At 67.5% G+C, this 98,785-nt stretch carries 72 protein-coding genes, 1 other RNA gene and 3 pseudogenes; 41 read left to right on the forward strand and 35 right to left on the reverse strand.

The window, feature by feature from the left end; genetic code table 11:
- Positions 1 to 194: 194 nt before the first annotated feature.
- Entirely contained in the window at positions 195 to 839 is a 645-nt protein-coding gene (locus G1H10_RS24190) for an RNA polymerase sigma factor (protein WP_163742819.1), read from the reverse strand.
- A gap of 639 nt (positions 840 to 1,478) precedes the next feature.
- On the opposite strand from G1H10_RS24190, the gene G1H10_RS24195 reads away from it, so the two are divergent.
- Positions 1,479 to 6,677 carry a DUF7927 domain-containing protein gene (locus tag G1H10_RS24195; RefSeq protein ID WP_163742820.1) on the forward strand — a complete coding sequence of 1,733 codons (5,199 nt, stop codon included), beginning with the start codon at positions 1,479 to 1,481 and terminating at the stop codon, positions 6,675 to 6,677.
- 164 nt (positions 6,678 to 6,841) lie between these two features.
- On the opposite strand, the gene G1H10_RS24200 is transcribed toward G1H10_RS24195, so the two are convergent.
- Positions 6,842 to 8,017 (reverse strand): ATP-binding protein, encoded by a 1,176-nt coding sequence (locus tag G1H10_RS24200; RefSeq protein ID WP_163742822.1) that lies wholly within the window; start codon positions 8,015 to 8,017, stop codon positions 6,842 to 6,844.
- Between the two features lie 222 nt (positions 8,018 to 8,239).
- Between G1H10_RS24200 and G1H10_RS24205 the strand changes: the two genes are divergently transcribed.
- The 3 genes from G1H10_RS24205 to G1H10_RS24215 all read left to right on the forward strand — a co-directional run bounded on the left by G1H10_RS24205 (position 8,240) and on the right by G1H10_RS24215 (position 14,349).
- Positions 8,240 to 10,852 carry a transglycosylase domain-containing protein gene (locus G1H10_RS24205; protein ID WP_163742824.1) on the forward strand — a complete coding sequence of 871 codons (2,613 nt, stop codon included), beginning with the start codon at positions 8,240 to 8,242 and terminating at the stop codon, positions 10,850 to 10,852.
- Positions 10,853 to 11,202: 350 nt separating this feature from the next.
- On the forward strand, positions 11,203 to 13,188 hold the full coding sequence (locus tag G1H10_RS24210) for a hypothetical protein (protein ID WP_163742826.1): 1,986 nt from the start codon (positions 11,203 to 11,205) through the stop codon (positions 13,186 to 13,188).
- A gap of 375 nt (positions 13,189 to 13,563) precedes the next feature.
- Positions 13,564 to 14,349: an NYN domain-containing protein gene (locus tag G1H10_RS24215; RefSeq protein WP_163742828.1), complete on the forward strand. Its 786-nt coding sequence runs from the start codon at positions 13,564 to 13,566 to the stop codon at positions 14,347 to 14,349.
- Here the strand turns inward: G1H10_RS24215 and G1H10_RS24220 are convergent.
- On the reverse strand, positions 14,341 to 14,934 hold the full coding sequence (locus G1H10_RS24220; RefSeq protein WP_163742830.1) for a metallophosphoesterase family protein: 594 nt from the start codon (positions 14,932 to 14,934) through the stop codon (positions 14,341 to 14,343). The two genes, G1H10_RS24215 and G1H10_RS24220, sit on opposite strands and share 9 nt — an antisense overlap.
- A gap of 390 nt (positions 14,935 to 15,324) precedes the next feature.
- On the opposite strand from G1H10_RS24220, the gene G1H10_RS34740 reads away from it, so the two are divergent.
- A complete protein-coding gene (locus G1H10_RS34740; RefSeq protein WP_163742831.1) occupies positions 15,325 to 18,072 on the forward strand; it encodes a helix-turn-helix transcriptional regulator in 2,748 nt (915 codons plus the stop codon).
- Positions 18,073 to 18,155: 83 nt separating this feature from the next.
- Here the strand turns inward: G1H10_RS34740 and G1H10_RS24230 are convergent, their stop codons facing one another.
- Positions 18,156 to 18,395, reverse strand: coding sequence for a hypothetical protein (locus G1H10_RS24230; RefSeq protein ID WP_163742833.1), 240 nt, complete (start codon positions 18,393 to 18,395; stop codon positions 18,156 to 18,158).
- A 636-nt stretch (positions 18,396 to 19,031) separates the two neighbouring features.
- Between G1H10_RS24230 and G1H10_RS24235 the strand changes: the two genes are divergently transcribed.
- From G1H10_RS24235 to G1H10_RS24250, 4 genes are all read left to right on the forward strand, one after another.
- The gene (locus G1H10_RS24235; protein ID WP_163742835.1) at positions 19,032 to 26,879 is read left to right on the forward strand and encodes an SdrD B-like domain-containing protein; all 7,848 of its coding nucleotides are present in this window, start codon (positions 19,032 to 19,034) and stop codon (positions 26,877 to 26,879) included.
- A gap of 426 nt (positions 26,880 to 27,305) precedes the next feature.
- Positions 27,306 to 27,710 carry a hypothetical protein gene (locus G1H10_RS24240; protein WP_163742837.1) on the forward strand — a complete coding sequence of 135 codons (405 nt, stop codon included), beginning with the start codon at positions 27,306 to 27,308 and terminating at the stop codon, positions 27,708 to 27,710.
- Positions 27,711 to 27,829: 119 nt separating this feature from the next.
- Positions 27,830 to 29,173 carry a right-handed parallel beta-helix repeat-containing protein gene (locus G1H10_RS24245; RefSeq protein ID WP_163742839.1) on the forward strand — a complete coding sequence of 448 codons (1,344 nt, stop codon included), beginning with the start codon at positions 27,830 to 27,832 and terminating at the stop codon, positions 29,171 to 29,173.
- Between the two features lie 392 nt (positions 29,174 to 29,565).
- A complete protein-coding gene (locus G1H10_RS24250) occupies positions 29,566 to 30,615 on the forward strand; it encodes a type IV toxin-antitoxin system AbiEi family antitoxin domain-containing protein (protein ID WP_163742841.1) in 1,050 nt (349 codons plus the stop codon).
- A gap of 358 nt (positions 30,616 to 30,973) precedes the next feature.
- Here G1H10_RS24250 and G1H10_RS24255 read toward each other — a convergent pair whose 3' ends face one another.
- Positions 30,974 to 31,723, reverse strand: a complete 750-nt coding sequence (locus G1H10_RS24255; RefSeq protein ID WP_163742843.1) for a hypothetical protein — start codon at positions 31,721 to 31,723, stop codon at positions 30,974 to 30,976.
- A 293-nt stretch (positions 31,724 to 32,016) separates the two neighbouring features.
- On the opposite strand from G1H10_RS24255, the gene G1H10_RS24260 reads away from it, so the two are divergent.
- From G1H10_RS24260 to G1H10_RS24270, 3 genes are all read left to right on the forward strand, one after another.
- Positions 32,017 to 32,415: a DUF7927 domain-containing protein gene (locus G1H10_RS24260; RefSeq protein ID WP_163742845.1), complete on the forward strand. Its 399-nt coding sequence runs from the start codon at positions 32,017 to 32,019 to the stop codon at positions 32,413 to 32,415.
- Between the two features lie 112 nt (positions 32,416 to 32,527).
- Complete coding sequence (locus tag G1H10_RS24265) at positions 32,528 to 33,622, forward strand: Dyp-type peroxidase (RefSeq protein ID WP_376778658.1); 1,095 nt, start codon at positions 32,528 to 32,530, stop codon at positions 33,620 to 33,622.
- A 157-nt stretch (positions 33,623 to 33,779) separates the two neighbouring features.
- A complete protein-coding gene (locus G1H10_RS24270) occupies positions 33,780 to 36,605 on the forward strand; it encodes a helix-turn-helix transcriptional regulator (RefSeq protein ID WP_163742848.1) in 2,826 nt (941 codons plus the stop codon).
- 65 nt (positions 36,606 to 36,670) lie between these two features.
- On the opposite strand, the gene G1H10_RS24275 is transcribed toward G1H10_RS24270, so the two are convergent.
- Positions 36,671 to 37,237, reverse strand: a complete 567-nt coding sequence (locus tag G1H10_RS24275; RefSeq protein ID WP_163742850.1) for an RNA polymerase sigma factor — start codon at positions 37,235 to 37,237, stop codon at positions 36,671 to 36,673.
- A 344-nt stretch (positions 37,238 to 37,581) separates the two neighbouring features.
- Between G1H10_RS24275 and G1H10_RS24280 the strand changes: the two genes are divergently transcribed.
- The 3 genes from G1H10_RS24280 (at position 37,582) to G1H10_RS24290 (ending at position 40,851) form a co-directional block, all read left to right on the forward strand.
- Positions 37,582 to 38,877 (forward strand): extracellular solute-binding protein, encoded by a 1,296-nt coding sequence (locus tag G1H10_RS24280; RefSeq protein ID WP_163742852.1) that lies wholly within the window; start codon positions 37,582 to 37,584, stop codon positions 38,875 to 38,877.
- A 161-nt stretch (positions 38,878 to 39,038) separates the two neighbouring features.
- Complete coding sequence (locus tag G1H10_RS24285; protein ID WP_216853613.1) at positions 39,039 to 40,019, forward strand: carbohydrate ABC transporter permease; 981 nt, start codon at positions 39,039 to 39,041, stop codon at positions 40,017 to 40,019.
- Positions 40,012 to 40,851, forward strand: a complete 840-nt coding sequence (locus tag G1H10_RS24290; RefSeq protein ID WP_163742854.1) for a carbohydrate ABC transporter permease — start codon at positions 40,012 to 40,014, stop codon at positions 40,849 to 40,851. Before G1H10_RS24285 ends, G1H10_RS24290 begins: the two co-directional genes overlap by 8 nt.
- A gap of 11 nt (positions 40,852 to 40,862) precedes the next feature.
- Here G1H10_RS24290 and G1H10_RS24295 read toward each other — a convergent pair whose 3' ends face one another.
- A complete protein-coding gene (locus G1H10_RS24295) occupies positions 40,863 to 43,349 on the reverse strand; it encodes a helix-turn-helix transcriptional regulator (protein ID WP_163742856.1) in 2,487 nt (828 codons plus the stop codon).
- A gap of 232 nt (positions 43,350 to 43,581) precedes the next feature.
- Here G1H10_RS24295 and G1H10_RS24300 point away from each other — a divergent pair, with 232 nt between their 5' ends.
- Positions 43,582 to 46,401, forward strand: a complete 2,820-nt coding sequence (locus G1H10_RS24300; protein WP_163742858.1) for a LuxR C-terminal-related transcriptional regulator — start codon at positions 43,582 to 43,584, stop codon at positions 46,399 to 46,401.
- 194 nt (positions 46,402 to 46,595) lie between these two features.
- Positions 46,596 to 47,864, forward strand: a complete 1,269-nt coding sequence (gene wecB / locus G1H10_RS24305; protein ID WP_163742860.1) for a non-hydrolyzing UDP-N-acetylglucosamine 2-epimerase — start codon at positions 46,596 to 46,598, stop codon at positions 47,862 to 47,864.
- 79 nt (positions 47,865 to 47,943) lie between these two features.
- Here the strand turns inward: wecB and G1H10_RS24310 are convergent, their stop codons facing one another.
- Both G1H10_RS24310 and G1H10_RS24315 read right to left on the reverse strand, forming a co-directional pair.
- Positions 47,944 to 48,117, reverse strand: a complete 174-nt coding sequence (locus G1H10_RS24310; protein ID WP_163742861.1) for a hypothetical protein — start codon at positions 48,115 to 48,117, stop codon at positions 47,944 to 47,946.
- Positions 48,118 to 48,210: 93 nt separating this feature from the next.
- Positions 48,211 to 49,272 (reverse strand): glycosyltransferase family 2 protein, encoded by a 1,062-nt coding sequence (locus G1H10_RS24315; protein ID WP_216853614.1) that lies wholly within the window; start codon positions 49,270 to 49,272, stop codon positions 48,211 to 48,213.
- Between the two features lie 1,097 nt (positions 49,273 to 50,369).
- Between G1H10_RS24315 and G1H10_RS24320 the strand changes: the two genes are divergently transcribed.
- Positions 50,370 to 51,056, forward strand: a complete 687-nt coding sequence (locus tag G1H10_RS24320; protein ID WP_163742865.1) for a UDP-N-acetylglucosamine 2-epimerase — start codon at positions 50,370 to 50,372, stop codon at positions 51,054 to 51,056.
- Positions 51,057 to 51,069: 13 nt separating this feature from the next.
- Here the strand turns inward: G1H10_RS24320 and G1H10_RS24325 are convergent, their stop codons facing one another.
- From G1H10_RS24325 to G1H10_RS24360, 8 genes are all read right to left on the reverse strand, one after another.
- Positions 51,070 to 51,615, reverse strand: coding sequence for an NUDIX hydrolase family protein (locus G1H10_RS24325; protein ID WP_163742867.1), 546 nt, complete (start codon positions 51,613 to 51,615; stop codon positions 51,070 to 51,072).
- Positions 51,616 to 51,840: 225 nt separating this feature from the next.
- Positions 51,841 to 52,386 carry a pilus assembly protein TadG-related protein gene (locus G1H10_RS24330; protein ID WP_163742869.1) on the reverse strand — a complete coding sequence of 182 codons (546 nt, stop codon included), beginning with the start codon at positions 52,384 to 52,386 and terminating at the stop codon, positions 51,841 to 51,843.
- Positions 52,383 to 52,895, reverse strand: a complete 513-nt coding sequence (locus G1H10_RS24335; RefSeq protein ID WP_216853615.1) for a hypothetical protein — start codon at positions 52,893 to 52,895, stop codon at positions 52,383 to 52,385. The genes G1H10_RS24330 and G1H10_RS24335 overlap by 4 nt, the downstream gene beginning before the upstream one ends.
- On the reverse strand, positions 52,892 to 53,242 hold the full coding sequence (locus G1H10_RS24340) for a TadE/TadG family type IV pilus assembly protein (RefSeq protein ID WP_216853616.1): 351 nt from the start codon (positions 53,240 to 53,242) through the stop codon (positions 52,892 to 52,894). Before G1H10_RS24340 ends, G1H10_RS24335 begins: the two co-directional genes overlap by 4 nt.
- A gap of 49 nt (positions 53,243 to 53,291) precedes the next feature.
- Positions 53,292 to 53,525, reverse strand: a complete 234-nt coding sequence (locus G1H10_RS24345) for a hypothetical protein (protein WP_163742817.1) — start codon at positions 53,523 to 53,525, stop codon at positions 53,292 to 53,294.
- 89 nt (positions 53,526 to 53,614) lie between these two features.
- Positions 53,615 to 54,562 carry a type II secretion system F family protein gene (locus G1H10_RS24350; RefSeq protein ID WP_163742873.1) on the reverse strand — a complete coding sequence of 316 codons (948 nt, stop codon included), beginning with the start codon at positions 54,560 to 54,562 and terminating at the stop codon, positions 53,615 to 53,617.
- A complete protein-coding gene (locus G1H10_RS24355) occupies positions 54,559 to 55,425 on the reverse strand; it encodes a type II secretion system F family protein (protein ID WP_163742875.1) in 867 nt (288 codons plus the stop codon). Before G1H10_RS24355 ends, G1H10_RS24350 begins: the two co-directional genes overlap by 4 nt.
- Positions 55,425 to 56,663, reverse strand: coding sequence for a TadA family conjugal transfer-associated ATPase (locus G1H10_RS24360; protein WP_163742877.1), 1,239 nt, complete (start codon positions 56,661 to 56,663; stop codon positions 55,425 to 55,427). The genes G1H10_RS24355 and G1H10_RS24360 overlap by 1 nt, the downstream gene beginning before the upstream one ends.
- Positions 56,664 to 57,027: 364 nt before the next feature.
- On the opposite strand from G1H10_RS24360, the gene prfB reads away from it, so the two are divergent.
- The 8 genes from prfB to G1H10_RS24400 all read left to right on the forward strand — a co-directional run bounded on the left by prfB (position 57,028) and on the right by G1H10_RS24400 (position 65,101).
- Complete coding sequence (gene prfB / locus G1H10_RS24365; protein WP_163742878.1) at positions 57,028 to 58,143, forward strand: peptide chain release factor 2; 1,116 nt, start codon at positions 57,028 to 57,030, stop codon at positions 58,141 to 58,143.
- Between the two features lie 216 nt (positions 58,144 to 58,359).
- Positions 58,360 to 59,217, forward strand: a complete 858-nt coding sequence (locus G1H10_RS24370; RefSeq protein WP_163742880.1) for an LPXTG cell wall anchor domain-containing protein — start codon at positions 58,360 to 58,362, stop codon at positions 59,215 to 59,217.
- Between the two features lie 269 nt (positions 59,218 to 59,486).
- Positions 59,487 to 60,176, forward strand: a complete 690-nt coding sequence (gene ftsE / locus G1H10_RS24375; protein WP_163742882.1) for a cell division ATP-binding protein FtsE — start codon at positions 59,487 to 59,489, stop codon at positions 60,174 to 60,176.
- 111 nt (positions 60,177 to 60,287) lie between these two features.
- The gene (gene ftsX, locus G1H10_RS24380; RefSeq protein ID WP_163742883.1) at positions 60,288 to 61,190 is read left to right on the forward strand and encodes a permease-like cell division protein FtsX; all 903 of its coding nucleotides are present in this window, start codon (positions 60,288 to 60,290) and stop codon (positions 61,188 to 61,190) included.
- A gap of 342 nt (positions 61,191 to 61,532) precedes the next feature.
- Positions 61,533 to 63,026 carry a M23 family metallopeptidase gene (locus G1H10_RS34745; RefSeq protein ID WP_163742885.1) on the forward strand — a complete coding sequence of 498 codons (1,494 nt, stop codon included), beginning with the start codon at positions 61,533 to 61,535 and terminating at the stop codon, positions 63,024 to 63,026.
- A gap of 61 nt (positions 63,027 to 63,087) precedes the next feature.
- Positions 63,088 to 63,558 (forward strand): SsrA-binding protein SmpB, encoded by a 471-nt coding sequence (smpB, locus tag G1H10_RS24390; protein WP_163742887.1) that lies wholly within the window; start codon positions 63,088 to 63,090, stop codon positions 63,556 to 63,558.
- A 56-nt stretch (positions 63,559 to 63,614) separates the two neighbouring features.
- Positions 63,615 to 64,403: an IclR family transcriptional regulator gene (locus G1H10_RS24395; protein WP_163742889.1), complete on the forward strand. Its 789-nt coding sequence runs from the start codon at positions 63,615 to 63,617 to the stop codon at positions 64,401 to 64,403.
- 134 nt (positions 64,404 to 64,537) lie between these two features.
- On the forward strand, positions 64,538 to 65,101 hold the full coding sequence (locus G1H10_RS24400; protein WP_163742890.1) for a DJ-1/PfpI family protein: 564 nt from the start codon (positions 64,538 to 64,540) through the stop codon (positions 65,099 to 65,101).
- A gap of 189 nt (positions 65,102 to 65,290) precedes the next feature.
- On the opposite strand, the gene G1H10_RS24405 is transcribed toward G1H10_RS24400, so the two are convergent.
- Entirely contained in the window at positions 65,291 to 67,210 is a 1,920-nt protein-coding gene (locus G1H10_RS24405; RefSeq protein ID WP_163742892.1) for an acyl-CoA dehydrogenase family protein, read from the reverse strand.
- A 240-nt stretch (positions 67,211 to 67,450) separates the two neighbouring features.
- On the opposite strand from G1H10_RS24405, the gene G1H10_RS24410 reads away from it, so the two are divergent.
- From G1H10_RS24410 to G1H10_RS24425, 4 genes are all read left to right on the forward strand, one after another.
- Positions 67,451 to 68,722 carry a Glu/Leu/Phe/Val family dehydrogenase gene (locus G1H10_RS24410; RefSeq protein WP_216853617.1) on the forward strand — a complete coding sequence of 424 codons (1,272 nt, stop codon included), beginning with the start codon at positions 67,451 to 67,453 and terminating at the stop codon, positions 68,720 to 68,722.
- A complete protein-coding gene (locus G1H10_RS24415; RefSeq protein ID WP_163742894.1) occupies positions 68,719 to 69,237 on the forward strand; it encodes a MaoC/PaaZ C-terminal domain-containing protein in 519 nt (172 codons plus the stop codon). Before G1H10_RS24410 ends, G1H10_RS24415 begins: the two co-directional genes overlap by 4 nt.
- Before the next feature lie 105 nt (positions 69,238 to 69,342).
- Positions 69,343 to 69,712, forward strand: a transfer-messenger RNA (tmRNA) gene (gene ssrA, locus G1H10_RS24420).
- A 438-nt stretch (positions 69,713 to 70,150) separates the two neighbouring features.
- Positions 70,151 to 70,741: an Atu4866 domain-containing protein gene (locus G1H10_RS24425; RefSeq protein ID WP_246219904.1), complete on the forward strand. Its 591-nt coding sequence runs from the start codon at positions 70,151 to 70,153 to the stop codon at positions 70,739 to 70,741.
- A 45-nt stretch (positions 70,742 to 70,786) separates the two neighbouring features.
- Here G1H10_RS24425 and G1H10_RS24430 read toward each other — a convergent pair whose 3' ends face one another.
- The gene (locus G1H10_RS24430) at positions 70,787 to 71,143 is read right to left on the reverse strand and encodes an FtsX-like permease family protein (protein ID WP_163742898.1); all 357 of its coding nucleotides are present in this window, start codon (positions 71,141 to 71,143) and stop codon (positions 70,787 to 70,789) included.
- 62 nt (positions 71,144 to 71,205) lie between these two features.
- On the opposite strand from G1H10_RS24430, the gene G1H10_RS24435 reads away from it, so the two are divergent.
- From G1H10_RS24435 to G1H10_RS24450, 4 genes are all read left to right on the forward strand, one after another.
- The gene (locus G1H10_RS24435) at positions 71,206 to 71,721 is read left to right on the forward strand and encodes a SigE family RNA polymerase sigma factor (protein ID WP_216853619.1); all 516 of its coding nucleotides are present in this window, start codon (positions 71,206 to 71,208) and stop codon (positions 71,719 to 71,721) included.
- A gap of 1 nt (position 71,722) precedes the next feature.
- A complete protein-coding gene (locus G1H10_RS24440; protein WP_163742899.1) occupies positions 71,723 to 72,850 on the forward strand; it encodes a hypothetical protein in 1,128 nt (375 codons plus the stop codon).
- Between the two features lie 264 nt (positions 72,851 to 73,114).
- Positions 73,115 to 73,861 (forward strand): DUF899 domain-containing protein, encoded by a 747-nt coding sequence (locus G1H10_RS24445; protein ID WP_163742901.1) that lies wholly within the window; start codon positions 73,115 to 73,117, stop codon positions 73,859 to 73,861.
- The gene (locus G1H10_RS24450) at positions 73,858 to 74,715 is read left to right on the forward strand and encodes an alpha/beta fold hydrolase (protein WP_216853620.1); all 858 of its coding nucleotides are present in this window, start codon (positions 73,858 to 73,860) and stop codon (positions 74,713 to 74,715) included. Before G1H10_RS24445 ends, G1H10_RS24450 begins: the two co-directional genes overlap by 4 nt.
- Before the next feature lie 175 nt (positions 74,716 to 74,890).
- Here G1H10_RS24450 and G1H10_RS24455 read toward each other — a convergent pair whose 3' ends face one another.
- Together G1H10_RS24455 and G1H10_RS24460 are read right to left on the reverse strand one after the other, a co-directional pair.
- The gene (locus G1H10_RS24455; RefSeq protein ID WP_163742903.1) at positions 74,891 to 77,137 is read right to left on the reverse strand and encodes an FtsX-like permease family protein; all 2,247 of its coding nucleotides are present in this window, start codon (positions 77,135 to 77,137) and stop codon (positions 74,891 to 74,893) included.
- Complete coding sequence (locus tag G1H10_RS24460) at positions 77,137 to 77,937, reverse strand: ABC transporter ATP-binding protein (protein WP_163742999.1); 801 nt, start codon at positions 77,935 to 77,937, stop codon at positions 77,137 to 77,139. Before G1H10_RS24460 ends, G1H10_RS24455 begins: the two co-directional genes overlap by 1 nt.
- A gap of 222 nt (positions 77,938 to 78,159) precedes the next feature.
- Here G1H10_RS24460 and G1H10_RS24465 point away from each other — a divergent pair, with 222 nt between their 5' ends.
- Together G1H10_RS24465 and G1H10_RS24470 are read left to right on the forward strand one after the other, a co-directional pair.
- Entirely contained in the window at positions 78,160 to 78,591 is a 432-nt protein-coding gene (locus G1H10_RS24465; RefSeq protein ID WP_163742906.1) for a PPOX class F420-dependent oxidoreductase, read from the forward strand.
- A 73-nt stretch (positions 78,592 to 78,664) separates the two neighbouring features.
- Positions 78,665 to 79,762, forward strand: coding sequence for a winged helix DNA-binding domain-containing protein (locus G1H10_RS24470; RefSeq protein ID WP_163742908.1), 1,098 nt, complete (start codon positions 78,665 to 78,667; stop codon positions 79,760 to 79,762).
- Between the two features lie 88 nt (positions 79,763 to 79,850).
- Here the strand turns inward: G1H10_RS24470 and G1H10_RS35135 are convergent.
- Together G1H10_RS35135 and G1H10_RS35140 are read right to left on the reverse strand one after the other, a co-directional pair.
- Positions 79,851 to 79,943 (reverse strand): annotated as a pseudogene (locus tag G1H10_RS35135) (Txe/YoeB family addiction module toxin); the annotation flags it as partial.
- Positions 79,940 to 80,217, reverse strand: a pseudogene (locus G1H10_RS35140) (type II toxin-antitoxin system Phd/YefM family antitoxin). The pseudogenes G1H10_RS35135 and G1H10_RS35140, both read right to left, overlap by 4 nt.
- Positions 80,218 to 80,264: 47 nt before the next feature.
- Between G1H10_RS35140 and G1H10_RS24480 the strand changes: the two are divergent.
- Positions 80,265 to 81,104 carry a hypothetical protein gene (locus G1H10_RS24480; RefSeq protein WP_216853622.1) on the forward strand — a complete coding sequence of 280 codons (840 nt, stop codon included), beginning with the start codon at positions 80,265 to 80,267 and terminating at the stop codon, positions 81,102 to 81,104.
- An 85-nt stretch (positions 81,105 to 81,189) separates the two neighbouring features.
- On the opposite strand, the gene tal is transcribed toward G1H10_RS24480, so the two are convergent.
- Positions 81,190 to 82,293, reverse strand: a complete 1,104-nt coding sequence (gene tal / locus G1H10_RS24485) for a transaldolase (RefSeq protein WP_163742911.1) — start codon at positions 82,291 to 82,293, stop codon at positions 81,190 to 81,192.
- A 337-nt stretch (positions 82,294 to 82,630) separates the two neighbouring features.
- On the opposite strand from tal, the pseudogene G1H10_RS35255 reads away from it, so the two are divergent.
- Positions 82,631 to 84,004 (forward strand): annotated as a pseudogene (locus tag G1H10_RS35255) (DUF7937 domain-containing protein).
- Positions 84,005 to 84,030: 26 nt separating this feature from the next.
- Here the strand turns inward: G1H10_RS35255 and G1H10_RS24500 are convergent.
- The 8 genes from G1H10_RS24500 to G1H10_RS24535 all read right to left on the reverse strand — a co-directional run bounded on the left by G1H10_RS24500 (position 84,031) and on the right by G1H10_RS24535 (position 92,345).
- The gene (locus G1H10_RS24500) at positions 84,031 to 84,972 is read right to left on the reverse strand and encodes an NAD(P)-dependent oxidoreductase (protein ID WP_163742916.1); all 942 of its coding nucleotides are present in this window, start codon (positions 84,970 to 84,972) and stop codon (positions 84,031 to 84,033) included.
- 149 nt (positions 84,973 to 85,121) lie between these two features.
- A complete protein-coding gene (locus G1H10_RS24505) occupies positions 85,122 to 86,543 on the reverse strand; it encodes an aldehyde dehydrogenase family protein (protein WP_163742918.1) in 1,422 nt (473 codons plus the stop codon).
- A gap of 21 nt (positions 86,544 to 86,564) precedes the next feature.
- Complete coding sequence (locus G1H10_RS24510) at positions 86,565 to 87,389, reverse strand: carbohydrate ABC transporter permease (RefSeq protein WP_163742919.1); 825 nt, start codon at positions 87,387 to 87,389, stop codon at positions 86,565 to 86,567.
- Positions 87,386 to 88,357 (reverse strand): ABC transporter permease subunit, encoded by a 972-nt coding sequence (locus G1H10_RS33335; protein ID WP_163742921.1) that lies wholly within the window; start codon positions 88,355 to 88,357, stop codon positions 87,386 to 87,388. Before G1H10_RS33335 ends, G1H10_RS24510 begins: the two co-directional genes overlap by 4 nt.
- On the reverse strand, positions 88,354 to 89,781 hold the full coding sequence (locus tag G1H10_RS24520; RefSeq protein WP_163742923.1) for an extracellular solute-binding protein: 1,428 nt from the start codon (positions 89,779 to 89,781) through the stop codon (positions 88,354 to 88,356). The genes G1H10_RS33335 and G1H10_RS24520 overlap by 4 nt, the downstream gene beginning before the upstream one ends.
- Positions 89,782 to 89,831: 50 nt before the next feature.
- Entirely contained in the window at positions 89,832 to 90,314 is a 483-nt protein-coding gene (locus tag G1H10_RS24525; RefSeq protein ID WP_163742924.1) for an aconitase X swivel domain-containing protein, read from the reverse strand.
- Positions 90,307 to 91,545 carry an aconitase X gene (locus G1H10_RS24530; protein WP_163742926.1) on the reverse strand — a complete coding sequence of 413 codons (1,239 nt, stop codon included), beginning with the start codon at positions 91,543 to 91,545 and terminating at the stop codon, positions 90,307 to 90,309. Before G1H10_RS24530 ends, G1H10_RS24525 begins: the two co-directional genes overlap by 8 nt.
- On the reverse strand, positions 91,542 to 92,345 hold the full coding sequence (locus G1H10_RS24535) for an IclR family transcriptional regulator (protein ID WP_163742928.1): 804 nt from the start codon (positions 92,343 to 92,345) through the stop codon (positions 91,542 to 91,544). The genes G1H10_RS24530 and G1H10_RS24535 overlap by 4 nt, the downstream gene beginning before the upstream one ends.
- Before the next feature lie 222 nt (positions 92,346 to 92,567).
- On the opposite strand from G1H10_RS24535, the gene G1H10_RS24540 reads away from it, so the two are divergent.
- Positions 92,568 to 92,981, forward strand: a complete 414-nt coding sequence (locus G1H10_RS24540) for a (deoxy)nucleoside triphosphate pyrophosphohydrolase (RefSeq protein ID WP_163742929.1) — start codon at positions 92,568 to 92,570, stop codon at positions 92,979 to 92,981.
- Between the two features lie 33 nt (positions 92,982 to 93,014).
- Here G1H10_RS24540 and G1H10_RS24545 read toward each other — a convergent pair whose 3' ends face one another.
- A complete protein-coding gene (locus G1H10_RS24545; protein ID WP_163742931.1) occupies positions 93,015 to 93,713 on the reverse strand; it encodes a lysophospholipid acyltransferase family protein in 699 nt (232 codons plus the stop codon).
- 72 nt (positions 93,714 to 93,785) lie between these two features.
- Positions 93,786 to 94,748: a GAP family protein gene (locus G1H10_RS24550; RefSeq protein ID WP_163742933.1), complete on the reverse strand. Its 963-nt coding sequence runs from the start codon at positions 94,746 to 94,748 to the stop codon at positions 93,786 to 93,788.
- 129 nt (positions 94,749 to 94,877) lie between these two features.
- Between G1H10_RS24550 and G1H10_RS34750 the strand changes: the two genes are divergently transcribed.
- Positions 94,878 to 96,362, forward strand: coding sequence for an ATP-binding protein (locus G1H10_RS34750; protein ID WP_163742935.1), 1,485 nt, complete (start codon positions 94,878 to 94,880; stop codon positions 96,360 to 96,362).
- Between the two features lie 20 nt (positions 96,363 to 96,382).
- Positions 96,383 to 97,183: a response regulator gene (locus G1H10_RS34125; RefSeq protein ID WP_446686746.1), complete on the forward strand. Its 801-nt coding sequence runs from the start codon at positions 96,383 to 96,385 to the stop codon at positions 97,181 to 97,183.
- Positions 97,184 to 97,292: 109 nt separating this feature from the next.
- On the opposite strand, the gene G1H10_RS24565 is transcribed toward G1H10_RS34125, so the two are convergent.
- Entirely contained in the window at positions 97,293 to 98,699 is a 1,407-nt protein-coding gene (locus G1H10_RS24565) for an ATP-binding protein (protein WP_163742937.1), read from the reverse strand.
- Positions 98,700 to 98,785: the final 86 nt, after the last annotated feature.

Consider the following 98,785-nt stretch of genomic DNA (forward strand, 5'->3'; position numbering starts at 1 on the left):
CCCACCGCCCTACCCGACGTCCGCAAAGGCATCCGGATCAAAGCCGTCAGTTGATGCCGATTTCGCGGGCATTCTTAACTGAGGCACCGATCAACTTTCGCGGGCATCTTGACATGAGGCACTACGCCGCACGCCGCAAGCACATCGATAACTGTTCGCGGCGCGCGTTCTGCGGCTCGAAGGGCGTCATCCGCTTACGTCGCTGCAATATGGATGCTGCGATGTTGCCGGTCGGCGGTCGATGGATACGCGGCCGTCACGGCGCCGCCGGTGTGTGACGCCAGCGCGTACTGCTCCGATTCCTGCAGCGTTTGATAGGTCGAGCGCAGCGCCTGGCGAGCACGGTTGAGCAGGCTGGACACGGCGTTCGGCGTCATCGACATCTTGGGTGCGAGTTCGGCCGGCGTGTACCGGTCGACCTCGATCAGCCAGAGGATGCTGCGCCAGCGCGGTGGGAGTCTCGCCCAGGCATCGGACGCGAGCCCGACATTTTGGGTGGGGACCGACCCCACGTTGCGCTCCCACACCGCCTCGTCGTCGGTGATGATCGTGCGGTTCTGCTTGGCGAAGTACCGGTACGCAAGCCGGCGCACCGTCGACTGGACGTAGCTGGCGAACGAGTCCGTCGGTCCGCGCCCGGAACGTACCGCGCGAAGGACCAGGTAGAACGCCTCCTGGACCAGGTCGTCCGCAGTGTGCGGGTCGTGCACCAGGGATTGTGCGGTGTGTCGCGCCATCGGCCGGACACTTCGGTACAAGGCCGCGAATGCTTCCTCGTCGCCTGCGCGTGCTCGATCGAGCAAAATCAGCAGGTCCTTCTCATCCACCCTATTCCCCATGGCGACGACGCTGCCGAACCGGCAATACGGGGCGCTAGGGGGAAATCACCATATCCACCACGTAAAACTACGTACAGGCGTACGTGAATCATCCCAAAAGCGACAATTTCGCTGACTGGATGGGGCCTCGCGTACTTCAGGCCCCAGGCGGTCAATGTCGACCGGCGAGGTTGAAGGATCCTTCCCGGTCATTCCTCGCGACAAACATCTTTCGGTCATTTGAGTGTGCGAGCGCGCTCGTGCGTGAGTGGGGCCATGTGTCGCTGACCCGTTGTCGCGCCCGTCGGCAGACGTTACGCCATGGTCAGGCCGCCTTCTCTGCGCCACGCGCGCCGGTAACGTGATGCACGTCACATTTCTTGTTCGTGCGTTTTCTCGGTCTCCGGTGCTCATGCCACCGATGCGTCAGCGCTGCAGTGGCTGTGCTGTGCGTCGTCAGGCAGTGCTCGTGCGAACGCGGGATGCCACGGGGGGCGTCCTGGGCCACAGAACGGTCCAGGGAGTGTTGCCGAAGTAAGGAGACCGGTCATGAGAAGTCCGACGAGGGGGAAGTATCGGGGGTCGCGAGGCGCGCCTCGCGGTGGCTTCCGATCCACTCTCATCCGATGGTCCGCCAGGGCGTCGAGTCGACTACGGCGCTTGACAGCATTCTCTCTGGTTGCGGCGTTGCTCAGTGGTTTGCTGATCGCCGCTGTGCCGGCGATGGGTGCGTCCGCGTCGCCGACGGGTGACCAGACGACCTCAGCCGATGAGTCGGCCGAGAGTAACGACGTTTCCGATCTGACGACGTCAGAGTTGCAGACCACGGACGACGAGGAGACTCCGTCCGAAGAGAAGGAGTCGGCTGAGGAGACACCTTCGTCGGACGATGAGAACTCGGATGACGAGGGCGCTTCGGACGAGGCGCCTGTCGAGGACGACGCCGGCGAAGAGTCGAGTGAGGACGAGGGTTCCGGTGACAGTGCGTCGACCGAGAGCGATTCGTCCGAGAGCGACAGGTCGACGGACAACTCACGCGATGGTCCCGCCGACGAGGACGAGGGCGACGGAGCTGCCAAATCGAACGGTGCCTCCCTCCAGGCGGCCTCGACGCCGGTGTACGAGATCACCGGCAGGTGGATCGAGCCGCCGCAGACGATCGCCCGCGGCAATCCGGTGGTCGCCGAGTGGCGCGTCAATGTCAACGACGACGAGGAGCCTCCGAGCAACGACCCGGTGGACAACGTCGTGGCGACGTTCACCGTGGACAAGGCCTTCTTTGATGAGATTCCGGACTTGTGTCTGACCGATGGTGTCGATCCCGTGTCGAGCATCTCCGACGACGGCACGGAACTGACATGCAACTTCGGTACCGTCAAGATGGGTACGGCCATCGTCGTGCAGACGCCCGTGGTGGCTAACGGGGTCACCGGCGAGGAGATCGTGCTGGACGGCACGTCGCCGGGCGGCGAAACGGTCGAGCTGCCCCCGATCCTGATCCGGAACCCGTTCGTCATGGACATCCACTACGGCGGGAATAGCCAGATCGCCAGGTGGGATGACGAGGAGAATCCCGGCGACGATCCGAGATATGTCGATGTCGACATTCAGTGGTCACTGCGCATGGGGAAGGGCTCCGATCCGGGGCCTGATGAGGTCACGTATCGCCTCAACGTGGGCGCTGAAGGAGTGGCTCCGGCGAACATTCGGATCGGCACCCACCCGAACGGCTACGGCGTCGACGGTGGTGTCCAGGGCTGCACACGGATGGACGGAGGGAACGCGGACGGGCATCCATGGTCCAGTGTCCCCGAGCATTTCCGCCACACGAACTTCGTCGACGAGTGCATCCTGACCCGGGTCAGCCCCGGGGTCTTCGAGCTCACCCTTCGCGGAATCAACTACGACCTGCTCAACGTGCCCACCCATGACTCGAACCGAGGCGGCGGGGGGAACCCGCTGCCGGTCAACTGGGACTACGTGGCCAGCGGTTCGCTGTGGTTCCGGGTGTTCACGAGCGAGGCTGGCTCGATCACCGTCCAATCCAACGCGCCAACGTATCAGGCGCCGACGGGGCAGACGTACACCGACCTGGCCGGTAACAACCGGACCAATAAGTCGTACACGCGACCCGGCGGGTGGAGTTCTGCATGGGTTCGCAGCTATACCAACTCAGGCGGAACGTCATGGGATGATTCCTATCGAGTCTCGGCCGGTACCACGGTGATGGCGCACGCCAGCAGCCAATGGTCCAACGATGACGTCGCGGGGAACAGCCAGTATGGTAACTGCCTCGCCTTCGATACGGCATATGTGACGTATCAAGGCGACCTGTCCGACCCCGAGCACCCACAGTGGTTCTCGCAGGTACGGGGTTATGACCGGGCCGGCGGCGACCGACCAGCACCGCTCGACAACCCTCCGCCGATCGAGTATTACACCGGCGGCGTGGGTAACCCGGACACGTTCGACTGCGGCACCGGTGCCTGGTCCACGACGCCTCCGGCCAACATGGCGGATGTCACGGCTATCCGCATTCGTTACCCGCACTCGCTGTACGGTGACGAGGGCCGGGACGGGATCCAGCTTCTTGCCTATGTTCGGATCAACGACGACGTTCCGGTGGGTCAGGACGTGTGGTCGTTCGGGTCGACCCTGCGCAACGGGACGTGGATTGGCCCTGGTAACACAGGCGTCATCACTCGCACGCCCGGTACTCGGTACCCGCAGACCAACGGCCGTCGTGACATCCTGCGGATCGTTACGGCGACACCAGCAATTCAGAAACTGGCAGAGCGGACGACTGTGTCACCGGGTGTGCCGACGGGGTTCACCTTGAGGTATTCGGCGAATGGTTCCGGCATCATTCCGGAGACGGTGGACGACTACGAGATCGTGGACACGTTGCCGTTGGGGATGACGTATGAGCCGGGTTCTGCTGATCCGGAGCCAGTGGTCACCACAGATCCCCAGGGTAGACAGGTGCTGACGTGGACACTGGACGGCGTGACGACCAACGAGTGGCACGAGTTGACGTACCAGGCGGTGGCCGACTCGAGTATCGAGCCGGGTACGCAACTGACCAACACGGCGTACTCCAGCTACGGCGGTGAGAACTCGCCGCAGGTGAGCCAGACGGTCACGATCACCAGGAATGGTCACACGATCATCTTGAAGACGGCCGATGTTGATTACATTCCGAATCGTGAGGGTGATGGTGTCGGTACTGGTTCGTGGACGGTGCGGATCGAGTCGACTGACCCGACGACGCAGGCGTTCACGGACACGATCGACATCCTGCCGTACAACGGTGATCAGCGTGGGACGTCGTTCTCGGGTACGTACACGCTGGATGATGTGGTGACGCCGGACGGTGGGACGGTGTATTACACCGACGCCGACCCGGCGACGCTGACGGATGATCCGGCTGACGAGTCGAACGGTGCGGCCGGTGATCCGACCGGCAACACGGTCGGCTGGACGACGGAGCGGCCGGAGACCCCGACCGCCATCCGCGTGATCGGTGGTGAGCTGGAGTCTGGCGAGTCGTTCTCGTTCCAGGTGGTGATCACCACGGACGGTGCCGAGCCGCAGGATGTGTACGTCAACCGGGCGCAGGCTCGGGCTGAGCACACCGAGTTGGTGATGCGCACCTCGGCTCCGTTGATCGTCACTGACTACATGGTGGAGAAGTCGTCGGATCCGGAGTCCGGTTCCACGGTGAAGCCGGGTGATGTGATCAATTACACGGTCACGGTGACTCAGGAAGGTGACGTGCCGGCGGGTGCGGTCTTCCGGGACACGATGGCCGGTGTGTTCGATGATGCGGTCTATAACGACGACCTTGACGCCGATATTGGTGAGGCGACGTTGGAGGACGGAGTCATCTATTGGGAGGGTGATGTTCCGGTCGGCGAGGTCGCGACGATCACCTATTCGGTGACTGTGAAGGACGTCGCCGATCTTGCCGAAGGTGAAGGGGAAGAGGGCTTCGCTTTCCTGGAGAACGACGTCTGGTCGCCGGGATGCCCCGATCCGGATGAGGAGGACCAGTGCCGGACCGTGCACCCGGTGGGGTATTACGAGTACTCCAAGACCTCGGACCCGGCGCCGGACTCGACGGTGCAGGTCGGCGAGGTCGTGACCTACACGGTCGAGATCACTCAGAAGGGCGAGGGTGCGGTCGAGGACGCGATCGTCACCGACGACCTGACAGAGGTGCTCGACGACGCCGAGTGGAACAGCGACGCCGAGGCCTCGCAGGGTGAGGTGACGTTCGACGAACCGAACCTGACCTGGACCGGTGATCTCGATGTCGGCGACGTGGTCACGCTCACCTACTCGGTGACCGTGGGCAAGGACGGCGACTTCGAGCTGGCGAACATTGTGACCAGCCCCGATGAGGAGCGGTCGCGGTGCGTGCCGGCGCCGGATGAGAATCCTGACTGCATGACGAAGCACTTCTTGGGTGACTTCGAGGTGACGAAGGTTTCGGATCCGGAGTCTGGTTCGGAAGTTGAGCCGGGCGACATCGTTGAGTACACCGTCACGGTTCGCCACATCGGTAAGGCGCCGGTGGAGGCGGAGTTCGAGGACGACATGACTCAGGTCCTCGACGACGCGACGTACAACGACGACGTGGAGGCGACGTCGGGCGAGGCATCGTTCGACGAGCCGGTGCTGTCGTGGTCGGGCCCGCTTGATGTGGATGAGGAAGCGACGGTGACGTACTCGGTCACGGTCAACGCTGAGGGTGACCGGTTCTTGAAGAACGTCGTCATGACGCCGAACCCGGAGCAGTGCGTTCCGGCGGAGGGACAGGACGAGGCGTGCACCACCGAGCACATCAACGGTGCGTACACCTTCTCCAAGACCTCGGACCCGGAGCCGGGCGCGTTGGTCGAGGCCGGTGAGGTGGTCACCTATTCGGTCCTGATCGAACACGTCGGGACCGCGCCGGTCGAGGGTGCGTCGATCGAGGACGACCTGTCGGACGTGCTCGACGACGCTGAATGGAACGACGACGCCAAGGCATCGTCTGGTGAGGTCTCGTTCGAGGGCACCACGCTGACGTGGAACGGTGACCTCGAGGTGGACCAGGTTGTGGAGTTGACCTACTCGGTGACCGTGGGCGATGAGATGGGCGCGAGCCTGCTCAACGTCGTCACCACGGATGACGAGCGGGGCGTGTGTGTGCCGGCTCCGGATGAGAACCCGGACTGCACCACGTCGCACTTCAACGCCGCGTATGTGTTCTCCAAGACCTCCGATCCGGAGTCCGGGTCGCAGGTGAAGGAGGGCGACAAGGTCACCTACACGCTCACTATCGAGCAGGTCGGTGATGTGCCGGTGGAGGACGCCCGCGTCATGGATGATCTGTCGGAGGTGAGCAACGTCGCGTCCTGGAACGATGACGCGAAGGCATCCTCTGGCAAAGTCAGCCGGGATGGGACCACGCTGACGTGGACCGGTGATCTGGAGGTCGACGAGGTTGTGACCGTGACCTATTCGGTGACGGTGGGCGACGAGCCCGATGCGACCATGAAGAACGTCGTCACCAGTGACGACGAGCGTGCGGTGTGTGTGGAGGCAGCGGACGGCAACGCCGACTGCAAGACCGAGCACCACACGCCGTCGGCGGAGCTGCCTGGTCCGCAGCCGCCAGGCCCGCAGCCTCCGGCTCCGCAGCCGCCGGGTGCGCAGCCTCCGCTGGCTGACACTGGTTCCACGGTCCCGATGTGGGTCCTCGTGGCCGGTGTGGTGCTCCTGGTCGGCGGCATGGCGCTCGCGTCGGCGACACGTCGTCGCAGGGAACGAGGAACGGCCGAGGACAGCGTCGGCATCGACGATCTGTTCTAGTCCTTAGGCGTTGTGCCCCGTCCGGGGCGGGGCACAACGACTCTCCCGGAATTGGTTGTGGCCCTCGTCGAGCTGTCGGGCGAGGGCCACAACCGTTTTGACCGGCCGAACGGAAATACATTGTGGTCGCTCCGGCAGCCGCAACGTCGTTCACTGCATGGGGCTCAGGCCCGGAGAAGCGTGACGGCGCGTCCAGCCGCGGTGCGGGCGGCGGAGAATGAGATGCGCTCGGTGAGCGGTGGTGCTGTGCTGCGGCGGTCGAAGATGATGAGCGTGCCGTGGTCGAGGCCGAGCCGATCGAGGTAGGCGTCTAGCTGTTCTAGGCCCTCATCGAGTGGATCGACGGAGCGGTCGCGCCAGACCTTGAGTTCTACTCCTTCGTATTGGACTGTTCGTTTGCCGTCGGCGTCGGCGTAGGGCCAGCGGACGACGAGGTCGATGCGGCCGCGACCGGCGCCGTACTCGCGGTCGATGTATCCGCCGCCATTGATGACGCGATGCAGGTAGGCCATCATGACGAGCTGTGGCGCGGCCTCGTGGTAGCCGGTGCCTTCTACCAGGATCTCGCCGTGCTGGCGCCAGAATGCGGCGAACTCGCGCAAGAGCTTCTCGAAGTCGAGCCGTCCATCTGGAAGGATGAAGCTGCGAGGATCGGCGGTCACATTGTCCTCGGTGTTGGCGCCCAGGACCCGGACGACGACCTCGCGGTAGATGGGGTTGGCGATCGCGATCGGCGGCGTTTGCGTGATGAGGCCGAGGTCGCGCAGATAGGCGATATCGTCGTTGTACGTTGAGTCACCTAATGCGAGTTCGCCTGCGATGAGCGGGGCGACGACCCGGCGCACGCGCGGCTCGTGCAAGTTGGCGGATAGTGAATCCAAGTGCGTGGCTCTTGCCTGGATGAGTCGCTCCCTCGCCTGGTCGACATGCTCCAGCGTGATAGGCGCTGGCGGGTCGATTCTCATCCGCATGGTGATCTCGCGTGCCAGGGCGTTGACCAGCCACGGCTGGCCCTTCGTGTACTCCCATGCGCGCACGAGCGCATCTGACGAGAACGGTTGGCCGGTCTCCGCGGAGTATTGGCCATAGAGTTCGCGAACGTCGTCTTCAGTGAAGTCGCCGATGCGCAGCGAATCGGACTTGATATTGAAAGGACTGGGCGTCCCTAGCCGATTCGGGTCACCGCCGCTGGCAGCCTTATAGTCGCGGACATCGCGCAGACCATAAAGAGTCACGCTATGTGGAAATGCGTGCGGACGTGAATGGTAGCCGTCGCAAAGCTGACGTAAAACGCTGCGCAGACTCTCTCCGCGCAGCGCGTCGTGATCGTCCTCCGCCATGCTCAAGACGGGCATCCTCGGCGTTGCCCTGATCCTTGGAAGGAAATACAAAGTGGTCGTCCGGGCAGCCACAATGTCGTTCGCTTCCGTCGCGGTAAGGGCACACGAACTGAGGCGCCACATCGGGGCAAGTAGTGATCTGTGTCACATCTGCGCCGGCCGCGCCATAGACGCCGCTTGGTGCGCATCATCCCGGGTGTGTGCCGCGGTGTCACCGACGCCGTGAGTCGCACCGCCCGCGTCGTCGATCTTTGGAGCGCAGCCCGTGCCATGGCGTTCAGTCCCGTTCCCTTCCTGGTAGGACTCAGACGAGTCTTCGTGGCCATCGGCGTCAGCGCGCTCTGCGGTGTACTGATGGCGGGGATTGTGCTGCCTGTTGTGGGGGCCCTGGGCCTCGGCGCTCGCGTCGGCTCGGAGTGGTTCGACGACATGACCATCGACTTCGAGCCCGGCCCCCTTGCGGAGACGTCACGCATCCTCGACGCCGACGGGAGGGTCCTGGCGACGTTCTTCGACGAGAACCGTGACTACGTCGAGCTGGACGAGATCGCGGACGTGATGATCGACGCCATTCTGGCCGTCGAGGACGACCGGTTCTTCGAACGCGGACCGATCGACTTCCAGGGCACGCTTCGCGCGTTCATCCGCAACGTCGAGGCCGGCGAGACGCAGGCCGGCGGCTCCACCCTGACGCAGCAGTACGTGAAGCTGGTGCGAGTCTCACAGGCCCAGAACGCCCAGGAGCGGTCGTCGGTACTGGCCAGTGACGGGGTTGACGGCTACCGTCGCAAGCTTGACGAGCTGCGCATGGCGATATCGGTAGAGCAGGAGTACACGAAGGAGGAGATCCTCGAGCGCTACCTCAATATCGCGTTCTTCGGCTCGCGCGCGTACGGAGTGGAAGCCGCGGCGCGCACCTATTTCTCCGTCGGCGCCGGCGAACTGACACTGGCGCAGGCCGCACTGCTCGCCGGCATCGTACAGAGCCCGAACCGCTATGACCCGAACCGGAACCCGGACGCCGCGCTGGCCCGGCGCAACGTCGTGCTCGGCCGTATGGCGGAGACCGGAATGATCAGCGAGTTGACGGCCGCCGAGCTCCGCGGAACCGATCTCGACCTGAAACCTCGATCGGTGTCCAACGGGTGCGTCGACTCCTATGCCGGCTTCTACTGTGACTACGTCGTCAACGAGATCCGAACCATCGAGGAACTCGGGAGCACGCCGGAGGAGCGGGAGCACGCGTTGACCCGTGGCGGTCTGACCATCGAGTCGACGCTCCGCCGCAGCGTCCAGCGCACCGCGGAGGGCGCCGTCTCCGAACGGGTCGCCGCCACCGACGAGGCCATTGCGTCGCTGGCAGCCATCGAGCCCGGTACCGGCGACATTCAGGCGCTCGCCAACTCGCGCGAGTACGGCGTCGACGGCGAGGGAGTCAGCAACTTCAACTACGCCGTCGACCGGGACATGGGCGGCAGCGTCGGCATGCAGCCGGGATCAGCCGCCAAAGCCTTCGTGCTGGCCGCCGCAGTGAAGCAAGGGATCGGCCTGGGGACGTCCTTCAGTTCCCCGGCGCAGATCTCGGTGCCGATCAGCCGGTACTCGGACTGCGACGGACGCATCCGCAGCAGTGAGACCTGGAGGCCCAAGAACTACGACGGCGGTTACGGCGGCATCGACGTCAGAACGGCGACCGAGCGGTCGGTCAACACGTTCTTTGCCCAGTTGGCCGTGGAGACGGGCCTGTGCGAACCGGCGAAGCTCGCGCAGAAGATGGGTGCCGGTCGTGCTGACGGCAGCGACTACAGGACGTTCCCGGCCTCGGTACTCGGTGCCAACGAGGTGTCGCCGCTCGGCATGGCCCAGGCATATGCGACGTTCGCGAACCGGGGCGTGCACTGCCAGCCGAGGGCCGTCGTGAAGGTGAAGAATCGTTCCGGCAAGGTCGTCGTCGATCGTTCCGAGCCGGACTGTGAGCGGGTGCTGGAGAAGAACGTGGCGGACACGGTCAACTCCGTGCTGGAAGGTGTTGTCCACAACGCGGGCGGCACCGGCGGGCGGATGCAGCTGGAAGATGGTCGTCGGGCGGCGGGCAAGACCGGCACGACGAACGGCGCGGTCGCGGTGTGGTTCGTCGGCTACACGCCTCAGCTGGCCACCGCCGTCGCCGTGGCCGACGTCGACGGCGACGAGCGCGACGGCGGACGTCTTCGCAGCTTGGATGGCATGAGCTTCAACGGAGAACAGATCCCGCAAGCGTGTGGCGGGTGCATTCCGGGTCCGATCTGGAAGCACTTCATGGATGAGATCCTCGAGGGAGAGCCGAAGAAGACGTTCAACCGGCCGCGGGGCATCACGCGGCGTGACGACTCCGGCGGAGGTTCGACGCCGTCACGAGACTCGTCGAACGACGACGCGGGCTCGAGTGGCGGGGACCGCAACAGCGGAAGCGGCGACATGAACAGCGACACGACGGGCGGCGGCCAAGGCTCGTCGGAACGGACGGACGGCGGCGGCTCGGATGGCAGCGACGGGCGGGGCGGTGACGGCAACGACGGCGACCGTGGCGGCGGGGGCGACGGTGGAAGCACCGGCGGTGACGGCGGTGGTGGCTCCGGCACCCCCGATGACCCGCCGTCGTCGGTGCCGCCTCCACCCGCCGGTGGCGGCGACGCGAACGGCAATGGCGACGGAGGCGGGGACGGCCATGGTGGCGGGGACGGCAGCGGCGGTGGCACGGACAACGACGGTTGGGGTAGCGAAGATCGTGAAGACGGCGGCGGCGACTGGGGGAACGGAGACTCCAATCCGGATCCAGACGACAGCGGCTGGTGAGCGGCGACGTAGCGGCCTGGCCATGGCAGTGCCCGCGTAGCTGACGTGGTGCGGAGCCTCAAGCGAAATGCAATGTGGTCGCCCCAGCGACCGCAATGTCGGTCATTCAGCCCGTAGTCGGCAGTGACTGGGTCGCGCGATCGGCTCGGCAGGTCGCAGCCCGACCCCGTTTGACTCCCGCAGCGTCGTCGATGAGCGAAGTGACGGTGCCTGGTTGGACCACACGGGAAGAGAATGCGCAGAATACCAAGCTCGCTGACATGGACGTTTCATCGGCTGGGATGCGGTGTCGCCGGAAAGGTGACCTCGGGAGGCTGCGGCGGCGCGCGGACGCGGTAGGTTGGTGGGCCATGGCGAAGGATCCGGTAGCGGCCCTGATGGACGAGTTGGTGCAGTGGGTTCTCCGGCCCGAGTATGAGGCCGATGGTGACCCTGCCGAGGCGGATATGCTGTTGCGGTACCTCACCGACTACGTCGGCGTGACGGACCTGCGCGAACTCGAACCGGCACACCTGCACGAGCTGCTGCTCCGGGTGTATCCGCGCAAGGTCGCCGTCGGGAACAGGGAGGAACTCGCGGACACGATCCCCACCGTCCGCGTCATCCTCGACTTCATCGAGGGCACCGAACGGCAGGGCGAGAGTCAGGTGCGGCAGCTGAGGAAGGCTCTCGACGAGATCGAGCCGCGTTTCGCCGACCAGATGATGAACCCGGCCAACTGGGGCACCGGCCGGACAGTCGCTCAGGCGATGCTGCGTGACGGCGTCGACTTCGACGACGCCGACGTGGTCGAGGAGTGGATGTCCGAGTTCGACGAGGCCCACAGGAAAAGCCCGCGCGACGCTCTCTCCGACGCCGACCTGCTGCCGAAGACCGCTGCACTGCTGAACGGCGACGGTTTGGACGAGTTCCTGGACAGCCTGTCCGATCTGGATGCCTCGGGTGGTCTGGATCCAGAGCTGCTCGAGATGCTCGGATTGGCTGACGGTTTCCCGCCGATCCGGCTGCCGGACGAGTCCGAGCTCGCCGACGCCGCGCGCGCGAGCGGATTGCTTCTCCGGCTGCGGAAGCTCATCGAATGGGTGGGTGACAGCCGAGCTGTCGGCGACGACGGCGAACTCGCTCCCGCAGACGCCGTGGAAGCGGCCGAAGCCCTGGGCATTCCCGTTCCGGCCGGAAAGAACGACGACGGCGCTCGGCCGGGCTCGCCGGATGAACCGAGCGTGAGCAGCATGCGCGAGCTGCCCGAGTTGCTCCATCTGTGGCGGATCGCCGAGGAAGCGGAGCTGTACTCCGACCGCGTCGACCACGTCCGTGTCGACCAGGACGACCAGGAGTGGCAGTCCGACGAAGGAATCCTCGATCTCTGGGCGTCGGTGTTCAGCGCGGTGACCGCCGAGACGCTGTCCATTCATGCCGAGGTGCACAAGTGGGACGAGCTAGTGCTCGAGGGAGCGGGCAGCATCGTGGCGCTGATGCTGTTCGTCGCCCGCGAGCAGGGCGTGTCCAAAGCCGAGCTGAGCGAGCTGGTGCAAGAGACGTCGACGGACCACCTCCCGCCGGCCAAGGCCCAGAAGGCGTGGAAACTGTTCTGCAAGCACGGTGATCCAGTACAGGTGCTGCTGGATCGGCTCGACGAACACGGCGCGGTAGAGATCGACGACGAGGCGGTCCGGCTCACGCCGCTCGGGCTCTGGGGGATGCGCGCGAATCTGGAGGAGATCGGGGTCGAGGTGCCCCTGCTGCCGCCCACCGAGGAGATGACCGCCGAGGATCTGGTGCGTGCGGCCGCGGGGCTGACCGAGGACGACCTGGAGGCCGAGTCATCGGCATGGGTGGCGTTGCGTCCGGCGGAGCAGGCGGTGGACGAACTGCTGACGGTCGCGTCGTCGGGCGGCGCGGGTGAGCGGATGATGGCCACCTCGCTCGCGCTGGGTGTCGGTGCGGTGGCGGAGCGGCGCTGGAAGGACGCGCTCGAGCGCGTCGAGCTGCGGCCGTACGCGAAGATGGCGCTCGCGACGTTCGCCGGTGCCGACCCGGCCGATCCGGGCAGCGTCCCTGATGACCTGCAGCCGGAGCTGGCCGATGTGGCATGGATGTTGACCGACGTGTTCGCTGCGACGGCGGATGAGCTGGAGCCCGACGAGGTCGTCGGTCAGCTTCAGGAATCTGTCCCGGCGGGTCAGGAGACTGAGATATTCGAGGCGATGTGCCGGTTGCCGCACCCCGACGTGCACTCGGTGCTCGACCGGCTTGGCCGGCTACACCCGGACAAGAAGATCGCCAAGGCAGCCCGCAAGGCCGCGTTCAAGGCAGGGTCCCGCCCACGAGCCTGACAAGCCACCGTTCACGGGCCGGAGGCCGTCGCGCCCCCGAGGACGGAGCTGCGACAAGAGACATGCATTCCGGTCGTCCGGGCGACCACGATGCATTTCGCTTTGGCTTGGCTGGCAATCATGTGCTGCTGGATGTGCTTGGTAGAGCGCTGTGGAGCTCTATAGCGCGTGATAGGAGCAGTTTGTCCGCGCTACATCGTGTAGTGTCGTGATCATGGCGCCTCGACAAAGATCAGCGAAGGCCGTCTTTTGGTCGCTCACCCAACGGTGGCGTTCGGTCGTAGGTGGAAGACACCGACGCTCGACACAAAAAAGTGCGGCCCCCGTGGGGGCCGCCTTGTTGGCCGTAACCAACGTCGTACTCAACACGCTAGCGTGGCGGCCGCCGTCACGCAAACTCTGCAGAGGGTCCTGGCTGTGGACATCGTGGCATACGTCGACGCGCTGAATCTCTACCACGGGCTCACAAGCCGGTACGGAGACGCCTACTCGTGGCGCGACGTCGTTGAGCTGGTCAGGCGCATGCGCCAGCATGACACAGTCGTCAAGGTCAAATACTTCACGGCGATCGTGGCGGGTGAACCTGATGCGGCGGCGAGGCAGGAAAGCTATCTCGCTGCGCTGACCGCCTACCGGCCGGAGGTTGAGGTCATCCGCGGCCACTTCAAGAAGAAGACCGCTCGATGCCGGCACTGCCGCGCCAGGTACTCGTGTGCGTGTGATCCTCCGCAGCAGTACAAGACCCACGAAGAGAAGCTGACAGACGTGGCACTGGGAGTGGCCATGACGGCGGACGCCGCTACCAGAAGTGGCGACATGTCGCTGTTGATCTCAGCCGACACCGATTTTCAGCCAGCCGTGGAGATGTCACTTCGCCTCGATCCGGCAAGACCCGTCATCGTGGCCTGTCCACCTGGCCGGATTGGCCCGAGGCACAACCTCAACGGCAGAGTCGTGGCGTTCCCCATCCCGGAGAGACACCTGCGGGATTCATTATTGCCGGACGTCGTCACTGCGAGCGACGGGCGGACGTACGCGCGTCCGACGAAGTGGAGACAAGCCGCCGACGCGCCGCGCGTGAACGAGCCTCCTGAGAGTGAACTACTGCTCATGCCTGCCTCGTGTGAAGGTGAGCCGGCGGCCGCGGCGCGGTCAACGTGACGTCGACGGGAGCTTGGCAAGCTCCTCTGCCAGCACCTGGGCGGACACGGGCGCGTAGTCCCAGACGTCGACGCCGACGTTGATCTGCCGGCCGTGGACTCGCCACGCGTCGTGCACGTGGCCGCAGATCAACGGGCGCCCTTCATCGGAAGGACGGCGATCGGCGTACCGGTCACTCTCGGTGTGGTCGCCCACGTAGGGCAGGTGTGAGAGATCGACGTCGTGATCGCCGACCGAATGGTGACGGACGACACCGGATTCATGGACGGCGGCGAAGCCCGCATCGAGGTACTCGGAGACGGCCCGCCTGGCTCGTTCCGACCGCCGGTTCCCGGTCCAGCACGCGTCGTGGTTGCCGGCCACCAGGATCTTGGTGCCGTTCAGCGACGCCACCGGGCCGAGCTTCTTCGGCGTGAGCGAGACGTCGCCGAGTACCCACACGGTGTCGTCGTCCGCGACGCGACTGTTCCACCGTTCGACCAGGCCCGCGTCCATCTCTTCGGGCGTATCCCACGGTCGGTCGGAGTACGTGATGATGTTGGCGTGGCCGAAGTGCAGATCGGCGGTGTACCAGGTCGCACTCATGCCTCATACCGTGCCCGAATCCGAGCGCGAACTCACCTGAAATATCGCGCCTCACCTGTCACCGACGGCCCCGACGGCCGTGCGTCCCAAGGAGCATGCATTTTGGTCGCGCGAGTGACCACAACGCATGCTCTTTTCGGGCGCGCCTTCGTCACGGTGCGTCGCCGTGCCGGAGAGATCCGATGAATGGTCACGGTCGGGTGAACTTTCGCTCACTTCCTGAGAATGTCCCGCGATAAGCGTCATACCTTGATCGGGAGCGCGTCGTGGTGGGTGTTCGCCGACGTCTGATATCGGGCGGGCACGGACGGGCTCACGTGCAGTTTCAGCATGCTCGGGTGGGGCCGAGCGTCGACACGAGGGGATAGCTGAGTGGTGGATTCTGGTCATGTGGAGATCATCAGTCGGCAGCGCGAACTCGCATCCATCCGCAAGGTGACCGAGGCCCTCGCTCACGGTAACGGCGGCTCCTTGGCCATCACCGGGCCCGCGGGCATCGGCAAGACCGCCCTGTTGAGAGCGATCACATCCCAAGCGCGCGAGCGGTTCGCCGCCGACGCATCCGCCTCCGTCGTCATGGTCGCGGCTGCCGAGACCGAGCGGGACTGGCCATACTCCGGTCTCCACCTGGTGTTGTCGGCCGTCGTCGGCGCCGTCCCGGGCGACGCACGCGAGAAGGCCGAGTTGCGTGTCGCCGAGGTGGCCGAGCGGCTCCACACGGGCTCCCAGCCGTACGAGGTCGCCATGCGTCTGCAGTCGTTGATGACGCTGGCGGACGTCCCGGTGCTGGTCGTCGTCGACGATGCGCATCATCTCGACCTCCGCTCCCAGGAAGTGCTCGGTTTCATCGCCCGCCGCCTGCGGCCGGTACCTGTCGTGCTGCTCTTCGCCGGCAACCTCGCCGTTCGCCCCGCGCCGGTACTGGACGGGCTGGCGATGCTGAGGCTCGGGGAGCTCGAACCGGGTGACGCCGGCGAACTGCTGGGCACCGCTCACGGCGACGTCGCAGGCGGCGTCGCCGACGCGCTCACCCGACGCGTCGGCGGCAACCCACGTATCCTGCTGGAGATCGCCGCGGAGCTGACACCGGAGCAGCGCCGCGGCCGCGCACCGCTGGATCGGTACCTCCCCGTCCCGCCGACCGTCCGGAACATGCTGGTGCCCGGCTTGGACGGTCTGAGCGACGCTCAGCGGCACGCCCTGCTGGTGGCCACGGTCAGCGAGGACCACACCATCGGGCCGGTGGTGACGGCTCTCGAGCCGGAGGGCGACGACGTCGTGGAATGGCTGCTCCGGAGCCACCTCGACGTATCCGCCGGGACGTTCACGCTGCGTAACCCCGTGGTCGGATCGATCGTCTGGCACGAGGCATCCCACGGCGACAAGGTCCGCGCACACCGCGCACTCGCGGATGCGAACGATGGCCTGGCGCCCGACGAAGGCCTGTGGCACCGTGCCCAGGCCCAGCTCGGTTACGACGACGAACTGGCCGGCGAGTTGCGACGGCGAGCCGACGACCTGCTGCGGCGCGGCGAGCTCGAGCGATCCGTCGCGTTCGCGCGAGACTCCGTGCGGCTCACGTCCAGCCCTGCGCTACGGATCGAGCGTCTGCTCTTGGCGGGCGAGCTGGCGCTGCACGCGGGCCGATGCGAGGAGGCTATCCAGATAGGGCTGGAACGGCTGCGCACGGACGTCACCGTTGACCAGCGTGCGGACCTGGCGTTGCTGGAGGCCCGCGCCCGGCTCGTCGCCGATGGGCAGCCGCCGACGGAGCTGATCGACGCGCAGGCCGCGACGTTCGTCGACATGGACCCCGACCGGGCCGCCATGTACTGGCTGGTGGCTGCGGCCGGATTCGCGGACAGGCTGGAAGCCGACAAGGCCGGGGCGTACGTGGCGCGGGTCGAGCGCATCCTTGCCAGGCTGTCGGAGCCGACGCTCGGACAGTACCGACGGATCGCCGCGTGGCTGGCGTCCCTCACCGGTGAGCGTGAGCGCGCGACGGAGCTGATCGACGCCGACTCGCATGGATCGGACGTCTTGACCGATGCGGAGCGCTGCACCCGCCATGCCATGGTGCTCACCCGGCTCGAAAGGTTCGACGAGGCGCGGCAGCTGCTGAGAACCATCACGGACCAGCGACGGTTCGGGGACTCGCCAGTGGTGTCCGGCTACGCGTATTCGGTCACCGCCGTCCTGGAGATCCGTGCCGGACGGCTGGCCGCCGCGGTCGAGGCAGCGGAGGGATGGGACCGGATGCTCGGCGGCATATGGCCGCAACGAGGCAAGGCCAAGCTCTACATGATCCGCGCGTTCGCCCTGATGGGTGAGCACGAGAAGGCATTGGAGTGCCATGCGTGGGGCAGGAAGCTGGCGCACCGTCTCGGGGACTGGTGGACGGCGGCGCTGCTGCAGTCCGAAGCGGGCGCGATGTACCTGCACATGGGCCGGCTCGAGGAGGCTGTCTCGGTGCTGGAGCGTGCCTACCACTATGCGCTCGAATACGACGACCCCTCGATCCTGACCGTGGAACCCGACTTGGTTGAGGCCTACGTCCGAACCGGCCAGCGCGAGCGTGCGCGATCCATCCTGGAGGCGTACGAGCCGCGCGCCACCAGGGTGCCGGGCGCGTGGGCGACGCACACGCTGGCGCGGTGTCGTGCACTGGTGGCCGACGACGAGGAGTCGGTCGTCCTCTTCGAGCGGGCGCTGAACACCTGCGCGGACACGGCCTCACCGGTGGAGCTGGTGCGGACGCTCGTGTGCTACGGGGAGCGGCTGCGCCGGATGGGGCGGCGTGCCGAGGCGACCGAATGGATACGCCGGGCCACGGTGTGGGCGAACGAGTGCGGGGCGACGGGATTGGTGACGGCCGAGGAGGAGCTCGGTTCCCCGAATGGAACGACGACGGGCGTCGACGCGCCGGATGATCGTGTGCTCAGCGGGCTCACCGAGGCCGAGCTCCGCGTGGCGCGGCTTGTCGCGCAGGGGGCGCGTAACCGGGACATCGCCGCGAGGCTCTACGTGTCGGTGCGGACCATCGAGGCTCATCTGGGCCGGATTTATCGCAAGCTGTCGGTCCGGTCCCGGGCCGAGCTGGCCGGCATCGTCTCCGCGGCTAAGCCCCGCTCGGGCTAACGCGGACGAAAGGTCACGCTCATGTGAACGGCCGGGCCGCGACGACGGCCACGCGAAGATGGGGGATGTTGAGCCCGATCTGACTACTCGAAGATGTCGTCGATGGAGGTGGCTGTGGCCGCGCGATCGGTCCAGGCGTCGAGCTGGTCAAGATCGGTGCACTCGGTGATGCGCACCCGGATGTCCTCTGGGACACTGATCCCCCGGGCGGCGAGGACCCGCAGGAGCGTCCTAGCCTCGCCCTTGGCCTCGCCTTCGGCCAGGCCTCGGTCGCGCCAGCGGCGTAGGAAGTCGCTCTTGACTTCGTAGGCTCCAATGGCCATCTGTTCCTCCAAGTAACGCTGTGCCGCCCTCGGCAACACTGCGAGTACAACATCAGGCTACAAGGGATGGGTCTCGTCGAGGCTGTCGAACGCGTGGACGACGGCATCACGTACGTCTGCGAGTGTGGTGAGTTCCCAGCCGGCGGCACGTAGGTTCTCGACGTAGCGGCCGCCCAGAGATCTGTCGGCCAGAAAGCTATGCGATTCGTCGAGGTCCGAGGAACCGTAACGCGGCGCAGACGTCGGCGAGCGTGACGTCGTAGTCGTACGCGACGTCGGTCGTGCCTGTGGTGAATGAGTTCCTGAAAACCTCAGATGTGAGGCACGTCACAAGCGATGGTTCGTGCGAGGTCGTCCTTTTCCTCACTCAGAGCGGGTAGCCGCCGGACTGCATCCTCGCCGGTTCGGCCAGCGCGTTTCTGCTGGCCAGAGGTGTATCCGGCGGCCCTTCGGGGGGCGCTCCGGTCTCGCGCCGGGGTGACGCAGTACTAGCAGTTTCCGAGGTGTAAGGAGACCAGGAACGTGAGAGTGCCAACGAGGAGGGGCCCCAGCGCACCGCGCGGGAGACCTCCGGGTGGGTGTCGGACCGCGGTATCGGCCGCGACGTCGGCGGCAGTGCTGCTGTCGTCGCTCGTCGTGCCTGCCCTATCGATAAGTACGGCGCAGGCGGCGGAGGGGGACGGCACCGTCACGGTGCGCGTGATCCGCGACTACAACGCCAACGGCCTGTGGGACGCGACGTTCGGCGGCGGCGTGGAGGTGAACGAGCCGGGCGTCGAGGGTATCGAGGTCGAGCTGATCGACACCGAGGGCAACGTTGTCACCGGGGAGACCGGCGCCGACGGCGTGGCAACCTTCCCGGCCGATGCGAGCCTGGTCGGCGGGAAGTACCGTGTCGAGGCGTCGATCCCCGATGAGCTCGACTATCTCCACCCGGCGATCGTCGATCCGAATGCCACGGGTGACAACGCGCTGTCGAGCCATGTCGACTTCGTCGATGTGAGCGACGGTGCGGACGCCGACGTTGTCATGGGTGTGTGGAACCCGTACGACTACACGGGCGACGATCCTCGGATGGTGTCCGGGAAGAACCATTCATTCATCGTTAATGGCGAGCCTTTCGATACGGATGCGGAGAAGTCGATCACGGGGTTCGGGTACGACAGTGCTCGGAACACCTACATCCCAGGTGATCACGCGAGCGCGGACGTCATCAATTATCAGAACCCAACTGACTACTCTCTGCAGGGAGAGACGGGTGCGATTTGGGGTATCGCCGCGCATACGCCGGATGAGGTCTATGCGGCTACCGCACTCCGTCGTGGAGTCAAGTTCGGTCCGGGTGGCATCGGCGCCATCTACAAAATGGACTCGGCGGGCAACGTCGAGGTCCTAGCCGATCTCGGCGGTGCCGCGGGCAGCGTGGCGCACATGCTTGACCAAGGTGACCCCGACTTCAACCACGATCCGGAAATTGCGGTCAACGTGGGGAAACAGTCGCTGGGCGACGTAGACGTTTCGGAGGACGGATCGACCCTCTACGCCGTCAATCTCAACACCAAGGAGCTCGTTGTCATCGACGCCGCGTCCGGCGCCGTCCTCGACGAACGAGTGATTCCTGCTCCGTCCGGTGTGAGCGGAGAAAACTGGCGGCCGTGGGGTCTAGGCGTCAAAGACGGTCAGATCTACGTCGGTGGCGTCGATTCCCAGGAGGTCGGCGGCGGCACACCAAGCGCCTATATCTGGCGGGTCGACGAAGACACGTTGAGCTTCGGCAACGCAGAGCTGATCTTGTCCGAGCCTCTCGACGATGACAGATCGGTCATTCTTCCGTCCGGACCATATTGCCCAGACGGGGCTCCGTGTCCTCCTTCGCATTGGCGGGCTTGGACCGACGACCCGGACGAGTGGGAGATCGACTACGTCAACAATGCCGAAACCGGAACCAGGGTTGGCACGCACCCGCAGCCTATTCTCGTCGACATCGACTTCCTCTCCAGCGGAGACCTGGCCGTCGGCTTCGAGGATCGTCGAGCGCTGCAGATGCCACATCTGGCACCGCGATGGGACGGCGGCCATGACGGTGCCCTCTACGCAGCCATCGCACAGGCTGGAGACGTCAACCGAGTCTGCCTGGTCGACGGTGCCTATGTGTGGGAAGGCAACGCAGGCTGCGTTGCCCGGACACTCAACTCGGACACGAATACACAGCCGGTGCCGCCGGAGTTTTACCACGGCGACATGTCGTGGCCGTCGCACCCCGAGGCAACAATGGGTGCACTGGCGGCGGTTCCCGGGCGGGTGCACCTGGTGACGAACGCCCACAGCATTCAAGCGGGAGGCCTTGGCCCGAGCAGTACTCAAGGTCTGCTGTGGTTGAGCAACGAAACAGGCGGCCACGACGACAGAGCGGTCCTGCAGCCGGCCCAGGATGGAGCATTCCTCAAGGGGCACGGCTTGATGGACATCTCGGTGATGTCCGAGAACGCGCCGCTGCAGATCGGTAACTATGTCTGGTTCGACGACGACGGTGACGGCGTCCAGGACCCGGACGAGGCCCCGGTTGCGGGCGTGACCGTCAACCTCTACGACGAGGACGGCAACCTGGTCGCGACGACCGTGACGAACGAGAAGGGCGAGTACTACTTCGACTCGATCGAGCACGGTCTGGAGCCGGACACGTCCTACATCGTCGCCATCGACAACCCCGGCGACTTCGAGGAAGGCGGAGTTCTCGAGGGCTACGGTCCGACCCAGCATCTGACCGGACAGGACACCACGGGCGGCTCGGAGGTCAACGACTCCAACGGCGAGCTGACCGACGACGGCTTCGCCGAGTCGCCGGTCACCACCGGGGACTGGGGTCACAACGACCACACGACCGACTTCGGGTTCTCCAAGCCGAACGCGGAGATCGACAAGGGTGACGACCAGGACACCCAGGCCGACACCCCGGACGACGCCACCGGTTACGAGCCGGGTGAGACTCGTGAGCTGCAGATCCCGGTGAAGAACACCGGTGGGAAGAAGCTGACCAGCGTCGTCGTCACCGACCGGACCATCACCGGCGGCCACATCGAGGACCTGCAGTGCACATTCCCCGGTGAGGACGCCGCCACGGCAGGCACCTTCGACGAGGGCGCCGGCACGTGGGAGGTCCGCTGGGAGGCGTCGTTCGGCGATTCGCCGGCCACCTGGGATCCGGGTGTCAGCTTCGACTGCACCGCGACGCTCACGTTGGACGGCACGGACGCGCCGCACGCCGACGAGATCGAGGTGTCGGCCGAGGTGCTGGGCACCGGCGACCCGGTCAACCCGCCGCCGGACAGGTACCACTCGTTCACCGGTGACGTCCAGGTCATCAAGTACGACGGCCGGGACGGCTACACGCCGGAGCTCGACGAGGACGGCATCCCGAACAAGCCGCTGACCAGCGAGCCCGAGCGGGACGCCAACACCGAGGACGAGGCGGTGACGTACCGGACCGAGGACGGAACCTCGACCGGGCCGCAGCCGGTGACGTTCGCGGTGACCAACACCGGCGAGACCTGGCTGTCCGACATCACCATCACGGACGAGACGCTGGAAGGGCCGGACCTGGAGAACATCACGTGTGACTTCTCCACCGTCGGCGGGCCGTCGGAGGGAACCTCGTGGGCGGGCCCGTGGGAGCCTGGCACGACGTTCTACTGCACCGGTGAGCTGACGCTCGATTCGTCGAGCGACGAGACGCACGCCGATGAAGTGACGGTCGAGGGGACGGTGCTCAAGCCGGCGCCGAACCCGGACTACGACCCGAACGACCCGGACGGCAACCCGTTCACCGACCAGCCGATGACGGACGAGGACGGCAACCCCGTTCCGAGCGACATCACGGTCACCGACGACGACCCGTACCACGCCGACGTCTACGACCCGAGCGTGAACATCGAGAAGGAGGACGAGCACGGCAACGACGCCGACGCGCCGGAGGACTCCACCGGCTACGCGCCCGGTGAGGAGCGGGAGATCCAGTTCCCGGTCACCAACAACGGAAACCAGGATCTGTTCAAGGTCACGATCACGGACGAGACCATCTCCGGTGGTCAGATCACCGAGATGTCCTGCACCTTCCCGGGTGACGACACAGCCACCCAGGGCGAGCAGGGCGACGGCGGCATCTGGAGCGTCCGTTGGGCGGCCAGCTTCGCCGAGGAAGATCCGGCGATTTGGGAGCCCGGCGTATCGTTCGACTGCACGGCCACGCTGGTCATGGACGGCACCGACGCGCCGCACGTCGACGAGGCTCGCGTGCACGCCACGGTGGTCGACACCGGCGAGGAAGTGGACGACCCGGATCGCTACCACTCCTTCACCGGTGACGTCCAGGTCATCAAGTACGACGGCCGGGACGGCTACACGCCGGAGGTGGACGAGAACGGCGTCCCAGGCAAGCCGCTGACCAGCGAGCCTGAGCGGGACGCGAACTCCGAGGATGAAGCGGTGGCCTACCCGGCCGAGGACGGTACCTCGACGGGTGCGCAGCCGGTGACCTTCGCGGTGACCAACACCGGGGAGACCTGGTTGATGGACATCGTCATCACCGACGAGACCCTGTATGGGCCTGATCTGGAGAACATCACCTGTGACTTCTCCACGGACGCCGACGGCGCGCCGACGTCGGGCACCAGCTGGGGCGGTCCGATGGCCCCGGGTGCGACGTTCTACTGCACCGGCGAGCTGACGCTCGACGCTGCGGATGAGGACACCGAGACCCATGGCGACAACGTCACCGTCGACGCCGTCGTCGTGAAGCCTCGGCCGAACCCGGACTACGACCCGGAGGACCCGGACAGCGGCGACCCGTTCACCGACGAGCCGATGACGGACGAGGACGGCAACCCCGTCCCCAGCGACGTCGAGGTGACGGACGACGACCCGTACCACGGGGAGGTATCGAACCCGAGCACGGACATCGAGAAGGGCGACGAGAAGGGCAACGACGCCGACACCATCGAGGATGGTGCCGAGTACGCGCCCGGCGAAGAGCGCGCGATCGAGTTCGAGGTCACCAACGACGGTAACCGCGACCTGAAGAACGTCGTCGTCACCGACGAGACGGTCTCCGGTGGCCAGATCACCGACATGTCCTGCACTTTCCCCGACGGGACGACGACGGACGGCGTCCTGGAGGGGCAGACCTGGACCGTGCGGTGGGAGGCCAGCTTCGCCGAGGAGCCCGCGGTGTGGGAGCCCGGGGTGGTCTTCACCTGCTCCGCCATGCTGAAGGTCGACGGCGACGCCGAGGTTCACCAGAACATCGCCAAGGTGTACGCCGACGTCAACGGAACCGGTGAGCCGGGCGGTCCCGGCGACGAGGTTCCGCCGCCGGAGGACGAGTACCACGCGTACTCCGGTGAGATCAGCGTCATCAAGTACGACGGCAACGCGACCGATCCGGCCGACGCGTCGGACGAGTCCAAGGACGCGCTCGACCCCCGGGTCGACGCGGACGACGCCGACAACGCGGCCACCTACCCGATCGAGCAGGGCGGCACCGACACCGGTCCGCAGCCTGTCCGCTGGGTGGTGACCAACACCGGTACGGCCCCGCTGTACAGCGTGGTGGTGACCGACACCACCATCGAGGGGCCGGCGCTGGAGAACGTCACCTGTCTCTTCCCGGGCGAGTCTGAGCCCACCGCCGGCGAGTTCGCCGACGGCACGTGGACCATCACGTGGGACGCCTCGACCGAGGTCGACGACGGCATCGCGCAGACGGTGTTCGAGCCGGGTGACACGTTCTACTGCGAGGGTGAGCTGACGCTCGAGCCCAACCAGACGCACGAGAACCACGCGGGCGCCGAGGGCACGATTGTCAACCCGGAAACCCACGAGGTCACCGAGGAGAAGGTCGAGGACGAGGATCCCTTCGTCCCGAGGACCTTCGAGCCGGACGTGGAGATCATCAAGGAAGGCGGCCAGCCGGACGTCGAGGGCGGCGCGCCCATCGGTCCCGGAACCGTCGTCCTGATCCCGGGTGAGACCGCGCAGATCGAGTTCACCTCGGAGAACACGGGCACCGAGCCTCTGGTCGACGTGGTGATCTCGGATCTGGTCACCCAGGGTGATGCCGAGCTGACCGACCTGGTCTGCGAGTTCCCCGACGGCACGTCCGCCGAGGGCGTCGTGGTGGGCGACCGGCTCGTCGTCACCTGGGCCAACACCGTCGGAATCGACGGTGCGGACCCGGTGTCCAGCTGGGCCCCCATCAGCGAGGACCCAGAGGCCGTCATCGACTGTGTGGCGACCCTGACCGCGCTGAACAAGGGTGAGATTCACGCCGACGAGGTCCGAGTCGACGCGAGGGGCGAGTTCAGTGGCGTTCCCGTGGAAGACGACGACGAGTGGGACGCGGTCACGCCGAACGTCGAGGTCGACAAGTCGGTGGTCGGCGCCGTCGAACCCGTGCAGGGTGAGACGGGCCTGTACGACGTCACCTACGAGGTGATCGTCACCAATCTGGTCCCCGTGGCCACGACCTACGACGTGAAGGACACGTTCCGGTTCGGCGACGGCATCGAGGTGGTCGACGTCGGCGTCACCGGCGGCCCGGAGGGCGTCGAGATTCTCGGCGACTTCGACGGCGCCGGCCAGCCGTTCATCGCCAAGGGCGTGCCGATGGTCGCCGACGACGATCCGGAGTACGCGCCACACGTGTATGCCGTGACCGTCCGCGTCGACGCGTCGGGCCTGCTCGCTGACGGCGGCTCGGAGCCGGCGGCCGGCGAGTGCCCGGAGCCCGGCGGCCCGGAGGAGGGTGGTCTGCTCAACGAGGCCACCGTGACCTTCCCGGGCGGCGAGGACACCGACACCGATTGCGTGCCGGTGGGCAAGCCGACCCACGTCAAGGAGCTGAAGTCGGCCGAGCCGGCCGGCGACGGCACGTGGGCCGTGGTGTACGAGATCACGGTCTCGAACACCGGCGAGGGCCCGGCCACGTACAACCTGGACGACGAGTTCAAGTTCTCCCCGAACGTCTCCGTCGTCGAGGTGGACCCGGTCACCGCCGACCCGTCGAGCCTCGAGGTCAACCCTGGCTTCGACGGCGCGTCGGACACCCGGATCGCGACCGGCCAGGAGCTCCTGGCACCGGACGACCCGGATTACACGGCCCACGTGTACACCGTGTCCGTGCTGGTGGACGTTCCGCTCAGCTTCGTGGACCTCGAAGGAGGCCTGGAACAGACGGAGTGCACCGACGGTGAAGGAACCAACGAGACCGAGGAGGCCCTGAACAACGTCTCGACCCTCACGGTCGGCGACACGGAACAGCGGGACGACGCGTGCGCCCCGCTGCCCTCCATCGAGATCGAGAAGACGGCCGGTGACGTCGAGGTCGCGGGCGACGGTGTCGGAACCATCACGTACGACGTGGTGGTGACCAACTCCGGAGCCGCTGCCGGCGACTACGACCTGTACGACCAGCTCCGCTACGGCGACGGGATCACGGTGGTGTCCTCCGAGGTGACCAACACCGCTCCCGGCGACGTGGAGGTCGAGGGCTCGTGGACCGGCCTGGGTGCCGAGAAGCGGTCCGCGGAGAACCTGGTCGCGGCGGACGTCCCCATGGGTTCGAAGGCCGAGCACACCTACCAGGTGACGGTCGACTTCGAGCTCGACGGAGACAACCCGCCGGCCGAGTCGGATCTCGAATGCCCGGAGAACCCGGGTGACGGGGACCGTGGCGGCCTGCTGAACGGTGCGGTCGTCGTGCACAACGACCTCGATGACTCCGACGACGCGTGCAAGCCGGTCAAGCCGCAGGTCGACATCGACAAGACCGTGGCGATGGTCCGCGACGACGGCGACGGCAAGTACACGATCACGTACGACGTGGTGGTGACCAACGTCGGCGCCGTCAGGGATGTCTACACCTTGGAGGACACCCTCCGCTTCGGTGGCGGCATCGACATCGACCGGACGGCGATCGTCGAGACGAAGCCGGGCGGCCTGAAGGTCAACGAGGGTTGGAACGGGACCAGCGACGTGGTGATCATCCGCGACCAACCGATCGGTGTCGGCAAGAGCCACACCTACCGGGTGGGAGCCAAGGTCACCGTGCCGTCGTCGGTTGCGGACGACCCGAGTGCCTTCGAGTGCCGCCCGGTCGACGGGGACGAGGGCGGAAGCGGGTTCCTGAACACCGCGACCGTCACCGGCCTGGCCAACACGGCCGACGACGACGCGTGCGACACGCCGAAGACGCCGGAGCCGCCGTCGCCGGAGTCACCGGAGAAGCCGGAACAGCCGGAGCGACCGACGCCGCCAGGGCAGAACCCGCCGGCGCCGCAAGGGCCGCTTCCGGGGCCGGACCACCCGAACACCGGTGCCCAGATTGCGCTGTATGCAGGCATTGCCCTGATGCTTCTGGGCGTTGGCGTGCTGCTGATTCTCGCACGTCGCCGGAACACCACCGGCATGGGAACCGGCAGCCCGGAGTGATCGCGTCGAGCAGGCACGGGATGACACCGGCAAGGAGGTGATGCGGTTCACCCGGTGAGGGCCGGGCGGCGGGAGTTCTCGCCGCCCGGCCTGCCACGCGTCACGCGTCGTGATCATCAACGGCCGGCCGCATCGTCGTGTGGCTACCCGTTGGTGGTCGTGGGCGATTGTGAGGGCGGGGAGACCTCCCCTCTCCCCGCCCTCAACCGGTCGCCACGGCGACACTCCTTACCGCATCTAACCCGCGGGTCACCCGCGGCTCGCTGATGACGTGCGACCCGATGCCTGAACCGGACCCCTGTTACCTGCGGTCCTCTGGTCACCTGCGGCTCGCGGTCTACCTCCGCTCGCGGGTGGCATCCGGCTCGCGGGTCATCTACGCAGCGGAGGGCAAGTGCGAAACCAATCCATGGAAGGAATCTTGATATGAGCAGTGCTCGTACGCTGACGTCGTCGACGGTCGCCGGCGCAGTGATGCTGTTGCCGCTGCTGGGAGCGTGCTCGGACGGCTCGTCCTCCGAGGCCGAGGCGGAGCGCGTCGTGCTGGAGTTCGCGGAGGCGATAGCCGCGGAGGATGTGGTGGCGATGTGCCGGATGAGCGCGGTCGCCGGACGGCCTGCTTCAGAGGGGTCCAGCAGTGCGTCGCTCTGCGAGGATGTGCTCGCACCGATGATCCTGGAGAGCTCGGAGGACGTGAAGGCCGCGCTCGATGCGGAAGCGGTACCGGCCGTGACGGTCGACGGATCCGAGGCAGCGGCCGAGTTGGAGGGCGTGAGCAGTCCCTTCGGCATGATTGAGGTGGAAGACGAGTGGCTCGTCGTCGTCGGATAAGCGGATGGCGGCGGCCGGGCAGTGCCGTAGGGGGCGCCGCCGTGACGTTCATGCTTCTGGTGGCCGCGTGTTCCGCTGGCGGTGCCGCATCGGACGATGCCTCGGGTAACGGGCCAACGATGGTGCGTGTCCCGACGGACGCCGAGTCCATCGCCGACGCGGTGACGATGGTGGACGCCGGCGGAATGGTACTCGTCGAGCCGGGGATCTACCGGGAGTCCGTGACGGTCGACAAACCGGATGTCACCATCCGAGGCGCCGACCGCAACGAGACGGTGATCGATGGCGAGGGACGTCGGCCTTACGGCGTCGTCGCCACGGCAGAGGGTGTGCGGGTGGAAAACCTGACCGTGACCGCGCACACCTTCTACGGCGTGCTGGTGACCGGTTTGCACGACGAGGACGGGCCGCTGGCCCAGGAATCCGACGGATATGAGCCGTTCGACCCCGAGGAGTTCCCGCCTCTGCAGCGTTTCAGCATCGATCACGTCACCGCGTACAACAACGGGCTCTACGGCATCTACGCGTTCAACGCGCAGAACGGCGTGATCCGGGACTCGTACGCATCGGGTTCCCCGGACGCGGGCTTCTACGTCGGTCAGTGCCGCGACTGCAAGATCTTGGTGGAGGGAAACGTCGCCGAGCGCAACGCCATCGGCTTTGAGAACTCCAATGCCTCGGACTCCGTCATCATCATGGGGAACAGATTCTCCGGGAACCGTGTCGGCCTCACGCTTAACTCGGACTACCAGGAGGCGTTCATTCCACAGCGAGGGAACACCGTCGTCGGCAACGTCATCAGCGACAACGCGGAGCCGGATTCGCCGGCGCACGCTGAGGGAGGGTTCGGTATCGGAATCGGCACCGCGGGAGGGCGCGAGAACCTGTTCTGGGTCAACCGGGTCGAGGGCAATCCGGTAGCCGGCCTGGTGGTGCGGAACACGGAGGACCTCGGGGCGGTCGGCAACGTGGTGCGAGGCGGAGTCTTCGGTGGTAACGGTATCGACGTCGTCAACATCGCGGCCGAGCGAGCGCCGACCAGGGCCACCTGCGTCGACGGGGCCGGCCTGGAGAGCGTCCTCCCCGCCGGAGACAGGACCGACGAGCCTACCGGCGACGTGCGCGATGAGCATGACGACGCAGGTGCCGCGGATGCGGCACGCGTCGGTACGTCGGCTCAGACGGTGACATGGTATGAGGACGGCGACTGTGGGTCCGTGGACCGCGATGCCGACGTGGCGCCTGCGCAACCCGCAGCCTCCGCAGCAGAACTACCCAGCGCGGCGGTTCCGGACGGCGTCGACTTCCTGGACGTGGCGGCGCCCGTGCCGCAACCCACCATGAGCGACGTGGAGGAAGCGCCCGAACGGTTGCCGGATGAGGTAGAGATGCCGTCGTTCGCCGATCCACAACTGCCGCCGGAGGACCTCCTCGCGGACCGAACCGGTACCGCCCCGTCGTGAACCTCGAGGCGGCGCGGTGGGCATCGGACGCTGTGCCGCCAATCGACGTGTGTGACCGGTACGGATGCCAGATGACCGAAACTATGCGCGGTTCTCACCCTGCGTGCTGCGCGGCACCGTGCGTTCTGCGTGTCACCATCCGTTGCGCGTGTCACGCTGTGTATCGCCAAGGCTGGCGATCGGGGTCCATGGCGGTACGGATGGTGACATGCGGAACGGATGGTGACACGCAAAGCGCGCGGTGGCATGAGCGAAGCGCCGTATTCCGGTGCGGAGGCTTTCAGCCCTGAGGTATCCACCGCCGGTGTCTCGAATGTCGAACGTGCCGGGAGTTATCCACAGCTTTTCGCGCGAGGTACCGGAATGCGTCCCGGTCGGTCAGGCTGGATCGCGTGCCACCCACCTTGCTCAGGATGCCGCCGGATGTCGCCGAGTTACTGCGGCGCGACGGCGGCGTGATCGTCGCGACGCGAGCTCAGGCGGCCGGAATCGGGCGCAGCCGGGTAGGCCGGTTGGTCGATGCTGGGCTGCTCACGCGGATCGGTGCGGGCCAGTATGTGTCGACTGAGAGGTACACGGCGGCCGACGCGAAGGAGCGGCACCGCCTCGAGGCACGCGCGTTCGGCTTGTCGCGTGGCCCGGATGTACATCTGACCGGGTGGTCGGGTGCCGTGTTGTGGGAGCTGCCGGTGATCGGGCGGCCGCCGGATCTGCCCGAGGCGGTCCGGCCTAGGCACAGTGGGCGCTCGAAAGACGTCCGGATCGCCAACCTTCCGGCATGGCATATGACTGCTCTGAACAACGTCGCGGTCATGAGCCCGGCGTGGGTCGTCGCTGATCTGGCGCGCACGAGGCCGATATCTCACGCACTGGTGACGGCCGATGCGGTGGCCCGGATGCGCATCGACCTGCAGGACCCGATCGGGCACATGCGCGGTTGGCTCAGGGTGGAGCGAGCCAGGTGGATCGCCCGCTACGCCGACCCGCTGGCGGAGAGTCCGATCGAGACGCTAGGCAGGTTCACCGTCATCGAGTTCGGTCTGCCGATGCCGGTTTTGAACGCGTGGGTCGGGGACGGCAAACCAGAATTCCGGGTAGACGGGCTGTGGCCGTTTCATTGGGCGGCGTACGAGGCCGACGGCGCGCTGAAGTATGACAACCGGCCGGACGCGTCGGCGATCGTGGCCAAGCAGAGCGAGCGGGAGTGGCGGCTACGGCAGATGGGCTTGGACCTCGTGCGGTACCAGTGGCGACTTGCGTTCAACGGCCGCGCCGAGCTGGCGGAGCGGTTCCGGAAGCTGCTGAAGGACGGCCCGGCACCGCAGAAACCGATCCGGTGGTGGAAGCACGTTCCAGGGCGGGGACCCATGGAGCCGACCGCGGCCGACTGGCCGTCCCCCGCGCCGACCTCGGTCATCCTTCCTGCCGGGTGGGATGTCTAACTACCGCATGAGCCGTAGGCGCCGGCGGCGAGCCGGTGGAACGGCGCCGTTACCACTGTGGCCGGTGTTGGCATCGCCCTGCCGGTCGCCGCGTGTGCACAGATGCCACGGTGCGTGCTGCGTGTCACCATCCGTGCTGCGTGTCACCGTGCGTATCGCCAACGTACGCGATCCGGGACCATGGCGGTACGGATGGTGACATGCGATACGCACGGTGACACACGCGAGGCACGGTGGCACGCGCGAGGCACGGTAGCTCGGCGCGGCGGCTCTCAGCCATGAGGTATCTATGTCCGGCGCCCGAATCGACGTGCCGGCGTGACCTATCCACAGCTTCGCGGGCGAGGCGCTCCGCTTGTCACCGGGTCAGGTCCGGGATCATCACCTTGGTGGTGCCCGGAGCGGAGAGATCCACCGAGCCCCAGGCGTTACCGAGGCGCATCTCAACGCGGTACATCGCACCGTCGCGGTCGATCCAGTACCGCACGGTCGCATCGTTCGCGGCGTCGTCGGCACGTTCCCCAGGACGTGCTCGGTCGGCCGATTGTGCCGGGCGTGGTCCGGAGACGACACGGAGGTCGACTCCATCGATCTCCTCGGTCCGCAACCAGCGCGCATCGGATTGCTGGAGCAGCAGCGGATTTTCCGGCCGGTCGGCACCGAGGCTGGCGATGATCTGCAGCGCCGCGTGCGGGACGTGCTTCTCAGGGGCGTAGTCGGTCGGGACCCAGGCAGCGGTCGCCTCGTCCGTCTCGGGGACCGGAAGCGGCGGCAGGTCGCCTGCCGCGACGTCACCGCTCTGGCTGCTGAACAGGTACTGGTCGGACCACATGAGCAGCGCAGCGGCCATCTCGCTGCCGTCCGCCCATAGCGTCGCGTAGCCGCGTCGATCCCGGTAATCGAACCATCCGCGCAGCCGCCACGTGTGGGTGCCATCGGGAATCGTGGCGTCGACCTGCCGCAGGCCGGCGTCGTAGTTGGCGAACCGAGAGATGGCCAGCGCCTCAGACTCCTCAGTCGTGAGGCGGCGTCCGGTCGTCGTACTACCCGCCGACGGATCGGAGCCCGATGTGCAGGCGCCGAGCATGATGGCCGCGCAGCCGAGCACTGCAAGTATGGCACTGCGGGCCCTCACCGACCGTCTAGTCCGCCGTGCCCATCCCGACGCCTCCACCGCCGGCGTCGTCACCGATGCCGATGGCGCAAATGCCGGCAGCCGCCGCCCCGATCGCAGGGGGTGGAGGTGACATGGATCGGTTGTATGCACGCACGTCTTGATGTGGCCGAGGTCCGGAACAGCACGCATCCGAAATGTGATCTATTGCACCTGTAGTCCCGCGTGCGATCTTCGTTCTGCCGGCGTCATTCACAGCGATGATGGAGCAATCGAGGCGGGCTGCGATGTTGATCCAGATCCCCGTGCTGGCGGCGGCACTGGCGAGCATGGTCGTCGGCCCATGTGCGCTGGTCGGGGCTGGGCGTTGCGAGCCGGCGTCGTACCGGGCATCCACGACGGTGTGGCCGCTGCCCGGTGCCCGTGTCGCGCCGGGCGACGTCGTGCGCTACGCGATCACGATCGCCCCTGTGGGTCAAGTGCCGGTTGACGAGGCGACCTATGCCGAAGACCTGTCGGACGTGCTCAGTGACGCGAGATGGAACGGAGATCTCGACGTGTCGAGTGGGATAGCGGCGTTCAACGGGGCCGTGCTGGCGTGGGCCGGGAATCTGAATGCGGATGACGTCGCGACCGTGACGTACTCGGTGACGGTGATGAGCGAAAGCGTAGTGAAGGATGTCTGAGGGGGAGCGCGAGACCCGGACGACGACGGGCGACGATGCTGCCTGCCGCGGTGCCGGTGATACCGAAGCGCGACCGTCGCGGCGTCGGATGCTCGGAGCGCTGACCGTCGGTATCGGCAGCGTCGGCGCAGGCGTCTTCGCCGGCAGGGCCGCGTTTGGAGGCACCACGACGGGCCCCTGCGGATCATCGCCACCGAGACCGTCACCGGCGCCGATCCCGGCGACGGGCATACATCAAGCGGGCATCGCAGCACCCGTGGTACCGCAGCAGTTCTCGCTCACCGTCGTCGTCGACGTCCCCGGCGCCGGAGACCCGTCATTCCTGCCGGCGCTCGGCGACCAGCTGCTGACTTTGCTCGACGGCGGCGTTCACGACGCCGGCGACCTGACCGTGACGATCGGTATCGGCCCTCGTCTCGTGGCCGCCGTCGACGGTGCGCTACCGGCGGCGGGGCCGCTACCGGCCTTCCTGGGCGATGCCGAGCTGGCATCCGATCGGGCCGGAGGTGATCTGCTCCTGCTGGCGAGCGGCAGCGACCCGGTGGTGTTGCCGAAAGCCGTCGACGCACTGCTGGCGGTGCTGTCCGCGCCGCTGCCCGAGGGCAAGGAACGGTGGCGACAGTTCGGCTTCCGAGGGCCGGGGGCAGACGGCGTCGTCCGGAACGCGTTCGGGTTCCACGACGGCATCGTCGTGCCGCGCGGTGAGGCCGAGCTGCGCGAGAACGTGTGGGTGCAGGAGGACCCGCGGGTTGCCGGCGGCACGGTCGCCGTGGTCCGTCGGCTGCGGATGGATACCCGGGCGTTCACCGCATTGCCGGTCGCGGAGCAGGAGTCCGCGGTCGGGCGGCGCAGATCGGACGGTGCGCCGCTCTCCGGTGGCGGACGTATGGCCGAGGTGGATCTGACCGCGAAGACAGCCGACGGGCAGTACGTAACGCCGCTCGGCTCACATGCCCGGGCAGCGCATCCTTCGACGACGGGGAGCGCGTTGATGCTGCGTCGGGGGTACTCGTATGCCGAGGGAGACGAGACGGGTCTGATGTTCATCTCCTTCCAGCGGGACCTGCGCACGTTCGTCGCGACGCAACACCGCCTCGACGAACAGGACGCGATGATGCGCTTCGTCACGCCGACGGCGAGTGCGAGCTTCTTGGTTCCCCCTGGTTTCGACCGGGATCGGCCGCTGGGGGCGTCGCTGCTGGAGTAATGACCGCGGAGCCTGCGGTTCGTGCTGTGGGGGCACCTTTCTGCAGGTCGCACGCGCTGGGTGAGTGCGCGTTCGTGCGCACGTGGGTTCCGGGTGGTACGCGCGGGTGGAACACCACGTGCGGGTGGTGAAACGACACAAGGGGTGGAGACACGAGGTGGACCTGCAAGAAGGTGATGGCTTGGTCGGGCGCGCGCCGGAACGACGGCGGATCGCGGCTCTCATCGATCGGCTACATGCGGGAATGGGTGGAGCGTTGGTGGTGGTCGGTGCGGCTGGGATCGGTAAGTCCGCGCTACTGCGCAGTATCGCCGACGACGCACGCAACGGTGAGGTCGCAGGCGGGCTTGCCGGCTCCGGTTCCGATGGCGACGGCCGCGACGGCCGCGGTGACGCGGCCGTCGCTGTCACGCACGTGGCGGGAGCGGAAGCGGAACGGGAATGGCCCTACTCGGGGTTGCATCTCGTGCTGTCCAGCGCTGTCGGCCCGCTGCGGGCCGCCGGCCACGACGCCGTGGCCGGACGCTTGCGCGAGCTTATGGACGACGTTCGGGCGGACTCCGACCCGTACGAGGTGGCTACCAGGGTGCAGGAGTGCGTCGGTGGAATGTCGCCGCCCTTGCTGGTGCTGGTCGACGATGCGCACGTGCTGGATCGTCGTTCGCAGGAAGTGCTGGGCTTCGTCGCGCGCCGGCTCGGTACGGTGCCGGCGGCGATGGTGCTGGTCGCCGATGGCGACTCGCTCACCGCGCCGTTCCGGTCGATCCCGGCCATGGTTGTGGAGGAGTTGTCGTCTGCGGAGGCGGTGCGGCTGGTGCGTGAAAGGGCGGGAGTAGAGACACCGCGTCGCGTGGCCGAGCAGATCGTGGCACGGGCCGGCGGGAATCCCCGTACGCTGGTGGAGGTCGTCGCCCGGACACCTCGTGCCCAGCTTACGGGTCGGGTGCAGCTCGACCGCTATCTGCCGCGGACGCCCGTGCTGGAAGCACTGGGTGCCGAGCTCGCAGAGCTCGATGACGCGCGGCGGGTCGCCCTGATCATCGCGGCTGCCAGCGACGACGGCCAACTGGGGCCCGTTCTGAAGGCGCTGGACGGATACGACCCGGCGATCGCGGAATGGCTGCTGGGCGAGTATCTGACCGAGTTCGAGGATCGCTTTCTCTTCCGCCGCCCAGCGGTCGCATCAGCTGCCTGGCTGAACGCGACGCACCGGGAGAGGCAGCAGGCACATACCGCGCTGGCCTGTGCTTACGAGAACCGGGATCGGGACCGGCAGCTGTGGCATCTGGCCCAGGCGCGGTACGACGAGGATGCCGAGCTCGCCGACGAACTGCAGCGCGTGTCGCGCGAGCGCCTCCGGCACGGGGAGGTCACTGGGGCGACCGCCTATGCCCGCGAGTCCATCCGTCTGATGCCGGCCACCTCCGATCGGGTCGATCGCCTGGTGTATGCGGGAGGCTTGGCGTTGCTCGACGGTCGCATCGAGGACGCGATCGAGCTGGCGCGCGAACGGTTCCGGGTGGAGACGGCGGTCGAGCAGCGCGCCGATCTCGCGCTCCTCGAGGTGCGAGCGCGCAACCAGCTTGATGGCGACGTCGCCGCCGGCGTTATCACCCGCCACGCCGACGAGGTCGGTGGCGTGGATCCGAACCGCGCGGCGCGCCTTAACCTGTTCGCCGCGTACGGATTCGCCGGACGGCTGGAGCCTGCCGAGGCCAACCGCTTCCTGCATCTTGCAGAACGCCACGTCGAACACTTCGATGACACGACGCGTGCCGTCCACCAGCGGATCGCGGCGTGGCTGGCGACCATCGATGGGGACGGGGCAGGCGCCGCAGCTCTCCTGGCGGACAGCCGGACGGCCGGGAACCTGCTAGTGGAGTCGGATGCGCACATCGCGCACGCGATGGCGCTGATCCGGCTTGAGCGGTTCGGCGAGGCGCGGCGGCTGCTTCAGGCCACGGCGCTCGACGGCCGGATCGGCCAGTCTCCGCTGCTACGCGGGAACAGCTTCGCGGTGCTGACCGTGCTGGAGGCGCGTGCGGGCCGGCTGACCGCTGCGAAGCTCGCGGCGACGGCGTGGGAGGAGACGGGGATCACGGGTCTGTGGAGGGCGGCGGTGCCGGCCCACATGATCCGGGTGTACGGGCTCATGGGAGATGACGAGCTGGCTTGGGAGTGCCGGGATCGCGCGGTCGAAGGGTCCCGGCGACACGCCGACTCGTGGGCCAATGCGCTGGTACAGGCGGAGACCGGGGCGTTACTGCTGCTGCTGGGGAGGCTGGATGAGGCGCTCTCGGTGCTGGCGCACGCTCGACGCTATGCGCTGGGGTATGCGGACCCGTCGGTTGTGCCGGTAGAGCCCGAGTACATCGAGGCATGTGTGCGCGCGGGGGCGACCGTCAGCGCACAGAGCGCGCTCGCAGACTTCGAGCAGCGAACCGTCAAAACCCCGACGGTCTGGGCACAGCACACCCTCATGCGGTGCCAGGCGCTACTCGGTGACGGCAAGGAGGCGCTGGCACTGTTTCAGAAGGCGTTGCGCAACTCGACCGGCGTGTCCCCAGTGGAGATGGCCCGGACAACCTTGTGCTTGGGGGAGCGGCTGCGCCGTATGGGGCAACGCGTGGACGCCGGTAGATGGCTGCACCGGGCCCTGGTCATGGCACAGGAGTGCGGGGCGGCGGCGCTGGTCGCGCGTGCCGAGGTGGAGCTGCAGGCGGCCGGACGCCGGGCGCGCGTGGAGTCGGCCGACGTGGATCTCCTCACCGAGGCGGAGCAGCGGATCGCGTCTCTGGTGGCGGATGGCCGGCGGAACCGCGAGATCGCCGCGGCGCTGTTCGTCTCCGTGCGGACCGTCGAGACGCACCTGAGCCGGATCTTCCGTAAGCTCGGCGTGCGTTCACGCACCGAGCTTGCCGCCGCCTTCCGCGCCGCCGACGACGGCACCGAGGAGCCTTCGTCGGCGGACGACGGTGCGTAGGCTGCGTCCGCCGTTCCCCACCTGCCGTCTGCAGGGAGCGGGCTGGATGAGAACGGCGCATGAGGTTATGACGCCGCGCCCAACTCCTCGCGCTGCTGGGCCATGTAAGCCGCGCGGAGCGCCCGACGTGCGCGGGTCGCCAAGCTGGAGACGGCGTTGGCGGTCATCGACATCGCGGGCGCCAGCTCGGACGGGGAATAGCGGTCGACGTCGATCAGCCACAGCACGTGCCGCCACCGCGGCGGCAGGCTTGCCCAGGCCGCGTTGACTAAGTCGGCTTGGTGCTCGTTGGTCGGCGCCGTGGCCTGGTCATCCCAGGCGGTGAAGTCATCGATGCAGACCGTGCGGCCTTGAACGGCCGATTGCCGGTATGCGAGCCGCTTCACGGTCGAGACGACATACCCTCCGAACGAGTCCGTCGGTCCATGTCCGGAACGTACTGCTTTGAGTACCAGATAGAACGCCTCCTGTACGAGGTCGTCGGCGACGTGAATATCGCGGACTATTCGATACGCCACCCGACGTGCGATTGGCGCCACATTTCGGTACAGCTCTACGAATGCACTCTCGTCGCCGCTTCTCGCCCTGCTGAGCAGAGCTGAGGTGTCGTCGATTTCCACCCTACTGATCACGGAGCCGACGTTGCCGGTGTGGGAAATACGACCGCGTCGCGGAGATCCACATTTCCCTGCCGGCCGCCTTACGTACGTACTACGTGATACCGACAATCGGCGCTACTTAGGCTATATGCGCAAAGAGATTAATAGACATTAAATAGTCCGAAATGCCACGGGCTGGGCTGTAACTGCCCGAGTCGTGATGGTGTTCCGGTCCGGCCGGTATGCGCCCGCGTGGCGTGCGTGATATGTGTGAGGACGGCTCGTTGCGGTGCGACGGCCGTCGGTGGGGCGCATGCTCGGATCACCGCGCTGCGTAGGCAATTTGTGGGAGGGGACCGGTGGGTAGGCCGCGGATCATGATCACTGCCTCGGCGGCGCTCGCCGTCGCCCTGGCCGGGTGTGGCGGCGATGACAATGCCGGCGCGGCTTCAGCGCGGATCACCTACTGGGCGGTGAGCATGTCCTCGTCGATCGAGGAGGCCGACCTTCTCGAGCCGCTGCTCGACACGTTCACCGAGGAGACGGGCGTCGAGGTGGAACTCGAGGTGGTCCCCTGGGATGGCCTTTGGAACCGGATCCTCACCGCCGTCAGCAGCGGGCAGGGGCCGGACGTGCTCGACGTCGGCAACACGTGGTCGGCATCACTGCAGGCCACTGGGGGTTTTGTGGAGTTCGGCGAGGACGCGATGGAGGCCATCGGCGGCACGGACAAGTTCATCCCGGCCAGCCTTGCCGCTACCGGCGCGGACGGTCTGCCTCCGGCGACGATTCCGCTGTACGGCCAGGCGTACGGGCTGTACTACAACACCCAGATCTTCGCCGAGGCGGGCATCACCGAACCGCCCGCGACGTGGGAGGAGCTGGTCGACGTCGGCCGGCGGCTCACGGTGGACACCGACGGCGACGGCGACATCGACCAGTGGGGCCTATCCATCCTGGGCGGTTCCGCAGGGGTCGGCTCGCACCTCGCGTTCATTCTGGGGCGGCAGGAGGGTGGCACGCTCTTCGACGACTCCGGAGGACCGACGTTCGACAGCGACGAACAGGTCGCCGCGGTGCGACGGTACATCGATCTGATGGAGTCCGACCGGATCGTGTCCCCGAGCGACGCCGAATCGACCATGACCGAGGCGCTCAGCAAGCTCGCCGACGGGCGCGCCGCGATGGCGTTCGGCCAGGCGACGACGCGTCAGGCGCTGGCGTCGCTGGAGTTCGACGACTACGGCGTCACACGTATACCGGGTCCGGCCGATCCGCCGACGGGTGGGAGCGATATCGGGTCGATGGTGGCCGGCACCAACATCGCCGTGATGAACAGCTCCGAACACGTGGACGAGGCGCTGTCGCTGGTCGGGTTCCTGACCGACGAGCACGCCCAGGTGACCCTGAACGAGGCGTACGGGACGCTGCCGGTGATCGAGGGCGCCTACCAGGACGAGGCCTTCGACGACGACGGCCTGCAGACGCTGGGTACCAACCTGCGTGACTTCGCCGAGCCCTTTCCGCAGGTGCCGGAGGTCGCGCAGATGGAGACACTGGTGGGCGGCGCGGTGAAGGAGCTCTTCGCGCAGGCGGCGACCGGCACGGTGACAGAGGAGGACATCCGCGCTGCTCTCTCCGAAGCCGACAGCCAGATGGAAGCGGCCGGATGAACCGCCGGATGGAGGCCGCCGGATGAACCTCCGCGCCGAGCCGGTGGGGCGGGAGACTTCCCGGCCTCGCCCGCGGTCTCGCTCGTTCCTCGCTCGCCGATGCCCGAGCCAAACCCTGGCCGGGAATTCTCCCGCCCCACCTTTCGTATGAGTGTCGCGGCATGAACGTCGGTAGTACCCGACGCGGGGGCAGCGTACGTGCCGGTCTGTCGATGGGGCGGGAGAGTACGCGCGCGAACCGCCGCCGCGGGCGGCTGCTGCCGTATGCGCTGATCCTGCCGGCCGTGCTCCTGGAGACCGTGGTGCATCTGGGGCCGATCCTGGCCGGGATCTGGACCAGCCTCACCCGCCTGACGCAGCTGAACATCCGGGACTGGACCGGGGCGCCGGTGGTGTGGTGGGACAACTATCGCAGCGGTCTGGATCCGAGCGGTCCGATCGGGGGTGTCCTATGGGAGACCTTTCTGCGGACCGTCGCCTTCACCGTGCTGGTGGTGGCCGCCTCGTGGGCGCTGGGAATGATGGCGGCATATCTGGTGAACACCGAGTTCCGCGGGCGTGCGGCGTTCCGGGCGCTCTTTCTGGTGCCGTTCGCCATGCCGACGTTCGTCACCGTCATCGGATGGTCGTTCGTCTTCGACCGCGACGACGGCGCGCTCAACCACCTGCTCGTGGACCAGACGGGCGTGCTCGACGAGCGGCCGTTCTGGCTGATCGGCGGCAACGCGTTCTGGGCCATGGTGGTGGTCGCCGCCTGGCGGCTCTGGCCGTTCGCATTCCTCATGCTGCTGGCGGCGCTGCGGAACGTGCCCGGCGAGCTGTATGAGGCCGGCGTGCTCGACGGGGCGTCGCGATGGCAGCAGTTCCGCCGGATCACCCTGCCGGTGATCCGGCCGGTGAACGCGGTGGTAATCCTGATCATGGGGCTGTGGTCGTTCAACGAGTTCACCGTGCCGTACGTCTTGTTCGGTCCGCAGCCACCCGAATCGGCGACCCTGCTGGCCTCGCTGATCTACGAGCACTCGTTCGTGAATTTCAACATGGGTCTGGGTTCGGCGATGAACGTGCTGGTCCTGCTGTTCCTGATGGGCGTGTCGGTCTGGTATGTCCGGACGTTCCTGCCCAGGACGCACGATGCGTGAGGGCCCAGCCTTTCGATGGTTCCGGCGTGCCGGTCTGACCTTCTTGACGCTGTTCACGGTGCTTCCGCTCTACGTCGTCGTGTCGTCGTCGATCAAGCCACTCGCGGACGTCGAAGGAACGTTCAGCTGGATACCGGAACGGGTGACCCTGGCCCCGTACCTCGATGCGTGGACGACCGTGCCGCTGGCGCGCTACGTGGCGAACACGCTCGTGGTGTCCCTGGCCTCCGCAGCGCTGTCGCTACCCGTCGCCGTGCTCGCGGCGTACGCGCTGGCACGGTTCGCCTTCGCCGGCCGGCGTGCGTTCCGGCTCGTGGTGCTGTCGACGCAGATGGTGCCCGGGATACTGTTCCTGGTGCCGCTGTTCCTGCTCTTCACGCAGGTGCACGCCTGGTTCGGCGTCGAGCTGGTCGGCTCCCGCCCCGGGCTGGTCATCACCTTCCTGACGTTCTCGCTGCCGTTGTCCATCTGGATGCTCACCGGGTACCTCGCCGGGTTGCCGCGCGAGATCGAGGAGGCCGCGATGGTCGACGGGCTCGGCTACGTCGGCGTCGTGTGGCGGATCGTGGTACCGCTGGCCACTCCGGCGATCGTCGCCGTCGGCGTCTTCGCCTTCATCATCGGATGGGGCGAGGTGCTGTTCGCCTCGGTGCTCACCGACTCGGAGACCCGCACGCTGTCGATCGGGCTGCGCGGGTTCGCATCCGAGTCGACCGTGCAGTGGAATCAGCTGATGGCCGCGGCCGTGCTGGCGTCGCTGCCGGTGGTCCTGGGCTTTCTGCTGCTGCAGCGGCACCTGATGCGCGGACTCGCCTCCGGCCTCGCCCCATAGGTTCCGCGTGGCTAGGCCGGGAGCATGCCGAGGGCCCGGGCCACATTCACCGCCTCGTGCCGGTCGCGGACACCCAGCTTGCGGTACAGCCCGCGTGCCACGGTCTTGAGCGTGTTACCGGAAACGTAGAGGCTCTTCGCGATGGCGGCGAGCGTCTCCGGCCCGGACAGGGCGGTCAGCACGTCGGTCTCACGGTCGGTCAGGCTGGGCGGCCCGTCGACGTTGGCGCGCGCCAGCACGGCCGTCTCCACTCCCAGCCTGACCAAGGCGCTGGTGGGCGACGGGCTGAGCCGGCCGGTGACCACGGCGTCGCTGAGGAGCGGCAGCTGCAGTATCGGTCGGCGCGCACCGGTGAACTCCAGCAATGCCAGCATCCGATAGAAGGGGTGCGACGCGTCCTCGCCCAGTTGCAGCGCGCACTCGGCCGCGAGAGCGTGGACGTCGGCACGGGCAGTGAGCGGCAGGCTCGCGTCGTCGTGATAGCCGGCCAGCTCGCGACGGGCGTCCAGCGGATTGCCCATGATGAGGTGGGCCCGGGCACGGGTGATGTGGACCAGATGCGCTTGTCCGGCGATGTCGCCCGGCCGGGCCAGCTCCTCCAGGGCGGCTTTCGGATCGTCCTGGACCAGGCGGGCGTGCGCCCGCGCGATGGTGGCCAGGAAACGGTTGAAGGGCAGCCGGTTCGTCGCGTATCCCGCCTCGCAGAGGAGCAACGCCTGCTCCGCCGCCGACCGGTCACCGGTCAGCAGCCCGAGCGTGGACCACGCCGCCGCCAGTCGTGCGGCCGGCGGCTCGGCATCGATCTGCAGCGCCTCGTAGGCGTCGTGCAGGATCTCTCGCGAACGCCACGCGCGGCCGTACTCGAGCTCGACCAGCCCGCGCGCGATCTGCGCGTGGTCGGTCCAGTTGGCGTGGGGCTGTTCGAGGGCACGAGCCCGCACGAGCGCCGATTCTGCCGCGTCTTGCGCCACCTTCAGCTCACCGCGGAGGAACGACGTATAGGCCAGCGCCGCCTCGGCGTTCGCCGCGTACCACTCCGCCCGGTTGTTCTTCGCCGTCGACAGCGCCGAGTTCACCGCAGTGTCCGCCTCGTCGATACGGCCCGCCGCCAGCCTGGTCAAGCCGACTTGGAGCGTGAAATGGGATATGCGGTTGACCTGCTCGTGCCGCTGCTCGTCGGTGGCGGTGTCGAGATAGCCCCGGGCCGACCACTCCATCGCCTCGGCACGGTCGAGATCGCCGTGGAACCGCGCGAGCATCATGCTCAGCGAGTGATAGGACAGCAGCGGTCCGTTGAACGAGCCGCGATCGATGACGTCGGCGGCCTGGGCGAGCCGCAACTCGATGGTCGGCAGGTCCGCGGGGTGGCGCATGGCGTACACGGCGGACAGAAGCAGGAGGCTCGGGTCGTTCGCCAGCATCTCGTCGGTCACGGACGCGTGTGCCGTCCTGACCTTGACGTAGTCGCCGCGGGGTGCGACGTCATCGGTCCACCGCTCCCGGAGCACGTTGGCCACCACGTCGTCCAGGGACGCCTCGACCAGGTACGGCAGGGCCACAGTCGTCCGCCCGTCGGCGACCAGCAGCTGCACGGCCTTGGTGACCAGCTTTCCGCGTCGGCCCGGATGTCTCGCCTCGAGGTCGGTGAGGAGACCGTCCCGGAGGGGTTGCGGGAAACGCCAGTGGTCGTCCAGGTCGTCGTGGACGATCCAGCCGTGGCCGAACCACCTATCGAGGACGTCGACGGCGTCCACATCGGGACCGAACCGATCGTTCAGCAGCGTGGCAAGGACGGGCACGTCGAAGCGCGGTATCGCCGCCGCATCGGACAGCCTCTCCAGTTCCGCGTCGGGGATGGATCCGATCACGTCCTCTCGGACGAACCGGCCGAACAGCTCATGCAGGCGCCGGCGTGTCAGCGCGTCGCCGGTGCGCGGCGAGCGCAGCGCAGCGTCGACCATCGCCGGCCAGCCGTCCGTCACCCGGTACAGCTCAGCCACGTCGTCCGGGCCGATCTCGCGCCTGTACTTCGACGCCAGGGCACGCACCTCGTCGAGCGTGAACAGCATGTCCCCGGTGCTGACGACGCGTGCGTCGCCGTTCATCATCATCGCCGAGGTGACCGTGCCGAGCGCGCGGCGGGCGGCGACGACGATCCGCGCACCGTGGGCGCGCCCGTACGCCACCACGGCGTCGAGCGCGTCCTCAGTGGCCTCGTCGGCGTCGTCGACGAGGATAAGACGCCGAGCCTTGCCGGCGTCCGACGGCAGGTCGTCCAGAACCGTCGTCGGATCGTCGTCAGCCGAGATCCGTATCACCACGCCGCCGGCCGCCCGCCGCGCAGCGGCGCCGAGCAGTACAGACTTCCCCAGACCGGCCGGCCCGTGCAGCACGGTGAGCGGCGCCGCGTCTGTTCCCACGATGCGTCGGAGCAGTCGTTGCCGGGCGAGCGTCTGTCGTGACGCCCACCCCTCTCCAGCAGGCCCGCTTCTGGCCATGGCACACCCCTCGTGTTCACCACCCCTGCAGCGCGCCGACGACGTTCACGGTCCCCACCTGTCGGCGGCGGCTCGTTCGATTCTCTCACGACGCGACCCACCCATCACCCCTCAAATCACCCCACCGCATGCGTCATGTGGCAGACCGGGTCCCGTCGTGGTGTGTGTCATAGAGCACATGTGGGGGACGGGCGCGGTCATCGGGGGCGACCCGCGTGAAGAGGGGCCTTGAATGCGGACTGGACGATCAGGCGAGTGGAACGGGAACGCATGGACGGCCGGCATCATCGGCCATGAACTGGAGCGAACACGGTTACGTGACCTCGTCGCCGCGCTCGCGGAGGGCGTCGGCGGCGCGATTCTGGTCTCCGGCCGGGCGGGAACCGGCAAGAGCGAGCTGGTGCGGTACGTGCAGGCGTTCGCGAGCGCACGACCGGCACCGAAGGACTCAGGAATCACGCTCGCGCATGTGGTGGGCGCGGAGTCGGAACGGGCATGGGCGTATTCCGGACTGCATCTGGTGCTCTCCGGCGTCATCGGCGCGCTTGACGTGGAGCGCCTGCGGCAGATGGCTCCGCGGGTGGACGCCTTGCTCGCCAGGTTGAACGACCAGAGCGCGAGCTACGACGTGGCACGGCAGGTGCAGGGCCTGATCGCCGGAGTGGACACGCCGATGCTGCTGACCGTGGACGACGCACATCTGCTGGATGTGTGGTCGCAGGAGGTGCTGGGTTTCGTGGCCCGGCGGTTGCGGTCGGTGCCGGTGCTCATGCTGGTGACGGCGGACGGGTCCGAGGACATGGCGCCGTTCAACGGGCTGGCGGCGGTCACTCTGGACGACCTGTCGCCGTCGGATGCGATCCGGCTGATTCATCGTGCGGTGGGGCCGCACGTGTCGTCCCGGGCGGCGGAGTCGATCGTCGAACGCGTGGGCGGCAACCCGGGTGCGCTCCTGGATGTCGTGCACCGGATACCGCATGACCAGCTCACCGGATCCGTTCCGCTCGACCGACACCTGCCCAGGTCGCCGGTCCTGCTGGCGCACCGCCGGCACGAGCTCGACGGCCTCGAACCCGCGCAGCGACACGCTCTGCTGCTGGCCGAGGCGAGCGAGGACCGCACGCTCGCTCCGGTGCTCAGCGCGTTGCGCGAGCACGGGGAGACGCTCGCCACATGGCTGCTGGACGAGCATGTGGTCGAGGCCGACGGCGACCACTATGCGCTGCGCCGGCCGGTGACGGCGTCCGTCGTCTGGCAAGAGGCGACGTTCAGCGAGCGCTCCAGGGCACACCAGGCGCTCGCCGCCGCCTATGGGGAGCGGGATCCCGACCAGCGGTTGTGGCATCTGGCCCAGCTCCTGCACCACGGCGACGCGGAGCATGCGGCTGACCTCCAGCACGCGGCGGAGCGGGCCGTCGTCCGCGGGGAACTGGCCCGGGCGCTGTCCTTCGCGCGGGAGGCCGTCCGCCTGACCGATGAGGTCTCCGCGCGGGTGGAACGGTTGCTGCTCCTCGGGCGGCTGTGCCTGCTGAGCGGTTGCTTCGGCGAAGTGATCGGGATCGCACAGGAGCGATTCCGGCTGGACACCACCGCGCCGCAGCGGGCCGATCTGGCCCTGCTCGAGGCACGTGCGCGCTGCCTGCTCGACGGCGATGTGGCCGCCGGCCTGATCACCAGGCACGCCGAGGAACTGGCCGACGACGATCCGAACCGAGCGGCTCGGTTGAACCTGTTCGCCGTCAGTGCCTATGCCAGGAGGCTGGAGCAGGCGGAAGCGGATAGGTTCCTCGCCGTCGCCGAGCGATACGCCGCATACTTCGACGGCGCCACGCACCGCATGTACCGGCGCGCGTCGGCGTGCCTGGCGTCGATCAGCGGCGATCTCGGCCGAGCGCTGGACCTCATCGACGACGACATGGTGGCGTCGGACGTCTTCTCCGAGGCCGAGCAGCGCATCTGCCGCGCGTGGGTGCTGACGCGGGCGGAGCGGTTCGACGCGGCGCGGAGCCTGCTCGTCGCCGTCACCCGGGACCGGCGGCTGCGCGACTCGCCGTTGCTGATGGGCGAGGCGTATGCGGCGCTGGCGGTGCTGGAGACCCACGCCGGGCGCCCAGTGGCGGCGCGCGACGCCGGTACGCAGGGGCGGCGCCTCGGCGCCGGCGGCGTCTCGTCGGCGGTGCTGTCCGCGCACATGGTGCGCACGCATGCCCTGCTCGGTGACGAGGAGGCTGCGTGGGAGCGGCACCGGGAAGCGGCGGAGCGAGCGCGACGGCACAGCGACGGGTGGATCACGGCGGCACTTCAGGCCGAGGCCGGGAGTGTGTTGCTCCTCGCGGGCCGATACGAGGAGTCCGTCGCGACGCTGGAGCGCGCTCGACGGGTGGCACTGGAACACAGCGATCCGTCGATCCTCGCGGTCGAGCCTGACTACATCGAGGCGTGCGTGCATGCCGGTGATCTGGACCGTGCCGAGGATGCCTTGGCCGAGTACGAGGGGCGAGTGCTGAAGACGCCGACGGTGTGGGCTCAGCACACCCTGGCCCGGTGCCGTGCATTGGTGGCCGAGGGGGAAGAGTCGGTCGAGCTGTTCAAGGTCGCGCTGGAGACGGGGGTCGAGGACACCTCGCCGGTGGAGGTGGCCAGGACGATGCTCTGTCTGGGGGACCGGCTGCGCCGGATGCGCCACCGGGCCGAGTCCGCGGGGTGGTTGCGGCGGGCGCGGGTACTGGCCCAGGAATGCGGTGCCGCTGCGCTGGCCGAGCTCGCCGATCGGGAGCTGTACGCATCGGGACACCACTCGTCTCCGTCGGAGGTGACGTGGGACGCGTATGAGGATCGTCTGACGCCGGCCGAGCGTCGTGTCTCCGAGTTGGTGGCCGCGGGCAGGCGCAACCGGGAGATCGCCACTGACCTGTACGTGTCGGTACGTACCGTGGAGGCCCACCTCAGCCGCATCTACCGGAAGGTGGGTGTGCGCTCGCGGGCCGAGCTGGCGAGCCTGGTCAGCATGGCCAGGGACGAGCTGGACGACCGGCGCCGACCCGGCGACTGACCGAGCCCGTCCGACCGCGCGGGAGGACGGTCGCCGATAGCGCATGCGTGCGGCGAATGTGAAGCACGTCACTCTGTCTGATCGTGCGTTCACGACGACGCGCATGCTCTTGCTTGTTGACGGCGTCGGCGGAGCCTGATGCGGGGATCCGTTGGATGGCGCCATCGGCTTCGGGCGCAGGAGAGGGGAACCGGATGTACCAGGGCAAGAAGGCGGTGCTCGTGGGGTGCGGCACGCGCGCGGACGCGATCAAACTCGCGCCGCTGGTGCGCGAGCTCCGGAACGGCCCGTGGACACATCCGGTGGTGGCCGCGTCCGGGCCGGATCGGGACGCGATGGACCAGGTCAACGGGCTGTTCGGGATAGTGCCGGACGTCGACCTCGGACTGACCGACCGTGATCTGACGCTGACCGAGACGACCACCCACGCGTTGAGCGCGTACAGCAGCCTGCTCGATGCCCAGGATGTGGATGCCGTGGTGATCGCGGGAGGGACGACGACGGCGCTCGCCGCGGCCCTCGCGGGTTTTCACGCCAAGCGTCCGGTCGTGCATGTGGAGGCCGGGCTGCGCACCGGCTGTTTCTACGCTCCGTTCCCTGAGGAGGTCAACCGCCGGTTGATCGGTCAGATCGCATCGTTGCACCTCGCTCCGACCTGGATGAACCGGGCGAACCTGCTTGAGGAGGGCGTGTACCCGGCCGACGTGAGCGTCACCGGGAGCACGGTGATCGATGCTCTCTCCCGCGCAGCGTCGATGCGGATGCCCACCGGCGACCGCGTCGTCGATGCGGCGATAGCGGAGCGACGGCAGGTGGTGTTGGTGACCGTGGACCGCCGGGCGGGCGGCGATTCCGGGTTGGCGGCAATCGGACGGGCCGTCGCCGCCGTCGCCCGGGCCCGGCCCGAGTTGCTGATGGTCGTGCCGGTGGACGCTGCGGCAGCCGTGCGAAAGCGGCTGCTGCCGCCGTTGAAGGAGATCGAGAACGTTCGGGTGATCCCACCGCTGCCATATGGTCCCTTCGCCTGGGTTCTCAGCCGTTCGACGCTCGTGCTGACCGACTCGGGCTCGATACAGGAGGAGGCCCCCGCCTTCGGGGTGCCGGTGCTGGTCGCGAGAGACACGACGGAGCGGCCGGAGGCGGTGGAGACAGGTGCGGCGAGGCTGGTGGGTACCCAATCCGGCGCGATCGTGCACGCCGTGGAGGCACTCCTCGATCGGATCGGACGCGCTGCTGCCACGTCGCGGACATCCACGGCACCCGTCGCCGCCTCCGCCGATGCGTCTGTGCCGGAATACCGGACCGGCCACCGGGCGCCGCACGGCGTGCTGGTCAGCCCGTTCGGCGACGGGCAGGCGGCCGCGCGGATGCGCTCGGCCATCGAGGAACTGCTGGGAGTCGGGCAGCGGATCCCGGAGTTCGCCGCGCCGGTGCCGCTGCTGGAGGAGGCGAAGGCGTCGTAGCCGGCGGAGCCGGCGCCAGGTCTACAACCCCCCAGTAGACCTGACGCCGTGCTTGCGATGTGCCGGCCGCGGCCGACTGCTACCGCGTCGTCGCCCGGCGGCGTGCCGGGATGACGTTCTTCGCGGCGAGAAGCAGGTAGCCGATGGTGCACAGCGCCACCGCCAGTCCTACGAACGCCCAGATCGACGGCGAGCCGGTGGCGGCCAGTGCGGTCACACCGCCGGCGCCCGTCACGGCCGTCGACGAGTTCATTGCCGTGCCTTGATACATGTTTCCCCCCTAGTAGGTGCCGTGCGATCCTTGCGCCGCACGGCGTGGTGTGTGCGGCAGGTGAGTGGCTCTCGGTTACCGCGCCACCGACGTCGTCGTCTGGACGTGGTGCCAGGCCGCCGGGCGTCGCAGGACGACGTCGACGGCCGACCGGAGCAGGACTCCCTGCAGGAACAGGTCATAGATCCACTCGATGAGAACTGGGGCGGCGAGAACGCGACCTCGGGCGCCCCGATGCCACACGGTGACGACGCGTTCGGCGACGAAGATCAGCCCGAGCGGTGTCCACAGCGGGTGGATGCCGAATGCGCCGATGGCGATGATGTGTGCGGTGTAGGCGAGGTAGAGCCACATGGCCACGACGCCGAACGCCATGCCTGCCTGCTGTAGTGCGTAAGGCCTGGTGACCCGGGTCAGCCCGTAGCTTCTCAGGTTCTCCAGGGCGCCGCGTTGCCAGCGCAGACGTTGTCGCCACAGGTCCCGCCACGTCGGCATGACCTCGGTGACGACGATGCACTCGGGCGGCGAGACGCAGCGCAGCCCCATGCTCTTGATCGCGAGCGTGATCTCGTTGTCCTCAGTCAGCGCGTGGGTGTCGTATACCTGGCCACGCTGCTCGAGTAGCCGTCGCAGGACGGCCACGCGATGCAGCGTGGCCGTCCCCGTCAGCACCAGCGCGTCGTCGGCCCGGCGGGCGATCTGCCTCTGATAGCGGGCATACTCGTTGCGTTGCAGTTCACCGAGGAGTCCGCCGCCGGGCTCCCCGAGGAAGATACCGCCGACCGCGCCCACCTGTGCATCACCGCTGAGCGTGGCCAGAGCGACCTCGATGAAGCGTGGCGCGAGCATCGAGTCGGCGTCCATCACCAAGATCGCGTCGCCTGCTCCGCGCAGGGGTAGCAACTCTCCGAGAACCTGGTTGAGTGCACCGGCCTTCTTGTGCGTGTTGCCGATCGTCTCGACCACCTCGGCGCGGTGTGCGGCGGCGACGCCGGCGGTGTCGTCCGCGCAGTTGTCGGCGACGACGATGACCGAATCCGGTCGGCGAGTCTGCCGGTGTAGCGACTCCAGCGCCGCCGCGATCCGGTCCGCCTCGTTGTGGGCCGGCATCACGACGGTGACGTGTGTGCCGTCCATGACGGGCGAGCGTGGCTCGCTCATCGATATCCCCCCGATGTGGTTCCCCCGTGGTTCCGCTCAGCGGTGGCCGCTGATTGCGGGCCATTTCGTCGTAGATACGAACAAAATGGACGTACATCATTAGACACGGCTGGCTTGGTCGATGCGCGCTGAACGGTGGTGACATGTGTCACGGTCTGATAGCGTGCGACTACGCTGTGTGGTAATTGGTAGCACCATGTAAGGATGTGCTGTTCGCAGCCGTGCCGGATGGCGGTAGGTCGAAACCGCACACGTTGTACGGGTTTTCCGCATCCGAGCATCCGGGCCGATCAATCCGGGTGGGGCGGCTGTGATCGCGGGCGCACCATCGCGGAAGGTACGCCGTCCAGAAGTGAGCGTTGTCGCACTGTGTGTGTTGTCGTGGGCGGCGCGGGGCATGGGCGTGCCGGACTACGTAGTTTCCACATGTTTCGTACGTGTTTCCCGCTTAAGTTCCCCTCGCCGCGGTTTGCCGACGCGGTGAACCCGGTGCGATCCGGCATAGTGCTGAACTGGGCCGTTCATGGGTCAGGGCGACGGTCGCGTTCGGGTCGGCGCAGGTGTGGGCCATCCGTCCGGGCGAGATTCTGATCGGCGTGCTGGGCGTGCGACCTCCAGAGGGGTGAGGTCGCGCGTCGTTCTGCCGCGCGCCTCGACTCCAGCCAGTCGGGGTGCGCGGCGTCTGCAGGTGCGTGAGCGCCTACGCGCCACGCGGGAGTGCCGCCGCGCCGGGCGCGGGGCATGGAGCCAGGCCAGGCGGATATCCGATGTCGGCCGAACGCGTGCGACGTCGGTCGGAGGGGCGTCGGCCCGGAGCGTGCGACACCGATCGGCGGGGCGTGCGATGCAGGCCTGGCAATGTGACGTACGTCGCAGCCCGCCGGCGTGCGATCGCCCGGTGCCGAGGACTCTGCAATATGTGAGGCGCGGCTACGGGGGTCTTCGCGCATCGTGGGACATGGGGTCCGAGCGGTGAGCAGACGGCCGCGTCACGGAGGCTCGGTGCGTTCCATCCCTACCTCGGAACGCACCGAGCGTCCCGCCGACGTACGCGAACGGCGAGGGGAGACGCGGTGAGAAACGAGCACGCGATCCTGATCGCGTACGGGTCGTGCGCCGAAGCGATGAATCTCGCTCCGGTCGTGCTGGAACTGCGGCGATGCCGCCGGATCCGTCCGGTGGTGGGTGCGCCGGGTGCGGGATCGGAGACCTTTGACCAGGTGCGGCGGCTGTTCCGGGTCGCGCCCGAGCTCGATCTGGACCTGGCCGGTTGCGGGACCTCGCTCTCCGACGTGGTGATGCGCGCCCGGGCTGGTCTCACCGCGTCGCTGGAGCGCAGTGCCGCCTACCTGACCGCTCGCGGGATCGGGTCGGTCCTGGTCGACGGTGATTCGACGTTGTCTCTGGCCGTCGCCATGGTCGGGTTCCGCGGCGGGCTACCCGTCGTCCACGTGAACGCGGGCGTCACCGGTTCGCCGCCGGAGGACTACCCGGACGGGGCACGGACCGGCCGGCTGATCGCGCAGGTGGCCTCGCTCCACCTGGCACCGACCGCGGCTGAGCGCCGATCGCTGATCGACAACGGGGTCGACCCGGATGACATCGTGGTGACCGGCAGGCTCACGGTCGACACCAGGATGGCTTCGGCGGGGAACCCGTTCGGCGACGGGCGCGCGGCGGCGCGGGTGCGAGCGGCCGTCGAGGAGCTGCTGGGGCTCGGCCGGCGCATGCCCGATTTCGAGCAGTCTCACCTGGTGTAGCCCGCCCGGAGGTTCAGCCGGCCGGCGGGAACCCGAGGTGCGCCAACGCCTGTCGGAGCAGCACACCATGGCCGCCGTGCATCTCCTGCTGAACCAGGTCCGCCGCGGCCTCGGACGGCGTCAGCCAGGCCAGATCGAGCGCGTCCTGACGCGGCTGGCAATCTCCGGTGACGGTGACGATGAACGCCAGTGCGACGGCGTGCTGGCGTGGATCATGGAACGGCGTGACGCCCGGCGTCGGAAAATGCTCGGCCACTGTGAACGGCTGCGGGGAAGCGGGGATGCGTGGCAGTGCGAGCGATCCGAGATCCTTCTCCAGGTGCCTGTGCAGCGCATCCCGGATCCGTTCGTGGTACAAGACGCGGCCGGCCACCAGCTCGCGCCGGATCTCTCCGGATGCCGTCGACCGCAGCAGCAGGCCCAGCGACGTCACCACGCCGGTGTCGTCCACGCGGACCGGCACGGCGGTGACGTACAGGATCGGCAGGCGCTCCCGGGCGAAGGCCAGTTCGTCCGGGTCGAGCCAGTTCTCGTGCGAATCCACCGCAGTCTGATTCATGCCTCGTTTCTACCGGACGCGCCGACCACACGACGCAGCCGCCACGCGGAGGAGAGGCTTCCGGGCCGGGACGGGCGGTCACGAAAGGCACGCAACGGTGATATCGCCCTGGGTCGAACGGACGAGAGGATGCGCGTATGCCCGCGTGCCGGAGCCTGCGCGGCGGTACGGCGGTATCGACGCTGGGCGGATGGGTCGGTGCAGGGCACAAGCGCAGCGCACCGTTCATTCGAACGGGACGACGGCGCTGGATCGCGCGGTGACGGTGAAGGCACCGGCGCCGGCGGTGACGTCGCCGGCGACCAGCAGGGACACCGACGCCTGAAGCTCGACGGTCACCCGGCGGGCATCCGGGTCCACGGCGACGTGCGCCACGCGGAACTCCTCGAACCGCCCGGTCAGACCGTGCCGTGCGGCGTAGTCGACCACGGCCTCCCGCGCCGCCGCCTCGGAGACGGGAAGTGAGGAGAGCGGGACGCCACCGTACAACACGTCGTGTGCGGCGTGCTGCGCCGCCGCGGTGACCGCGCCGTCCGCCCAGGACGCGAGCGCCCGTCGCTGCAGGAAAAGATGGGACGCATTGGCCACGACCGCGACCGCCAGCCCCAAGATGACGGCGAACCCTACGATCATGATCGTGATCTGGCCGGACTCCCGCCGCCGAGTCCGCGCGAGTCTCCGCCGTCGTCCGCCCCGCGGAATCCTGCGGCCCGAACGGTGAGTGCTACCGGGCTCGGGGTGCGGGACCTCGTGCGGGTGGCGCCGGCTCATGGCAGCTCCCGATATCGATCGACGACGGCGGTGTGCGCGGCCGTGATAGGGATGTGCGCGTTGACCGTGCCGGCGATGACGTCCGGCACCAACGGCATCGCCACCTCTGTGCGGGCGGTGACGGTGATCTCGGAACCGGGCTGGAGACATGGGCGGGTGGAACAGGTGAAGGCGAGGGTGACCGAGCCGGGCTCGACCCCCTGGTCGCGGAGGGCGACGGCCGCTGCTGTCCGTGCCGCCGACTCATCTCCGGTGATCACGTACATCCGGCCCGCCTCTCGGACGGCCTGAGTGACGCCGTACGACGAGCGCTGCACATCCAGCACGGCGATGAGCACGTACACCAGGGGGACGAGCAGCAGCAGTCCGAGCAGGTGAAACTCGACGATCGCTCCACCGCGTTCGCTTCGCATGCGGCGCTTGCGTCGTCCGATGTACGTGCTGCACTCGCCGCGCGCAGCACCGTCGGGTGGGCGACGCCCACGGAACGCCGGGATGCCCGACGTCATGGGATCTCCGCCACGGCATGTCCGGACACGCTCAACCCACGGTCGACGCCGAGCAGTCCGGCCAGCGGGAGCGTGGTCACGACGTTGACCTCAACCGTGGCCGCTCCGTCCAGGTCGATCATCCGCGACGTGACGTCGCGCGCCAGGCTGGGCGACAAGGACTCGGCGATCAGTGCCTCGGTCCGGGCGGCGCCGTCGGCCAGCGTCCGGTTGGCGTTGGCCGCGTACCGGGCTCCTTCGGCCGCGCTGGCGATCAACGTGTTGCGGACGTGCACCACAAACGCCATCTGCAGGATCGCCAGGAACAGGATCGCGAGCAGCGCCGATATCAGCGTGAACTCCGCCACCGCGGCACCATGCTCGCGGCCTGGGCGCGTCAAGCCGGACGTCCGCGGGCTACGGCGCGACAAGGTCGAGGGCCGCCTGGAGGATCTGCTGCAGATAGCTCTCGGCGAACGGCCACAGCACCGCCACGATCCCGGCTGACATGATGGTGACCAGCACCCAGCCCGGTACGTCGCCGCGTTCGTCGCGCATCCGTCCGGCCAGGCGGTCGCGTAGGCGATGCCGATTCGACCCGCGCGCAGGCGAGATGACTGCCTGGCCGCATGCAGGGGGACGTGGTCGCATGATCTTCCTTTCTCTGGGATGGATGGCGCTCGGGGGTGAGCCGCCGGCCGTTGGATACACCGGCAGAGGTATGCGGTTGCTGCGTCGGGTCATGGGACGACGGTGCCGATCTGGATGAGCCCGGGAAACAGCGCGAACGCGATGGTGACCGGGAGCACCAGGAACACGATCGGAATGAGCATGAGGATCTCTTTCCGGCTGCCGATCTCCATCAGTTCCCGCTTTCGCAGGTCGCGGACGTCGGCCGCCTGCGCACGCAGCACATCGGCGAGAGGCGTGCCGCGTTCGACCGCCACCGCGATGCCGTCGACGAAGCGGGCGAGCGGCGTCAGGCTGGTCCGTTCGGCGATCCGGTCGAGCGCGTCGACCAGGGTCGCTCCCGTCCGGGCGTCGGCGAGCGCGCGGTGCAACTCGCGGGTGAGCTCCCCTCGGCTCGATCGCGCGACCCGCTCCAGCGCGCCGACCGGTCCCTCTCCGGCCGCGACCGACAGGGCGAGCAGGTCGGCGACCGTGGGGAACTCGGCGAGCATCCTGCGTTCCCGGTCTCGCACCGCCGCGGAGAGCCGGTGGTCACAGAGCACGACGCCGGCGGTCGCCGCCGCGACGCAGAAGACCAACAGCAGCACGGGCGAACTCGCGTAGCCGCGGGCGAGCATGACCAGGCTCAGGGCGATCGCGGCCGCGCCGCCGGCGGCGCCCCACAGCAGCTGCTGAACGCGGAATTCGTGCAGGCTCTGGTCGCGGCCGGCCTGGTCCAGCCGCTTGCGCACGGACGCCCCACCGCCCAGGACACGTTCCAGCGTGTGAGCGCCACGGGCCAGGTAGGGCCGGACGATCCGTTCCAGGGTGGGGAACGGCGTGAACACCTGCTCGGCCAGGATGCGTTCGATGCGCTCATCGGATGGTGCCCCGACGTACGGAGCCAGCCGGTCGAGCAAGGTGGGGCGGTTCCGATGCGGGAGCCGGGACCACACCAGCAGCAGCCCGCACCCCACCGCGGCACCGAGCAGCGCGCCCGAGGCCCACCCGGGGTTCATCGCAGTACCCGTTCTTCGCGGGGGAGCCGTCCCACGCGCATCATCAGCCGGTACGCCGCTACGCACAGGCCGCCGCCACCGGCCAGCACCAGCCAGCCCGCGGGCGCGTTGAACGCCTCCACCGACACCGATCGCATGGACAGCAGGGCCAGCAGGATCCACGGCGCGGCCACGGCCAGCCGAGCCGCGTTGACCACCCAGGATTGGCGGGCCTCCAGCTCGGATCGGGTCCGTGCGTCCTCCCGCAGGAACGCGGAGAGCGTGCGCAGCAGGCGGCCGAGATCGGAGCCGCCGACGTCGCGGGCGATCCGCAGCGACTCGACGATCCGGTCTCCGGTCGGGTCGGCGAGCCGTCGTTTCAGGGCGTCCAGGCAGTCCGCGAATCGGCCGGTGGCGCGGTAGTCCTCGCCGAACCGCTGGAACGTCAGCCGCAGCGGTTCCGGGCCACGGGTGCCCAGCTGGGTCAGCGCCTCCGGCAGGGACAGTCCGGCGCGTACCGCGGAGGCCAGGTTGTCCACCGCATCCGGCCAGAGGTCACGCAGCTCGCGCTGCCGCGCTCGGGCCCGCAACCGGACCAGCGCCACGGGTGCGTACGCACCGAAGACGGCGAACGCGAGGGCGACCGGCACGGTGCGGGAGACGGTCAGGAACGTCAGCCCGGTCACCAGGCCGAGACCGGCTCCTGACAGGAGCACCTGACGGCCGGAGACGGCCTCCAGGCCTGCCTCGGCGATCAGCTCGTCCAGCCGGGCGAGCACGCCACCCGACGGGTTCCGGCTCGCGGTGGAGGTCCCCGATCCGGTCCAGCCCTGCCACACCATCACCACGCCCACACCGAAGGTGAGCCCGAGTAGCGCACCCATCAGCCGGTCGTCCTTCCGGGCCGAGCATCCAGCAGGTCGGTCAGGTCGAAGCCGGCCCTGGCGAAACGGTCGGCGTGCGGCGGGTATCCGTCGGCGCGCACCAGCTCGTCGGCCCGTCGTACGAAGACTGGCTCCAACCCGATCGTCTCGTTCTCCACCCGCCCGGGGACGGCGACGATCTCCCGTACGCGGCGCCGGCCGTCGCGGTCGAGTTCCACATGGACCACCAGGTCGACGCATCCGGCGACGGTCGGCACGATGAACTCGCTGCCGATGTTCTTGCCGGCCAGCAGGGGGAGCAGGGACAGCTTCACCACCGCCTCGCGGGCGCTGTTCGCGTGCAGGGTGCACGCGCCGGGTTTGCCGCTGTTCAGCGCCATCAGCAGATCGAACGACTCCTCCTGCCGGACCTCGCCGACGACGAGCCGGTCCGGGCGCATCCGCAGCGCCTCCTTGACCAGCATCCGTAGGCTGATCTCGCCGGTGCCCTCCAGGCTCGACTGCCGGGTCTGCATGCTGACGACGTCGGGCAACGGTATCCGCAGCTCCAGGACCTCTTCGCAGGTGATGACCCGTTCCTGCGCCGGTATGGCGCCGAGCAGGCAGTTGAGCACGGTCGTCTTTCCGGCCTGGGTGCCACCGGAGACGAGCACGTTCAGCCCGGCGGCGACCGCCGCGTCCAGGAAGCGGGCGGCCTGCGTGCTCAGCGTGCCCAGCTTCACCAGGTCATCCAGGCTGCTGGCGGGTAGCACGTGCTTGCGGATGTTCACGCACCAGTGCCGTGTGACCTCCGGGATGACCACGTGCAGGCGGCTGCCGTCCGGAAGCATGGCGTCCACGAACGGGCTGGAGAAGTCGACTCGCCTTCCGCTGCTCTTGAGCATGCGCTCGACGAGGTTGCGGACCTCGTCGGCGGTGAGGATGACCGTGGTCAGCTCACTGCGTCCGCGGCGCGCGACGAATACCCGCCCGGGCTCGTTGATCCAGATCTCTTCCACGTCGGGGTCGTCGAGGTACGGCTGGAGCGGCCCGTAGCCGGCGACGATGTCGACGACGGCCCGGGTCACCTTCTCGGCGTCGTCGATCGGCGGCAACGGGCGTGACAGGCTGCGCTCCAGGTACGCGCCGACCACGTCGTCGGCGATGCGGCGGACCGCGGTGCGTTCCGCCACCGGGTCGATACCGGTGCGGCGCACGAGGTCGCGCACATCGCTGACGATGATCTCGACAGCATCCATGACTGGCCCTACCCACACATGTGCCGAAGATTTGATGACAGGCTGCGGCGTCCGGTCCCCGTGCCGACCGCTCGTCAGACCGAAGATCATGCCGTCAAATGGCCACGTGATCAACCCCTGATGGTCGATTTCAAGAAGGACTAGACCATTCCTGTGTCGTGTTGTCACGATTCGTGTTATATGGCTTGGGGCGAGGTGCGTCGCGAAAACGTCGGAAGGTTCGTGCTGCTATGACGATAAGAACCTTCCGACGCTGTATGTCGGCACCCGCCGGGCCGCGTACATCGCCGTGGCCGGCCGCACGCACGGCGGTTCCGGGTTGATCGTTACGGTGCCGCCTGCGGAGCGCGTACCCTTGGGAGACGTGGCAGAACGTGACATCGACGCAGAGATCGCCGAACTTTCCCAGACTCTGGACGGCGTGGAGCAGGTGCTCGAGCCGGAGAAGCTCCGGGAGCAGGTGGCTGAGTTGGAAGACCAGGCTTCTGCTCCGGACCTCTGGGACGACGTGGAGCGGGCGCAGAAGGTGACGAGTCGGCTGTCGTACGCCCAGGCCGAGCTGCGCAAGGTGGACGAGCTGCGTCGGCGGGTCGATGACCTGCCCGTGATGCTGGAACTCGGCCGGGATGAAGGCGACGCGGACGCCATGGCCGAGGTCAACCAGGAGATCGATGAGCTGCGCGAGCTGATCTCGGACCTGGAGATCCGGACGTTGCTGTCGGGCGAGTACGACGAGCGCGAGGCCGTCGTCACGATCCGTTCCGGCGCCGGTGGCGTCGACGCGGCCGACTTCGCCGAGATGCTCCTGCGGATGTACATGCGCTGGGCCGAGCGGAACGGCTATCGAGCAGAAGTGCTGGACACTTCTTACGCCGAGGAGGCCGGCCTGAAGTCGGCGACCTTCGAGATCAAGGAGCCGTTCGCGTACGGGAAGCTGTCGGTCGAGGCGGGCACGCACCGGCTGGTGCGAATCTCACCGTTCGACAACCAGGGCCGGCGGCAGACCTCGTTCGCCGCGGTCGAGGTGGTTCCGCTGATCGAGCAGACCGACCACATCGATGTGCCGGACACGGACATCCGGGTCGATGTCTTCCGCTCCTCCGGACCGGGCGGGCAGAGCGTCAACACCACCGACTCCGCGGTGCGCATCACGCACCTTCCCACCGGGATCGTGGTCTCCATGCAGAACGAGAAGTCGCAGATCCAGAACCGGGCCGCGGCGATGCGTGTGCTGCAGTCCCGGCTGCTGATCCTGCAGCGCCAGGAAGAGGAGGCGCAGAAGAAGGAGCTGGCCGGTGACGTGAAGGCGTCATGGGGCGACCAGATGCGCTCGTATGTCCTGCACCCGTACCAGATGGTGAAGGATCTGCGGACCGAGATGGAGGTCGGCAACCCGCAGGCCGTGCTGGACGGAGAGATCGACCGCTTCATTGAGGCGGGTATCCGGTGGCGGAAGCAGCAGGAGACGGCGTCGGCGTAGCTGTTTCGCCATATCTGAGCGCTCGGGCGACAGCAGGCTCGGCACATACGGGCGCAGCTCAGAAAATGTTCGCACCGTAGATATTTGGGACAACCCGGGTCTAGCCGGGCGGTTCGCCATTGTGTAGTCTTCCGCGTGGTCGTGTGGACATGCGGCCCAGGCCTTCGGGGGGCCTGTAGAGACGCTGCAGTACATGAGAGGCCAGGTTGCTTTCGCATGCCTAGAACTGTGGAATCAGTGCGCCCTGCAAAGGGTCGCGCCATCGCTTCGGCCGGTATCGCCGGCCTACTTGCCGGAGGTGCGTTGATCGCCGCCGGCGCCGTCGCGTCGGCTTCGCCGGTGCCGCTGGAGGACGAGAATCCCAAGGACTTCGAGGGAAACGCGACGACGTGTGAGGACGCCGGGCTCGAGGGCGAGCTGCTGATCGAAGCTCAGAACGAGAGCGCCGAGAACGCCGACATCAAGGGGACCATCTCCGGTGACGAGGGTCAGTACCTCAACATCGAGGTGCTCAGCGACGTCACCGTAACCGGCACGGTGGTCAAGGGCGGGAACGCCTACCGCGTCTACTACGGCGATCCGGTGCCGGACATGACGGCGCCGCCGCTGGACAAGGATTCTGCGGATGGCGACGTGGCGCCGTTGACCGACGAAGAGAAGTACCCGCAGATCAGCCACTGGTACGTCTGTGGCGAGGAGAAGGAGCCGACTCCGACTCCGACGCCGACCGAGGAGCCGACTCCGACTCCGACGCCGACTGAGGAGCCGACGAAGACTCCGGAGCCCACGCCGGAGCCGACCGAGACTCCGGAGCCGACCGAGACTCCGGAGCCGACCGAAGAGCCGACTGAGACTCCTGAGCCCACGGACGAGCCCGAGCCGACTCAGGAGCCCTCTGAGGAGCCGACCGAGCCGGAGCAGCCGGACGACGACGGTGACGACGATGACGGTGACGGCCTGCCGGACACCGGCTCGGGTGCCGCATCCTGGCTGATCGTCGGCGGTTCCGTCCTGGTGCTCGGTGGAGCGGCTGCGCTGGCGGCCACCCGTCGTCGCGAGCCCTCGTCGCTCTGATACGCATTCAGACCACCGACCGCGGTTGCCCCGAACTGCCGCGGTCGGTCTACCGCCACGGTCCTGCGCCGACCGCGTGGTAGCCGTGTCTGACGACCATGCGATCGCGATGACCTGACGTGTCGGGCGTCTCTCCAGGTGAGAGGCGCCCGACACGTCGTATATGTGCCACGGTGCCGTTCTCAGCCGGAAGACGTACACTCGGGTGCGGCGCCTTGGGGACAGCGGGTTCTTGAGGTGGAAAGCATCGAACACGTCGGCGAGGCACCGTGATCCGATTCGACAACGTCACAAAGCTCTATCCCACGCAGTCAGGCCCTGCATTGGAGAACCTGACCATGGAGGTCGAGCGGGGGGAGTTCGTCTTCCTCGTCGGACCTTCTGGTTCGGGCAAGTCGACCTTTCTGCGGCTGGTCCTGAAAGAGGAGAAGCCGTCCGAAGGGCGGATCCGGGTCGCTGGTAAGGACCTGCACCGGTTGTCCAACTGGAAGGTGCCGCATCTGCGCCGGCGCATCGGAACCGTGTTCCAGGACTTCCGGCTGCTGCCGAACAAGACCGTGTTCGAGAACGTGGCGTTCGCGCTTCAGGTGATCGGGAAGTCGCGTCGCCAGATCGCCCGCGACGTGCCGGCCGTCCTGGACCTCGTCGGACTGGACGGGAAACAGGACCGGATGCCGGATCAGCTCTCCGGCGGTGAGCAGCAGCGCGTCGCCGTCGCCCGGGCGTTCGTCAACCGGCCGCTGATTCTGCTGGCAGACGAGCCGACCGGGAACCTGGACCCGGCGACGAGCGTTGGCATCATGAAGCTGCTCGACCGCATCAACCGCACGGGTACGACGGTCGTCATGGCCACGCACGACCAGTCGATCGTCGACCAGATGCGCAAGCGCGTGATCCAGCTTGAGCACGGACGCCTGGTCCGTGACCAGTCGCGCGGCGTCTACGGGTACACCCGTTAGCGGCATGGTTGTGCACGCCGGTCCGGTGCGGACAAGCCCGTACGGCTGCCGTCCCGACGCCGGCCTGCGCCATGACCTGGTCCTGCCCACCCCCCACCCTTAGAGAGAGCAATGCGCGTCCAGTACGTCTTGTCTGAGATCGTCACCGGCCTCCGGCGGAACCTGACGATGACGATGGCGGTCATCATCACCGTCTCGATCTCGATCGCCCTGTTCGGCACCGGGCTGCTGATCCGAGCCCAGTCCGAGACCATGAAGGGCTACTGGTACGACAAGGTCGAGATCTCGGTGTTCATGTGCAACGCCTACACCACGGAAGGCAACTGCGGCGAGGGCGAGGTCACGGACAGCCAGCGGGAGAACATCCTCAACGAGCTGGAGAACCATCCTGAGGTGGAGGAGGTCTTCCACGAGACCCAGGAGGAGGCGTACCAGCGCTTCGCCGAGGATATGGACGATCCCGTCGTCGACGTCATCACCCCGGATCAGCTGCAGGAATCGTTCCGGGTGGCGCTGGTCAACCCGGACGAGTACGAGGGTGTGGTGTCCGCGGTGGCCGGGCTCCCCGGGGTGCAGAACGTCAACGATCAGCGTGAGGTCCTGGGCCCGCTGTTCCGGGTGCTGGACTGGTTCCGGAATGGTGCCGTGGTCGTCGCGGGGATTCAGGTGGTCGCCGCGACCTTGTTGATCGCGAACACGATCCGGTTGGCCGCGTTCAACCGGCGTCGGGAAACGGGCATCATGCGGCTTGTGGGCGCGTCGAACTTCTATATCCAGTTGCCGTTCATTCTGGAAGCGGCGATCGCGGGTCTGGTCGGGTCGGTCCTCGGTGCCGCGGCGGTGTTCTCCGTGCAAGAGGTGGCGGTCAGCCGTCTCCTGGCGCCGAACTTCACCTTCACGTCGTGGGTCGAACGCAGCGACGTATGGGCTATAGTCCCGTGGCTGTTGATTACCGGTGTGTTCATCTCGGCGCTCGCATCCTTCGTCACCCTGCGCCGCTATCTCCGCGTCTGACCGACCCACTCTCTCACGCACGCCCTAAATGATCATGTGAAGTAGGTTTCTTCGTGCACCCCCATGTCTGCAGGCATGGTACGGCGCGAGAAAACCTACTTCACATGATCATTTAGGGGCCGCTCAATGGGTGGGTGGGTGGTTGCGTGTTTGTGGAGAATGCCCCATTGTGTCCTCATGTGTCAGTCGGGGGGATGCATAACTTGTGGGCGCTTGTGCGTGCAGATCGGTGCAATGTACGTCTCTTACATCATCATGAGACGGTGTCCTTTTGAGCCCCTCTCTTCCGCACGGCTGTGATTGGTGTTACGGTCGTGAATGATTGGTGCGGAGGAGTCAAGTGTGAGCGATGTGACTAACGGGGCCTCGTGGTACCGAAGAGCAGCTGCCGCATTGGCGGCCCTCGCCGTGACGGTGACGGTTCTGAGTCCGGCCTGGGCCAGTGATCTTGAGGACAAGATCCAGGACAACGAGGAACAGCTGGACGAGAACGAACGCGAACTCGCCGAGGTGGAGGAGGAGCTCGCGCACTCCACCAAGGAACTGAATGACGCGACCCAAGCGTACGAGGAAGCCGTCGCTCAGCTTCCGGCGGCGGAGCAGGAGCTGGCTGCCGCCGAATCCGCGCTTGACACTGCCAATCAGCAGCTCGAGGTCGCTCAGGACGAGCTGGCCACTGCACGCGCAGAAGATGAGAAGGCGGCGCAGAAGCTCGCCGAGGCCGAGCAGGAGGTCGAGGACCAGCACGCTCGCATCGACGAGGTGAACGGCAAGATCGACAGCCAGCGTGCGGAGATCAGCCAGATGGCGTCCCGGGCGTACCAGCGTGGTACCGGGATGGAACTCGCCACACTCTCCGCGGCGCTGCAGGCGAGCGACCCGCACGAGCTGATCAGCAACATGGAGGCTACTCGCTCGGTGATGGGCTCCGAGACGAGCATTCTCACCCTCCTCCAGGACAACCGCGCCGAGCTGGCGAACGAACGGGTCGTTCTGGAAGAGCTGGAAGCCGAGGCGCAGGTCTTGCGGGAGCAGGCGGCCGAGCGGCTAGAGGAGACCGAACGCCTCGAGGCCCAGGCGCGAGATGCCCAGCAAGCGGCCAAGGACGCGGCGGACAGCGCGGCTGCTGCCAAGGCCGACGTCGAGGCTCTGGTTGCCGCACGAGACGACGCGGTGGCGGCCGCCGAGGCAGCGACGGAAGAGAACGCCCGGCAGTACGAGCGGCTGGAGGGCGAGCGCGAGAGCATCCAGGCGGATATCGACCGTCTCGAGCGTGAACGCGAGGAACGACGCGAGCGCGAACGGGAGCGTGAGCGGGAACGGGAACGGGAGCGGCAGCGCGAGGACAACGACAACGACCCACCGTCCGACGACGGGGGAGGCGACGACGGCGGCGGTGGCGACTCTGATCGCGACGATGACTCGGGTGGTGGCGACGACGACGGTGGCTCCTCGTCCGGCCTGCGCTACCCGGTGGCGAGCCCGTACGTGACCTCGCCATACGGTATGCGGACGCACCCAGTGACGGGCGTGTACAAGCTGCACGACGGCACGGATTTCCGTGCGGCCTGCGGTACACCCATCCGCGCGGCGGCCTCCGGTACGGTCGAGTGGGCTTACTACCGCGGCGGTTACGGCAACCAGGTCGCGGTCGACCACGGTGGCATGATCACCACGTACAGCCACCTCTCGTCGTTCGCCGTGGGCAGCGGGTCCAGCGTCTCGCAGGGGGAGATCATCGGTTATGCGGGTACCACCGGATACTCGACCGGGTGCCACCTGCACTTCATGCTCTACGTGAACGGTGCCTTGCAGGATCCGATGAGCTATCTGTAGCCGTGTTCGCCCCGGCCGAAATGGTTCGTGCTCGGCCTGCGTCGGATGAGATCCTGTAGACATGGCACGTGAACGAGGGCGCACCCTGGTGGCGCAGAACCGCAAAGCGCGGCATGACTACCACATCGACGCAACCTACGAGGCCGGTCTGGTGCTGACCGGCACGGAGGTGAAATCGTTGCGTGCCGGCAAGGCCAACCTCGGTGACGGCTACGCCGAGGTCCGAGACGGCGAGGTCTGGCTGCGCAACGTGCACATCCCGGAGTACGACCAGGGGACGTGGACCAACCATGAGCCGCGGCGCTCCCGCAAGCTGCTGCTGAACAAGGACGAGATCAGCCGCCTGATCGGGAAGACCCGTGAGCGCGGATTCACGCTGGTGCCGTTGTCGCTGTACTTCAAGGACGGCTACGCCAAAGTGGAGATCGCCCTCGCCCGAGGCAAGAAGCAGCATGACAAGCGGCACGCACTGGCGGAGAAGGAAGCCAAGCGAGAGGCTGACCGGGCTATCGCCCGCGCCAGGAGACGGTGACGACGGCTGCGCACAGACCGCTTGTCCGTCGGTCTCCGAGCGTGCACAGTAGTGCTGTGCAGCGTAGCGCGAGCGTGGAGTCCGGCGGGCGTCCATCGGGTCTGATCCAGTCGGCGGACCGCGCCTTGCGGGTGCTGGAAGCCGTCGGCGAGGTCGAGGAGGGCGTGACCGCGCGCCAGGTGGCCGAGCGGCTGAACATCGCGCTGGCCACCACGTACCACTTGCTCTCCACGCTGGTCCATGCCGGCTATGTCGTGCATCTCGCCGACGAGCGCCGGTACGTCCTGGGCTACAAGGTGTACGACCTTGAAGCGGGGCTGCGGCGGCAGCTCCGGGTCACGCCCGCCACCAGGCGGGTGCTGCGGGACATTCACCGCGCAGCGGACGCTCCGGTGTATCTCGCGCTCTTCCGGGACCGTGAGGTCGCGATCGCCGACGTGGCCGACTCGCCGGAGCGCCCGCGAGTGGCACAGCTGGACGTCGGTCTGCACGAGGTTCCGCATGTGACGGCGTTCGGCAAGATCATGCTGGCCGCGATGGAGGCGGATGTCCGGCACGCGCTCATCGAGGAGCTGGGGCTGCCCGCGGTGACGCGTCGTTCCGCGACCAGCGTGGCCGAACTCGACCGGGAGCTGGACGGGGTTCGCCGGCACCGTCTCGCCGTCGAGATCGACGAGTTCATGCCCCGGCTGGCCTGCATGGCAGTGCCGGTCTGCGACCCGATCGGGCGGGTTCGCGGCGCCGTCTCGGTCTCCGTGCCCAGCGCGGATCTCGGCCCGCGTCGGCGGGCGATGGAAGCGGCCGTCCGGCTAGGCGCCGGGCAATTGTCCGCGACATTCAGATAGCGATAACGAACCTTGCCTGCCGGTCCGCCGTGCCGCACCTTGGGTGCCGGGGGAAGCGCCCGGCGACTCTGACGCCCCACGTCCGCCGGGCGCTCCCGTACGCTCTCTCGCCGTTCGACCAGTGGAGGTCCGCGATGCCCAAGGTTCTGATCATCACCGGAGACGCCGCCGAGGACCTGGAGGTCTTCTACCCCTACCAGCGGCTGCTGGAGGAGGGGTACGAGGTAGACATCGCCGCACCCACGGTGAAGAAGCTGCAGTTCGTGGTGCATGACTTTGTCGACGGGTTCGACACCTACACCGAGAAGCCCGGGCACTCCTGGCCGGCCGACATCGCGTTCGCCGACGTCGATCCCGCAGACTATGTTGCGCTGGTGATTCCGGGCGGGCGCGCGCCTGAATACATCCGTAACGATGAGCACGTGCAGCGGATCGTCCAGCATTTCTTCGCCGCCGACGCTCCGGTGGCGGCGCTGTGCCACGGTCCGCTCATTCTCGGTGGTGCCGGGGTGTTGCAGGGTCGCACGTCCTCGGCGTATCCGGCGCTGGCGGTCGACGTGTCGACGGCCGGCGGGACCTTCGTCGACGGGCCCGACGTCGTCGACGCGAACCTGGTGACGGGCCGGGCGTGGCCGGATCACCCGCAGTGGTTCCGCGCGTTCATCGAGCAGCTGCGCAAGGCCGCCCCGGTCACCTGAGCTCTACTCGCACCGGCTCCACGGCGTCGCATCGCTCCGACAGCGTCCCTCAGCACAGCGTCCCTCAGCATCACGACGTCCTGCAGAGTATGCGCGCGAAGCCACACTCTGCAGGATGCTGCGATCGGCATTGCCGCCGCAGCCGCCGCAGCCGCCGCAGCCGGGGCAGCGGCGGCAGCGCCGACCGTGTCAGCGGGTGGAGGGGAGCATGCGGCGGGCGACGTTCTCCTTCGACGCGTCCGGACGTGGCTCCGCGATCCAAGGGCCGGTACCTTCGCTGACGTCCACGATCCCGTCCTCGGCCCAGATGTAACGGCCCTCGAGGACGGCGCGGGTGAGTGCTTCGTCGGCGGAGTCCGTGTTGCTCCAGAGCGCGTCGAAGAGCCGCTCCACCCGCAGCCGGGACTGCCGGGCGAAAACGTCGGCCAGTGCGACCGACTCGTCGCCTCGGGCATGGGCGCGGGTGCAGGCGGCGGCGATGGCGAAGAGCTCGGCGCCGATGTCGACGACGCGGGACAGGAACCCCTGCTTCTTCTCCAGCTTCCCCTGCCAGCGAGCCATGCCGTAGAAGGTCTGCCGCGCCAGCCGCCGGGAGGCACGCTCCACGTAGCGCAGATGCGGGGCGAGCCGGCCGAACTCGGCGAATGCCCGTGGCCGCTGCCCCGGGCCGGCCACCAGTTGTGGCAGCCACTTCGCGTAGAAGCCGGTGGCGCGCGCCGCGGCCTTGGCCTTGCCGGCGAGCGCGACGTCCGGATCGATGACGTCCCCGGCGGCCTGCAGATGCGCATCGACCGCCTCCCGGGCGATCAGCAGGTGCATGATCTCCGTCGAACCCTCGAAGATCCGGTTGATGCGCTGGTCGCGTAGGGCCTGCTCGGCCGGGACGGCACGTTCGCCGCGGGCCCGCAGCGAGTCCGCGGTCTCGTAGCCGCGGCCGCCGCGGATCTGGACCAGCTCGTCGGCGATCCGCCACCCCGTCTCGCTGCACCACAGCTTGGCGAGTGCCGCCTCGATGCGGATGTCGCGACGCCCCTCGTCGGCCATTCGGGACGACAGCTCCAGCACGGACTCTTGGGCGAACACGGTGGCCGCCATGTAGGCGATCTTGTGTGCGACGGCGGCGTGCCGGCCGATCGGTTTGCCCCACTGGACGCGTTGACCCGCCCACTCACGCGCGACTTTCAGGCACCACTTGGTGCCCGCGGTGCTGGTGGCCGGGATGGAGAGCCGGCCTGTGTTGAGTGTGGTGAGGGCGATCTTCAGGCCCTCGCCCTCACGCCCGAGCCGGTTTTCGGCGGGCACTCGCACCTTGTCGAATCGGGTGACGCCGTTCTCAATGCCGCGTAGCCCCATGAAGGCGTTGCGGTTCTCCACCGTGATACCCGGGGAGTCGGCCTCGACGACGAACGCGGTGACGCCGCCTGGAGAGCCGTCGTGTTCTCCGACACGCGCCATCACGACGAGCAACTCCGCCACGACCCCGTTGGTGGTCCACAGCTTCACGCCGTTGAGCTCGTAGGCGGCACCGTCGTCGACCGGAGTCGCGCTGGTGCTCAGCCGCGCGGGGTCGGAGCCGACGTCGGGCTCGGTGAGCAGGAACGCGCTGATAGCGCCGCGGGCGCAACGCGGCAGGTACGCCTGCTTCTGCTCCTCGGTCCCGAACAATTTGACCGGTTCGGGCACGCCGATGGACTGGTGCGCGGAGAGCAGCGCGCCGATGGACGGGTTGACGCTGGTGGCCAGCATGAGCGCCCGGTTGTAGGCCGTATGGTTCAGGCCGAGACCGCCGTAGCGCTCCGGGATCTTCATGCCGAACGCCCCAATCCGGGCGAGCGCCTTGACGTTCTCATCCGGGATCCGGGCCTCGCGCTCGATGACCGTGCCGTCCAGTTCGGTGGTGCAGACCGTACGGAGTTGCTCCAGGAAGGCCTGGGCGCGGGATTCGGCCTCGGCATCGGGCGTCGGCGGTGGGTGGATCAGATCCAGCCGGAACCGGCCGAGATAGAGCTCCTTGGCGAAGGAAGGCAACCGCCATTCGGTCTCGCGTGCCTCTTCGGCGACCTTGCGGGCCTCGCGCTCGTCAACGTCTCGCGCGCCCTGTGTCGTCATGTCCGCCTCCTCATCGTTGTGGGCGGCTGGCTGATCCCTCCATTGTTACTCGCTGGTAGCCCTGGCGGAAACCCGGCCGTCGGCTCGGTACGCGGTGGGTGCGTTGCGGGCGTCGAGGAGTGGCTGCTATCTTCTAAGAAGAACGGATATTCGTTTTACACGCACTCCTGCGGAAATGGCAGGTCCGACTAGCAGTTGGAGGTTCGCGTGTCCAGTGTCGGAGTCATCTGGAGGTCATTCGTGCCGACCGAAACCGCCGCCCCGTCGAACGACGAGCTTAGCCCGGACGCTGCCGTGCGACTGTATGTCGATGCCGCTGCGCGTGCCGTCGCGCTCGAGGAGGACGTCGCCGACGTGCTCGGCAGCAGTTACCGCGAGGTCAGTGTCCAGGTTCCATTGCGCCGCGACGACGGGAGCCTGCTCGTCGCCCACGGGTATCGGGTCCAGCACAACGGTGCGCGCGGACCGTACAAGGGCGGCCTGAGGTACCACCCGGAGGCCGACCTCGACGAGGTGCGTGCTCTGGCGTCGCTGATGACGTGGAAGACGGCCCTGCTCGACCTGCCGTTCGGCGGCGCCAAAGGAGGGTTACAGGTCGACCCGCGGCAGCTGTCGGAGGGCGAGTTGCAGACCCTGACCCGGAAGTTCGCCCTGTCGCTCAGCCACGTGCTCGGCGTCTACCGGGACATCCCGGCGCCCGACGTCAACACCAACGCCCAGGTGATGGCGTGGTTCATGGACGCCTACAGCGGCCGGCACGGGTACAGCCCCGCGGCGGTGACGGGCAAACCGGTGGACCTCGGCGGAGCGCCCGGGCGCGAGGCCGCCACCGGGCGCGGCCTGGTCTACGTCCTCGAGGCGGCGGCACGTCGCTGGAGCTGGGATCTGGCCGGGCGCCGGGTCGTCATCCAGGGGTTCGGCAACGTCGGGTCCTGGGCTGCCCGGGAGCTCGTCACGCTGGGTGCGCGCATTATCGCGGTCAGCGACGTCGGCGGCGGCATCTTCAACGACAACGGACTCGACGTCGAGCGTGTGGTGGAGGCCGTCGCCGCCGGTGGTTCGGTGGCGGACGCCGACGTCGGGTACACCAAGGTGTCCAACGAGGAGCTGCTGACTCTTGACTGCGACATCCTCGTTCCGGCTGCTCTGGGCGGATGTATCACCGCCGGTAACGCAGCGGACATCCGGGCGTCGGTCGTCGTGGAAGGGGCCAACCACCCGGTGACGCCGGCGGCCGACGACGTGCTCGCCGACCGTGGCATCCGGGTGCTTCCGGACATTCTCGCCAACGGGGGCGGCGTGACCGGCTCCTACTTCGAGTGGACCCAGAACATCCAGCAGTTCCAGTGGAAGGAGGACCGGTTCAACGCGGAGCTGCGGGACCGTCTCGACCGAGCCGTCAACGAGGTGGCCGCATATGCGGAGGAGCACGCCTGCACCTACCGGCTCGCCGCATACTCGATCGCCCTCGAGCGGGTCGCGCGGGCGGTGCGGCTGCGTGGCTACGTATGAACGGGACAGCTTTCGCCGACCGCAGGCACAGCGGGGCGGCTGGCGGCGATGTGGCTGCGCTCGGGAGGGAAGCGTCGCGACGACGGGGCGCGAAGGCCGGAATCGCGGTCGGCGCCGTGGTGGCGAAGCGGGAGTTTCGGCTGACCCGGGAGAGCCTTCTGCGGTATGCGGGAGCGTCCGGTGACGTCAACCCGATCCACTGGAGTCAGCGTGTAGCGGAGTCCGTCGGCCTCCCGGGTGTGATCGGACACGGGATGCTGACCATGGCCCTGGGCGGGCGGCTGTTGACCGACTGGCTCGGCGACCCGGTCGGCATCGTGGAGTATGGAGTCCGCTTTTCGCACCCGGTGGTCGTCCCCGATGACGACGACGGCATCGCCTTGCGGATGATCGCCACGGTTGCCGCCGTCCGGGACGATGGCCTGATCGAGGTGGAGATCGATGCCCGCGTGGATGACACGAGGGTGCTGGCCCGAACGCGTGCCGTGGTGCGGCGGCCGGCCGGGTGCCTATAGCTGCCGCAAGCGCCGGGAATCTCACTCGCCGTCGGGGTGTTGTGCGGGGTATGCTGAGGGAGCCCTGGTGAGAGGAGACTCGTGCCGGGGCTTGATAACTCAACAGGGGGTGAACGGTTTCGACTTCGTATGGTGAACCAGGGGAAGCGGGCCGAGGATGTCGCGTCATCTCGTAAACGATCGCGGCAACGTGATAAGTGCCAACGAAAAGCGCACTGACTTCGCCCTCGCCGCCTGAGGCGAGCGCTTGAAGTCTGTCGACCCGGGAGTGCTTCCGGCCCGGTGTTCGGCATCATTGAGGAGGCTCACCTGCCGGTATGGCCACGGGGCCGGTAGGGACATGTACGTGGCTGGGCTCGTCACGGTGACTTGTCTGCGTGATCACCGGAGCCGAGTAGAGGCATAGCAGACTGCGCCCGGAGAAGCCTTGGGGAAGCATCGAAGGACCCGGGTTCGATTCCCGGCACCTCCACTTAAGCTGAGAATTCGAAGCCTGCCCCGCCTGATGGCGGGGCAGGTTCATAACCGGGCCTCCTCGCACCTGCGGTGGCTCATTGTCGTCAGGATCTGGCCGAGGGGCGCGGCGCCGGATCGGCGACGTGCCCTGTGGTTGGGATGGTGGCACGTTGCCCTGCGAGGAGGCGCGATTCGCCTAGGGCGTCTTCAGGGTGGCACAGCGGTCTGCTGCAGGAATAGGGGCACCGTTGAGTGCCTGTCCAGGATATCCTCCCCAGCCTGACGTGGATTCGCCCTTGCCCGGTGATGACCGACAGCTTCGCCGTTACTCGAAGCAGGGTGTGTCGCACCCTGGGAGCAGTGGGACCTGCCTCGGTCTTCCTCTGGCGAGGAGGCTGAAGCTATGACAACTGCTTGTTCCTTCCCAAGATCGTTCGTCGTCACCGGTGCCTGCGTGATGCAGACGCCTCAGACCGAGGTCTCCGGCGATCTGTACGTCTCCGATGGTGTCTTCGTGCCCGAGGCACCTGACCGCGAGATCGAGACGATCTCCGCTCGGGGCGCCTATGCGGTGCCGCTCATGGTGGACAGCGCCGTGGCACAACGACCTGATTTCCAGCACGGGATCTACGACCTGGTGTCCGGCAACTCCGCCACGTTCGCGCTCGTGCGGCGCACCGTCAGCGAGCCCCAGATCCGGCAGATGCTCATCGTCGATCCTGATGACCTGATGGCGGAGTACATCGACGGACACCTGGAGGTGTGGCAAGGCGAAGCGACCCGCCCCGCCGGGGAAGATCTGATTGACTCGGCGGCGCGGGCGATGTGGGTCGGGACGTGGGAGGACGCCGGCCGCGGGCTGCAGCAGCACTTGATGCCCGACGGTCGCTACTCCGAGACCCGTGGCGGGCGCGCGAACGCTTACACAGGTCGCTACTGGGTCCGTGAACGACGGATCACCTACCTGGACGACTCGGGGTTCTGGGCCTTCGGGGAACTGCTGGACGACACGCTCCACCACGCAGGGTTCGTGATGACCCGTAAATGAGCATGAGCAGCGTCTGTCCGATGAGCCGTAGAGTCATATGGCCGGCTACTCGATGGCGACGGCGGACTCGGCCGGTTGGCCGCGGGTTGCCCGCCATGCGGGTAGCAGCGTGGCGCTGAGGGTCAGCAGAACGGCCGGGCCGGCGGTCGCTGCGTAGATCAGTGGGGAACCGGCAGGCACGACGGAGTCGAGGCGTTTGAGGCTGACCGGGACGACGATGCCGATCGAGGCTATGCTGCCCAGCACGACCCCCGTGACGGCGACGAACACGCCTTCCATCCCGACCATGCGCATGATCTGAGCGCGAGTCGAGCCCGCGAGCCGCTGCAGCCCGAACTCCCGACGCAGCGCCGGATCACGCCTACCTCGGAGCGATGGACAGAAGACCCGGGTTCGACGCAACCTCGTAACGGCTTCTCGGAGTCGGGCTTGTTGAAAGGGGGTGCTGTCGGATGATGTTCACCGTGACCAGCGACGCGGACGCACCGACGTTCGACGAGTATGCCGGTGTCATCTGGCCGTCGTTGTACCGCAGCGCGTATCTGCTGACGGCCAACCATGCGGACGCCGAGGACGTCGCTCAGCAGACCTTGATGAAGGTCTATCGGTCCTGGTCGCGGGTGATCCGGTCGGACTCACCGGACGCGTATGTGCGGCGGATGCTCACCAACACGTTCCTGTCCGCCCGCCGTCCGAAGAAGCGGCGGCTGGAGCTTTTGACCGACACGCCTCCCGAGTATGACGCCGCGCCGCCACCGCAGGGGCCAGAGGACCGGATGATGCTCTGGCCGCATGTGAAGTCGCTGCCGCCGCGCCAGCGTGCCGTCATCGTGTTGCGCTACTACGAGGACCTGACCGAGCAGGAGATCGCCGACGTCCTCGGCTGTTCGCGCGGAAACGTGAAGTCCACCGCACACCACGCGCTCAAGGCGTTGCGAGCCGCCCTCGGCAGAGAACGCGCTGGCGGGAGGGAGAGTTGAGATGAACGGCGACGTCGAAGAGATCCTCACCCGCGAGCTTCGAGATGTGGCCTCTGGTCTGGAGGTCCCGGTACGCCCGCTCATGCCGCAGGACGGACGCCAGATCCAACGCCCCTGGCGGCCGCTGCTGGTCGCCGCCGCGATGATCCTCATCGTCGCGGGCGCCGTCGCCGCGGTGTCGTCGTACCGGGGCGATGGGGTGCCGCAGCCGGCGACATCGCCGCCGATCGAGACGCCCGATGAGGAGCCCGAAGAGCCCCCGGCTCGTCCCCTCACCGCAGACGTACCGACGGTGCCGTTCCTGTTCGACGGCCGCTCGCACGTCGACGGTGAGCAACTGCCCGGGTCCTGGGGGGTCGTGAACACGGCCGGGGGCACGTGGACCGCACAGCGGGCCGATGGCAGTTGGTGGTGGGGCGTCGATACCGAGCAGAACGCGATCGCCGGCACGGCGATACTGCAGCCCAGGCTCTCTCCCGACGGTGCCCTGCTGGCGGTCGGCACCGTCACGCAGGAGGGGGGTCAGGCGCTGCTCATCGACACCCGGTCCGGTGAGACGGTCAACACGTTGCAGTCTGACGTGACCGGTCCGGGCGATCCGGACGCCCTCGGCGTCGTCGCGGTCACCAACGACGCGAAGGTGTTCCTGGAGAGTAACAACCGGCGTCTGATGTGGCTCGCGGCCGAGGGCGACGAGACCGTCGGTTTCGACGAGACGGCGCCCGACCAGTGGGTACAGGGCAGTTCCCCCGCCGGCCTGATCGTGTTCGACGGCGCCAGGGACGGCGAGCGCGATGCGACGTACCTGGCGGAGGTCTCCGAATCGGGGACGCTGAATCGGTTACGGACGCTGCCGGGTGAAGGCGTGGTGGTCAACCCGTCCGGCACATGGCTCGGGTACGGCGGGGTCTGGGGTGGTCAGTCCCGGACGATTCCCGAGATCACAGCGCAACGGGTCGACGGGAGCCGGGAGCTCACGTTGCGTCCACCCGACGACCGGGAACTCCTCGCCGTGACCTGGGAAGACGACGACCTGCTGCTTGCCGAGTTGTACACCGACGGAAACCCGACCGGGCTTGCACGTTGTAGTGTCCGCGAGGAGTCCTGCCTGGTCATCGACGTCCCATGAGTGAGCTATGCGCGTCGTCTGTCCGATGAGCCATGGAGTCATATGACCGGCTACTTGTCAGTCATGGGGGCGAACGTCGAACGCAGGGCCTTGATCTCGCGCCGAGGCCTTCGACGACGCGACGGCTCGGGACGATCGGTCCTGGGCATCGGTACCTGGGCGGTGTCGCCAGCGTGAAACTCCTGTCGGCTCGTGCCCGATGATTCCTGCGGCCGTCTCTGGTCAACACCTCAGAGGAGATCCATCCGAGCCCTTGGAGGAGTCGTGACTGAGAAGACCGCCAGCGCCTTACCCCCAATCGTCGACCAGCAGACCTGGCAGGCCGCGCTCGACGATCTGCGTGTGCGGGAGAAGGCTGCCACCCGTGAACTCGACGCCATCGCCGCCCAACGTCGCAGGCTACCGATGGTGGAGCTCCCTGACTACACGCTGATCGGTCCGGACGGCCCCGTCCGACTCGTCGACGTATTCGACGGGCGCTCCCAACTCATCGTCTACAACCACATGTGGTCCGACGGCGCCGAGTGGCAGTGCGGCGGCTGCACAGGGTTCACATCGCAGTACGTCCGGCTCGGCTTCCTGGATAACTACGATGCGCGCTTCGTCATCGTCACCAATGGGCCCATCGAAGAAGCGCTGGCCTACAAGGCCAAAGTCGGCAACACAATGGACTGGTACTCGTCGTCGGAAAGCTCGTTCGGCGCCGACGTGGGCGCGCCACCCGGCGCGGGCTTCGCGGTGAACGTGTTCCTCCGCAATGGCGACACCGTCTACCGCACGTGGCACACCGACGGCCGCGGTACCGAACAGCTCAGTTATACGTTCGCGTTGATCGACATCCTGCCGTGGGGCCGCCAGGAGGAATGGCAGGATTCACCCGAAGGTTGGCCGAAGTCGCCCACCTACTCCAACTGGCTCGACTCTCCCGATGTCGCCCGGCTCTACGGCCCGCGTGGAGACGCCGTAGCGAGTTCGCGAGTTCCGCTGGCCGCGGGCGATGTGGAGTCGTGAGGGAAGTGATGGCGACGAAGCCCTCGCGAAATGGTCACCTGCCGATCAACGGCCTGAGCCTTTATCACGAAGTGTATGGCGAGCTCGGAAGTTCGAAGTCGTCTCCGTTGCTGCTTATCCCTGGCGCGTTCATGGCCACCGATTCGATGACGTCGTGGGTGTCTGCCTTCGCGGGCGAGCGCGCCGTGATCATCTTCGATCAACAAGGGCACGGCCGCACACCGGATGCTCCGCGCACGATGTCTTATGCGCAGTTCGCCGACGACGCCGCGGAGTTGCTCCGCACGTTGAAGGTCGAACGCGCGGATGTGCTGGGCTTCTCGCAAGGCGGCCAGGTCGCGCTGCAGCTCGCGGTCCGTCACCCGAGCGTCGTCAACAAGCTGGTCCCGCTGGCCGCCACCTACCGCAAGGACGGCTGGTACTCGTCGGTGTTCGAGAGCATCGAGAGTCTCAGCGCTGCGGCGTTTGCCGGTACGCCCGTCGAGAAGGCGTTCAAAGACCACACCCCGGACGCTGCGGCGTTCGATGCCTACGTCGAAAAGATGAAAGTCTTGGGCATCGAAGACCACAACATCAGCGACGCTCAGATGCGTTCGATTTCTGCGAAGACGATGATCATCGTCGGTGACGCGGACGCCGTGAAGCCGGAGCATGCGCTGGCGATGTTCAAGCTGCGCGGCGGCGGAGATGAGGAAGCGGCAGGGTCGGGGATGCTGCAGAAGGTACCGGCCGCGCGCTTGGTGATCCTGCCGGCGACGTCGCATATCGGCATTCTGGGACAGTCAGCGGTTCTGGCGCCGATGGTGAGCGCGTTTCTCGATGATGTGCCGCCGGCGACGCCGGATCTCTTTTAGACCTCGTCCGCAACTGGAGCGCGATCGTCACCTGTGGTGGACCAAAGCCCGTGAACGAGAAACAGTCCATACCTGTCGAGGAGTTCTCATCCACGGAATAGACCGGTCCACCCCAGGCTCCGACGTATTTGGCCTATTGACCTATTTCTCCGTGAGCGGCGACCACAGATCGCGGCTATTCGATGGCGACGGCGGACTCGGCCGGTCGGCCGCGGGTTGCCCGCCATGCGGGTAGCAGTGTGGCGCTGAGTGTGAGCAGGACGGCCAGGCCGGTGGTCGCTACATAGATCAGCGGGGAACCGGCAGGCACGACGGAGTCGAGGCGCTTGAGGCTGACCGGGACGACGATGCCGATCGAGGCTATGGTGCCCAGCACGACCCCCGTGACGGCGACGAACGCGCCTTCCATCCCGACCATGCGCATGATCTGAGCGCGAGTCGAGCCCGCGAGCCGCTGCAGCCCGAACTCCCGACGCCGCGCCATCGTGCTCGACACCAGGGTGTTGATCACCGAGATCACAGCGTAGCCAACGATCATGAGCACCATGATGTAGTTCGCGAATGTGGCTGTTTGCTGCTGGTCCTCGTACTCGCTGAACAGGGCGTCCCGGTCGGCCACCGACTGCCCATCCTCGCCGGCCACCAGCTCGTTCAAGTCGGCCATCAGCTGCTCCGGGCCGGTGCCGGCGTCGGCCTTGACCAGGATTCGCGTCGCAAACCCCTCGGTCGTGTGAGCCGCCAGCGTATCGGCCGGGAGCAATAGTGTGTCGTACTCGTCCGCAGCCGAGAACAACGCAACAACCTGCACATCGAGTGTGGCCCGGTCTCCCATCCGCAGCACGATCGTGTCGCCGACATCGACGCCCAGCTTGCCGGCGTGCTCGTCTTCGATCGCGATCGCGTCACCGTGCAGGTCGGCGAATGCTCCTGCGGTGACCTCGACCGGTGTGGTCGCGTCGGCCCCTTCGGCGGTCACACCCTGCAGGTTCCAGCCTCCGCCCAGCGGCGAGCTGTCATCCGGCTCTTCGATGAAACCGACGCTACGGACGTACTCTGACGCGCCGGCGACGCCCGGCAGCGCGTCGATCTGGTCGACCACATCCTCGTCGAAGCCGTCCTCGGTGGTCACCACCGCGTCGGCGACCAGGCTGTCCGCGAAGGTCTGCCGCTCGGCGTCGTCGTTGGTCGTCTGCAGATACAGCGTTCCGGTCGCCACGCCGGTCAGCAGGATGACCGGAGCCACCACCGCCGCCGTCCGGCCGCCGCGCCCACGGGCATTGAGCACCGCCAGGTGACCGGTCAGGCCTCCCATGGCACGTACCGGCCACTGCAGAAGGAAGGTCATGATCTTCGCCAGAACGGGGGCCAGCAACGCGAACCCGATGGCGAACAGGAAGACCGCGGGGCCGGCGGTGGCGGACGTGAGCGGCCCGCTCATCACCGTAACGGTCACGATGCTCAGAGCTACTCCGCCAGCGACGAAGAGCATCGCGAAGAACACTCGCCAGCCGCCGATCAGCTTGCTCTCCAGGGACGCTTCCGCCAGCGCCTGCGTGGGCTTGGTACGCGCCGCTCGGCGGCCGGCGCCCAGGGCGCCGAGCAGGGCCGCGAGAATCGCCGCTCCCATCGCCGATACCGTTGGGATCCAGCCTTGATGGAACGCGACACCTTCGGTGGCGACGCCGCGCTCAGCCATCTGGTCGAACACCAACTCGCCGAGGAACTGGCCCGGAATGTAAGCCAGCGCGGTGGCGAACAATGACAGCACCAGCGTCTCACCGAGGATCAACCGTCGCAGCTGGCGGGGCGTGGCGCCGACGGCTCGCAGCAACGCCATGTCCCGCTGGCGCTGAGTAACCGACAGGGCGAGCATCGAGGCCACCCCGAACATCGACACCATGATCGCAAAGCCGCCGAAGACACCGGACAGGGAGATGACGTTCACGCTTGTTTCCCTGGCCTCTGGCAGCTCCGCCTGGCCCCGCTTGTCACCGGTCAGCGTCGTGGTGTTGGCGCCCAACTCGGCGTCGATGCGCTCACGAAGTTCACCAACGTCGGCACCGGGTTCGGCGACCACACCGATCGCATCGATGGTCCCCTCCGGCGGCTCGCCGTCAAAGACGTACGTCTCGGTTTCCTGCACGCCAGGCAGCGCCGAGATCGTGTCTTCCAGTTCGGCGTCCAGGCGGACCCGCTCAGAAAGGATGGCTGAGTCATCGGCGCCGGGAACGTCGTAACTCTGATTGCCGGCGACGACGATGTCAGCCGAGTCCAGCTGCTGCGGAGGAACAGCGGACCGGATCCCCGTCTCCATCAGGCCACCGCAGGCCATCACGATGGCCGCGGCGAAGAAGATGGCCAGAAAGGCCGCCACGAACGTGCCCATGCGGAACCGCAAGGTGCGAAGTGCGAGTCGCAGCATCAGCGCTGCCCTCCCACGAACGTCGCCGAGGACGCCAGTGGGACGTCGTCGGCGAAAGCGCCCAGGTGGGTCATCCGCTCGGCCACGGACTCAGGCGTCGGCGAGTGCAATTCACCTACCAGGCGCCCGTCGGCGAGGAACACCACTCGATCGGCGTAGGACGCCGCGACCGGGTCGTGCGTCACCATCACGATCGTCTGACCGGTCGCTTGCGCCGCGCGTCGCAGCAAGCCGAGAACGTCCCTCGCGGTCCTCGTGTCCAGTGCGCCCGTCGGCTCATCGGCGAAGATGACCGCGGGATTGCTGATCAATGCCCGCGCGATGGCGACCCGCTGCTGCTGCCCACCTGACAGTTCCGCCGGACGATGTTTGCTCCGCTCGGCCAGGCCGACCTGTTCGAGCACCTCCGTCACCCGGCCCTTGGCCGGCTTGCGGCCGGCGAGGCGCAGCGGCAGCGTCACGTTCTGCCGAACAGTCAAGACCGGGAGCAGGTTGAATGCTTGAAAGATGAAGCCGATCCGGTCTCGCCGCAGCTTCGTCAGCTCGGTCTCGTTCATCTCGCTCAGCTCGTGGTCCTCGAGCAGGACCGAGCCCGACGTCGGCTGATCGAGCCCGGCCGCACACTGCAGCAGCGTGCTCTTGCCGGAGCCCGACGGGCCCATGATCGCCGTGAACGTGCCGCGGCCGAACCGCGTCGTCACGCCGTCGAGCGCCACAACCTGGTTGTCGCGCTTGCCGTAGACCTTGTGGACAGCCCTCAGCTGAACCGCATCGGCGGTGTTACCGGTCTGTGTGAACATTCCTCGCATCGCTTTCTCCGGGGGCGTCGCTCCGGACGGCGCGACCACAGAAACGACGCTATAGAATGCGCAGGTCAGCTGCCTTTGAGGCGAGCTGGCCAGTTCCGGGTGGGGACAGCCATACCCCGGATCGCCAGGTCGCCGCAGTATCGGATCGTGCAGGCGTGGTCCGCCGCGTACGCAGTGAGGAATTGCCGGCCCGGTTGCGTCGCTGGAATGGGCATGACCATCACACAATTCGATCCACGCGCGTTGCTCGCGGACAGCCGGCTCGGAATCCTCGCGACCATCAAGGCGGACGGCCTGCCCCAGTTGTCTCCGGTCACGCCGTTCTACGATCGGGAGTCCGAGACCGTCCTCGTGTCGACGAGGGAGGGGTTGGCCAAGACGGCGAATCTGCGCCGGGATCCGCGGGCCGCGTTGGAGGTCACCAGCCCGGATGGCTGGGCGTGGGCCACCGCTGAGGGCTCGGTCAGCCTGACCGGGCCGGGTACCGATCCCCATGGTCCGGAGGTCGAAGCCCTGGTGGACTACTACCGCAAGGCTGCCGGTGAACACCCGGACTGGGATGAGTACCGGTCGGTGATGGTGTCGGATCGCCGAGTGCTCATGACGATGCAGGTGGACCACGTGTATGGAGCCATGATTCGCTGACGGCGTACACAGTGTGCACGGACGCCGCTCGACGAACCGCGTTCGCTGTCTGCGGCCTGCCATACTGGCCGGGATGGATGTCTCGATCGCTCGGTGGCGCCTGCGCAGCCAGTATCTCACTGCACCGCATGCCGGCTCGGCGGCGGATGTGGTGTCTACATTGCTGGCCGTCCAGGCTGAGAACCCGAGCCAGTCCGCGTGGGCGGTGGCATCTCGAACCGTGTCGCCGGACCCCGAGGACCTGGCCGGGCTGCTTGCTTCGGGAGAGGTCGTCCGTACCCACGTGTTGCGTCCCACCTGGCACTACGTCGGGCGCGCCGAGATCGATTGGCTGCTTGCCCTGACGGCGCCACGCATCGTCAAGATGACCGCCACCCAGCTGACGAATGACCTCGAGCTGACCTTGCACGACGTGGATCAGCTCACCACGGCGGTCCTCAACCTCCTTACCGCCACGCCCGACCGGACTCGGGACGAGGTGGCTGCCATCCTGCGCGACCAGGTGCCCACGCTGGCCGAGCGGGTGACCGGGCGAGTGGTCATGCTGGTGATGGCACAGCTGGAACTGGACCGCCTGGTATGCAGTGGCCGGCCGCGCGACGGTGAGCACACGTACGCGATCTACCAGGACCGCGTCGGTTCGCGCGTCGATCCGGAGGTGTTCGACCGCGACGAGGCGCTGGCCCGATTGGCCCTGCGGTACTTCACGGGCCACGGCCCAGCCACCGTGAAGGATCTCGCGTACTGGGCCACCCTGACCGTCACCGACGTCCGCCGCGGTCTTGATCTCGTCCGTGACCAGCTGGACTGCTTCGAGCACGACGGACGCACGTTCTGGCATGCGCCTGGGGAGCCGCCCGACGGGCCCGGCCGGCCGCACGGCCATCTCCTGCAGCTGCTCGACGAGATTTACCGCGGCTACCAGGATTCTCGCTGGGTCTTGGACGCCGGGAGCGTCGTTTCGCGCCAACGGGAGTCCATGATCGGAATTGCTCTGGTCGAAGGCCAGTTGGTCGCCGGGATGAGGCGCACGCTCTCCCCGTCGTCGGTGCGATTCGACCTCACACCGCACCGCCCGCTGTCAGCAGCGCAGGAGCGAGTGCTGGAGCAGGCAGCAGGACGGTACGGCGACTTCCTGGGCCGATCCGCCAAGCTCGTCATCGCTGGCTGAACGCGCGGGAGTCGGCCGCCACCAAGTCAGCGTGCGCCGCCGTGCACGGTGCGCTAACGCCCGTCGATGCGGATCCGAACGCGGTTGCCAACGTGTTGAACCTCTTCAGGACCTGACGATCTTGCGCCCGCCACCGGACGTAGTAGTCGTTCCATGCGCTCTCGTCCCAGACCAGCTTCATTCGGTCAGGTCCCGCGCGGTTCCACCGTCGTGCTCGAGGCGTTCGATCGAGGCCAGCAGCCGACGTGCGTTCTCCGGACTCCTGAGCAGGTAGGCCGTCTCCTTCAGTGACTGGTCGTCTCGAGCGCGACCATGACGAGAGGCTCGTGCCCGGCCCTGGTGGTCACAACTTCTTCGCGGTCGTCCACCACCTTGTTGAGCGTCGCGGCGAGTTTGAAGCTGTGACTTGTGCCCTCGGTACGCGAGCCGGGGCCTTGCACACCCCTTCGAGGCATCGCCGTGACGCCTGCGTCTGGCATTGTGGTGCGGCATGAGGTCGTTCATGCCGTGGCTTGACCGGCTGACCCGCGGATTCTGGCAGGCCAAGGGGAGACCCATTGACTTGGGCGGAGCCGAATGGTGGCTGCTGGCTCCTATGCATCAGGGCCGGACGGTGGCCGACGCCTGGTTGCAGGACGCCGCAGCCGCCCATGGCGGCGCCGTCCTGGAGCACATCGACGGGGGCGGCTTGCTGGCCGATATGGCCCAACTCGACGGTCCCGAATTCAAGGCGGCGAATCTGCGTCCAGAGGTACGCGACTTCTACGAGCACACGTCGGACTGGCGGATGGAGGTGTGGACCCAGTGGAATCCGCTGTTCCAGCCAGCGGGAGAGCTCATCTCACGGTTCTTCGGCCGTCGGGTGCAACAGCTCGCGCTACCCACGCGGCCTCTCGACGTCGCTTACGGCATGGACAGCAGGATCGTCATCATCGCTGGACCTGATGGCGGCCAGAAGGCCGCGGCGTGGATGCGAACTCTGCGATCGACGGGCGAGTACGTCTACAGCGGCTGCTACTCCTCGCGGCTGCTCCCAGGTAGCAACCAGCCCAGCGCGCACGTGGCATTCCCGCTTGAGGCGGGGAATGTCCAAGTGTTTCTGCGCCCGCGGGTCTTGCCCGACGGGGCTCTCGAACTCAGCTCGCTATCGGGCGGTTTCGGAACGAACGGCGCCTACGTGGTCGTGGCGGACGGCGGCGTACATGGGGCACGCGCACCGATCCATGAGACTTTCCGCGTCTACGTCGACAGCGAGGGAGTGTTGAGGACTGACCACCGGCTCTGCCTGTGGTCGGCTACAGTCGTCCGACTGCACTACAAGCTCACCCCCGCGCATGCGTAGCGGCCAGTTGTGCCGTTCACGAGTGCAGTCGGCCAGCGGTTAACAGCCTTGCGCTGACCGACCAACATGTCAGGCGCGTCTCCCGTCAGGCGTGCTGCGGCGTCAGCTTGCGGCTGACCGACTCGACGACGGAGTCGAACGACTCGGCGAACGCATCCACCCCTTCCTGGGGCAGTTGCTGCTCGACGATGTCGTCCACCGGCACGCCGACGGTCAGCAGCTGTGTCATCGTGTCGCGGGCTTCCTGGACACCCTGGGTCAGGCTGACCGAAACCTCCGCGTTCTCCCGGGCCGCGTCTAGCGTCTTCTCCTTCATGGTGTTGACGGTGTCCGGCCCGATCAGCTGGTCGACGTAATACGTCTCCGGGTAGTCCGGATCCTTGGAGGACGTCGATGCCCACAGCGGGCGCTGCACGTTGGCTCCGCGTTTGCGCAGGGCATCCCACCGGTCACCGGTGAACAGCCGCTGGAAGGACTCGTAGGCGATCTTCGCGTTGGCCACCGCCGCTTTGCCCTTCAGCTCCGGGCGGTTGAGCTCGTCGAGGGCGTTGTCGACCTTGGTGTCCACGCGCGAGACGAAGAAGCTGGCGACCGAGACGATCCCATCGATCGGCTCGCCGTCCCGGACGCGCCGCTCCAAGCCGCGTAGGTATGCCTCGGCGATCTCTTCATAGCGCCGCACCGCGAACAGCAGCGTGACGTTGATCGACACGCCGGCCGCGGTCAGTTCCTCGAACGCCTGGACGCCCTCGCGTGTGCCCGGAACCTTGATCAGGATGTTCTCCCTGTCGATCTCGGACCGGAAACGCTTCGCGGCGTCGATCGATCCTTGAGCGTCGTAGGCGAGATCGGGCGGCAGCTCGAAGGAGACCAGGCCGTCCTGCCCCTCCGTCCGTTCCCAGGTCGGCCGGAGCAGGTCGGCGGCGTCCCGGATGTCCCGGTAGGCGAGCTGGAAGAACGCCTCGGTCGGGTCGTCGGTCTCTCCCGCGACCCGGCGCAGCGTGTCGTCGTAGTCGTCGGTGTCGCTGATCGCCTTGTCGAAGGTCGTGGGGTTGGATGTCACGCCGCTCAGGCCGTCGTCGGCGATCATGCGCTCCAGTGTGCCGTCGTTCAGCATCTGCCGGGTCAGGTTGTCGACCCAGACGGCTTGGCCGAGCTCGGTCAATGCACGCAGTCTGTTCTGGGTCATCTATGCACCTTTCCTCGTAACACGGGCCGACGAGGCGGCGCCTGCGCTGGCGTCGAGGATCGTGTCGCGGGTCGTCCATCCACAGTGGTGGCTCGCGTATTTCGCCCGGCTCGTCGGCCGTTCGGTCTTTCCGGTACCTATCCCTGGCCAGTACCCGTTCCCGTTGCGGCTACGCGTTCGGACCGTAGCCGGGTCGTACCCGGTCGATTCCTTGATCGGAATGAGCGTCGTGGAACCGGGTAACCAGCGATCATGACGGCGACGTGCCGTTCGGGACGGCACGTCGCAACGGAGCGAGGCGTGGAGGGCTGGAGCAGTGATCCCTGCCGGCGACTACATGCGGGACGCGCTCGCCGTGGTCCTGCTGCTGTTGCCACTGGGCATGGCCTGGGATATGGATCACCAGGCGGTCGGCCTCAGCCAGTTGATCGTCGCGACGTTGCTCTCCATCTTGTCGTTGGCGCTGCGTTATCTGAAGTCGGCCTCGGTTCTGCCGGACGCGATGACGCCCGGCCGCGTGCAGGCGGTCCGGCTGTTGATGAACACCCCGTACGCGATCGCCGTCGTGGTGACGCTCGTGCTCGGCTATGTCGGCGATGCGCGCGGTGGCGGGCCCGGGAGCGGCGGTGGTGTCGGCGTCGGGATGGCCATCGGGCTGGCCGGTGTTCTGCTGGCCGCTCAGGGACGGGCGGCCGAACAGCGCGGCGAGCACAGCGACGCCGCGCTGTGGCGGGGGATCACCATGGTCATCGCCGTCGTCGCGCTCGCGCTGGGCACCCTCAGCGCAGTGATCACCATGGTGGAGATGAGCGACGACGCCGCCTGGAACGAGTTCGTGGTGCTGCTGCTCGGCGTGGTCCTGTTCACGGTGGTGCCGCTGATCGCGGTGCGCGGGGTGACCCGGGGCGACTCCGTGTGGCGGGACGTCGTCGTCGTACTGGGCGTCGCCGGCCTACTGGCGGCGGTGTGGGCGCAGGCGGCGGACGACACCATGGGTGAGGCGTGGTCGTTGCGGCTCGACGGGCCGGATGTCCTGTTCTGGCCCGGGCTCGGCGCCGCCGCAGCAGCGGCGGGCATCTCCGCGGCTGCCCCCGCGCCCCACGGTGCTGTCCGGTAGATCAATCTGGCGGGGCGGCTGTTCCAGGTGGTGACGGTCGTCGCGGTCATCGCCATGGTGATCTTCGGGATCCGGCTGATCGACGAGATCGCCGCGCGTGGTGTGCACATCTTCTCCCTCGTGCTCTCTCTGGTCGTCCTGGCATTGGCGACCTTCGGGCGGAACACGCTGGTCAAGGACGCGCGAACGAACCGGCCGATGGCGCTGGGCGCCGCGTTCGCGATCATTCTGCTGGCGCTGCTGGCCTCGGCCGTGATGGGCGTGTCGGACTCCGTGCGGATCACGACGGACGTGGCGACGATGATCTGTGTCTGGGTCGTCTTCTCCGCCGCGGCCGGCGTCGTCCTGACGGTGCCGCGCCCGATCCAGGACGAGCTCGGTCTCTCAGAGCACGAACAGTCGGTATCTTCGCAGGATATCGGGCCGCTGGCCGGAACCGAGGACGACACCGCGGAGCGTCCGTCGCCGCCGGAGACCGCGGATGCCGACGTCCATGCCGACGACGAGTCGCTCTGGGCGGTGCACCCGGACGATGAGGGACCAGACGAGGTGTCCGGCTTCTCGGACGCTTCCCGGCGCCGGCCGCCTGGCTGAGCACGTCCCAGCCGGCGTGCGCTGGTTCAGGCCTGCCAGTTGGGTTCGTCGACGAGGATGACGGCGCCCCAGTCCTGGTCGGTCATGCCCTTCTCCTCGGCGCGTTCATACCAGTCCAGAGCTGAACGCCCGCAGCCGAACGGCGCGGACAGCCGGCCGGCCAGGTCTTCGAGCAGACGCATGTCCTTGGTTGCGAGGCCCAGCTTGAACATGGGGGACAGATCGCCTTTGAGAACCTTCGCGATCAGCGTGTTGCGTAATTGCCAGCTGTCCGCGGACGTGTGAGACATGACCTTGACCAGCACGTCTGTGTCGGCGCCTGCGCGGCGGGTGAGTGCGTAGGCTTCGGCGAGGATGGCGATGTTGGCACAGGATACGAGGTTGTTCGCGAGCTTGATCACCTGTCCGGAGCCGAGCGGGCCGCAATGGTGGATCTCGCTGCCTACGCAGCGCAGCACCGCTTCGGCGCGGCCGATGACGTCTGCCTCACCACCGGCGAGAATGGTCAGGTCGCCCTTCTCGGCAGCCCATGGCCCCTTGCCGACCGGCGCGTCGATGACTCTGGCGCCGCGATCCGCCAGTGCCTCTGCGCACTCGCGGACCACGTCCGGCCCCGATGTCGACATGTCGATCACGATCGCTCCCGGCCGCACGCCGTGGGCGACGCCATCGGCACCCAGAAGGACTTCGCGGACGACGTCGGGATGGGTGAGCATACAGATGACCACATCGCTGGCCGCGGCGACCTCTCGAGGGCTGGCTGCTGCGCGGGCACCGGCGTCGCGCAGATCCGCGACCGCCGTCGGCGCCACGTCGTAGACGGTCAGCTCGTACCCGGCGGCGAGGATCTGCCCTGCCATCGGCCGACCCATCGTGCCCAAGCCGATGAAGCCGATCCGTCGCACGTCCTCGACCCGCGTACCCTGGGCATCCGGTTGCGTTGCCGTCGATTCCTCCGGAACTGTCATGTCTTCCGCTCCTTCCATCGTTCCCGCTCCGTCTCGTCACGCCGCAGCCCCACGTGATCACGAACAGCAGGTCTTCGCGCGCCGTCACGGCCATGCAGAGATGGCGTCGCAGGAAGTACATCACCAGGCATGATCAGCGAGCTCACGCGTCAGAGGTGAGAGCGCCAGTGGACGGACTTCTCCCTGCTGAGCTCGTGCAGGAACTCGACGCCGTAGCCGTGGCCGAGGCCGCTGGCGTTGAACGGCTCCGAGGTCGCGCCGGGCGCCTTGCCGCGGTTGGTGTTGATCTTGATCATGCCGGCTCTCAATCGCTCCAGCGCCAGCATCGCGCGTGGCGCCGACTCGGTGCAGACCATGGCCGACAGGCCGAACCGGGAGTCGTTGGCTCGCTCGATGGCCTCGTCGAAGTCCGCCACCCGCACGACGGGCGCCACCGGTCCGAACGTCTCGTCGGTCATGACCGGAAGGTCTGTGTCCGCGTTGGTGATTACCGTGGGCGGGAAGAAGAACCCCGGGCCGTCCACCGGCTCGCCGCCGCAGTGCACCGTCGCGCCTGCCGAGCGGGCGGTCGCTACGTGCTCGGTGACCCGTGCCCGCTGGGTCTGGTCGATCAGCGGCCCCATGTCGGTGCCCTCGTCGGCGCCCGGACCGAGCCGCATGGCTCTCGACGCGGCGGTGAGTTCCTCGACGAACGGCTCGAACACGCGTCCGGTGACGAAGAATCGCTCCGGTGAGGTGCAGATCTGCCCGGACGCGGTGTACTTGGCGACCTTCGCCAACGCGACGGCCTGTGCAAGGTCGACGGTGTCGTCGACGATGAAGGCGTCCTTGCCACCCAACTCCACGACGGCCTTACGCAGGTCCCGGCCGCAGACCTCGGCGATGTGACGTCCCGTTCGCTCGCTGCCGACGAATACGACGACGTCGACCTGCGCATGCGAGATCAGGTGGTCACCCGCCGACGGCCCGTCGCCCAGTAGGACATTGCATGTGCCCGGCGGCAGGTGCCCGAAGGCACGCTCAACCAGCTCTCTGGTGGCCAGCGGCGTCTTCTCCGACGGTTTGATCACGACGGCGTTGCCGACAGCGAGGTTCGGCGCCAGGTTCTCCACCCCGACAGCCACGGGGAAATTCCATGGCACGATGCACGCCGCGACGCCGCGTGGCTGCCGATACTGGAAGTTCAACTCGCCGGTTCCACCTTGCTGGGCGCCGCTGCGCGCGTGGACCGCGAGCTCGGCGTACGACGCAGTCACCCCGGCGGCGGCGTCGACCTCGGCGAGAGCCTCGCGCAGCGGCTTGCCGTTCTCCTCGACAAGCAGCCGGGCGAACCGGTCGCGTTCGGCCCGCAGCGCGCCGGCGGCTTGCAGGAGGGCGGCGCGGCGCTGGGGCGGTGTCAGCGCGGCCCACGCCGGCGCGGCATCACGCGCGGCGGCGACCGCTTGATCGACATCCTCCGCGGTTCCGCGCGGGATCTCTTCGATGATGCGCCCGGTGGCCGGATCGAGCACCTCGATCCCGTCCCCGCCGGCCGACGGGACGGCCTTGCCACCGATCCAGTGAGTCAGCACGGCTACCTCCGTAACCTTGAGTTACTTGACCGACCCGGCGGTCAGCCCGGCCACGATCTGCTTCTGCGCCAGCAGGCCCAGCACGACCACCGGCAACATCGCGATCACCGCCGCCGCCGTCAGCGGACCCCACAGCGTCTGCTCGACGGAGATGAAGTTGTACATCGCGACCGTCACGGGCCGGACGTTCTGGCCCCCCAGCGCCAGCGCGAACAGGAACTCGTTCCATGCGGTGATGAAGACGAAGATGGTGGTCGCCGCGAGCCCGCCACGAAGCTGGGGCAGAACGATCCGCCAGAACGCCTGCAACCGGGTGGCCCGGTCGATCCGGGCTGCCTCTTCCAGCTCTGCTGGAAGGTCCTCGCAGTAGGAGACCATGAGCCAGATCGCGAGCGGCAGTGTGAAGCTCAGGTACACCAGCGTCAGCCCGAGGTGCGTGTCGGTGAGATTGAGCCAGCGCAGGATCACGAAATGCGGTAGCACCAGCCCGATCCGCGGAATCAGGTATGTGAAGAGGGTGTAGACGCCGAGGACGTTGCGCCAGCGCAGGCGCAGCCGGGCGAACGCGTAAGCGAGCGGCAATCCCACCAGCATGGCCAACAGCGTCGTCGAGCCCGCGATCACCACGCTCGTCCAGAGGTCACCGACCAGGGAGCGGCGGCCGGCGGTCACCTGCTCGTAGTTCGCCGACGTCGGTTCGAAGATCAGGGACGGCGGGTAGGTGAACACGTCCTTCGGCAGCTTCACCGACGTGACCAACGTCCACACGATGGGAAACACCCAGACCGTGAGGAAAAGCACCACCGCGATGACGGTGACGATCCAGACTCCACGCTGTACCTTCACGCCGCCGCCCTCCGCATCTTGAGGAATACGAGTGTGACGGCCAGCGTGATGACCAGCATCGCCACCGCCAGCGCCGAGCCGTAGCCGAGCGAGAGCTGCTGGAATGAGACCCGGAAGATGTAGATGTCGACCAGTTCGGTGGCGGTTCCGGGACCGCCACCCGTCGCGGCGTACACGGCGTCGAACGCGGACAGCGCCACCACCGTCCGGAAGATGACCACGACCACGATCGCCGGGCGTAGCAGTGGCACGACGATGGTCCAGAATCGCTGCCAGGCGTTGGCGCCGTCGACCTCGGCGGCCTCCAGGATCTCCCGCGGGACCGTGGCCAGGCTGGCGGAGAAGATCAGGTAGGCGAAGGGCGTCCACTGCCAGGTATGCATGACGACGACCGAGCCCAGCGCCAGCGATGGATCGCCCAGCCAGTTCCGCGAGCCGAGTCCGAGCACGGTGCTCAAGTAGTTGACGATGCCGAAGTCCGGTGTGAGCATTAGGCTCCGCCAGATCAGGCCTACGACGACGGGCGCCAGCAGGATGGGGAGCAGCGCCGCCATCCGCACCAGCGCGCGTCCCCGTGACATGCGCTCCACCAGGACGGCCAGACCGATGCCGATGCTCACCTGGAGGATGACCGTCGAGGCGGTGAACACGGCGGACAAGCGCAGGCTGTCCCAGAAACGCTCGTCGCTCGCCAGGCGGACGTAGTTGTCGAAGCCGATGAACCCGTTACCGGCGGGAGCGGTCAGGTCGTAGCGGAACAGGCTCGTCCCGACCAAGTAGAGCAGCGGCAACGTCGTCGTCAACGCCAGTACGACGATGCCAGGAACGACCATGAGCGCGGCGAACGGACGTTCCCGGTCGAACGTGGCTGACAGCCGCGCCCGCAGCCGGCGCCCCGGGTCGCCGGTGGAGGCATGCTGGTCAGGTCCCACGGTGACGTTGCGCAACTGCGTCTCCGGACGGGTCACGATTCGAGAATCCGCTCGATTTGGTTGTTCGCCTGCTCCATTGCCTGCTCCGGCGTGACCTGGCCGGTCAGCGCCTCCTGGATGAGGACCGCCAGTTCGTCGCCGATGGCGGGCCATTCGGGGACGCGCGGCCGCCAGTCGAGGTCGGTGTCCTCTTGCAGCGACGTGAGTGCGGCATCGATGAATCCCTCCCCGGCATCGACGGCCTCCCGGTGCTCGTCCTCGTCCCAGATCGACTCCCGGTTTACGCCCGAGCGTTTCGTCTCTCCGGCGAACGCGTACGACGTGCGCACCTGGGTCTCCCGCGACGTCGCCCACTGGATGAACAGCCAGGTGGCGCGCTTGTCGTCGTCGGAGACCGCGGCGTTGATCGGGAAGCTCCAGTTCCAGATCGACGTGACGCGCCTGCCGTCGGGACCCGCCGGCCATCGGGCGAATCCGAGCGAGTCGGCGACGACGGACGTCTCCTCGTCCTGCAAGACGGCCGCGCTGGAGTGGGCGTCGATGTATGAGCCGAGGGTGCCGATCGCGAACGCGTCGGCGATGTCCGGCCAATTCCAGTTGACGACACCGTCTGGTGCCAGATCGTTGAGCAAGGACACGTAGTACTCCAGCGCCGCAACCCCGGCATCGCTGTTCACGGTCGGGTTGCCGCCGTCGTCGAACCACTCACCGCCGAAGGCGCGGAACAGCGACGGATAGATGTACATGTTCTGGCCGGCGCCGGGGAACCCGCGCAACGCGGCGCCCCATAGCCTGTCGTCGGGTACATGCATCGCCTCGGCGTTGCTGCGGAACTCGTCGAAGGTCTCGGCCGGTTTCAGGCCGTGCTCGTCGAAGAGATCGGTGCGGTAGACCTGCACGGTGACCTCCCCGTCGTACGGGATGCCATACGTCACCCCGTCGATCTGGGTGGCCTCCCGCCACATCTGGAAGATGTCCTCGTGGGCGAACCACTCCGGATTGGTGAGGTCCTGGTCGTCGAGGTAGGGCTCGAGCGCGTCCACCCACCCGTTCGCGACGTAGAGGGGGTAGTACATCGGATCCGCGGCGTGCGTGTGGTAATTGCCGGCACCGGTCGACAGGTCGCGGATGACCTCGGCCCGGATCTCTCCCGGGGGGATCTCCTCCGAGTTCACGCTGATGCCGGTGAGCTCCTCGAACTCCGGTATGAGCTCGAGAAGGTTGCCGAAGTACGTCGCCGGGATGACGGCGACGTTGATCGTCTGCCCCTCCGCGGCGCGCCAGTCGATGCCGGCCTGGTCGTATTCCTCGGTACCTTCGCGCGTCGATCCTTCGTCGTCGCCGCAGCCGGCCAGCACCGATCCGCCCGCCAACGCGGTGACACCGGTGGCCGCGGAACCTTGGAGGAAGGTACGTCGCGTCAAGCCTTGCCGTGCGAGATTGCCTGTCCCGTTTCTCATGGGAGGCTCCTCACCTTGGTGGTCAACTCTCGGTTTGTCTTCCGGGCACCTCACCGTCCGGCCGGTGGGTGCGGCGTGGATGCGTCCGCTCCGGCGGTGGCACCGTCGAATACGATCAGCTCGCTCACCGCCGGATCAAGCCGCGCCCACTGGCCGGTGCGAGGTCGTGCACTCGGCTCCCACTGCAGTCCGGCGACGATGGGGATGTCGGCGAAGACACAACCCTGGACGAACACGGGGTTGACGACGTCGAAGATCATCGCCTTCGGCGCCAGCCCGCGGGCCTTGAGATCGTGCAACGCCCAGCCGGCGGCCACGCCGCCTTTCGTGCGGGAGCAGACCAGAATCGCATCACGGAGCTCGTGCCCGTACAGCTCGTGGCCCTCCCGGGAGAACACGCCGTGCTCGCGGTCGAGGTCGTAACGTGGGCTGAATCCGTCGCTGGTGACCAGGAGCCGGCCTTCGACCGGCGTCCCGAAGCCAGGGGCGCCGCGGAAGACGGCCGCCGGGCGGCGGGCGAGCCGTTCACGCATCCGGAACCACCCCCGTCACGGCCGCCTCGATGCACTGCTCGGTCCGCCGCAGCCGCGGGTCGAGCCGGTAACCGCCGACGATATTGGCCGCCTTGGCGGAGTTGGTGACGAGCGTGCTCCAGGAGAACGCCTCCCGCAGCCGGTGCAGCCCCATCAGATACCAGCAGACTCCGGACAGGACGATCGCCCCTGCGCTCTCCAGCGCGTCCACGTACCCAAGGCGGACGGCGGCCTCGCGGTTCTGGAAGTTGGTGGTGATGATCAGGTCGGTGTGTTCGGCCACGCGGCGCCCGTCGAGCAACTCCGCGGCGCGCTGCAGCTCGAACAGGGACAGCTGTGGCGCGGTGAGGACGACGACGTCGGCCCGGTCACCACCGCGGTAGTTCGCCAGGTGCCGCTGTATGTCGGCTCCGGTGACGCGCAGCCGTTCGGTCGGCGTCGTGCCATCGAACGCGGCGTCGACGCTGGGCGCCTCGGGCGTGACAGACACCAGGTGGAACATGCCCATCGAGCCATAGCTTGCGAGGCTCGCGCCGAGGTGCTTGAGTTCATCCGCGCGTGCCTGGATCCGGGAGTCGAAGACCGGCACTCGTGCATAGCCGGCGTAGCGGGCGCCGACGATCGCTCCGAGCACACCCCAGTCCGTCACGTCCGGCATCGGTGCGTCGACGTCGACCAGCACCTGCCCGCGCCGGTTGCTCTCAAGATGGAAACCGTACGCAGGTGTGCGGCCGGTCAGGGCGGCTGCCACGGCGGCCGGGCCGCTTTCGAAATTGGAGTGGGCGCCGCACACCGAGTTCGCATAGATGACCGTGCCGGTGTCGCCCCAGGCGAGATGCTCTCCGGGCGACGGCTGATAGACGGTCTGGTAATTGATGCATGTGTCGGTGAGCATGGCGCCGAAGTCGCGTAGCAGGGCCAGCAGCGCCGATTCCTGCTCGACCAGCGTGTTCTCCTGGCGCATCGCCAGGGCATGGTCGAAGTCCACGCAACGGGCGTTCGTCGTCGTCGGCACACGCGCCCGCGCGCCGGAGCCGACCAGTCGTTCGAGGAACTCGAAACCGCTCGCTCCCATCACCTCCATGTCGCCCATCATGTGGACGCCCGTGATCGGCACCATCCGATCGGCTCCGAAGAACGTCCCCACGGCTACCTGAGATGTCATGGCCCACTTCAGCGCCTCGCCGTGCTCTCCGGCGAGCATGCCCCGTTCCTCATCGGTGAGATTCATCGGCCGGCCTCCGAACTGTCGGGCGGCGAGACGTCCGAGGGTGAACCAGGGGCGACATACCCGAGCTCCTTGGAGATGAAGGACGCCGCGCTGAGCAGCTCGGGCAGCGCTCCGTCCATGGCCGCGCGGTCGAATCGGCTGGCAGGGCCGGATACGTTCAACGCTGCCGTGACGGTTCCGCGGTGATCTCGGATCGGTGCCGCCACCGTGCTGATGCCGGGAATGGTCTCTTCGAATGCGACGGCATGGCCCGTCTCGCGCGTCTGTGCCACTAGCTCCATGACGCGCTCGCGGGTCAGCGGCGTCTTGCCGGTCAGCGGTACGAGCTCGGCTGCCTGAAGGATTCTGTCGATCTCGGCATCGTCCAAGAAGGCCAGCAAAACGCGGCCGGGAGCACCAGAGTAGAGGGGATAGAGCTGTCCGACTTCCGCCATCGAGCGCAGCTCCTGCCGGCTGGCGAGCTGCTCGATGTACATGCGCTCGTCGCCCACCCGGATGCTCAGCCCGACCGTCTCACCGCTGGTGTCTCGCAGCCGGTTCATGTACGGCAACGCTCGGGCCCGGACGTCGACACGGCACAGCGCCACCATGCCGAGGTGCAGCACTTGCGTCCCCAGCCGGTAGCGGAGTGTTACTGGATCCTGCTCGACCATGGCACAGCTTTCGAAGGTCTGCAGGAGCCGCTGCACGGTGCTCCGTGGCAGGCCGGTCCGTTCGGAGAGGTCGCGGGCGCCGAGGTCGCGTTCGTGATCGGCGAGCGCGAGGAGTACCTCTACGGCTTTGACGACTGATTCGTTCATCGTGTGTCCCATACAGTAGGACGCTGTCCCATAAACGTGTGCTCTCACCTTGACGCTGCGGGCGGTGCCTGTCAAGAGGTGGGCCGATCCGGTCTTGTGGCGCGCCGTGGACATACCGCTGGCAGGCCACGGTGTGAAATGTGAAAGGGAAGGTAGGTGGCCTGGGCAGAGAGGTGGCACCCGACTCGGCCAGGCAACATGTATATGGCACACTTCGCTCGTATGTCCGAACGTCCACCGGTGATCGTGGTCGCCGCCGCCATCGTCCGTGACGGGCGGCTACTGGCCGCGCGGCGCCGTCTGCCCATCCAGCTGCGTGGACGATGGGAACTGCCCGGCGGGAAGGTGGAGGGCGGTGAGTCCGAGCGGGATGCGCTACGCAGGGAGATCCGGGAGGAGCTGGCGGCGGACATCGACGTGCTGGAGCGCGTCGGCGGCGATGTGGACCTCGGGGAGTGGCGGGTGCTGCGCGCGTATCTGGCTCTGCTCCGGCCGGATTCCGCGGACCCGAAGGCCGGTGCGGATCATGACGCCGTCCGCTGGGTGACCGTGGACGATACCGCTCAGCTCGACTGGCTCGACGGCGACCGGCCGTTGCTCGCCCACGTGTGGACGCACGTGCACCCGCAGGACTAGCGCCGTGCGCTTGGCGCCGCGATCCCCGGTGCGCTAGGGGACGGGCTGGACCGTCGGCGGGAGATCGCGTCTGGTGTGCTCAAGCGCGTACTGGACGTGCTTGCGGAGCTGTTCACCGATGAACGCCGCGTGCTCGCGGACGACGTGTCGACGGCGCGGCCATGAGACCGGCATCGTCTCGATCGGCTCCCCGAAGACGAGGTCGATGTTGCCGCGCAGCCGGGGCAGACTGCTGGTGGACGCAGCGGACGTGCGCACGCCCAGCCCCACCACCGGGACGACGGGAGCACCGGTGACCAGGGCAAGGTAGGCGACCCCCGGCCGGACCACCGTGAAGTCTCCGACCCCGCGGGTGCCTTCCGGATAGATCGCCAGTACATCACCGCGGCTGAGCACCATGAGACAGTCCTTGACGGCACGCAGGTCGTAACACGAGCGGTCGATCGGGATCTGGCCGATCGCGCGGAGTCCCCACCCGAGCGGGCCCCGGAACATCTCTCGCTTGGTCAGCGCGTGCACCGGACGTCGGACGGCGCCGTAGAGCAGCGGTCCGTCCAGAATGCTCGTGTGGTTCGCGGCGAGGATGACCGGCCCGCGGCGGGGAACCATCTCATATCCGTGCAGGCGGACGCGCCACGCCGTGCGGACGACGGCCGATGCCACCGGCCGGAACAGGCGTGCCCCGCGGGCGCTCGGCCCGGGGACATCCCGCCAGAAACTCTGCTCCACCACGGTTAGTTATCTTGCCATGTGGCCCTGATCGGGACACTTGGCCAGACGGATGGCCGGACGCGAGTGAGCCCTTTACAGCCAGCCCAGATCCTGGAGCGCGCCGACCGAGAGTACCGCTCCGAGAATTCCCAGCAGCCACGCCATATCGGTGGTGTTCCGCGTGAACCAGCGCTCGATCCGCCGTAGCAGCCCTTCGATCTTGACATGCGCGAGCACCCGCACGATGGTCAACAGCAACGCGGGCAGCACCATGACGACGCAGTAGCCGGCCAGCACCACGCCGTTCAACGGCCAGCCCGGTCCTTCGGCCGTGACCAGGCCGATCGCACCCAGGTACGGCAGCATGGTGGCGACCTCGAGTACGCCCGCCGTCAGCGCCATGGCCACCAGCGGCCAGATCGACGAGCCTTTCCGGGGCCGGCCTTTCCGGGTCCGGGTGGCACCGGGCCGTGGACGCGATGCCGGCCCGCTCACGTGCGTCCCGCCGTGCGTCGCGTCATGCGTCCCGTCGTCTGGCGCGCCGCCTGTCCCGTCCCCTGTCCCGTCGTCCGGCGCGGTGTCCTCGTGGTCGTCGGCGACGCCCATCGCGCGCGACCGCCAGCGCGCCAGGCGGCCCGGCGTGGTCGCCTCCGCGTCGCCCGCACCGTCGGCGTGGGGACGCGACCGACGGCCCCGCCTGTTCTGGGCCACGATGAACACACAGCCGGCCAGCATCGCGACACCGACGACCAGCCGGAGCACGGTTTCTCCGTCGACGTCGAACGTGTCCTGAACACGCTCCAGCAGGACGTGCGCGCCGAGCGCGAGAGCCGTCCCGACCACGAAGTAGAAGACGGTGATGGTTCCGAGATAGACCAGTATCCGCGCGAGCCGGACCCGCCCCGGTGAGAGCAGCAGCCAGACCGGGACGACCAGTGTTCCTATGCTGGTCGAATCGATCAGCGCGAGCGCGAGCAACGCGAGGGCAAGTGTCCCCGCGGACGCGCCGGCCAGGTCGAAGGCGCTGTCCAACAGCAGGGTGTCACCGGGGTTCATGCGGTCAGTGTGTACGCGCGGGCGGTGCGCGCGCGTCCGCCGGATGAGTGATCTAGGCGCCTGGACACGCGGGTGTGTATACATCCTTCGATTGACGTGCCGGGGCCTTCGGTCTGCTGAGATGGCAGGGTGGAGGTCCATGATGCGGACGCGGCCACGCCCGCGCGTGACCCGGCGACGGCCCGGTCGGACCAGGAGCGCAAACGCGGCGTTCGCTGGGTCATCGACGCGATCGCGTACGGTCCGTCCGGTGCGACGAGTCCGCGTGGCGTCGCCGGTGGGATGACGGCGCTGGTCGGCTTCGGCGTGCTGCTCCTGTTGCTCGGCGTCACCGACCTGTGGCAGGTGCCGGACGCGCTCGGCATACCGGACGGACCGGAGTGGTGGCACGCGCTGACCTTCGCCGGGGTGACCGCGGCGGTGGCGATCGAACGTGCGCATCCGGCCGCGGCGCTCGTCGTGGGGTCGGTCGTGGCGGCGGCCGACATCGGCATCGGCGGCAGTCTGAGCGTGCTGATCATGCTGTGGGAGATTCTCTACAGCTACGGCATGAACGGTTCCGTGAAGGGCCGGCGGATCGTGACCACCGTCGTCGTCGTGATGGTCGGCGCCGGTGCCGTGGCCGGCACGGTAGCCGACGGGGACATCAGCGTCGGGGTACTCGTGGGGCTCCAGCTTGGCGCGGTGTTCGGAATGCCGTTGTGGTGGGCGTCGAACGTACGGCAGAAGAGTGAGCTGGCCGAGCTCGCCGCTCAGCGTGCCGATCTGGAGGCACGCCGGGCGGATCTGGAGGCGCAACGGGCGGCGGATATCGAGCGCATCGCGGAGCTCCGACGGAGCGAAGCGGTGCAGGCGGAGCGTGCCCGCATCGCCCGTGACCTGCACGACGCGATCGCGTCTCGGTTGTCGACCGTCGCGATCCACTCGGCCGGGGCGCTGGCGGCGCCGGGCCGGGACCAACAGCCGGTCCTGCAGACCGTGCGCGCGGAAGCGTTGGAAGCATTGCGAGAGATGCGCACGATGATCACGGTCTTGCGGTCGGGCCCGGAGGACGGAGCGGGAGACCACGCGTCGGGTGTCGCCCTGGAGACCGTGGCACCCGGTGGTGTGGAGCGCCTGAACGATCTGGTCGAAGCGAGCCGATGGATCGGCCTGCGCACACGTCTCGTACTCCCGCCGGACTGGGAGGAGACCAGGGTTTCCGCGCCGGTGGCGGTCGCTCAGGCTGCGTACCGGATCATCCAGGAGGCGCTCGCCAACGCGTCCAAGCATGCCCCGGGCGGCGAGGCGACGGTGCGGCTGCAGAACGATGACGACGAGCTGCTGATCGTCGTCGAGAACACCCTGCCCGAGGCGCCTGCGTCGCACGCCGACGACGATCCCGCACTCTCCGCGGGCGTCGGACTGGTGACGATGCGGGAGCGAGCGGAGTCGCTGGGTGGGCGATTCTCGGCCGGGCCGTGGCGGGGCGGCGGTATCGGTGATGCCGCCTACGCTGCTGAACGAGGAGCGGACCGTCCCGGTGGGGCTGCATCACAGGTTCCCGCGATGTGGCGGGTGGAGGCGGTGCTGCCGTTGTGTGGCGGCGGGGAGAGAACGGACGGGGCGACGTGACGGAGGACGGCGCAGGCGACGTGACCGGCGAGGGCGCAGGCTACGCGGCCGGCGAGGCGGCGCGATCGCCGATACGCGTGTTGCTGGTCGACGACCATGAGCCGATCCGAACCGCGTTGCGCTTCGTTCTTGACTCCGCCGACGACATCGAGGTTGTCGGGGAGGCGGCGGACGGTGGCGTGGCGGTGACGAACGCCCGTTCACTCCGGCCGGACGTGGTGTTGATGGACGTCCGGATGCCCGGCGTCGACGGGATCGAAGCCACTCGGGAGATCGTCCGTGACGGCCTCGCCGACGTGCTTGTGCTCACCACGTTCGACCTGGACGAATACGTCTTCGGGGCGCTGCGAGCCGGTGCGGCCGGGTTCCTGCTCAAAACCGCGGAACCGGTTGAGATCCTGGCGGCGGTCCGCCGGGTGGCCTCGGGCGACGGCGTGGTCGCGCCGGAGGTGACCCAGCGGGTGATCGCGCACTTCGCCTCGCCGGCGGCCGGGACCGCGACGGACGGGACCACAGGGGATGGGGCCATAGCGGACGGGAGTGTGCCGAACCGGGCTGCGGCGAGCGGGGCTGTGCCGAGTGGCGCTCTGCCGAAGGCTGCTGCGCAGCCGTCGGTCGCCGCACGGCTGGCCGACCTGACCGCCCGCGAGCGTGACGTGCTGGCCGCGATCGCCGCGGGCCTGTCCAACCAGGACATCGCCGCCACGCTGGTGATCTCCGAAGCCACCGCCAAGACACACGTATCGCGCATCCTCACCAAGCTGGGCTGCTCCAGCCGGGTCCAGGCAGCGATTCTCGCCCGCGAGGCCGGCATCGTCTGATGCCCACCGGCACCAGCGCGGATGCCGCCCTGTGGTCCCTGGACATGATGCGGCTCCTACTCCAGGAGTAGCGCCACGACAGGAGCGGGAACCGCCCAGGACGGGTGATCTATGTCCAGGATGTTCTTGGTCGCGACGATACCGCGTTCGTATCTGCCTTCAATGGTTCGAGCTTCGGAGCGCCACCCATCCGAGACCCATTTCGACTCGATCGGTACGGTCCATTGGAGCCGCTCGGAGACGGCACTGGCAGTGGGGCGAAGTCGACCTCTTTGCCAGACGTCGTGCGGGAGTACCCGACAGTATCTCCGGCGGTCCAGCGCCCTGGGCTCTTTGTTTCGATGACTCGCGCGAGTGAGACCGCAAGCGCCGATTCGGTGAGGCGCGTGAAGTCGGGAGCTGCGAGCCCGGGGCGGGTTGCGTGTCCCAGCCAGGCGAGCACGGGGTCGATGAGGTAGAACTTGGGCTGCGCGCCCGTGACTCTACGTCCCTGATCGTTGAGCTGGGGACACCACAGTCCTGCGTATGAGCGAACGATCTTGTTGAGGCGCGCTATGGCCTGGTCCCGGGTGTAGCCCATGCTCATCGCCAGGTCGCGCACGTTCAGAGGTGTAGTAGTGCGGGAATGTAACTCCGTCATCAACAGTGCTACGGAATCGGCTTGGGCAGATGGGTCGATATCGGCGGTCAACCACGAGGCGAGGTCACCGTAGAACGCCGGGGAGACCGCACCATCGCGGTGATGCTCGGCGACGGCCCTGGGGAAGCCGCCCGCTTCGAGGTATCGCTGCCAAGCCATGTCGAGGTCATCCAGGATTGGCTCCAGGGCGACCAGTACTTCTGCTGCATCGCTGGATTGCAGATGCTGAGGGCTTGTGGCGTCGACTGCATGGCTTCCCGTACCCGTCGCTTCGAGGAAGTCGCGAAAGGTCATAGGTAGCAAGGTTCGGAAGGGAGTGGTGTTGCTTTCTCCCGCGCGTCCCGCTCCCAGGTCACGTACGGCGTGCTCGGCACCGGCGGCAGAAGAGCCGGTAAATACCACAGTGTCGTCGCCAAAACGGTCGTTGTCGCGAAGGCTCTTGATCTCGGCCGTCCAGCCTTCGATCCCTGTGATCTCGTCGAATAACCAGACTCGCCTCGACGCTGCGATCGGTCGAGTGAGTTGCATTGCCAGCATGACGGCGCGGCGAAGGTCCCGAACGCGGAACGTGTCGGCTGGTATGTAGATGATTTGGCGTGGGTCGATATCGCCCCGCGCACATGGCGCTGCGGCAAGGTCCCTGAGAACGACAGACTTGCCCACACGACGGGGTCCACGGAGCACATAGAGGCTGTCGTCGAGCGGGCCGGTCGCTACATCGGCGAGAACATCAGAGCGGTATCCGAGGTCGTGTGTCGCCCGTCGCTGCAGCAGCCTATCGTCGGCAGTCCACGCCGTGGGATCGATACGTTCAACCGGTGAGCTCCACCACGGGTTCGCTTGCCGGAGAAAAGCTCTGAGGTCGTCGACTCGCATTATGGTCATCACACCACCATCGAGGGTTTTGGGGGGGGGGGCGGGGCGAACAACACCACGACGGTGAGGGGGTGGGGCGCCCACCG

This window comes from Phytoactinopolyspora halotolerans, assembly GCF_010550675.1.
Classification (GTDB): Bacteria; Actinomycetota; Actinomycetes; order Jiangellales; family Jiangellaceae; genus Phytoactinopolyspora; species Phytoactinopolyspora halotolerans.

Coding starts and splice junctions, on each gene's coding strand:
- G1H10_RS24530 (WP_163742926.1), bottom strand. CDS start 91,545: ATGAATCTCACCGATGAGGAACGGGGCATGCTCGCCGGAGAGCACGGC.
- wecB (WP_163742860.1), top strand. CDS start 46,596: ATGTACCAGGGCAAGAAGGCGGTGCTCGTGGGGTGCGGCACGCGCGCG.
- G1H10_RS24470 (WP_163742908.1), top strand. CDS start 78,665: ATGGATGTCTCGATCGCTCGGTGGCGCCTGCGCAGCCAGTATCTCACT.
- smpB (WP_163742887.1), top strand. CDS start 63,088: ATGGCACGTGAACGAGGGCGCACCCTGGTGGCGCAGAACCGCAAAGCG.
- G1H10_RS24535 (WP_163742928.1), bottom strand. CDS start 92,345: ATGAACGAATCAGTCGTCAAAGCCGTAGAGGTACTCCTCGCGCTCGCC.
- G1H10_RS24425 (WP_246219904.1), top strand. CDS start 70,151: ATGCAGACGCCTCAGACCGAGGTCTCCGGCGATCTGTACGTCTCCGAT.
- G1H10_RS24330 (WP_163742869.1), bottom strand. CDS start 52,386: ATGAGCCGGCGCCACCCGCACGAGGTCCCGCACCCCGAGCCCGGTAGC.
- G1H10_RS24220 (WP_163742830.1), bottom strand. CDS start 14,934: ATGAGTGCGACCTGGTACACCGCCGATCTGCACTTCGGCCACGCCAAC.
- tal (WP_163742911.1), bottom strand. CDS start 82,293: ATGACCCAGAACAGACTGCGTGCATTGACCGAGCTCGGCCAAGCCGTC.
- G1H10_RS24480 (WP_216853622.1), top strand. CDS start 80,265: ATGCCGTGGCTTGACCGGCTGACCCGCGGATTCTGGCAGGCCAAGGGG.
- G1H10_RS24310 (WP_163742861.1), bottom strand. CDS start 48,117: ATGAACTCGTCGACGGCCGTGACGGGCGCCGGCGGTGTGACCGCACTG.
- G1H10_RS24190 (WP_163742819.1), bottom strand. CDS start 839: ATGGGGAATAGGGTGGATGAGAAGGACCTGCTGATTTTGCTCGATCGA.
- G1H10_RS24300 (WP_163742858.1), top strand. CDS start 43,582: ATGCGGACTGGACGATCAGGCGAGTGGAACGGGAACGCATGGACGGCC.
- G1H10_RS24460 (WP_163742999.1), bottom strand. CDS start 77,937: ATGTTCACACAGACCGGTAACACCGCCGATGCGGTTCAGCTGAGGGCT.
- G1H10_RS24315 (WP_216853614.1), bottom strand. CDS start 49,272: ATGGACGGCACACACGTCACCGTCGTGATGCCGGCCCACAACGAGGCG.
- G1H10_RS24525 (WP_163742924.1), bottom strand. CDS start 90,314: ATGCGTGAACGGCTCGCCCGCCGCCCGGCGGCCGTCTTCCGCGGCGCC.
- G1H10_RS24550 (WP_163742933.1), bottom strand. CDS start 94,748: ATGAACCCCGGTGACACCCTGCTGTTGGACAGCGCCTTCGACCTGGCC.
- G1H10_RS24245 (WP_163742839.1), top strand. CDS start 27,830: ATGGTGCGTGTCCCGACGGACGCCGAGTCCATCGCCGACGCGGTGACG.
- G1H10_RS24405 (WP_163742892.1), bottom strand. CDS start 67,210: ATGACGACACAGGGCGCGCGAGACGTTGACGAGCGCGAGGCCCGCAAG.
- G1H10_RS24345 (WP_163742817.1), bottom strand. CDS start 53,525: ATGCGACCACGTCCCCCTGCATGCGGCCAGGCAGTCATCTCGCCTGCG.
- G1H10_RS24240 (WP_163742837.1), top strand. CDS start 27,306: ATGAGCAGTGCTCGTACGCTGACGTCGTCGACGGTCGCCGGCGCAGTG.
- G1H10_RS24440 (WP_163742899.1), top strand. CDS start 71,723: ATGAACGGCGACGTCGAAGAGATCCTCACCCGCGAGCTTCGAGATGTG.
- G1H10_RS24280 (WP_163742852.1), top strand. CDS start 37,582: ATGATCACTGCCTCGGCGGCGCTCGCCGTCGCCCTGGCCGGGTGTGGC.
- G1H10_RS24290 (WP_163742854.1), top strand. CDS start 40,012: ATGCGTGAGGGCCCAGCCTTTCGATGGTTCCGGCGTGCCGGTCTGACC.
- G1H10_RS24210 (WP_163742826.1), top strand. CDS start 11,203: ATGGCGAAGGATCCGGTAGCGGCCCTGATGGACGAGTTGGTGCAGTGG.
- G1H10_RS24565 (WP_163742937.1), bottom strand. CDS start 98,699: ATGCGAGTCGACGACCTCAGAGCTTTTCTCCGGCAAGCGAACCCGTGG.
- G1H10_RS24400 (WP_163742890.1), top strand. CDS start 64,538: ATGCCCAAGGTTCTGATCATCACCGGAGACGCCGCCGAGGACCTGGAG.
- G1H10_RS24285 (WP_216853613.1), top strand. CDS start 39,039: ATGAACGTCGGTAGTACCCGACGCGGGGGCAGCGTACGTGCCGGTCTG.
- G1H10_RS24500 (WP_163742916.1), bottom strand. CDS start 84,972: ATGACAGTTCCGGAGGAATCGACGGCAACGCAACCGGATGCCCAGGGT.
- G1H10_RS24325 (WP_163742867.1), bottom strand. CDS start 51,615: ATGAATCAGACTGCGGTGGATTCGCACGAGAACTGGCTCGACCCGGAC.
- G1H10_RS24230 (WP_163742833.1), bottom strand. CDS start 18,395: ATGGCCATTGGAGCCTACGAAGTCAAGAGCGACTTCCTACGCCGCTGG.
- G1H10_RS24295 (WP_163742856.1), bottom strand. CDS start 43,349: ATGGCCAGAAGCGGGCCTGCTGGAGAGGGGTGGGCGTCACGACAGACG.
- ftsX (WP_163742883.1), top strand. CDS start 60,288: ATGCGCGTCCAGTACGTCTTGTCTGAGATCGTCACCGGCCTCCGGCGG.
- G1H10_RS24360 (WP_163742877.1), bottom strand. CDS start 56,663: ATGGATGCTGTCGAGATCATCGTCAGCGATGTGCGCGACCTCGTGCGC.
- G1H10_RS24465 (WP_163742906.1), top strand. CDS start 78,160: ATGACCATCACACAATTCGATCCACGCGCGTTGCTCGCGGACAGCCGG.
- G1H10_RS24350 (WP_163742873.1), bottom strand. CDS start 54,562: ATGAACCCCGGGTGGGCCTCGGGCGCGCTGCTCGGTGCCGCGGTGGGG.
- G1H10_RS24520 (WP_163742923.1), bottom strand. CDS start 89,781: ATGAGAAACGGGACAGGCAATCTCGCACGGCAAGGCTTGACGCGACGT.
- G1H10_RS24200 (WP_163742822.1), bottom strand. CDS start 8,017: ATGGCGGAGGACGATCACGACGCGCTGCGCGGAGAGAGTCTGCGCAGC.
- G1H10_RS24260 (WP_163742845.1), top strand. CDS start 32,017: ATGTTGATCCAGATCCCCGTGCTGGCGGCGGCACTGGCGAGCATGGTC.
- G1H10_RS24415 (WP_163742894.1), top strand. CDS start 68,719: ATGAACGGGACAGCTTTCGCCGACCGCAGGCACAGCGGGGCGGCTGGC.
- G1H10_RS24540 (WP_163742929.1), top strand. CDS start 92,568: ATGTCCGAACGTCCACCGGTGATCGTGGTCGCCGCCGCCATCGTCCGT.
- G1H10_RS24455 (WP_163742903.1), bottom strand. CDS start 77,137: ATGCTGCGACTCGCACTTCGCACCTTGCGGTTCCGCATGGGCACGTTC.
- G1H10_RS24370 (WP_163742880.1), top strand. CDS start 58,360: ATGCCTAGAACTGTGGAATCAGTGCGCCCTGCAAAGGGTCGCGCCATC.
- G1H10_RS24355 (WP_163742875.1), bottom strand. CDS start 55,425: ATGGGTGCGCTACTCGGGCTCACCTTCGGTGTGGGCGTGGTGATGGTG.
- G1H10_RS24335 (WP_216853615.1), bottom strand. CDS start 52,895: ATGACGTCGGGCATCCCGGCGTTCCGTGGGCGTCGCCCACCCGACGGT.